The organism is Herbaspirillum hiltneri N3, from assembly GCF_001267925.1.
Lineage (GTDB): Bacteria > Pseudomonadota > Gammaproteobacteria > Burkholderiales > Burkholderiaceae_D > Herbaspirillum > Herbaspirillum hiltneri.
The window spans coordinates 1,031,997-1,147,339 of record NZ_CP011409.1 but is presented as its reverse complement, the minus strand read 5'-3'; the positions used below and the strand labels follow the sequence as shown (position 1 = coordinate 1,147,339).

Below are 115,343 nucleotides of genomic sequence, written 5' to 3'. Positions count from 1 at the left end.
CGCCTCGGGCTGCGCAGAGATATTCACCGCAATCACGAAATCGGCCCCCATCTCGCGTGCAAAATGCACCGGCACCGGCGCCACCAGGCCGCCATCCACATAATAGTGATCACCGATCCTGACCGACTGGAACACGCCCGGCACCGCCGACGAGGCACGCACCGCGACGCCCGCATTGCCGCGCCGGAACAGGATGGCCTGGCCGGTTTTGAGATCGGTCGCCACGGCCCCGAACGGGATCTTGAATTTTTCGATCGGCAGGTTGTTCACCGAACGGTTCACGTAAGCCTGCACGCCCTCGCCCTTGAGTACGCCGCTGACCTTGGCGAAGAACGGCACCGACCAGTCGGAAATGGTCGCTTCATCCATGTCCAGCGCCAGCTTCTGCAGGGCGAAACCATTGTTGCCGGCGGCGTAAAGCGCACCGACCAGGCTGCCTGCACTGGTGCCGACCACGATATCAGGCACGATGCCTTGCGACTCCAGCGCTTTGATCACACCCACGTGCGCAAACCCGCGCGCAGCACCGCCGCCCAGGGCCAGGGCGATACGCGGTTTTTGCGGCAGCTTGGTCGGGGTCGCCACCGGTACGACCGGAGACGTCTCGACCGGCACGACCGGCTTGGATGGCATCAGAGCATTGCACGCCGCCAGAAGGGAAAAGGAGGATAAGGCGATGAGGCGATGTAAAACAGACATGTTTTGGAGAGCAGAAAATCTCAGCCCGAACGGGCGCAGCCATTTTAGCGCAATCGCTCGCCCATCCGGCGCTTGATTTGGAAACAATCATTTCCTATAATCAGGCTATGACTTCATCAGAAACCACCCGCAGCCGCGGCCGCCCGCGCGAGTTCGACATCGATGCCGCCTTGGACAAGGCCATCGCCATCTTCACCGAGAGGGGTTACTACGGCACTTCGATCAGCGACCTGAGCGCGGCGCTGGAGTTGACCGCCGGCAGCATCTACAAAGCCTTCGACGACAAAAGAGCGGTCTTCATCGCTGCCCTTGAACGCTATATCACGCTGCGCACCGAACGCCTGCAGCAAGCCATGAAAGCGGCCAGGAACGGCCGCGAACGCGTGCGCACCTTGCTGGCGCTCTATGCAGCGTCCAGCCATGACGACGAAGGCCGCCGCGGCTGCCTCATCGTCAGCAGCGCCGTGGAACTCGCCATTTCCGATCCGGAGATTGCCGAACGCGTCGCCCGCTCTTTGGACGTCCATGAAAAACGGCTGGTCCAGTTCATTCGCCAGGGACAGGAAGACGGCAGCATTGCCGCCCACGTCGAAGCAGCGACGACGGCCCGGCTGCTGCTGTGCGTATTGCAGGGCATGCGCGTCATCGGGAAAACGGGCCGCGGGAAAAAAGAAATGAACAGTCTGATCGACAAGGCCATGAAAGTGCTTGATTAAAAATTTTTTACCAATTTAGGAAACATTCATTTCCTATTTAATCCGTATTCGTCTCCCTCATCAACATTACCCAACACAAAGGAACCCGCCATGCCGACATTTTCTCCCGCCACATTCTGGAACGACTTCCGCCACGGCAGCGCGCGCGTCAACGGCGTGCATCTGCATTACGTCGAAGGCGGCAGCGGCGCGCCGATCCTGCTTATTCCCGGCTGGCCGCAAAGCTGGTATGCGTGGCGCCTGGTCATGCCCTTGCTGGCCGCGAGCGGGCGTCGCGTCATCGCCATCGATCCGCGCGGCATGGGAGACTCGGACAAACCCGCGTCCGGTTATGACCTGAAAGCGATTGCCACCGACCTGCACGAATTCGCCAACGCGCTCGGCCTGCTCAAAGATGGTCCGCTGGATGTCGCCGGGCACGACATCGGTACCTGGATCGGCCACGCCTATGCCGCCGACTGGCCTGAAGACATCCGGCGACTGGCGCTGTTCGACGCCGCGCTGCCGGGCATCACGCCACCGCCTCCTGCCGGTATTCCTTCCGCCGAAATCAATCTCAGAACCTGGCATTTCCCCTTCAACCGTCTCGACGATTTGCCAGAGATCTTGCTGCAAGGCCACGAGCGCGCCTTCCTCAGCTATCTGTTCCACACCAAGGCAATCAATCGCTGGGCCATCGCGCCGGCCGATCTGGACGAATATGAGCGCGTGTTCTCTGCTCCGGGCGCCGTGCGCGCCGCGTTGTCCTACTATCGCATCGCCTTCAGCCCGGAGGGACTCGCGCAAAGCCGCGACCGCGGCGAAAAGAAGCTCCCCATGCCCATCCTCGCCATGGGCGCGGAACACGGCGTCAAGGATGCCCTGCTCGATACCTTGCGCAGCATTGGAAGCGACGTGCAGGGCGGCGTACTGCAGGGCTGCGGTCACTACATGCCGGAAGAAATGCCGGATGCGATCGCCGACGCGCTACTGCGCTTTTTCAAGACCTGAGTCTGCCGCGAACTCCAGCCCGGGCCGCCCCCCCCTCCCCGCATTGCATGCGTATTCGCGCCTAATATATAATGAGAATAATTCTTATTTCATTAACGCGAATCAACGCAATACAGGGCAAGAGGAAACAGATGGCGGCAACCGATTCGTCACTGCTGCAGGTGCAGACGCTGTACAGCCATCACGGCTGGCTGCTGGGCTGGCTGCGGCGCCGCACCGGCAATCCGGAACTGGCGGCCGACCTGGCCCAGGACACTTTCCTCCGGATCATGGTGTCGCGCCGCGACTTTTACCTGGACGAAGCGCGCGCCTTGCTGGCGACCATCGCCCGCGGCCTGGTGATCGATCATTTCCGCCGCTGCGCGCTGGAAGCCGCCTTCCTCGAGATGCTGGCGCAATTGCCGCCCGAACACGTGCCTTCTCCCGAGGCGCGGCTGGCCGTGCTGGAAACCCTCAACCAGGTCGATGCCATGCTGGCCGCGCTGCCGGCCAAGGTGCGCAGCGCCTTCCTGCTGTCGCAGCTGGATGGCCTGGGCTATGCCGAGATCGCCGTCCGTCTGGACGTGTCCCTGAGTTCGGTGCAGCAATACATGAAGCGTGCCTTCACCGCTTGTTATCGCGTGCAGTATGGCGACTGACGCGGTTGCTGCGGTTGCCACCCCTTCCGACCCTGCCGCTCCGGGCGGCGATATCGTGATGATCGCCATCGACTGGATGGTGAAGTTGCAATCCGGCGCCGCCACCGAACAGGAACACGAAGCCTGTCGCCGCTGGCGCGCCGAAGAAGCGCGCCACGAACTGGCCTGGCAACGGCTGCAATCCCTCAGCGAACGCGTTTCCACCCTGCCCGGCGCACTGGCCCACGGCAGCATCGGCGACGCCAATAACCGCCATCGGCACAACCGCCGCTTCGCCGTCAAATCCTTGTGTGTCGCCATCGGCGCCGGCCTGCTGGCCGCCGGCGGCAATGAAATCGTGCCGTGGCGAACGCTGCTGGCCGACTATGCAACCAAAACCGGCGAGCGCCGGCGCGTAGTACTGGCCGACGGAACGGCAGTCGAACTCAATACCGCCACCGCCATCGACGCCGCCTATGACGGACAGTCCCGCCTGCTGCGCCTGCATCGCGGCGAAGTGCTGATCACTACGGCCAAGGAAAACGGTCGCGCCTATCGTCCCTTCGTCGTGCACACAAGGCTGGGCCAGGCGCGCGCCCTGGGCACCCGTTTCCAGGTGCGCGATAGCGAGGCCGGCATGCAAATCGCGGTATTCGAAGGCGCGGTGGAATTCAAACCCGCCGGCACATCCGTCATCGGCGCCATCCGCATCGACGCCGGACGCCAGGGCCTGTTCGACCGGAGAGGACTGATCGGCAGCTTGTCGCCGGCCAATGAGGAGGCCGTGGCCTGGACCGACGGCTTCATCGTGGCCGACCGCATGCCGCTGGGCGAACTGGTCGCGGAACTGGACCGCAGCATGCCCGGCGAACTGCGCTGCGATCCGGCCGTCGCCGGCCTGACGATCTCGGGCGTATTCCCGCTCGACCAGCCTGCGCACATCCTGGCCGCGATTGCGCGGACCCTGCCGGTGCAGATCGACACCTTCACGCCTTACTGGATCACGCTGCGTCCACGCACCGGCGCTTAACAAGAAAAATCAAAACAAAAAAATCAATGTCGTTCTGCAGGTTTTCGTGGCTCGTTCGGTTTACCTGATAGCACCTTTGCCAATCACTGTAATCACGCCATGAAAAACCTGAGCCGTTTCCCCTCCCGCCCGACCGTGGCCCGGCTGGCCGTACTGGCCGTCTTTGCCATGCCGATGGTCAACCTGCAAGCGCAAGCCGTCGATGGCCAGCGCCTGGCCTATGACCTCCCGGCCGGTCCGCTGGACCGCGTCCTGAACAACTTCGCACGGCGCGCCGGCGTCCTGCTGTCGTTCGATCCTGCCGTCACCCGTGAACGCCAGACTGCCGGCCTTTCCGGCCGCTATACCGTGACTGAAGGCTTCACCATTCTGCTGGCCGGCTCCGGCCTGCAAGCGGTGAAGAACGCCGACGGCGGCTACGCCCTGGTCACGGCAACCGCCGGCAGCAACAACAATGCCGTGCTGCCCACCGTGACCATCACCGAAAGCGCCGATCCCACCGCGCCCTACGCCGGCGGCCTGGTTGCCCGCGGCGGCAGCCTGGGAGTGCTCGGTACGGCCAACGTGATGGACACGCCGTTCAGCACCACCAACTACACTTCACAGGGTATCGACGACGTGCAGGCGCGCGCGATCGGCGACGTGATCGCCAATGACGCCTCCGTGCGCAACACCAACGGCAATGGCGGCTTCGGCGACAGCTATCAGATCCGCGGCTTCACCATGTCCGCCAACGACGTGGCGTTCAACGGCCTGTACGGCATGGTGCCGCTGACCCGCATGCCGATCGCCATGGTCGAACGCATCGAAGTGCTGAAAGGTCCCGGCACCCTGATGTACGGCATGGGCCCGTCCGGCGGCGTCGGCGGCGCGGTCAACCTGGTCTCCAAGCGCGCTCACGAAGATCCGATTTCCAGCGTGACGGCGACCTACCTGTCCAATTCCCAGTTCGGCCTGAAGGGTGACATCGGTCGCCGTTTCGGCGAGAACCAGGAATGGGGCATCCGCGTCAACGCGTTATATGCCGACGGCAACACCGGCTTGTCCGGCAGCAACCAGCAGCAAAGCATGGGCTCGGTCGGCCTGGATTACAACGGCGGCCGCGTGCGCTGGAGCCTGGACGCCTACACCCAGCACGAGGACACCCGCAACTTCCGCCCTCAGTTCAGCATCAACTCTGCGCTGACCGCGATGCCGTCAGCACCGTCAGGCGAGACCAACCTGTATCAGGGCAATACGATGCAGAGTGACGACAAGGCCGTCGCCACTCGCCTGGAATACGACATCGACGACAGCCTGACCGCCTATGGCGCGGTCGGTTACCACGTCGCGCAGTCGTCGCAGAACTTCCCGCGCGCCACGATCACTTCCGTGCAGGGCGCCACCAGCGTGACCAACGGCTACTACGACCAGAAGGTGACATCCACCTCGGCCGACGTCGGCCTGCGTGCGCGCTTCAATACCCCCGGCATCAGACACACCATGATGCTGGGTGCAAACATGCTCGACCAGCAGACCGACTTTTTCTATCGCATGGCCGCCACCGGCGTGGTGTCCAACCTGTACAGCCCGGTTTCGCTGGGCGCGCTGAACTTCGCTCGCACCGAACCGACTCCGCAAAGCCAGACCCGCCTGACCAGCTTCGCCTTGACCGACACCTTGTCGATGCTGGATGATCGCCTGCGCCTGATCGCCGGCCTGCGTCGCCAGCAGGTCTACAACCACAGCCTGGTCACGGCCTCGCAGACGTCCAACAAGACTGCCGTTTCGCCGGTGCTGGGAGTGGTCGTCAAGCCGCTGGAAAATCTCTCGCTGTACGCAAACTACACCGCAGCCCTGAGCTCCGGAGGTTTTGCCGCCGCCACTGCGGTCAACGCGGGCGAGGCGTTTCCACCGTACAAATCCAAACAGTACGAGACCGGTGTGAAAGTCGATTGGGGCCGCGTCACCACGACCGCCGCCGTGTTCCAGATCGAACAGGCCAACAGCACCACCACCACCATCAATGGCTTGTCCTATACAAGCCAGGACGGCCGTGCACGGATTCGCGGCCTCGAGCTGGCAGCCTATGGCGAATTGCAACGCGGCCTGCGCTTCAATGCCAGCGGCACCTTCTTCGCCACCGAGCAGTCGCACACGGCCAACGGTGCCGCCGACGGCAAGGAAATCGGCGCGGTGCCGAAGCACAATTTCAACCTGGGCCTGGACTGGGATACGCCATGGCTGACCGGCCTGGCGCTGAACACCCGCATCACCAACACCGGTGCCATGCTCTACAGCAACAGCAGTTCGCTGAAAGTGCCGGGCTGGACGCGTACGGATATCGGTGCACGCTACATCTCCAAGGCCGCCGGTCAGGTCATCACTTATCGCGCCAACATCGAGAACCTGTTCGACAAGAACTACTGGGTGATGCAGAACGGTTATGTCGGCACCTCGTCCGGGCGTACCTTTGTGCTGTCGGCGCAAGTGGACTTCTGACCCGGAAGCTGTTGCCGGTCCGTCAGTGCATGAGCCCGCCTTTGTGGCGGGCTTTTTTTCTTGCTGCGGCAGGATTGCGATACTGCCTAACTGAGCGTTTTATTGAGCTTTGCCAGATCCGCCATCATGCGCTGATATTCGGCGCTGGTGACCGAACAGCCGTGGGCGATCGCTTCGCTGACGCGCAGGCCGGCTTCGCGCATGGCTTCGCCGGCGGGCGTCAGGCTCAGCAGGACGTTGCGTTCATCGCGCGTATCGCGGGCACGGGTGATGAGGCCTTCCGCTTCAAGCCGCTTGACCAGCGGCGTGATCGAACCGGAATCCTGCTGCAGGCGTTCCGCCAGGTCCTTCACGCCGAGCCCCTGCTGCTGCCACAGCACCACCATCACCAGGTATTGCGGATACGTGATGTTCAGCGGCGCCAGCAAGGGCTTGTAGAGTTGCGTCATCTTCAGCGAAGTGCTGTAGAGCGAAAAGCACAAATGCTGGTCGAGCGTGGGTGGAGAAAATTTGGCCATGGCGAAAAAGCTGCAGGAATCAGAATCCCTTAGCCTAACGGCTCGCGGCCGCCAAGGCAAATCGCCTTTGCAGCCGCGGCCATCACGATTACTGCGCGTGCTTCGCTTCGATTAACGTTGAGCAGCGGCAAAAATCACTTCCGCGACTTTCTCGGGCTGCGACACCATCGGCACGTGGCTGGTCGCCAGTGTCGTTGTGGTGGCGTTGATCTTCTTCGCGAATGCCTGCTCCAGTTCCGGTGCGATCATGCGGTCTTGCGACGACACGATGTAGTAGTTCGGCTTGTTGCGCCAGGCCGCGACGGTGGTCTTGTCGCCGAATGCCTTGGCGGCGATCGGGCCTTGGGTCGCGGCGATCAGTGCGGCCGTTGCAGGCGAAACGTCTTGTGCGAAGTTCTTGGCGACCGAGTCGGCCGGCAGCCACAGGTAGCCGCCCGCATCCTGTTGCAACGTCGCGATACCGGCGGGCACCGCGTAGTCCTTGCCGAGCGTGCTGGTGGCTTCACCTTCCGACGGTGCGAAGGCGGCGACGTAGACCAGCGCCTTGATCTTGTCGCTGGTGCCGGCCTGGGTGATCACGGTACCGCCCCAGGAATGGCCGACCAGCACGACTTTGCCGGTCTGGGCATCGACCACGCGCTGGGTGGCGGCGACGTCATCGGCCAGCGAGCTGAGCGGATTTTGCACGGCGACGACTTTCAAGCCCTTGGCTTGCAGCAGCGGGATCACTTTTTCCCAGCTGGAACCGTCGGCGAAGGCGCCGTGCACCAGTACGACGGTGGTGGCATCGGCGGCCAATGGTGCGGCCTGTGCACTCAATGCAGCTGCGGACAGGAGCGTGGAAGCGAGAACGGCGTTGGCGATGGTGGTCAGATTCATGATGATTCCTTTCAGGTTGAATTCAAAAAATTAGTTAGCGCGCTAATTAATTAGCAATTAAAAACGCGCTTCAAGGGGCGCGGCGGGGACGACGGAATGAACTATAGCGAACAATTAATTAGCGCGCAACATAATTTTAAATAATTCTGAAACCGTCGCGATTTGCCCTCCCCCGATTGCGTTCCGGCTGGAATGCTGCGTAAGCCGCATTCACCTGCCCCACGCGCTCTTTCCAGAATTCAACACAGGAAGGAAATTGACTAGTGCATATGCACATGATACTGTGCCGGCATGGACACCACTCCTTCCATCGCGAACTGCAACTTATTCGCCACCAAACAAGCTGCGCGATTTGTCACGCAGTTGTATGAGCGTCATCTGGCGGCAGTCAACGTCACCAGTTCCCAGATGACTATCCTTGCGGTGATTCATGAATGTCCCAACATCACGATGACGAAATTGTCGGAGATCGTCGTGATGGATCGCACCAGTCTGGTCCGCGCAATCAAGCCCCTGAGCCGCGATGGATATGTTCTGCAGAAGCCGGAACCGGGATCCAGGAAGACCAGCTTGTCGCTGTCCAGGACAGGCACCAGGAAATACCTGGATGCAGTCCCCTGCTGGCGTGCCGCCCAGGAGGAATACGAGGAACTGGTGGGCAAGAGCCGCGCCCAATTGCTGCGCCAGGAATTGATGGCGATTACCCAGCGTCAAGTTTAAGTTTCAGGTTTCAGATTTCATGGCGAGGCACTGTCCTCGCTATTTTTCAACATCATAAAGTGCATATACACATTAAATTGATTCATTTCATCAGCGAGGGGTTTCATGGGAATCAGCAATAAATATCTGGGCATGGCGCTGTCAGGCGCGTTGATCGCGACGCTGGCCGCCTGCAGCAAACCGGCGCCGTCTACGGCGACAACGCCTAAAGTTGCCTCCTTTGTCGTTCAGAACGCCGAACATGATTCCGCCAGCTATACCGGTGTCGTGCATGCGCGCACGGAGAGCAATCTGGGGTTCCGGGTCCCCGGCAAGATCGTGGAACGCCTGGTCGATCCGGGTGAACTGGTGAAACGCGGCCAGCCGCTGCTCAAGCTCGACAGCACCGACTACACCCTGGCGCAGAATGCCGCGCGCGCCGCGGTGATCGCCGCGCAGGCACGCGACGTGCAGGCTCAGGCGGATGAACTGCGCCTGCGCAAGCTGCTCGACTCCGGCGCCGTTTCCAGACAGGCGTATGAACAAAGCAAGGCGCTGGCGGATTCCGCCAGGGCGCAGCTCGACGCCGAACGTGCACGCGCCGGCCAGGTGGAAAATCAATCCGACTACTCCGTCCTGCGCGCAGACGCCGATGGTGTCGTCATGGATGTGCTGTCCGATGCCGGCCAGGTGGTCAGCGCCGGACAAACGATCGTGCGGCTGGCGCAGAAGGGGCCGCGTGAGGCAGTCGTCAGCATCCCCGAGAACGGTCTCGGCCAGGCGCGCCGCCAGGCGAGCGCGACGCTGTATACGGACGACACGGAAAAATTCCCGGCCCGGCTGAGAGAACTCTCGGCCGTGGCCGATCCCCTCACCCGCACCTATCAGGCGCGCTACGTCCTGTCCGGCAAAGGAGAACAAGCGCCGCTGGGCTCGACGGTGACCGTCAGGCTCACCGGCGATGCCTCTTCCTCCGGGTATACCGAGGTCCCCATCGGCGCGCTCATCGACAAGGGCCACGGCGCCAGCGTCTGGCTGATCGAGAAACAGACCCAGGCCGTCAAGCTGGTACCCGTGACGGTTGCCCGTCTCGGTGAAGAATTCGCCGTCATCGGCGCAGGCTTGAAATCGGGCGACGTAGTCGTCGCCTACGGCACTCATCTGCTCAAAGCCGGCGACAAGGTGTCGCTCCTGCCGGTAGCACGTACGGGCGAGGCATCATGAGCGGCTTCAATCTTTCCGCTTTTGGCGTAAGGGAACGTGCAGTCACGCTATTCCTGATCATCGCCATTGCCGCCGCCGGCGCGTTCGCCTTCATCAAACTCGGGCGCGCAGAAGACCCCAGCTTCACCGTCAAAATCATGACCGTGACTGCGATCTGGCCTGGCGCCACCGCCAGGGAAATGCAGCAACAGGTCGGTGACCGCCTGGAAAAACGCCTGCAGGAACTGGAATACTACGACCGCGTCGAGACCTCGGCACGGCCGGGCCTCATCACGATGAAGTTGTTCCTCAAGGATTCGACGCTGCCTGCGCTGGTGCCGGAACAGTTCTACCAGGCCCGGAAAAAACTGGGCGACGAGGCCATCAACATGCCGCGCGGTGCGATCGGTCCGGTCATCAACGACGAATACTCGGATGTCTATTTCACCCTGTTTTCACTCAACGCACCGGGCCTGCCGCATCGTCAGCTGGTGACGGAAGCCGAGACCTTGCGCCAGCAATTGCTGCACGTGGACGGCGTCCAGAAGGTCAACATCCTCGGCGAGCAACAGCAAAAAATCTACGTCGACATCTCGAATGAACGCCTCGCCACGCTGGGCGTCAAGGCGCAGGCCATCTTCGACGCGCTGAACCGCCAGAACGACATGACGCCGTCCGGATTTGTCGAAACCGCCGGTCCGCGCGTGTACCTGCGCCTGGATGGCGCCATCAGCAGCATTGATGCAGTCAAGGCGATCCCCGTTGCGGCCGGTGGACGCAGCTTCAAGCTCGGCGACATCGCCGACGTCAAACGCGGCTACGAAGATCCCAAGTCTTTCCTGGTGCGCATCCAGGATGAACCGTCGCTGATGCTGGCCGTGGTCATGAAGAAGGGATTCAACGGCCTGACGCTGGGCAAATCCCTGACCAGAGAACGTGACCTGATTCAGTCCTCGCTTCCTCTCGGCATGTCTCTCACCAAGGTGTCGGATCAGGCGCTGGCCATTGAAGCGGCGATTGATGAATTCATGATCAAGTTCGTCATGGCGCTTGCCGTGGTCATCGTCGTGAGCCTGGTGACGCTCGGGTTCCGCGTCGGCGTGGTCGTGGCGGCGGCGGTTCCGCTGACGCTGTCGGCGGTGTTCGTCATCATGCTGGCGACGGGCCGCGACTTCGACCGCATCACGCTGGGCGCACTCATCCTTTCATTGGGGCTGCTGGTCGATGACGCCATCATCGCGATCGAAATGATGGTCGTGAAGATGGAAGAAGGCATGGATCGGATTTCTGCCGCGACTTACGCCTGGGGCGCCACCGCCGCGCCCATGGCGTCCGGCACGCTGGTGACCATCATCGGCTTCCTGCCGGTGGGCTTCGCCCGGTCCACGGCCGGCGAATATGCCGGCAACATCTTCTGGGTCGTGGCATTTTCGCTGATCACCTCGTGGTTCGTTGCGGTCCTCTTCATTCCCTATCTGGGCGTCAAGATGCTGCCGGATATTCCGGTGCATGCCGGCGGACAGGACGCCATCTACGCCACCAGGAATTATCAGCGCTTCCGCGCACTGGTGCGCTGGTGCGTCGATCGCAAGTGGATTACCGCCGCCGTCACCATCGGCATGTTTGCCGCCGCCATTTTCGGCATGGGCCTGGTGCAAAAGCAATTCTTCCCCAATTCGGAACGGCCGGAGCTGACCATCGAAGTCAACCTGCCGCCCGGCAGCGCGTTCAGCGCCACCGAGGCCACCGTCAAGAAGATAGAAGAAGCGCTGCGCAAGGAACCGGAAGCGAAAATCGTCTCAAGCTACATCGGCCAGGGCGCCCCGCGCTTCTTCCTCTCGGTCAATCCCGAATTGCCCAATCCGGCTTTCGCCCAGTTGATTGTGTTGACCGACAACGCCAGGGACCGCGACGCCCTCAAGGTCAGATTCCGCAAGATGATCGACGACGGCAAGTTTGCCAATGCCCGCGTGCGGGTGAGCCAGTTCGTGTTCGGTCCGCCGGTTCCGTTCCCTGTCCTGTTCCGTGTCGTCGGTCCCGATCTCAACACCGTACGCGACATCGCCTTCAAGGTCAGGGACGTGGTGCAGAGCAATGCCGACACTCGCGACGTCCATCTCGACTGGGGCGACAGGACGCAGACCTTGCGCCTGGAACTGGATCAGGAACGCTTGCGCCAGGTCGGCCTCAATCCGCGCGACGCCGCCTTGCAGCTGCAAGCGATACTGAACGGCGCCCCGACCACGCAGGTGCGGGACGGCCTGCGCATCGTCGAAGTGATGGTGCGCGGCGTGAAGCGTGACCGCGCCAGCCTGACGGAAATCGGCAACCTGACGCTGACGACGCAGGACGGCGTTGCGATTCCGCTCTCGCAAGTCAGCAAGCTGTCGTCGAACGTCGAAGACGCCGTATTGAAACGCTATAACCGCGAGCTCTACATCGCCGTTCAGGGCGACGTGCGCGACGGCGTGCAACCACCCGACGTCACCCACGCCATCCTGCCCAAGCTGGACGCCATCAAGGCTGCGCTGCCTGCCGGCTACCACATCGATACCGGCGGTTCGGTGGAAGAAAGCGCCAAGGCCGACGTTGCATTGGCCGCGATGTTCCCGCTGATGATCATCCTGATGCTGGCCGTCATCATGTTCCAGGTCCGCTCGTTTGCCACCATGTGGATGGTCTTCGCGACAGCGCCGCTGGGCCTGGTCGGCGCAGTGCCGACCTTGCTGATCTTCCATCAGCCGTTCGGCTTCAACGCCATCCTCGGCCTGATCGGCCTGGCCGGCATCCTGATCCGGAACACGCTGATCCTGGTCGATCAGATCCGCAGCGACCTGCTCTCGGGCATGACGCCATACCAGGCCGTGATCGAATCGACCGTACGCCGCGCACGCCCGGTCATCCTGACGGCGGTCGCTGCCATGCTGGCCTTCATTCCGCTGACGCATTCATCGTTCTGGGGTCCCCTGGCGTATGTCCTGATCGGTGGTGTCGGCGTCGGCACGGTCCTCACGCTGCTGTTCCTGCCGGCCCTGTATGCCATCTGGTTCAAGGTGAAACGTCCGACCGCACCCGGTCGCCCGACCGGCGCGGGTCATTCCGCTCACTCCCCTCACTCCTCCATCTGAGGCAAGCACGATGAAAACCAATTTCCGATCCTTGCGGACCATCGCCGGCATCTCCCTCATCGGCTCTTTGCTGGCGGCATGCTCGCTGGCGCCGTCATATGAACAGCCGCCTCTTCCGGTTGCAGCGCAGTGGGGGAAAACCTCCGGTGCGCAGGCACAGTCCGATACCGTACACGCGGCATCGATAGATTGGACCGAGTTCTTCCAGGATGCGCAACTGAAGTCGGTGATCGCCGCCGCACTCGACAACAACCGCGATCTGCGCATGGCGACGCTCAACATCGAACGCGCGCGGGCGATGTACAACATCCAGGCCGCCGATCGGCTGCCCAACCTTGCGCTGAACGGCAACGGCGCACGCCAGCGCCTGCCGGCGGACGTCAATCCGACCGGCAGAGCCGGCGTCAACAGCAGCTATTTCGCCGGTATTGGTCTGGCCGCGTTTGAAATCGATCTGTTCGGCCGCGTCCGGAACCTGAGCGAAGCGGCGCTGCAACGCTACTTCGCGACCGAGCAGGCGCAGCGCGCCGCGCAGATCAGCCTGATTGCCGAAGTGGCCAATACCTACGAAGCACTCGTAACCGACCGGCGTCTGCTGCAGCTTACCGAGAGCACGCTGGCCAGCCGGGCCGATTCCTACGACCGGCAAAAGCAACTTTATGCCGAAGGCGCCAGCTCCGAATACGACCTGCGGCAGGCGGAGTCGCTCTTCGAAGCCGCCAAGGCCGCACGCGCACAACAGGAACGGCGCAAGACGCTCGACGAAAATGCCCTGACCTTGCTGGTCGGCCATTCGCTCGCATCGGATACCGGCACCCCGACCGCAGCATCGGCTGAACTGGTTCTGCCGGATCTGCCTGCCGGGCTGCCTTCAGACCTGCTCACCGCACGGCCGGACATCCTCCAGCAGGAAGCCGTGCTGCGCTCCCAAAACGCCAGCATCGGCGCGGCGCGCGCGGCATTCTTCCCACGTATTTCCCTGACGGGAAACTTCGGCTCCGCGAGCAGCCAGCTGTCCGGATTGTTCGACTCGGGATCGCGCTCCTGGTCGTTCATTCCGCAGATATCCATCCCCATCTTCGAAGGCGGCCGGAATATCGCCAATCTGAACGTGGCGGAGACCGACAAGAAAATTGCCGTCGCCCAGTATGAAAAGACGGTGCAGGTCGCCTTCCGTGAAGTCGCCGATGCGCTGGCGGGACGCGCCACGCTGGCCGACGAAGCCGGCGCCGTGAAAGCGCAAGTGGCGGCGGAGTCGGCGCGCTACGGTTTTGCAAAGAGCCGCTATGAAGCCGGCTATTCCAGTTACCTGGAATACCTGGACGCGCAGCGTTCTCTGTTCGCGATTCAACAGCAATCCATTCAGGTGCAACTTGCAGAACTGCAAAATCGCATTACGCTTTACAAGGTGCTCGGCGGTGGCTGGAAGGCGGCGAAGCAATAGCAACCGCAACCGGCCTTATTGAATATGCGAATGGATGCCGGCCACTGATTCGCACACACAATGCAGATTTGTGAGACTTCGGTCGCTGGTTGTTAATGCAAATGCCGATGGTGTGCATCAGGAAAATGCGCGTGAGTGTGCTCGATGCGGGCATGTTGATGCCGATGGCGATGTTTTGTACCTGGTGCAACGGGATAAGCATGCTCATGCGCGTGATGTGCATCATGAGTATGCTCATGGTCATGCTCGAGTTCTTCGTGCGTATGTGAATGCTCGTGGCGTTCAGTTAAGTGCAGCCAAATGCCAACGGCCATTAGGAATCCCGCACCAATCAACTGCAAGGTCAGAGGTTCCCCTGTCGAAAGGGCCAGAACGGCTCCGAAAAAGGGGGCGATAGAAAAATAGGCTCCGGTTCGCGACGTTCCGAGATGGCGAAGTGCCACGACGAACAACGCCAGGCTGACGCCATAGGCAAGAAAGCCAAGAGTCATCGTTCCAAGGACAATCGAACCGCTTGGCAAGGTTGCGCCAAGTGCAGTCGCCAGCGCCAGATTTGTAAAGCCTGACGCCAGACCTTTGACAGATGCAATCCACGACGCGTCATTCAACGAAATCTTTCGCGTCAGATTATTATCGATGCCCCATGCCAGGCATGCGCCCAACACGGCCAAAGATGGCCACAAGCTGGCTTTTTCCGTATCCGTTGGCCAACTCAAGACGAGCGCACCGAGCACGATTGCCAGCATTCCCCCGGCGATACGCCGATCAAAATTCTCCCGGAACGCAAACCAGGCGAGCAGCGCAGTGAATACACCTTCTGCGTTCAATAGTAACGAGGCACTTGACGCAGGCATGTTCGTAAGACCCATCATCAGCAACACCGGCGCGACGATACCCCCTGCAATGACGGCACCAGCAAACCACGCTACTTCTCGTTTCGGCAACTTGGCAGGTTTGGCGCGTGTAATCTTTCGGTAGATTGCCAGCCCCACTCCAGATCCGAGATAAAGAAGTCCTGCAATGACCCAGGGGGAATTCCCCTTCAGCAGGTATTTTGCGAAAGGGGTAGCAGCTCCGAATAAAAGTGCAGCCAGCAACGCTGCTTTTACTCCGGGGAGAGCGAGGCTATCTTTGAGGTTCATTGGAATTTGAGGTTGGCGTTGAATATTCTTGTAGAAAACTCTACATACTAGAACGCATCTCATGCCTATTGATGAAATGAGTTCTAGGGTATCCTACATAGTGAACTATCTTCTACTGATTCCCAGTCTCTCCACTCAGAACGCCATTGCTCGCACGCGGATACGGTGCGGGTTAAAGACGTCCGAAGCCGCTCTACTGCGTGACGGGGTCGATCTCATGCCGGGGGCAGTCAATGAATAAAATCGAAGTCGCAGCGGAAGTGACCGATGAGGCGCCGCCATCCGTGAGCTTTCGGGAGGCCTTCCTTTTCTGGCTGAAGCTGGGCTTCATTAGCTTCGGGGGCCCTGCAGGACAGATTTCGATCATGCATCAGGAGCTCGTGGAAAACCGTCGCTGGATATCGGAGCGACGATTTCTACATGCGCTGAATTACTGCATGTTGTTGCCGGGCCCCGAAGCTCAGCAGCTGGCGACATACATCGGCTGGCTGATGCATAGAACGTGGGGAGGCATCATTGCCGGGGTCTTGTTCGTCTTTCCGTCCTTGCTGATCCTGATTACCTTGTCCTGGCTATACATCGCCTTCGGCCATCTGCCGATTGTGGAAGGTCTGTTCTATGGCATCAAGCCTGCGGTCACCGCCATCGTTCTGCAAGCAGCGCATCGCATCGGCTCCCGTGCGCTCAAAAACAACGTGCTCTGGGCGATTGCCGCAGTCTCGTTCGTCGCCATTTTTGCACTCAACGTGCCGTTCCCGCTCATTGTGGCGATGGCCGCACTGGTCGGCTACATAGGCGGGAAAATGTCGCCATCCAGATTCGCTGTTGGCGGAGGGCATGCGGGCTCGCAAAAATCATTTGGTAGGGCATTGATTGACGATGAGACGCCAACCCCGCTGCATGCGCAGTTCAGCTGGATCGGATTGCTCAAAATCGTACTGGCAGGCGCGCTTTTATGGATCATCCCGATGGGCGGGCTGACCGCCATGTATGGCTGGGAACATATCTACACGCAAATGGGATGGTTCTTTACCAAGGCGGCACTCATGACTTTCGGCGGAGCCTATGCCGTTTTGCCCTACGTCTATCAAGGCGCCGTTGGCCATTTCGCATGGTTGACGCCGACGCAGATGATCGACGGTCTGGCGTTGGGTGAGACGACACCGGGGCCCCTCATCATGGTGGTGGCGTTCGTCGGCTTTGTGGGCGGCTATGTCAAAGCTGCATTGGGGCCGGACCATCTGTTTTTGGCCGGGGCGATTGCCGCCACGCTAGTGACCTGGTTCACTTTTCTACCGTCGTTTCTATTCATCCTCGCAGGCGGGCCGCTCGTTGAAGCAACGCATCAAGACATCAAGTTCACGGCGCCGCTTACGGCAATCACTGCTGCCGTGGTCGGCGTTATCTTGAATCTGGCGACGTTTTTCGGCTTCCATGTGCTGTGGCCGAAAGGATGGGATCAGGGCTTTGACTGGATATCTGCTCTGATTGCACTGGCAGCAGTGGTTGCGCTGTTCCGCTTCAAACGCAACGTTATTCACGTGATCGTCGTGTGCGCCGTACTCGGACTTCTCGCCAGAGTCGCGATTTCTTGAAAGCCTCACTCGCCCTATCGCGGTCGGTGAGTTCAGACAACGCCCTGGCTGCGCCGCCATGACATGCGCGGCAACGCCGGAATCAGCAAACCCAGGCAAATCAGCGCCACGCCCATGAGCAAATCCGCCGACAGCGCTTCGCCGAAGATCAGCGACGACAGCGTGATGCCGACCACCGGCACGCCCAGCATGCACACCGAGACGGTCACAGGCGACAGGCGCTGGGTCATTTGCAGCACGATCAGGAACGTCAGCGCCGTCGCCAGCGGGCCGGTGTAGGCGATCACGTACCAGGAATGCGGCTCCGCGAGAAAAACCGGCGCCCCCTCCACAGCCAGCGCCAGCACCGTCAGCGGCAACGCCGCCACCAGCGTCTGCCAGGGCAACAGGTCGAAGTCGAGACGCACGCCTTTGGTCGATTTGATCTGCAAAATATTGATGGCCCATGACAATGAAGCCGCCGCCAGCATCAGGTAACCGATCATGCCGTGCAGGTCGGCATGCAACACCGCCGGCAACACCACAATGGCCATGCCGAGATAGCTGAACATCGTCGCCAGCCGTTGCTGCCCGCTGAGGCGCTGCTTGAGCACCAGGGCCGCGCCAGGCACCACCCAGACCGACGTGGCGTAAGCGATCAGCGATGCGCGGCCCGGCATCACGAAATGCAAGGCGCCGGTCACCAGCGCAGTGAACAAACCCATCTGCAGGATGCCGACGCCCAGCACCACCGGCCATTCTTCACGGCGCGGCAAGCGCAACTTTCCGATGGCGGCGGCGATCGCGAAGCTGAGCATGGCGGCGGAAACAAAGCGGCTCGCGGCGAACCACAGCGGCGGGATGTACTGGCTGCCGAACTTCATCACCGGCCAGTTGCCGCCCCAGATGCAGATCGCCAGCACGACGCAGACGAGAAAAGGTCCGCTGATGGCCTTGGTTTTTTTGAGGGGGACGGACGGACTGCTGAGTGACATGAATATTCCGGATGAAAGAGGCAAGGATGGACACGAATTGCCCGCAGAAATGCGCCAGGCATGTCGTGCTGCACCGCATCCAATTTGACCGTCATGGTAACGATTCATGCACAGATAGTGCTGCCGTATCACATGGAGTTTCAGGCATTTAAAAGCATAAATATCTTTGCATTTACGTATTTTTGATCAGATATGCTTTTTCGAAAACAAAATGCGGGATTAATGAAAATCCGGACCATCTCCGTCGCGCCTCCCGCGACGCCGCATCCGCAACGCCCCCGTCGGGAAACAAAGGGGCCGCTTCCTGCCCTCCGCTGGAAATCAGGTCGGGGCAACTGACCCGAACCTGATTCACTCATCGGATCGGAATGGTGAACGAGCCATTCGGATATTGCCCGCATATGAACTCCACGAAAGCCCGCACTTTGGGACTCTGCAAGCGCCGCGAGGTGTGCAGGACCCAAAGCTCGACTTCGTCGCCGGCGATTCCCCACGACACCAGTTCGCCTTTTTCCAGCAAGCCTCCGATGATGGACTGCGGCAGCATCGCTGCCCCGGCACCGTCAACAATGGCGTCCCGCACCATCAGGAGCGATGACAGATACAGCACGGGGCGCGGCTCGATGGTGAACTGGCCGTTGCGAACTGACCAGATGTCGCCGTCGCGATAGCTCGGCGTGACCACCGCCGGAACGGAAAACGGCTTGCCGCGATTTCCCTTTGGCATCTGAACGGAGGGGGCGGCCGCAAGGACCAGCCTGTCCTTGGCGAAGCATCTGCCAACCAATGCGCTGTCTTTGTCCGGATTGATCCGTATGGCGACATCGAAATGCTCATCGACCAGATTGACGAGACGATCCTCGGCCACGGCTTCGATCTGCACTTCGGGATAGCTCGCCAGGAACCGGGCGGCGATCCGCCCCAGGGCCAATTGAGAAAACAGCAGCGGCGCCGCGATACGCAGACGTCCTCGCGGCGCTACAAGGCCGTCCCGCGCTGCGGCGACCGCCTCGGCGACCTCGTGCATCGGCCCCTCCGTCCTGGCTCGCAGCAGCTGGCCCGCTTCGGTCAGCTCCAAGCTGCGAGCGCCGCGCTCAATGAGCCGTATCCCCAATGCTTCTTCGAGGTCGGCGACACGACGCGACAGGGTCGCTTTGGACCGCCCGCTGGCGCGACTGGCTTTTCCAAAGCCGCCATGGGAGGCCACAAGTTGAAAATCCTCAAGCGCGTTGAAATCCATGATGTCTCACTTTTGAAACGAAGTGTCTACATTTTACAGTCTTTGTTTTACATGTGGGACCACCTATTATTGGTTCGTACCCAACCCACATCTCAAAGGAGTTTAGTCATGAACAATGTCCGTGCATTGATTCTTACCAAATACGGCGGCCCATCCGCCATCAGGATTTCGTCCATCGAGGCGCCGACAGCAGGAAATGGAAAGGGCCAGGTACTGGTCCGCGTTCAGGCCGCAGGTGTCAACGGACTGGACTGGAAGGTCCGTGAAGGTTATGTCCGGGATGCTTTCCCGCTGCAGTTGCCGACCGTGCTGGGCATCGAACTGGCCGGCGTCGTCGAAGCGGTGGGTGCGGGCGTCACCCGCTTGCGTAAGGGTGATCGCGTCATGGGGCCACTCGGCGGATTGGGCGCCTATGCCGATCTGGTAACGGTGGACGAAGCCAATCTCAGCCTGATGCCTGAATCGATGAGCTTCGTGGATGCGGCGGCCTTGCCCGTGGCGTCCGTGGCGGCATGGCAAAGCCTGAATTTCGCCGGTCCGGTACGCGCCGGCCAGCGCATTCTTGTCCACGGCGCTGCCGGCGGTCTCGGGGGATTCGCCGTGCAGTACGCGCATCAGGCCGGCGCCGTGGTGTTTGCCACCGCCCTGGAGGCTGATGCCGACTACGTTCGCGACCTCGGTGCTGACCACGTCATCGCCTATGACAAAGAGCAGTTCGAAGCCACGGCCAACGACATCGACCTTGTACTCGACTACGTCGGCGGCGAGGTGCTGAACCGCTCGTGGTCCGTTCTTGCCGACGATGGCGCCATCGTCAGCACCGCATCGCCGGCCATTGCGACGAGCACCCCAAGCGGGCGTCGCGGCCTGTGGTTCATGAATACGCCGGACGCCGCCCGGCTGCACATGATCGCAGAGGACGTGGCGCACGGACGCCTGCGATCAAAGGTCAACGCCGCCGTGCGCTTCGACCAACTGCCTGAAGCAATCGAACGCAACCGGACCCAGCCGCAAGTCGGCAAGACCGTCGCGGATTTCTCGCTTTAATTTTCCCTCTTCGAATTTACCAACCTATACCAAGGAGTAATCATCATGACCATTATCGTTACCGGTGCCACCGGCACTATCGGCCGCCAGGTCGTCGAACAACTCGTGAAACGCGGCGCCGATGTTCGCGCCCTCGTCCGCGACCCTTCGAAGGCAAACTTCCCGAGCGGCGTCGACGTCGTCCAAGGCGATCTGCTGGATGTCGACTCGCTGCGCAGCGCCTTCGCGGGCGCCTCGACGCTATTCCTGCTTAACGCGGTAGTACCCGACGAGTACACCCAGGCGCTGATCGCGCTGAACGTCGCCCGAGAAGCCGGTATCGAGCGGATCGTTTACCTGTCGGTGATTCACAGCGACCTCTACGTGAACGTACCGCACTTCGCAGGCAAGTTCGGCGTTGAACGCATGATCGAGCAAATGGGACTCAACGCCACCATCTTGCGCCCGGCCTATTTCATGGACAACGACCTCACGATCAAAGACGTGGTCACCGGCTACGGCATTTATCCGATGCCGATCGGCAGCAAGGGCCTGGCAATGGTCGATACGCGCGACATCGCCGAGATCGCGGCCATCGAACTTATCCGCCGGGAACGAGCCGCCGCCCCACTTCCTCTGGAGCGGATCAATCTCGTCGGACCCGACACGCTGACGGGCGCAGACGTCGCTGCGATCTGGACGGAAGCGCTGGGTCGTCCGATCGCTTATCCGGGCGACGACACCGCCGGGTTCGAGAAAAACCTTCGGCAATTCATGCCGAGCTGGATGGCCTTTGACATGCGCCTGATGAGCGAGCGCTTTCTCACCGAGGGCATGATTCCTGAAGCCGGAGACGTGGAGCGCCTCACCGGGCTCCTGGGCCGCCCCCTTCATTCCTACCGCGACTTCGCCTCCGCAATTGCGACTTCGGCCTGATGGGACGAACATCGGGACAGGAACATCATCATGGAAAAGCCTTATCCGAACGTGATCCCCGGCGCTTTTAAGTCCTTGATTTTTAAAGGGTACTCATCTGAACCCAATTAAAATCGCCACCTGTCCCGTTATAAATTTTCACCTGAACTGCGGCAAAGTTGTTTGATGGTCTTACCAATTAATTGGTATTATCTCGATTTCCAAGCAAGACCATGCGCCGCAGTCGCCACGACGGCGCTTTATTCTTTAGATCAACCACCAAAGGAAGAGCAATGAAATTACTCCGTTACGGCCCTGTCGGCCAAGAAAAACCAGGCATCCTGGATCAGGCCGGCAAGATCCGCGACCTGTCGGCGCATATCAAGGACGTCAACGGCGCTGCGCTGGACGACGCCACCCTGGCGAAAATCCGCGCGCTGGACCTGCAAAGCCTGCCGGTGGTCGACGGCAACCCACGCATCGGTGCATGCGTCGGCAACATCGGCAAGTTCATCTGTATCGGCCTGAACTACGCCGACCACGCTGCCGAATCCGGCCTGCCCATTCCCGCCGAACCGGTCGTGTTCAACAAGTGGACTTCGGCCGTGGTCGGTCCCAACGACGACGTCAAGATCCCGCGCGGCTCCAAGAAGACTGACTGGGAAGTCGAACTGGGCGTGGTCATCGGCAAGGCTGCTTCGTATATCGAAGAAAAGGATGCGCTGTCGCACATCGCCGGTTATTGCGTCGTCAACGACGTCTCCGAGCGTGAATACCAAACCGAACGCGGCGGCACCTGGGACAAGGGCAAGGGTTGCGACACCTTCGGTCCGATCGGCCCATGGCTGGTGACGCGCGATGAAATCGCCAACCCGAACAACCTGCAACTGTGGCTGGAAGTCGACGGCAAGCGCTACCAGAACGGCAATACCAACACGATGATTTTCAACGTTCCGTTCATCATTTCCTACCTGAGCAAGTTCATGAGCCTGCAGCCTGGCGACGTGATCTCGACAGGTACGCCTCCAGGCGTCGGCATGGGCGTCAAGCCTAATCCGGTCTACCTGAGCGCCGGTCAAACCATGCGCCTGAGCATCGAAGGCCTGGGCGAACAGCAACAACAGACCGTGAACGCATAAGCCTGATCCGCTTCCGGACGCGGGCTGTCGATATCCATCGGTGGCCCGCACCGGATCGCATCAGCAAGGATTGAAGACTGTCCGCAGAAGGCAGATTCCAAACAGGTCACCTCAAGAGCAAAGAGAACGGAGTTCACATGAATCATTACGATTTCCAGGGTCGCAGCGCGATCATCACCGGCGGCGCGCAAGGCATCGGTTTCGCCATCGCCGAACGCCTGCTGCAAGGCAAGGCCAAAGTCGTCCTGTGGGACCTGGACGAGAAGTTGCTGCAGGAAGCGCGCACCAAGCTCGAATCGCTCGGCAACGTTGAAACCGTGGTCGTCAACATCGCCGATCAGGCCGCCGTGCAACGCGCCATCGAAGCCACTGAAAAAGTCACGCAATCGATCGACGTGCTGGTGCACAGCGCCGGCATCGCCGGCCAGAATGGCCTCGTTGCCGATTACTCGCCGGAAGAATGGCGTCGCGTCATCGACATCGACCTCAACGGCGCGTTCTACGTCAACCAGGTCGTCGTGCAACGCATGATCGCGCAAAACTACGGCCGCATCGTCAACATCGCTTCCATCGCCGGCAAGGAAGGCAACCCGACCGCGTCCGCCTACAGCGCCGCCAAGGCCGGCCTGATCGCCCTGACCAAGAGCCTCGGCAAGGAAACCGCGACCAAGAACATCGCCGTCAACGCAATCACGCCGGCTGCGGCGCAAACCCGCATCCTGGAACAATGCACCCAGGCCCACATCGACTACATGCTGTCGAAGATCCCGCGCGGACGTTTCGTCAAGGTGGAAGAAATCGCCGCCATGGTGACCTGGCTCGTGTCGGAAGAAAACTCGTTCACCACCGCATCGGTCTTCGACCTGTCCGGCGGCCGCGCGACTTATTGATCCGGCGCTGATCCGGCGCAAATCCGGCCGGAATCAAACGGATAGCACCCGCCTCGCCGGCGGCAGCGCATTGAACATGCGCTGGGCTATCCGCCCATAATAAAAATCATTATCCAGCCTGTTTTCCCGGCATGCCGCAAGCATCCCGGGCCGGCATGCTGCGCCCTTTTTATCGATTCAGAGGAGAGATGTCATGACCGCAGTACCCTATCCCGCCACCGCGCAGGATATGCAGGAATCCAATCTATACCGCCGCATCACGCTGCGCTTCGTGCCGCTGCTCGTGATCTGCTTCGTGTTCGCGTATCTCGACCGCGTCAACATCAGTTTCGCCAAGCTGCAGATGCAGCAGGATCTCGGTTTCTCCGACGCGGTGTACGGCCTTGGCGCGAGCATTTTCTTCGTCGGCTACTTCCTGTTCGAAATCCCGAGCAACATGATCCTGCACAAGGTCGGTCCGAAGCGCTGGATCGCCCGCATCATGGTCACCTGGGGCATCGCCTCGGCAGCGATGATGTTCGTCACCAATGAAACCGGGTTCTATATCCTGCGCTTCCTGATCGGCAGCCTTGAAGCCGGCTTCGTGCCGGGCGCGCTGTACTTCTTCACCAACTGGTTCCCGTCGCAGCGCCGCGGCCGCATCAATTCGCTGTTCATGGCGGCCATCGCCGTGTGCGGCATGATCGGCGGCCCGATCTCGGGCGGCATCATGAAGTTCACCCACGGCGTGAGCTCGCTGCATGGATGGCAGTGGCTGTTCCTGCTGGAAGGCATTCCGTCGATCGTGCTCGGCGTGATCTGCTGGATCGTCATCGACAACAAGATCGAAGACGCGCGCTGGCTGAAAGACGATGAAAAGAAACTGCTGCTGGCCCGCCTTGCGGCCGAGCCGAAGAGCGAAGCCGTGCATTCCTTCCGCGACGCGCTCAGGCAGCCGTCGACCATCACCATGTCGCTGATCTACCTGGTGCTGGCTTCCGGCATCTACGGCCTGGTGTTCTGGATGCCGCAACTGATCAAGACCGCCGGCACCGACGACACCTTCATCATCGGCCTGATCACCGTGATTCCTTACCTGTGCGCCGCCATCGGCATGATCCTGATCGGCCGCAGCTCGGACCGCACCGGCGAACGCCGCTGGCATCTGGCTGGCTGCGCGCTGGCCGGCGCTGTGGGCTATGCCGTGAGCGCCTACTTCGGCAGCAACACGCTGGTGCTGGTGGTCGGCCTGTCGTTCGCCGCGACCGGCATCATCGCCGGTATCGGCCTGTTCTGGATCCTGCCTCCGCGCGTGCTGACCGGCGCTGCAGCGGCCGGCGGCATCGCGCTGATCAACTCGGTAGGCCAGCTCGGCGGCATCATCACGCCGTACATGGTCGGCAAGATCCGCGACATCACCGGCAGCGCTTCGCTGGGCCTGTACGTGGTGGCGCTGGAATGCCTGGTCGGCGCGGCCTTGCTGCTGTGGGCGCTGCCCAAGCGAATCTACTTCCGCGAACCTGCCGGCAAGTAATCGCGCCGTCATCGGCATTGTTCGCCGCATGAAAAAAGCCGCCCTAGGGCGGCTTTTTTTTCTTCGTCGAATCGAATACTCAGCGCAGTCGTGCGGGACCGGCAGTAATGTCGATTTCACGTCGCACGCGCGTTGCATGCCCGGTCGTCAATTCATGGCCCAGCTTGAACACGCTGACGATGCGCGCCAGATTCGCAGCCTGCTGCTGCAGCGATTGCGCGGCGGCGGCGGCTTCTTCGACCAGCGCGGCATTCTGTTGCGTGACGCCGTCCATTTGCGTCACGGCGTGCTTGACCTGATCGATGCCTTCGCTCTGCTCGCGGCTGGCGGCGGAGATTTCGCTGACCACGTCGGTCACGCGCCTGACGCTGGCTACCACTTCATCCATGGTCACGCCGGCCTTCTCCACCAGCTTGGTACCGGCGCCGACCTTCTCGACCGAGTCGCCGATCAATTGCTTGATCTCTTTGGCTGCGGCGGCGCTGCGTTGCGCCAGGCTGCGCACTTCCGACGCCACCACGGCAAATCCCCGGCCCTGTTCGCCGGCGCGCGCGGCTTCGACCGCGGCATTCAATGCCAGGATATTGGTCTGGAACGCAATGCCGTCGATCACGCTGATGATGTCGACGATCTTCTTCGACGACGCATCGATGGAACGCATGGTCGAAATCACTGCGCCGACCACATCGCCCCCTTCGGCCGCCACGCCCGATGCCGAGGTCGCCAGCGCGTTGGCCTGTACGGCGTTGTCGGAATTCTGCTTGACCGTCGCCGACAGTTGCTCCATCGCTGCGGCGGTCTGTTCGAGCGAGCTGGCCTGTTCTTCGGTGCGCGAGGACAGGTCCAGATTGCCGCTGGCGATCTGGCTCGACGCGGTGGCGATGGCGTCGGTGCCGCCGCGTACGTCGCTGACGATGTTGAGCAGGCTGCCGTTCATGTCTTTCAGTGCGGACAACAGCATGCCGACTTCATCCTTGCTGCGCACTTCAATGCGTGCAGTCAGGTCGCCATCGGCAATCGAGCGCGCCACACCGACCGCCACCGTGAGCGGACGCGTGATGTTGACGGTGAGGTACCAGGCGCTGCTGACGCCGAACAACAGGATCAGCACACCCAGCACGATCAGCAGCGTGCGCCCTGTCTGCGCCATGTGTTCGATATCGGCGGCGGTGTCGTCGATGCTCTTGCGCTGCATCGTCAGCAGGTTCTGCAGCGCGTCCTTGAGGTCATTGGCGCGCGGCATGAAGGCGCTCTCCAGTAAGCGGTTGGCTTCCTCCAGATCGCCTGCGGCCTTGGCCTTGCGCATCTGGTCGCGCGCCACGACGTACAACGAACGCTGCGTCTCGATCTTCTTGAACAAGGACAGTTCCTGCTCGCCTTCCAGGATCGGTTGCAGCTTCTTGAGCAACTCGGTCGAGATCTTCGACGAGGCCGCGTCTTCCTTGGCGAAGAACGGCGCCAGCGCCGGATCGGTGCTCTTGGCGATCGCCGTCACGCGCGTGATGGAGGTTTGCACGATCGGAAACCAGTCGCTGATGAGGCGTTCTTTTTCCAGCGGACGCTGCATCATGGCCTTGGTGGCGTCGGTCACGCCCTGCAGGCGCCAGATGCCGATGCAGATGATGGTGATGGCCAGCAGCAGGATGATGGAAAAGCCCAGCGCGAGGCGCCTGCCGATCTTGAGGTTGGCAAGAATGTTCATAGAGGTCTCTGTTCTTATACGATGTTGGAATGACAACGAATGCAGCAGGAACGCACGGAGATTTCCCACGGCGGCGCGCAAGTATAGCGTCGGGGATGCGGTGTCATTCGCGAGATCAGCGACGGAAATTGGCGTCAAGAAATACAAAAGCCGCCTCACGGCGGCTTCCTGTTTTTGCCTTGCTTGACTGCAACAGGCTGTAAACGCAGTTAACAAGCTAAAAACAAGCCTCGGCCCAGCGTTTTCAGCACGCTGCACGCCTGAGCATGCCGGCGCGGGCCTTGTCGTAACACCAGTTGAACACCAGCGTGTAAGGAAGAAAAAACAACACCAGACCGATATCGAGCACGAAAGCTTCGATCAGCCCGATATCGAGCCACCACGCCGCCATCGGCACCACGGCCAGGATCAGCCCAGCCTCGAACATGACGGCGTGGGCGATGCGCACCGCAAAGCGGCGCTCGGCGGCAGAGGCCTTCCAGCGGCGTTCGAGGCGGTCGAACAGGGTATTGAAGATCACGTTCCAGGTCATCGCCACCAGTGAAATCATCAGCGTCAGCGCACCGGCGTGCGCGAACGACACACCCAGCAGCCACGACATCACCGGTGCGCACAGCAGCAGCGCCACCACTTCGAACAGCACCGCATGCAGGACGCGCTCATACAGGGATTTCTCTAGCTTCATGGATTCTCTCCTTGGGAAGGCCTCGATTATCGATGGCTCCGCTGATAGAATGAAGTTATTAACCATCGGAAAATCCGATAAATAAGCGATACATAGATGCATTCCCTCGACGCCCTGCTGATGTTCATCGAAGCTGCCAATCTCGGCTCTTTTTCGGCCGCCGCACGCAAACTCGGCAAGCAGCAGTCCAGCGTCAGCGAAGCCATCGCCAATCTGGAAATCGACCTCGGCGTGACGCTGTTCGACCGCAGCACGCGCAAGCCGACGCTGACCGAACACGGTCACGCCCTGCTTACGCATGCGCGCCAGCTGCTCGACGCCAACGACAAGCTGAGCCGCGCGGCGCAGCAACTGGCCGGCGGCCGGGAGGCGCAACTGAGTTTTGCGCTGTCCGACACCTATCAGTCCGATGTGTTTGAAAAGAGCCTGGCGCAACTCGAACGGCGCTTTCCCGACCTGAGCCTGGAATGCCTGATTGCCGAAGATGAAGACGCCGTCGACCTGGTGCAATCGGGCCGCGTTCAATTGGCGCTGGTGGCCGCGCAGCCGTCTTATCCGCCGGACATCGGCTTCGAGACGATCGCCGATCAATCCGAGATCGGCCTGTATGTCAGCACCGCGCATCCGTTGGCGCAGGCTGCGCAGATCAGCGGCGACATGCTGCGCCAGGCGCGCGAACTGCGCGTGAACACCTACACCCATCGCGACCGGACGCGGCAACAACAGCCCGGTTTGCACTGGTCGGCGTCGAGTTATCTGATCTTGCTGGAGATGACGGAACTAGGTTTCGGCTGGGCCGAATTGCCGCGCTGGGTGGTCAAGCGTTTCGGTGCGGCGGACCTGAAGGAATTAAAGGTGCACGGCTGGCCGCGCAGCATCCGCGTGCATGTGATCTGGTCGCGCGAACGCGGACTGGGACAGGCCGGCGCCTGGCTGTGCAATACCTTCCTGCAAGCGCCGGCCTGAGAATTTCAGCGCTTAGAACTGTTCCCAATCGTCGTCGGATACTGCGGCCGGCAGGCGCTTCGGTGTTGCTGCAGGCGCGGAGACGGCGGTCTTCGCCGAGATCGGCATGGGCTTGCGCGGCAGGCTTTTCACACTTGCGGCGCCGGTCGCGACGATGGCCGGTTTCGGCTTCGCCGGCGCCAAGGCAGCGCTGTTGCCGACGGCGTGCCCGCTGTCCAGCGTGAAGATGCCGACCACCTGCGTCAGCGTCGCCGCCTGATCCTGCAAGGATTGCGCAGCGGCAGCAGCCTGCTCCACCAGCGCAGCGTTCTGCTGCGTGCTTTCGTCCATTTGCGCAATCGCACGATTAACCTCTTCGATGCCGGTGCTCTGCTCCTGGCTGGCCGAGCTGATTTCGCCGACGATGTCGGTCACGCGCCTGACGCTGGCGACCACTTCCGCCATCGTCGCGCCGGCCTGCTCCACCAGCCTGCTGCCCGAGTCGACCTTGTCGACCGAGTCGCTGATCAGTTCCTTGATTTCCTTTGCGGCCGAGGCCGAACGCTGCGCCAGGCTGCGTACTTCCGACGCCACCACGGCAAAGCCGCGCCCCTGTTCCCCGGCGCGCGCCGCTTCCACCGCTGCATTCAAGGCCAGGATATTGGTCTGGAAGGCGATGCCGTCGATCACGCTGATGATGTCGACGATCTTCTTCGATGAAGCATTGATTGCGCCCATGGTATCGACCACTTGCCCGACCACGCTGCCGCCCTGCACCGCGACTTCGGACGCGGACACGGCGAGCTGGTTGGCCTGGCGCGCGTTGTCGGCGTTCTGCTTGACGGTGGAGGTGAGTTCTTCCATCGCCGAGGCAGTCTCTTCCAGCGAACCGGCCTGCTGTTCGGTGCGCGTGGACAGGTCCATGTTGCCGCTGGCGATTTCAGCCGAGGCGGTGGCGATGGTATCGGTGCCGGATCGCACCTGGCCAACGATGCGCTGCAGGTTGTCGTTCATGGTCTTGAGCGCCAGCAGCAGCTTGCCGGTTTCATCCTTGCGGCTGGTGTCGATGTGCGAGCTCAGGTCGCCCGCAGCGACGGTCTCGGCAATGCCGAGCGCCTGCTTCAACGGACGGATGATACTGAGCGCCAGACGCCATGCGAATACCCACCCGGCGATGAACAACAAGGCGCCGCAAGCGATGAGCAGATTGCGGCTTCGCGTGTAATGGTCGTGGATGCCCGCGGCAATGTCGTCGATGCTGGAGCGCTGCAGATCGAGCAACTGTTGCAGGGAGTCTAGATAGCCCTTGGCCGCGGCGGGAAAGTCTTTCGCCAGGACGCGTGCGGCTTCTTCCACGTTGCCGTCGGCCTTGGCCTTGGAGATGGCGTCACGCGCCGCGATATAGCTCTTGCGCACGGTCGCCAGTTGCGCGAACAGGGCTTTTTCCTTGTCACTGCTGAGCAGGCCTTCCAGCGTCTTTTGCTGTTCATTGGACAGTTTGGTGGCAGTGGCGGCGTCTTCGGCGAAGAACGCGCTCAGGCTGGGATCAGCACTCTTGGCGATCGCGGTGGTGCGGCGCACGCTGGTGTGGATGGTGCGATACCAGTCCGAAACCAGGCGCTCTTTGGCCAGAGGTTTTTCCATCATGGCTTGCGTGGTCTCGGCCACCGTGTGAAGGCGCCAGATGCTCAGCGCAATGACCGCGATGGCAGAGAACAGGATGATCGCAAAGCCCAGGTTGAGACGTTTGCTGATGTTCATATTGGCAAAGAAATTCATTTTTATCCTTCTTGTCTATGTCAATTCCGGCACCCTTCGCGGATCCCTTTTGCACACTCCGCACCAGCCGGAATGGCCCGTATTGTCGGCAATAGGCGGTAGCAGAGATATAAGTACTTCTACCTAGAAAATCGCCCTGCGGCCTTGATCCCATCGCCACATGTCCGCAGCATGAATCGCTGCGCACGCGTCATCGCGCCGCGATGTTGTCGGAGTGGCAAAAACCGGCGAGGGATGTGGACGACAGGTTGGCAACTGAAATGACAACTGCCGCCGGCGATGACTGTGGAGACAGGTCGACAGCGGCAGCGAGGCGGCGAAAAGATGGACGGCGAAAGCGGGTCAGGTCAGCCGCGCGCCCGGGTCGCCTTGATCAGGTTGTCGCGCAGCGTCGCCACGGCGTTCTGGACTTTGACGAATTCTTCCTCGCCCAGTCCGCAGGCGTCGACCAGATTGATGTCGAGCGCTTTTTCACGCAGCCGGCGGCCGGCCTCGGTCAGGCCCACGCGCACCTGGCGTTCGTCGCCGGCATCGCGCCGGCGGCTGAGGTAGCCCATCGCCTCCAGCTTCTTGAGAATCGGCGTGAGCGTGTTCGACTCGAGGAACAATTTTTCCCCGAGACCGCTGACGGTCTGGTTGTCCTCCTCCCACAACGCAATGACTGCGATGTATTGCGTATAAGTCAGGCCGAGCTCGTCGAGGATGGGCTTGTACGCCTTGCCGAACGCGAGGTTGGCGGAATAGATCGCGAAGCACAGGAAATCGGACAGCTTCGGCGCGGAGGATTGAAGGGAAGACGGCTTGGCGGTGCGGGAAATACGGGACATGGCGGCAAACTCCTCGTGGGGCAGCGCGATCGGCGCCGGGATTCCATGAATTATACATCGTATGCGATTTAATCGAATGCGTTGACATTTTTCAAAACTCAGGTAATATGCATCGCATTCGATTACATCGGATACGATCTAAATTAACCCACATCATTTCACCACCTGAGGAACCAGATCATGACCACCATCGAAAAAGTCTTGTACACCGGCAAAACCACCACCACTTCCGGCGGCCGCGACGGCTCCGCGCGCAGCGCGGACGGACGTCTCGACATCGAGCTGTCGTCGCCCGGCAGCGCCGGCAAGGGCACCAATCCGGAGCAGCTGTTCGCCGCCGGCTGGTCGGCCTGCTTCATCGGCGCCATGGGCCTGGCCGCCGCCAAGCTGCAGATCAAGCTCCCGGCCGACCTGCACGTGGACGCGGAAGTCGACCTCGGCACTACCGCCGGCGCCTACTTCCTGCAAGCGCGGCTGAACGTCAGCCTGCCCGGCATCGACCGCGAGGTCGCCCAGGCGCTGGTCGACGCCGCCCACGAAACCTGCCCGTACTCGAAAGCCACGCGCGGCAACATCAATGTGGATATCAAGCTGATCTGATCGGGCGTCCGCTCCGCAGCAAATGAAAAGGCCTGCCGCATGTGACGTGCGGCAGGCCTTTTTTACGAACCGGAAATGGAAAGATCAGCGCGGCGCCGTCAACATGAGGCGCGCTTCCAGTCCGCCGCCGGTGCGATTATGCAGCGACAACTTCGCATCCATCGCCAGCGTCAGTTGACGCGCAATCGCCAGCCCCAGACCGGTGCCGCCGGTATTGCGGTTGCGTGACGCCTCCAGCCGCACGAACGGCTCGAACACCGCTTCCAGCGAATCGGCAGGAATCCCGGGACCGCGATCGAGCACGGCGATGGTCACGGCGCCATCGGCTTGCGCGCTGACCTCAAGCTCGGCCGCCCCGCCGAACTTGAGTGCGTTATCGACCAGGTTGCCGAGGATGCGCTTCAAGGCCTGCGGACGCGTCACCAGCGCCGTGCCGATGGCGCCGTGCAAGGACACCTCCTTGCCGGCATCGACGTAGTCGCATACCAGGCTGTCGAGCAAGGCGTCCGGATCGATGCGGCACGGCGCTTCAGCCGCGCCGTGCAACGTGCGCGCGTAGGTTACGCCCTCCTTGACCAGGGTTTCCATTTCTTGCAGATCCTGCTGCAGCTTGGCGTGCTGCGGGCTCTCGTCCATCACGTCCACGCGCAGGCGCATGCGTGTGATCGGCGTCTGCAAGTCATGCGAAATCGCCGCCAGGATCTGCATGCGCTCGGTCATGTAGGTGGCGATACGGTCCTGCATGGCGTTAAAGGCTTTGGACGCGCGGGCAACTTCCGAGGGGCCGTCCTCGGGCAAGCGCGCCGCCTTGAGATCGGGGCCGAGCGTGTCGGCCGCGACCGCCAGCGCATGCAGCGGCCGCGTCGCCAGGCGCACCGCCAGCCAGCAGCACGCGGCCAGCACGATCAGCTGCAGGGCCAGCACCAGCGGCAGCCAAGGCGACAGCGGCACGCCCGACATCGGCCGCATGTCGATGGTCAGCGGCGTGCCGTCGGAGAGCTTGAGATGCACCTGCATGCGCTCCTTGTCGCCGGGTACGGCGTTGACGGTCAGCGCGTATTCGGTGCCGATGCCGTCGGCGATCGACTTCGCCACCATCCTGGACAGGCGCGCATCGGGCGGCGTGCCGGTGATGCCGGGACCCAGGATAAATTCATAGCTGCGGCGTGCCAGGCGCGGCAGCCATTGCGGACGCTCGGCGGGTGGCAAATGGTCGAGCAGCGCCACGGAACTGGCCGCTTCGCGTTCGATGTAGCCCATCATGACGTTGGTGGTGGCCTGGTCGCGCTCGGTCAGCGTCAGCCAGAACGACAGCGTCTGCGCCAACACCAGGCCGACGCACAGGATCAGCGCCAGCCGGGCGAACAGCGTGCGCGGCCACTGCAGTACGGAAAATGTCATTGCTCGCCTTCGATCAGGGTGACGGTGGCGGAGAACACATAGCCCTCGTTGCGCAGCGTCTTGATGTAGCGCGGCTCGCGCGCACCGTCCAGCAGACGCTGGCGCAGGCGGCTCACCAGCAGGTCGATGGAACGGTCGAACGGATCCGACGCGCGCCCCTGGGTGAGGTTGAGCAACTGGTCGCGCGTGAGTACGCGTTGCGGATGATCGAGGAACACGCGCAGCAGCCGGTATTCGGCGCCGCTCAGCGCCACCATGGTGCCGTCCTGGTCGAGCAGGTGACGCGCGGTGGTGTCCAGCCGCCAGTCGCCGAAACCGAGCATCTGCACCGCTTCCGTGACCTGCATGTTGGGCGGCAGCATGCGGGCGCGGCGCAGCACCGAACGGATGCGCGCCATCAGCTCGCGCACCGCGAACGGCTTGGTGAGATAGTCGTCGGCGCCCATTTCAAGGCCGACGATACGGTCGGTTTCTTCACTGCGCGCGGTCAGCATCAGCACCGGCACGGCCTTGAATTTGCCGACCCGCAATTCGCGGCACAGCACCAGGCCGTCTTCGCCGGGCAGCATCAGGTCGAGCACGATCAGGTCCGGCGCGCCCTGCTCCAGCACCGCACGCATCTGGCGTCCGTTGGCGGCCAGCGACACGCGCATGCCGTTCTTTTCCAGGTAGGCGGCCAGCAGTTCGCGGATGCCGCGGTCGTCGTCGACGATCAGGATGTGGTCTTGGTTTTCCATGCGGCGATCATACCCCAGCTCGTTTGCGGCGGCGCGCCGGCGCCGTGCTGGCAACGTTGAGCAGCGAGCAATACACCGGCTTCGCCAGCTCGGCCGCAAAACCTCCCATCGCAAAGACGAATACCGCCAGAAAGCGCCGCAGATACCTCATGCGTCCTCCAGCACCGACAAACTGGCGCCGTCGGCCACGGAGGCTTCCAGTGCATACGGGTCGACGCCTTCGAGGCAGCCTACGTTGGCGCGCCAGAGATTGGACGCCTTGCGGGTCTGATGGAACGGATAGATGCCGCAGTGCTTGCAGAAATAGTGTTTCGCCGTGCGCGTATTGAACTGGTAGAGCGTCAGCGACTCTTCGCCGCTGACTATATTGACGTCGGCGACGTCGATCATCGGCGTCATCAGCGCGCCCTTGCGGCGGCACAGGCTGCAGTTGCAGCGTCCGGCCGGCGTCAGCGCCGTACGTACTTCAAAACGGACGGCGCCGCAGTGGCAGGAGCCTTTGTAGAGTTTTTCGGTCATGTTGTTCTCCTTCAGGTGGTTGGCAATGACTGCTTTATAAAACAACTCTCCGGATGATTTGTGTCCCAATGTATCTGGCTGGTACACATACACAAAACATTGCACCCGTGCGGTGTTGCAGACACAAGCCAGATACGTGCAGGCGTTCCAATACGGTCATCGCAACCAACATTGGAATGCCACCATGCACAACTTCATCGAAACGCCCTTTGCCCTGCTGGCCGGTCTGCTGACCATCGCCTCGCCGTGCGTACTGCCGGTGCTGCCCATCTTGCTGGGCAGTTCGGTCACGGAACCGGGCAAGACGCCCAACCGCACCCGGCCGCTGTTCATTATCGCCGGCTTCATTCTGAGTTTCTCGGCCTTCGCCATGTTGCTCGGCGCGGTGTCCAGCACCGTTCACGTGGCGCAGGAAGCCTTGCGCAATACCGCCATCGCGCTGCTGGCGCTGTCGGGTCTGCTGCGCCTGTGGCCGCGTCCTTACGAATGGCTGGTGGCGCATTTGCAGGCGCCGCTGCAACGCATGCACGGCACTGCCCCGAAACCGCCGAAAGAACATGCCGGCAACACCGGCGGCTTCGTCCTCGGCATGTCGCTGGGCGCAGTCTGGACGCCCTGCGCCGGTCCGGTGCTGGCCTCGATCCTGGTGCTGGTGGTCAAGGCGCAAGACCTTGGCTGGTCGGCGCTGCTCTTGCTGATGTATGCCATCGGCGCCGCCATTCCCATGCTGGCGATTCTCTATGGCGGACAGTACATCACCCGCCACGTTCGTGCCGTGTCGCGCCACACCCAACGCCTGCAACAGCTGTTCGGCGTGCTGGTGATGCTGACCGCGCTGGCGATCTACCTGCAATACGACGTGCTCATCACCGCCACCCTGTCTTCCCTGTTCTCTTCGTCCAATTGAAAGGATTCCATCATGCTCTCCCGACTCAAGACCATCGCCGCACTGACCGTGCTCGCCACCGCAACCTCCACTGCCGCATCGGCCGGCGCACTCAGCAAGAGCGTCGCCGCGCCGGAATTCACCGGCGTCGACAAATGGCTCAACAGCGAACCGCTGACCATGCAGCAACTGCGCGGCAAGGTCGTGCTGGTCGACTTCTGGACCTACACCTGCATCAACTGCATCAACACCCTGCCCTACGTCAAATCCTGGTATCAGAAATACAAGGACCAGGGCCTGGTGGTGGTCGGCGTGCACACGCCGGAATATCCATTCGAGCGCAGCACCGACAACGTCAAGACCGCCATCAAGCGTTTCGGCATCACCTACCCGGTCGCTCAGGACAACCGCTACGCCACCTGGAGCGCCTACAACAATCAGTACTGGCCCGCCTTCTACCTGATCGACAAGAAGGGGCAAGTGGTCTACACGCACTTCGGTGAAGGCCAGTACGCGCAGACCGAAGCCGCCATCAAGAACCTGCTGGCGCAGCCGCAGTAACCCGATTCAACCTTAGAACGTGTTTGCGATCTTACTGCGCGACCCTGATTTGCCGCTAAACGGTACTCAACATCCTCATGTACTTATGTACATTCCGGTGTTTCCGTGCCGTTTAGCGACAACTGAGGGCCGCTCGCTACAGATCGTAAACACGTTCTAAGGGGACGCCGAAAGACCGGGATGACTGCACCTGGCAGTGCTGCCCCGACGGATCAGTTGCGGGAATATTCCTTGCCGGCAAAATCGACGGTCACCAGCTTTCCATCCATCTTTCCCATCCCGGGGGAGTTGGCGGACATGCCCGGGACCGCCAGTCCTTTGACTGACCGGGATTTGTCCGCAATGAGCCTTGAAACGACCGGCGCCGGAACATGGCCTTCCAGCACTTGCCCGGTAGCGTCGATCACGGCGGTATGACAGGACTGGAGCGACTCAGGCACGCCGAATCGCTGTTTGACCGCCTGCATGTCTTTGCGGTCAATCTGCTTCAGCTTGTAGCCCGCCTGGGTCATATGCGCGGCCCAGGCAGTGCAGCAGCCGCAATCCGGGTCTTTGTAGACGGTGATGGTCTCGCCGGCGGCATGTGCCGCAAGGGCGGTCAGCGCGAGAAGATTCGCGACGAAGAACTTTTTCATCAGCTTCCTTTCAGGAGTTCAGGCTCATGCCGGCATTGCGTCATTCTGTCATCGGTCCCAGGGTTCCGAGCCAGGCAACGAGTGCAAGTATCAGGAAAGCGCAGCCGGTCTCGAGGAACAGGCTTCTTCGCAATGCCGCGATCGCTTCGCCGTGCTCTCCGGAGACATGCGCCCGTTCGAGCAAAGGCGCCAGCCGGTAGCGGTTCGCTGCAGCCAGGGCCAGCATCAGGGTGAACAGGCCCAGCTTGGCGATCAGCAGTTGCCCATAGGCTGAGGACAATAAGCCGGTGACGGTGGGACCGACGATCAGCCAGTAGTTCAGGACACCAGTGATCACCAGCGATCCGACGATGACGGTGCCCGTCAGGGCGAAGCCATTGAGCGTGCGGCTCAGCAGCGACAGGCGGGCGGGGTCGTCGCCGGAAGGCCGCGCCAGCATCAGGATGAATGCGGCCAGTGCACCTACCCAGCCGCCGGCTGCCAGCAGGTGGATGATGTCCGCCATCAAGTGGACTTGTCCCCGGGCGCCTTCGTCCATCGCGCCGTGGCCGGCCCAGGAAAGCGTCGCCAAGGCTGCTCCGCCGGCAGCGCTCATCAGGCCTGCGCCGGCGCTCGGCCACCGGTTCGACAGCAACGCTGCCGATACGCAAATCAGCAGCATGGCCATGCGCAAGCACCACGCCATGCCGAAGGACGTGTCCGTCAGCATCATCCCGAACACGTGGCGTTCAATCGCGCTGACATCGGCGGCGCCGGTCATCGCCTTGGCCATCAGGAACATGCTGGCGACCGACAGCGCCATGCCGATAACGGCTGCACCTGCGGTCAACGCAGAGAACCTCTTGCCCAAGGCGGATGAACGTTCAGGCCGGCGCAACGCATGCAGCTGAAACAGCGGCAGGCCGAAGACAAGCATCAGGTCCAGATACAGCGCAAAGCGCACCAGCACGGTCATCCAGTCCATTACCCGCTCATTTCACCGTGAAAGAGATCTTGCCGGTAATCGGGTGGGTATCCGAAGACACCGCACGCCATTCGATGCTGTACACGCCGGGCATCAACGGCTGTCCGGGAGTGATGACCATGGTCTTCGGATCATCCGAGCCCGACACCTTGGCGGCCATTTTCATGGGCGAAGCGTGGTTCATCCCGGGCATGCTGGTCATCATCAGGCTCGCGCCGGAAAACTGCTTCGAAAGATTTTCCGAGAAATGAAGTTCGATCTTTTCCGGGGCGCTCACCGTCGCATTGTCCTCGGGCGTGGAACCGAGGAGCTTCGGATGGGCAAAGGCTGCTGTGGCGAAGGCCATGGCGGCAACGGTGGCTGCTGTTTTGGCGATGAAGGACGGGTAAGACATGGCAAAGCTCCTGTGGATGATCAGAGTAATGGTGGGTTAGAACAGAATGCGCAAGCCGGCCACGAGCCGGGTTTCGCCCGCATTGCCGACGGCGCCGCGCACGTAGCTGGCGGTGCGGCCGAAGCGCTGGTTGCGCTCGATCCCGACGTAGGGGGCGAGCTGGCGAGAGAATTCGTAACGCAGGCGCATGCCGTAGGCGGCGCTGGACAAGCCGCGTCCGATGCCCAGATCGGGATCTTCCTTTCCGTACAGGTTGGCCTCGACGCGGGGCTGCAGCACCCAGCGCTGGGTCAGCAGCACCTCATACTCGGCCGCCAGCCGCAATGCGGTACGGCCTTGCTCGCCGACGTAACCCGTTGCCTCGACTTCAAACCAGTAAGGCGCCAGACCCTGGACGCCGAAAGCGAGCCAGTTGCGGCCAGGCCGGTTGCTGCCGACGTCCACACGCAGACCCAGCTGGCTGTCCCAGTACGGCGTGATCGCGTGACTCCAGAGCAATTCGGTACGCGAATCGCCCACGCGGCCCCGCTCGATATCGCCTTCGGCCTTGAGGTAGAACTTGTCGTAGGCGTCGCCTATCCAGCCTTGGGTGTCGTACGCGATGGAATTGCCGTCGCGGGTATGGACGCGTTCCAGGCGATCGACCAGGAAGGACCCGAAGGAATGCATGTCGGACATCATCAAGGCGCTGATGTCTTTCCGCGCATAAGGCCCCGTATCGAGGGTGTAGCCATTGGAGTAGCCATGCGGATCGCGCGCGTCTGCCGGTGCTGCGGAACCGGAATCCATCTTCATGCTGCCGTGGTCCATCGCGCCGTGGTTCATGGGCGCCGGCGAGCCGGAGGCATGGTCGTCCATGGCGTCCACGGCGTCCATTGCCGTGATCGCGGCCGGACTTGCCGATGCGCCATGGCCATCGTGGCTGTCATGGCTGGTGTGCGATTGGGCCAACGCCGCATTCATGCCCACTGAGGCAAGCGCCAGCAATAGAATCCGGCTTGGGTGACGGGTAAAAATCATTCTCGATATGCCTTTCAGTTCAGATCTCGGTTAGCTGACGACGACTTCGCGGAACATGCCCATGTCCATGTGATACGCGAAGTGGCAGTGCCAGGCCCAGCGTCCCAAAGCGTCCGCCGTCACAAGGAAGCTGATGCGCTGCGCCGGCTGCACCGGAATCGTGTGGCGCCGTGCGAGGAAATCCCCGTCGGGCGTCTCCAGTTCGCTCCAAAGCCCGTGCAGGTGCATGGGGTGGGTCATCATCGTGTCGTTGTGCAAGATGACGCGCAGGCGTTCGCCGTAGCGGAAATGGACCGGAGTCGACTTGCCGAACTCAAGGCCATCGAGCGACCAGGCATAGCGCTCCATATTGCCGGTCAGGTGAAGCTCGACTTCTCGTTCGGGGCCGCGCTCGTCGAGCGGACCGCCAATGGTGTGCATGTCCGCCAGGGTAAGGACCCGGCGGCCGTTGTTGCGCAATCCGACGCCGGGATCATCCAGATTGGTACGGGCGCTGTCGACCCGGGCATCGGTGCCGGGGCCGTATTCAGTGCTTGCGTGGCGAGCCTTCTTGCTGGGGACTTTCAAGGGATTGGGCGGCACCGGCTGATGCCCGCTGTGGTCCATCTTCGGTGTCGATTGCATCTGCTGCATCGGTTGCATGGCGGCCTTGCCGTCCATGGAATCCATGCTGTCCATGGTCTCCATGCCGGACATCGACGACATATTGCCCATCGCCCCGTGGTTCATGTGGCCCATGTGGCCCATGGCGCCGTGATCCATGCCACCCATTGAGGACATGTCACCCATCATGTCGCCCATGCCGAGCCATTCCGGCTTGTCCACTGCCGGTACCGCGGCTGCCAGGCCGGCGCGCGTCGCCAGCGTCCCCCGGGCGTAGCCGGTGCGCTCCATGGTTTGGGCAAACACGGTATAGGCGTCGTCCTTGGGCTCGACGATCACGTCACAGGTTTCACCCGGGCCAAAGCGGAACTCATCCACGCTGACCGGCTCGATATCCACGCCGTCGACCTGGATGACCTTCAGTTTCAGTCCTGGAATCCGGACGTCATAGAAGGTGTTGCCGGATCCGTTGATACAGCGCAGGCGGACTTTTTCGCCGGGCTTGAACAGTGCGGTCCAGTTGCCTGCCGGGGTCACGCCGTTGGCGAGATAGGTCAGGGCGGCCGCCGACAGATCTCCCAGGTCCGTGGGATTCATGCGCATTTCGTTCCACATCGAACGCTTGTCCATGGCCGCCTTGATGCCGTCCTTGCGCGCGTCGCGGACAAAATCGCCGGCCGTCAGCCGGTTCAGGTTGTAGAAATCTCCTTGCTTCTTGAGTTTGGCGAGCACCGACATCGGGTCCTCGTCCATCCAGTCCGACAACAGAAGCACGTGCTCCCGATCGGCTTGATTCTTGCCCTGACCCCGGCTTCTTCCGGCGCCGTTGGGATCGATGATGATGGCGCCGTACATCCCGGTCTGCTCTTGCATGCCCGAATGGGAGTGGTACCAATAGGTCCCACTTTGCTGCACCTTGAATTTGTAGGTGAAGGTCTCTCCCGGCGCAATGCCGGCAAAGCTGATGCCCGGCACGCCATCCATCTGGAACGGCAAGATGATGCCGTGCCAGTGGATGGAGGTATGTTCCCGAAGCTTGTTTGTGACGTTGATGGTGACCATGTCGCCTTCTTTCCAGCGCAACGTCGGCCCCGGCAGCGAGCCGTTGATCGTCGTGGCCACGCTCTGCCGGCCGGTGAAATTGACCGGCGATTCCGCAATCACCAGGTCAAACACGTTTCCCGTCAGGACCGGCGCCGCCGAGGGACTGGCCGGCGTTTCTGCGGCCTGGGCGACCGCCTGCAGGGCCTGCGACGACAATCCCAAAAGCACGCCTCCGGCGGCCAGGCCCTTTACAAAGCGGCGGCGGGAGTTCAGAAGGGATGATGAGTTCGACATAGAGTAAATCTCTCCGAAATGGGGCGAAGTGAGGCGAAGTAAGAATATGGCGCTGATGATAAGGATTACCGGCGATCAGTTGGATTACCCGCGCATTACATTCCTGTAATGATCTCGTCATCGTGGCGAACTGCACGTACCATGTCTCCAACTTCTTAAGCGCGATTAATATGAAACTTCTTGTGGTTGAAGATGAGCCGAAAACAGGCGAGTACCTCCAGCGGGGGCTCACCGAAGCAGGATTCATCGTCGATTTGGCAAAAAACGGGCTGGACGGCTACCACCTGGCCATGACCGAGCCGTACGACCTTGTCATTCTGGACGTGATGCTTCCCGATGTGGACGGCTGGCGGATCGTCCAGTCGCTGCGCGAGGCCCAAAAGGCCGTGCCGGTGCTCTTCCTGACGGCCCGGGACAGTGTCGCCGACAGGGTCAAGGGGCTGGAGATGGGCGCAGACGACTACCTCGTCAAGCCGTTCGCATTTTCCGAACTGCTGGCAAGGGTACGCACCTTGCTGCGCAGGGGCAGCGGCGTGGTATTGCAAGACCGCCTGACGGTTGCCGACCTGGTGCTGGATCTGCCCCGGCGCACCGCCAGCAGAGGCGGGCGCAAACTGGTGCTCACGAGCAAGGAATTTGCCTTGCTGGAATTCCTGGCGCGGCGCCGCGGAGAAGTGCTGCCGCGCTCCCTGATCGCCTCCCAGATCTGGGACATCAACTTCAACAGCGATTCAAACGTCATTGATGTCGCCATCCGGCGCTTGCGCGCCAAGGTCGATGACGGCTTCGATCACAAGCTGATCCTGACCGTGCGCGGCGTTGGTTACGTCCTGGATGACGCCGGGCCAGAGGAGGGTGCCGCGTGATCCGCCAGCGTTCTCTGACGGTTCGTCTCACCGCCTTGTTTGCCCTGGCGTCCACGGCCGTGCTGGTAGGGCTCGGCCTGCTTATCATCTCCACGGTGGCCAAGCACTTCACCGACCAGGATGAGCAACTGCTGGAGAAGGAGCTCGAGCTCATCCGCATGGTCGTCAACGAACGTGGCGCCGCGGCGATCACCGGCACGTTCGGCGAGGCGCTGCACAATCATCCCGGCTTCTTCGTTCACATCAGTTCGTCGAACGGGCAGCCGCTGTATTCGACGCTGGCCGGTGCGACGGAACCAATTCTAGCGGCTGCCGCCAGTAGCCGTTCATTCACCGTTGCCACAGGCGGTCATCAGAAATTTCAGGCCATCAAGGCACGCTTGAAGGACGAGGCAAGCGGCGACAATCTGGACGTCATCGTGGCGGTCGACACGGACATCCATGACCATTTCATGCGCAATTTCCAGACCACGCTGATTCTCTACGTGGCCGGATCCGCGCTGATCGTCGTTTTGCTGAGCTGGTGGGCGGCACGGCGCGGCCTGGCGCCGTTGCGGGCCATGTCCGACAAAGTGCAAGTGGTCTCCGCGCATAACTTTGGCGAACGCATGCCGGTCGAAACCTTGCCGATTGAAATCGCCGACCTCGCGGCCAAGCTGAACGCCATGCTGGAACGCCTCCAGCGCGATTTCAATCGCATCACGAATTTCTCGAGCGATATCGCCCACGAACTGCGCACGCCCATCACCAACTTGCTGACACAAACGGATGTCGTGCTGACACAGCAACGCACCAATGAGGCCTATCGGGACACGCTGTCGTCAAATGCAGAGGAGTTGCAGCGGCTGGCCCGGACCATTTCCGACATGCTGTTCCTGGCCCAGACGGAGAACGGCATCAGCTTGCCAAGCCATGAGCCGCTAAGCCTGCAGGATGAAGTTGCGGCGCTTTTCGACTTCTACGATGCGCTGGCGGAAGAAAAGGGCGTTCGCCTGCTGCTCACCGGAGAGGCATCGATCAAGGGAGATCGCCTCATGGTGCGCCGGGCGCTGAGCAACCTGATCTCCAACGCCATGCGTTATACGCCGGCAGCGTGCGCCATCTTGGTGTCGATCGAGAAATCAGAGTCCGACATTCTGGTGCACGTCGAGAACGACGGTCCTGAGATCCCGGCGGAATATCTGCCGCACCTGTTCGACCGGTTCTACCGTGCCGACAAGTCGCGAACCAAGCTGGACACTGATTCGGCCGGCCTGGGGTTGTCCATCACGAAAGCCATCATGCGTGCGCACCAAGGGGAGGTCGCCGTGCAGTCCGGGCGAGGGAAGACGCGCTTTACGTTGCGGTTTTCGGGGATGTTGGGTTGAGTAAGCCTGACTTTCGGGGCCACAATCTATTGGATTGGGCGTGCTGAAAAGAAAATCGCTGACAAACTGGAACCCGCTTACGATAGATTAATGGATGAAAAATCCTCAGATACTTTGTCGGAAAATGATATTTAAGCACCGTGCAGGCTGAATCTTTCCGGCACATTCGCGCACCTCAATGAGACCCGGCAGCTGCATGCCAGATATGTTCGGATGTAAAAGAGTACTTGATCGCTGGAATTAATGAATGTGTATCTGTATCTGTATCCAGCGCCGAGAACCCTAAATTACAGTCTTATCGACCGTAAGATTTTTTCTCTGACTAACAACTTCTACATAAAGGTAACAAATGGCGAATCGCGTCTACCTTTGCTGTACGGACTTTCAGGATTTCCCCACAGAATCTCAGTTCGATGATTTTTTCAAGGTCTCGGGAACGGAGTACGAAGCAAATTGGGCCATTCCGTTATTCTGGTTATGCCTTTTTTCCAGCGCCGATATTCGGATTCTTCCCGCCAATCACAATCGCTCCGATGTTGATAGTGGGCACGAGGAAGATGAACTCGATGACGACGAATTCGATGATGAGTCGCGTGCCTATGCTTATCTCTTTTGCTCGCGATCGGACGGTATTGAACGCTTGAAGCGCCGGGCCGGAATGCTGAAGAAAACATTGGGTGACGAACGTTACGCCTTGTATTGCGAATGGACAGCCCGCATGGAGACCGAGACGTTTCATAATATTCTCGTCAGAACGGAAGAACTTGATGTAATGGGAGCGGAAGGTGAACTTGAGGGCCAGCTGCGCGAGGCTCTGGAGTATCTTGAAAGCTCCCACGAACAAGAAGGTTTCCGCATGATCGGCGCGATCAGCAATATCGCCGGACTCCAGGAAGACATGAACCTGGCAAGATGCGAAGGTTTTGCTCTGGTTGGATCTGCCAACGGCCCCCAGCGTTGGCCTCCATCGCTGACTACGAAGCCAAGCATTTCTTCGTCCCAGAGCTCGTTGCCACCTCAGAAAAAATCGAAATGGTTGTTTTGGAAATGACTCTTTCAGATATCCGCAACCGTCCGGAGTTGCAAGCTTGCTTGGCGCGAGAGCAATATCTATTACGACGGTCGCCGTAGAGCGGGTAGTGCTAAGGCATCTAGGCCATCAACCACGGCATGCGTCGCTTTCCGGCAAGCCAGAGGTTCACGGAGTGTTCGGAGCGACGCAGGCGCTTGGCGTATCGGCGAGGATTGCTAGAAATGTTGCCGAATTGAACATTGTTGAGTATTTACGGGGATGATAAGATTCGCATAATTTACATTATGTCAAATTGCGTCGCAAGTTACGGAGCCTTATCCGGCTTGCATTTGGCATGAATCTCCCCAGCAATCACGCCGTTTAATCCCCCTCATCCAAGATGCTATACTTTCACCAAGGAGAATCCGTGGCCACTACCTTTTTTGACACTCACGATTACGTGAAGCGCCTGGAGGAATCTGGAATTCCCACCGCTCAAGCCGAAGCCCACGCCAAAGCACTTGCAGAAGCCATGAACAACGAACTAGTGAAAAAAGCTGACCTGAACGAATTCCGCGCGGAAGTCGGAACCAAGTTCACCGAGGTCAAAGGACAATTCGAGCTACTTAAATGGATGCTCGGCTTTATGCTGGCCGGAACCGTCGCCATCCTGTTTAAAATTTTTCATTAATCACCAAACGCCAAAGAAAAGCCCCGCATGTCGGGGCTTTTTTTGTATCGATCCGATGGAATACTAACTCCATCCCCATTTTAAACGGTCGTATAACGCAGCTAGCTTTCGGAAATAGCTGGCGTAGTTTGAAACGTTGTAGTCAAACTTTGCCTCATTCTGGATGAGAAAATCTCGTAGATTGTCGAGATCAATTTTATCTGGAGATAAGAACGGTATCAGCAGTGCCGCTTGCTCCGCAGTCGATGAATCTATAATCTCCACCATCGATTGATGCCTAATTTTATAAAACGTTGTCGCATATTGCTTCAGGCGGAAATTTTTAAGATCAGTGCCAACCCATTTATCTAGCTCCAGACCTTTTTGCTCATACAACGCCTGCGTTGTGACACCAATTTGGTGAAGATATTTAAATACGGGTACATACTGGGTGTTTCGCCCCGTCTGCTTAATAATACTACCCAAAACTAATGCCGGATCGAAGTCGCGATTGTCGTGCAAAAGGTCTTCAATTAGATCCGAGACTTCCAATGCATCGTAGCCGACCTGTGCGATGTTATTGGCTCCAGTAAGTTGAGTAACGCCAACACCCACTAAAAACTCAACGTCCTCCTTGTTGTCCATCTCGTCAAGATTTACAACTGCTAATTTCTTTTCCGGCTCAAGAGATCGGACTAATTCATACAATTGTTCCTTACAATAACGAAGAACACGCGCAGGTATCTTCCTTTTCGTCGAGGCTAAAGCTCTATATACCTCAGAGTAATCATTAGTCGAAATTAGTACTAACGGGATTTGAACTCCATCAATAGTCAAATAGGTATCTGAAATTCCGGCAGTCCCTCCCTCTTCCAGGCGCTGCACGAAAATCAAATTTCTTCTAAGTTTTTCTAGATTTTCTTTTCCGACGCACAAAGAGATTGAACGCAAAAGTCCAGATACATTATTGTCGGAAATCGAATAACCTACAAAAACCACCGGGTGTTCAACAAAAACGGCAATGAGCTTTGCTGCTAAATAGGGGTTTTTATCATTGAATTTTGCATAGTCGTCAGAGGTCAAAATCAACGTATCCGGCCGAGTAGAGCAGCCATGTATTTTGTAGATTTCCCCAATTTCCTGAGGATTTGAAAACAACAATTCGTCTTGACCAATATACGGTTTGTAATCAGGAAATAACTTCTCCAAAAACGTATCCCAATTAGTAGTAATGATCCCGTCCACATTCAAACTTGAAAGCAACTCAATCTCTTGCTGGAGAGAGCCTCGATGCACCTCGACGTCCATAAGGGAATTAAGATAGCTGCAAATCTCAATTCGCAACGCAGAAGTAGAATCTTTTATCTTAGCGCTATAGCGCTCAACGCTTACAGCAAACTCTGGAGCTGTCCACCAATATTCGTTGAAATCCTGAGAGAGCGCACGAGCAGCACGCGGATAGTCACCGTCACCAGCTGCTAAATAATATTCAAACGGCTTCCCCGTGACGCAAAATCTTGAGAGAAGACCTTTCCAATCTTCCAAACCAAGATATCTACGAGAGAATCCCGAGCCTACAAACAAAAAAGGACCTGCCGCCCTCGTTTTCAATATCTCCGCAAGCTCATTCTCAATGGTCATTATCTTCCTTGATGTTTTCTTCTTGGCAGTAAGTGTTGGTAGAAACGCAGCTAAAGGGCTTATCGGCTTAGTTCTTAAAGTAATTTAATACAGTCGATATCCATATTACATCAAGCACCTTGCTATTCTAGGATTGAGTGCCCCTCTTTTTCCATAAAACGAATCACCTCCGTTTAACTATCTCTGGCTAACTAAAGTACTTACAATGAGGAGTGCCACAACGGCACTTAAGTCGATAGCATGAGAGCATGTTTAGAATTTCCACCCTCTCCGCTCCGGCCAGCAGCAATCGTCTTTTATGAAAAGCTATTTTCCGATAGAGCCTCCTTCGTTTAGCATCACCATATTGCCCAGGCCGCGTATTTCGTAAGAACCAATATGCCTGTCTAATTTCCTGAAAAATCCTCCCCATCTCATCGGCACCGATGGTCTCGCGCTCAAATAATTCAAGCTGCATCATATCCCCGTAACCCCATTGTTTTACGGTCACTGTAATGCGGCGACATGAGCGAGATTCTCAACATTTCTCAACAAGCGAACTATAAAATTTTAGAAGCGCTGAACCAATAAAACCCGTTCAGTCGATCATGAAATTGCCTCAGATCGTCATACCCCTTCATCACAAATTCCTGTGCTACCAGAACGATGATGTCCCGTATAGGCGTATCCATCGGAAACCATAGTTTTGTTTGCTTCGGCTTCGGAATGCCGCGTGACGACCAATAGCTTTTCTTGTTGAATCGCGCCTCTTCGATGTTCTTGGAGACGTATTTGCTGATGTAGCTGGCGATCTTGTGCGCCCAATTGCGCCCTCTTGGCTTGGTCAGATCCACATTGCCGTTATCCCGACCCACAACACGCCGCCACATCGAGCGGATCAGGTTATAGCTACGTACCCTCGTCCCATGTTCGTTATTGAGCCACGCCGGGAAATGCTGGCAGGCGATATGGATGTGCAAAGCGCCCCTCTCCTGCCGTTCTACGGTCGCGACGTAATGGAACTCGCCCAAGGTCCGCAAACGCGCCCTGAACGCCTTAAAATCGGCCTGTAGCCGCTCGAAATCATCCATGTTCTCGCGATACGTCAGCGTGAGCATGCAATCAGCCTGTAGCATCTTGGCCAGCCTCCTGACACTGGTCTTAGCGCGTCTTGCGGCGACCGCCCTTGCCTTCCCTTGCCGTTGCGAAGATGCTCGCCGAGCCGGCTGCCGTCGTCCAGAATGAAATCCGGTGCGCTGCGACCGGCCAGGGGATGGCTGTCGGCCAGTTCATAACGCAGCGACAGACCCCAGACGCGCTCGGCAAAATAGGTGGCGCCGTCGCGCGTATCGATCAGATCGCGGATGACGGAGGCCAGCGCGCGCGAACTGGCCTCCGGTCTTATCAGTCCGACCTGAGCGCGTGACCAGTCGAGTATCTGCGCGCCCACCGGATGGCGTTCCGCGTGGTAGCTGTCGAGCAGGCCCTCCGGCGCCTCGCCGCGGATCGTTGCCGCGAGCTTCCAGCCAAGGTTCATCGCGTCACCCAGGCCGAGATTGAGCCCCTGGCCGCCCAACGGCGAGTGGACGTGCGCCGCGTCACCGGCGAGCAGCACGCGTCCCTGACGGTAAGCGACAGCTTGAAACGCGCGGTCGGTCCAGGTCGCGGCAAGCCGGAGTGAGGTCACGCTGACGTCAATACCGGAGACGCGACGCAAGACCGACTCCACGTGTTCCCGCGTGACCGCCTCGGTGCGATGGAACGCGCCGCCGTCGAAGTCGACCATGGCGACGGTGCCGGGCGGCTGAAAGGTGTACATGCCGGCGGCAGTATGGTGACGACCCGGCGCAAGCAACTGCGGATCAGCCATCTCGATTTCAACGGAATAACCGGTGAACTCCGGTTCGGTGCCGGTGAAGGCAAAGCCGCCGATCCTGCGCACCGTGCTACGGCCGCCGTCGCATCCAAGCAGCCAGCGTGCCCGGTAAGTTTGGCCGCCGGCCTGAATGTCCACGTGCTCATCCGATTGTTGGAAACCATCCACGCCGAGACCGCGCATGATCTCCACGCCCATTGCATGAGCACGTGCGGCGAGCACCGATTCGATGTGCTGCATGTCGGTGGCGATGCCGGCGTCGGCCGGACCGGGCAGGTGGTACGGCCACTTCGTGCGGTCGATCCGATCGAGATGGAACTGCATGCCGGCGAAGTGGCCGCCGGCACGCCTTTGTTGCTGCATCCAATGCGGTGTGGAGGCGGCAGCATTCACCGCAAGCGGCGGCGCCTTGATGGCGTCCAGCAAGCCGCGCCGATGGAACGCCTCGACCGTCGGAATGGACAGGCCGCGTATGCCGAAGGGCAATTGCTTCAACGGCGAGTGCGGATTTGCAGCCTGTTCCAGCACCAGCACGGAAAGACCGGCAAGGCGCAACTCGCAGGACAGGAACAAGCCGACCGGACCGGCGCCGGCGATGACTGCATCGTAGGTGGATGGCGCTGATGAAGCGGACGGTGTGGATGGTGCGTGCATGAATGACTCCCTGGTGATGGTTCGACCGGAGCGGTTCGTTGTCTTGAGAACCGCACAGACGAACAAAAGACGCCTGATGGCGCCGATGTTCGTCGTGGGACTCATGCACGGGCATGGACAGAGCTTCCTTGCGGAAGGACTTGGGCTGGACCACACCAAGTCTGCCTTTTTCGACGGGCGTAATATAGCCGCCGGACGGGCGGAGTGCAAGATATCTGCAGGACCCTTTATAATAATGAGAATTATTCTCAAAACATCTCAGAGGGCGGAGTCTCATGTCCTATTCAGATCCATTCACGCAACCGCACATGCACACGCTCTATGCCGATCATCACGGCTGGCTGCAGACGTGGCTGCGCAGGAAACTGGGATGCGCCTTTACGGCAGAGGATCTCACTCACGATACCTTCCTGCGCTTGCTGGTGCGGCCGCGTGAACTCGATACGAAACGCGATCCGCGCGCTTATCTGACGACCATCGCGCAAGGCCTGGTGGTGGATCACTGGCGCCGCCGCGAAATCGAGCGCGCCTGGCTCGACGCCATCATGGAGCTGGCGGAACCTCTGGTCCCTTCGGCGGAACATCAGGCCGTCATCCTCGAAACGCTGGTGGAAGTGGACCGCATCCTCGCCCGCCTGCCGAGCAAGCCGAGAGAGGCCTTCCTGCTGTCGCACCTGCACGGGCTGACCTATGCGGAGATTGCCGCGCAACTGGGCGTGTCCGAACGCATGGTCAAGAAATACATGGCGCAGGCGATGTTGCATTGCCTGACGGCGGGCAATGCATTCCGTTCGGCGGTGGCATGAGCGCGTATCTGTCCGGCCTCAAACCGAATCTGGAAAACCAGCCCGAAATTCCTTTCGCCGCGCTGGAGCAGGCGGCGGAGTGGTTCGCCGTGCTCCAATCCGGCCGCGTCGGCAAAGACGAACGCCGGCGCTGGCAGGACTGGCTGGCCGCCGATGCACGTCATCGCGACGCCTGGGCCCAGGTGGAGGCGATCAGCAAGGGCATCTCCATCGCCGCCCATGCGCCGCTGGCGGCCGACTCCGCCTTGCGCGCCGCAGGTCGCCTGGATTCGCGCAGGAAAATGCTCAAGACCCTGGCGCTGACCGTGCTTACCGCAGGCATGGGATGGCAGCTGGCGCGCCGCGACGAGTGGTCGCAGGTGCTTGCCGGCCTGCACGCCGATCACCGTACCGCCGTCGGAGAGAGCCGCAAGGTGGTGCTCACCGACGGCACCCAGGTCTGGCTCAACACCGACACTGCACTCGATGAAGGTTTTGACGCCGGCCGCCGCCTGTTGTCTCTGTACTGCGGCGAAATCATGGTGGACACGCATCCGGACAACCAGGTCCCGGTCCGGCCCTTTCTGGTGCGTAGCCGCGAAGGCACCATGCGCGCTCTGGGGACCCGCTTCAGCGTCCGGCAGTTCGACGGCCGGACGCTGCTCAGCGTCAGCCAGGGGCGGGTAGAAATCACGCCGCTCGCTCCGGGCGCGGCGCCGACGGTGATCGAGGCCGGCCAGGAAGCGCTGTTCACGCGCAGTGAAGTCACGGCCGCCGGCGCGCTGCAGCCCTCGCGCGCCTCCTGGATTCACGGCATGCTGATCGCCCAGGATCGGCCGCTGGGCGAATTCCTTGGCGAGTTGGCGCGCTATCGCAAGGGCTATCTCGGCTGCGATCCGGACGTCGCCGGTTTGCGCGTGGTCGGCGGTTTTCCGCTGCACGATACCGACCAGGCGCTGGCGATGCTGCAAGCTGCGTTACCGGTCCAGGTGCGCTGGATCTTGCCGTGGTGGGTCGCGGTCAAGGCGCGGCCACAACATAGTTAGAGACGGTTTCACAAGAGACTTGCGAAACGGTTCCAAATTATTTCAGCAATCCGGTTCCCTTTTTCAGGCGTCGTCCGGAAAGCAGAGTGAAGACACCTTTTTTCTCTGCCCATTTCCGAAAGTACGTATGAAACTTCAAGTGCCTCGCCTCCATACCGCTTCCTGCACGCTGACTCCTGCTGCTTTCGCCGCGCGCGCCTTGCTGACGGGCATGCTGGCCGCCTTCGCGATTGCTCCCTCCCTCGCGCTGGCAGCCGATGCAGCGCCGGCGCCGCAGCGTTCGCCGCGCAGCTACAACATCCCGGCCGGTCCGCTGAATGCCGTGATCGCGCGCTTCTCTTCCGAATCCGGCGTCTACGTCGCCGCCGATGGTGCGCTGACCGCCGGCAAGTCCAGCGCCGGCCTGCAAGGTTCGCTGGCGCCGGAGGATGCGCTGAATCGCTTGCTGGGCGGCAGCGGACTGGAAGCCGTTCCGCAAGGAAGCGGCCGCTACATTTTGAAGGAAGGTGCAGCAACGGCTTCGACGTCCTACCAGTCCGAGGCGGCATCGACGCTACCTGTCGTGAAAGTCCAGGCCGAGCGCGAAACCGCCCTCGGACCAGTGTACGGTTACGTAGCGCGACGCAGCGCCACCGCCACCAAGACCGATACGCGGCTGATCGAGAATCCGCAATCGGTGTCCGTCATCACCGCCGACGAACTGGCGGACCGCAAGGTCGAAACCCTGGACGAGGCCCTGCGCTATACCGCTGGCGTGACGCCCAACATGAAGCCCTGGGCCGTGGACGAATTCTCGATGTTGCGCGGCTTCGATCTTGGCACAGCGGGGATCTTTCGCGATGGCCTGCTGACGTCCGGCCGTTCCTACGCCGCGCCGATCGAACCGTATGGATTGGAACGCCTGGAAGTATTGCGCGGCCCGGCATCCGTCATGTACGGGCAGTCGCCGCCGGGAGGCATGATCAATGCCGTGTCCAAACGTCCGTCCGCCACCGCAGTGCGTGAAATCGGCGTGGAATATGGCACTTACGACCGCAAGCAGCTCAAGGCCGATGTCGGCGGCGCGCTGGACACCGGCGGCGAATGGACCTGGCGGGTCACCATGCTGGCGCGTGAATCCGGCACACGATTAGCCTTCGATCGCGACGATCGCGTCTACGTGGCGCCGGCGTTGACCTGGCAACCGAACGCCGCGACCCGGCTGACGCTGCTGGCGCAATATCAGAAGGACGATCAATCCTACGCCTGGCCCAACCAGCTGCAGAACCCTGGCGCGCTCGGCCAGCCCGATCCGCGCGTCAACCTGGGCGGCAAGGACAACCGCTGGAAGCGCGAGAATCACACCTTCGGCTACGAGTTCGAGCACCGTTTCAACGACACCTGGACGCTACAGCAAAACCTGCGTTATACCGAACTGGAACGCGACGAAACCAATGTGTTTCCACGTGTGCTGCTGGCCGACGGCCGCACGGTGACGCGGCTGTTCTATCCGCGCAGCTCGGCATGGCGCGGCCTGCAAGTGGATACGCGGATGCAGGCAGACTTCCGCACCGGCGAGCTCGGTCACCTCGTGCTGCTCGGCCTGGATTATGCCGACAGCCGCACCACCGACCGTTTCCCCAACAGCATCACGGCCATGCCCGGTTTCGACCTGTACAACCCGGTCTACGGCAACAATGCAACCATCGTGCGCTCGGCCACGCCGCGCATCGAGCAGTATCCGTTGCGCCAGACCGGGCTGTACCTGCAGGATCAAGTGAAGTGGGGCAAGCTGGTGATCACCGGCGGCCTGCGCCATGACAGCGCCAACAATGCGAACACGCGCGTGCTGCCGGCCGCAGGCACCAGCACCGAGACTTATAGCCAGTCGGCCAGCAAGACCACCGGCCGCATCGGCACTGTCTACCTGTTCGAATCCGGCTGGGCGCCGTACGTCAGTCTTTCAACCTCGTTCACGCCCGAAATCGGTCGCGACGTCACCGGCCAGTTGCTCAAGCCTTCCACCGGGCGTCAGGTGGAAGCAGGCCTGCGCTATCAACCCGACAATGCCAGATTCAGCTACACGGCGTCCATATTCAACCTGGTCCGCAACAATGTGAGCACCACTGCACCACAGGATCCGGACGGTGTCGTGCAGACGGGCGAGGTCAAGTCGCAGGGACTGGAACTGGAAGCGCGGGCGGAAATCGCACGTAATCTCAGCATCGTTGCGCAGTACACTTATCTCGATACCGAGATCACTCAAAGCAACAACGGCGACCGCGGACTGGCGCAGCCGGGAGCGGCCAGGCACAGCGCGTCGGTGTGGACCAAATACAGCTTCAACCTGAATGACGCAACGCGCGCCTACTCGGGACTCGGCCTGCGCTATCTGGGCAAGGCGCGCTCCTATCAGGACAGCGCCAACCGCAACGTCACCAATCCGGCCTTCGGATTGCTGGACGCCGCGCTGGGCCTTGAGCAGGGACCATGGCGGCTTTCCCTCAACGTCAACAACCTGCTCAACAGGCAACTGCTGCTCGATTGCGACGGCACCTTCTGCTATCGCAACGCGGAGCGCACGATCAATGTAAGTTCGAGCTACCGCTTCTGACCGCGCACGCTTTGCCCTCGTGACGCAGATGCGTTCCCTGCAGCGCCGCCCCGCCGGGTTGCGACAGGCCATGACCGGCCTGCATCTGTGGGCCGGCGTTCTGACCGGCTGGTTGCTGTATGCGATCTTCATCACGGGAGGCGTCAGCTACTTCCGGGATGAGCTCACTCAGTGGCTGCGGCCGGAAATCCCCGCACGCCCGGCAACGCTCGATGCCGCTCAGGTCGGGCAGCGGGCGCTGGACGCCTTGTCCATCATGGCCGCCGATAGCACGCTGTGGCAGATCAACCTGCCCGGCAAGCGCGGCAACGCCATCGAGGTGGCGTGGCAGACAGCGGAGTCGGAGCACCGCGCCTGGCTTGACCCGCTCAGCGGCAAACCGGTTGTTGCGCGCGCGACCGAAGCGGGCGAATTCTTTTACTACGTCCACTTTTCCCTGCACTACCTGCCGCGCATCCTGGCGCGCTGGCTGGTCGGCTTGTGTGCGATGTTTTCGCTGGTCGTGCTGGTGAGCGGTGTGATCGTGCACCGGCGCATCTTCAGCGATTTCTTCACTTTCCGTCCCGGCAAGGGGGCGCGTTCCTGGCTCGATGCGCACAACAGCTTCTCGGTGCTGGGCTTGCCGTTCCACGTCATGATTGTCTACACCGGGCTGGTCACGCTCATGTTCACCTATATGCCGTGGGGCGCACTCGCCGCCTTGGGGCCGGAGCAAGCCAGGCCCGCATTGGCACGGGTCATGCAGGCGCAGGTCGATGTACCCGCGCGCACCGGCGTGGCCGCGCCCCTTGCGGCCCTGCCGCCATTGATGGAACAGGCCACCGCCCGCTGGGGTAAGGATAGCGCTACGCGCATCATCGTCGGCAATCCCGGCGACGCCGTCGCGCGCATCGCCATCGTGCGCGGCGACAGCGGCCGGCTATCGGTCGCCCCTGCCTCACTTCTCTTCCATGGCGTCAGCGGAAGCTTGCTGGAGACTCGCGATAGTCCCGGTCCCGTGTTGAAGACCTGGGGTGCTCTCTATGCTCTGCATCTGGGACGCTTCGCCGATCACGCGCTGCGCTGGCTGTATTTCTTGTCCAGCCTGACGGGCGCGGCAATGGTGGCGACAGGCATGATTTTATGGACCGTAAAGCGGCGCAACAAATTGCCGGCGGGCCAGACCGGCTTCGGCCTCCGCCTGGTCGAACGCGGCAACACGGCCTGCATTGCCGGCCTCCTGGCGGCGCTGCCGGCCTTCTTTCTCGCCAATCGCCTGTTGCCGCTGGACATGGCGCAACGCAGCGAATGGGAAATCCATTGTTTCTTCCTTTGCTGGGGCGCGGCGTTGCTGCATGCCTGCTGGCGCCGGAGCGCGCAGGCATGGCGCGAACAGTTGCTGGCGGCGGCACTGCTGTGGGCGACGGTGCCGTTGGCGAGCGGATGGAATAGCGGGCGCGATCTGTTGCAAAGCCTGCAGAGCAGCGACTGGCTGTTCGTCACCTTCGATGCCATGTTCCTGACAGTGGCGGCGATTCTCCTGATGGTTTCCTTTGGCGTCCGGCGGACAGTGCAATCGCGACCACGCCGAATCTGAACCGCCCTCGCGCAATCTGTAGCGCTTCCCACCTTCTCGCTTCTCCAGCCGCGTGCAAAAAAAGCCCGCCATGCCGTTCATTTTTGGCTCCCGGCAGCCGATAAGCAACAACGGGAGCACCTCGCCGAGGTCGAGAACGTCGGTGGCGCCGATACGACCTTTACCTTCAACGGCGCGGATGGCGAACTGACTTACGCCACCTATTCCTGGGTGCGCGACGGCGCCGGCCTGTCCTGGGTCACCGTGGTTGCCGTGCCGCGCAGCGACTTCCTCGACACGCTCGACCAGAACGCGCGCTGGACCGTGGTGATCGCGGTGCTGGCGGTGCTGATCGCGCTGGCGCTCGGCCTGAGCATAGTGCAGTGGGTAGTGCGCGACGTGCGCCGTCTGTCGCGCGCGGCGGCGCGCATCGGCAAGGGCCAGATGAACGTCGCGCTAAAAATCGAGCGGCGTGACGAGATCGGCCAGCTGGCGCAGAATTTCATGGAAATGCAGAATGAGCTCAGCACCGACAAGCTGACCGGCCTCACCAGTCGCGCGGCGGTGCTGCGCTACCTCGATGCCGCCGTCCACCAGCGCGGCCGCCGCGCCGCCGAACTGTTCGACAAATTCACGGTGATGTTCATCGACCTGAATCGCTTCAAGGCGATCAACGACAAGCTCGGCCATGAATACGGCGACCTCACGCTGATCGAAGTCGGCCAGCGTCTGCGCACCATCATGCGCGACGACGACGTGGTGGCACGCTTCGGCGGCGATGAGTTCGTGCTGGTGTTCTGGGGCATCGCCGATGCCGCCTTCGCCGACAAGGTGCGCGAAAAGATCGAAGGCGCGCTGGCGCCGCCGCTGCTGTGCCTGCAGGATGTCGAGGGCGCCGAAGGCATGACCGTGGGCGCCTCCGTCGGCGTGTGCTTCTATCCGCAGGACGCCCGGGATGCCGAGACCCTGATCAGGCTCGCCGACCACGGCATGTATGAGGACAAGGCGGCCGGCCGCAAAGATGACGAAGAACCCGGCGCTGATGTCTTGCGAGCAGACGCGCCTGAGTAGTGGCAAACTGCACGCAGTAAACGACATTCACCGACGCGACCTTTCAACACGCCATGACGCTCACCAGCAATCTGCTACGCCGCCTCGACCTCACCACGCTTCGCCTGTTCGTTTCGGTGCAGGAAGAAGGCACGCTCACGCGTGCCGCCGCACGTGAAGCGATTGCCGTCTCCGCCGCCAGCAAGCGCCTGGTCGAACTGGAACAAGCCATCGGCGTCGCCCTGTTCGTGCGCCACGCGCGCGGCATGGAACTGACGCCGGCCGGCGAGACGCTGTTCACGCACGCGCGCCGCGTGCTGCTCAGCGTCGAGACCATCGGCCTGGAATTGTCCGAGCATGCGCAAGGCGTGCGCGGCTATGTGCGCATGGTCGCCAACCTGTCGGCCATCGTCGAGTTCCTGCCGGAAGACCTGATGGCGTTCTCGCAGCTGCACGAGCAGGTCAGGCTCGACCTGGAAGAACGTCCCAGCGGCAGCGTCGTCAAGGGTGTGCAGGACGGCTGGGCCGACCTCGGCATCTGTTCCGGCGACACCGAAACCCACGATTTGCAAGCCAGTCTGTATCGTCGCGACCAATTGGTGCTGGTGATGCGCGACAACCACGCGCTGGCCGGCAGCAAGGTTGTCGCCTTCGCCGACACGCTCGACTTCGACCACGTTGGCCTGCATGCCGACAGCTCCATCAATGCGCGCACCCACCTGGCGGCGCGCAGCAGCGGCAAGTCGCTCAAGATGCGCATCCACGTCCCCGGCTTCGACGCCGTATGCCGCATGGCGCAGGCCGGCATGGGACTGGGCGTGATTCCTTCCGGCGTATATGAAGCGATCGGCCGCTCGCTCGGCCTGACGGCGATTGCGCTGAGCGACGGCTGGGCCAGCCGCGAACTGAAGATCGTGGTGCGCGACGTCAAGGGTTTGTCCCCGGTGTCGCGCGCACTGTACGACTACCTGGCCGCGGCCGAAGCCAGGGCAGAAAGCAAGCCCGCGCGAAAGAAGAAATAGCCGGCGTTCGCGTTTGGCGAACGCTGCTTGCCGATTTGCGGCTGGACGTTCAAGGCAGTCATTCCTATCTTGTAAAAAAGGAAGAAGGAGACTGCAATGAGTGGACCACTCAAAGGAATACGTGTCATCGAAATCGGCACCCTGATCGCCGCGCCGTTCGCCGCGCGCGTGATGGCCGAGTTCGGCGCCGACGTGATCAAGATCGAAGCCCCTGTCAACGGGGATCCCATCCGCAAGTGGCGCAAGCTGCACGAAGGCACTTCGCTGTGGTGGTACCTGCAATCGCGCAACAAGAAATCCCTGTCGGTCAACCTGAAGTCGGCGCAAGGCATCGCGCTGATCAAGCAGCTCGCGGCCGAAGCCGACGTGCTGATCGAAAACATGAAGCCGGGCGCGCTGGAAAGCCTCGGCCTGGGCTGGGATGTACTGCAGGAAATCAATCCCAAGCTGACCCTGGTGCGCATCTCCGGCTACGGCCAGACCGGCCCGTACAAAGACCGTCCCGGTTTCGGCGCCATCGGCGAAGCCATGGGCGGTATCCGCTACACCACCGGCGAACCCGGCGGCGTACCGGCGCGCGCCGGCATCAGCCTGGGCGATTCGCTGGCCTCGCTGCATGCCGTCATCGGCGCCCTGATGTCGCTGCTGCGCGTGAAGACCGGACAAGGTCTCGGCCAGGTGGTCGACGTTTCACTGGTCGAAAGCGTCTTCAACCTGATGGAAAGCCTGGTGCCCGAATACGACTTGCTCGGCCACGTGCGCGAACGCAGCGGCGGCGCCTTGCCGGGCATCGCGCCGTCCAACACTTATCCGACCCGTGACGCCGGCTATGTCGTCATCGCCGGCAACAGCAATCCGATCTTCAAGCGCCTGATGCACGCCATCGGCCGCGCCGACCTGGCCGACGACCCGGCCTTCGAACACAACGACGGCCGCGTGCAGCAAGTCGCCTTGCTCGACGCCGCCATCGCCGGCTGGACGTCGCTGCACGGCATGGAACACGTGCTGGCCGTATTGGAGCAGGCCGGCGTACCCTCGGGTCGCATCTATTCCATCGCCGACATCGTCGCCGATCCGCACTACCAGGCGCGCGACATGATCCTATCGGCGCAACTGCCGGGCGGCGTCAAGGTCAAGATGCCGGGCATCGTCCCCAAATTGTCCGACACGCCCGGCGAGATCCGCTGGCAAGGCCCGGCGCTTGGCGCGCACACCGTCGAAGTGCTGTCCGGCCTCGGGCTGGATGAAGCGGAAATCCGCCGCCTGCAGCAGGAAGGAGTGGTGCAATGACCGCCGGCATGAACAATGACGCCAACCGCCTGATCGTGCAGGAAGTGGCGCCCCGCGACGGTCTGCAGATCGAGCCGGTCTGGGTGCCGACCGAGGACAAGATCGCGCTCGTCGATGGTTTGTCGCAAGCCGGTTTCACGCGCATCGAAGCGGGTTCGTTCGTGTCGCCGAAAGCGATTCCCGCCCTGCGCGACGGCGATGAAGTGTTCCGCCGCATCGTCCGCAAGGACGGCGTCACCTACGTCGCACTGATCCCCAACCTCAAGGGCGCCGAGCGCGCACTGCTGGCCGGCGCCGACGAACTCAACATGGTCATGTCGGCCAGCCAGACCCACAACCGCGCCAACATGCGCATGAGTTGCGAAGCATCGCTGGCCGGTTTCAGCGACATCGTCGCGCTGGGGCGCAGGCCTGGCGTTGATGTCTCGCTCAACGCCACCATCGCCACCGCCTTCGGCTGTCCGTTCGAAGGCCGCGTCGACGAAGACCGCGTGCTGGCCATCGTCGACGCTTATCTTCGCCTCGGCGTCGACGGCATCACGCTGGCCGATACCACCGGCATGGCCAATCCGCGCCAGGTCGCGCGCCTCGTGCGGCGTGTGCTGGCGGTGTTGCCGGCGGCGGCGCTGACGCTGCATTTCCACAATACCCGCGGGCTAGGACTAGTCAACGTCGTGGCTGCGTATGAAGTCGGCGCGCGCCGTTTCGACGCGGCGCTCGGCGGACTCGGCGGCTGCCCGTTCGCGCCGGGCGCTTCGGGAAATATCTGCACCGAAGATCTGGTCAACCTGTGCGATGAAACCGGCATCGAGACCGGCATCGACCTGCCGCAGCTGCTCGCCCTGTCGCGCAAGCTGCCGGCGCTGCTGGGCCATGAGGTGCCGGGCCAGCTCGCCAAGGCGGGACGCAACTGCGACCTGCATCCGATACCGGCCGCGCTGCACGCGGCCGCCTGAAGAAAACCACAAGAGCACATCGCCATCAACCACCGGCGGGGCGTTTACATGCCTCTTCACATACCTCGCCAACAGGAGACAACATGCATACCAACACCACGGCGGGCACGGCCCCGCAAGAACTCGTCACGCCTCACGGCGACACGCTGGCCGCCATCGTGCGCAAGGCCGCCTGGCGCATCATGCCGCTGATCATGATCTGCTATCTGTTCGCGTTCTTCGACCGCATCAATATCAGTTTCGCCAAATTCCAGTTGCAGGGCGACCTCGGCCTCAGCGATACCGCCTACGGCCTCGGCGCCAGCCTGTTCGTGGTCGGCTATGTGTTGTTCGAAGTGCCGAGCAACATGTTCCTCTACAAGGTCGGCGCGCGGCGCTGGATTGCGCGCATCATGATTTCCTGGGGACTGGCGACGGCGGCGATGGTGTTCGTCTCCAGCGAATGGCAGTTCTATGCGCTGCGCTTCCTGATCGGCGCGATGGAAGCAGGCTTCGCGCCGGGCGTGCTGTATTACCTGACGCTGTGGTTCCCGTCATCGTATCGCGGCCGCATCACCTCGATGCTGTTCTTGGCGTCAGCGTTCGCCGGCCTGATCGGCGCGCCGGTGTCAGGCATGATCCTCGGCCACATGGAAGGCGCCTTCGGCATTCGCGGCTGGCACTGGCTGTTCATGCTGGGTGGCCTGCCGTGCATCGGCCTCGGCCTGGTGGTGCTGTGGCAGTTGAAAGACAAGATCGAAGACGCCGGCTGGCTCACGCAGCGCGAGCAGCAGATACTCGCCGCCAACGTCGCGCGTCCGGGTTCGCACGAGCGCGGCCACTCTCTGCTCAGCGCCATCAGGACACCGGGCTTCCTGATCCAAGTCGGTTCCTACGGCCTCAATTTCTGGGCGCCGCATCTGATCCGCACCGCCGGCACCCAGAATCCGACCATCATCGGCCTGCTCACGGCCGTGCCTTATATCTGCGGCGCTGCGGCGATGATCATCGTCGGCCGCTTGTCCGACGCACGCGGCGAACGCCGTCGCTTCGTGATCGGCTTGCTGGTGCTGGCGACCATCGGCTTCTTCGCCGCCGGCGTGTTTGAAAAGCAGACGGTGTTGCTGATCGTCGCGCTGGGCGTCATGGGTGCCGGTGTGGTGGCAGCCATTCCCGCTTTCTGGGCGCTGCCGCCAAAGTTGGTCACCGGCGCCGGCGCAGCGGCAGGCATCGCGCTGATCAATACGCTCGGCCAGCTCGGCGGCATCGTCAGCCCGGTCATGGTCGGCCGCATCAAGGACCTGACCGGCAGCACCACGCCGGCGCTGTATGCGATCGGCGGCATGACCTTGCTGTGCGCCTTGTTGCTGACCTTTGCCATGCCGGCGAGTTTGCGCGAGAAGGAATGAGCGTTTGGCTGCCGATGCAAAGTCCCTCTCGGTGGAGCGGGACTTCTTGTGCGGCGATTGTTTTCTGAAGTGACGCGGATTCACCCGCACCGGCGCGCCGGGCTGCGGGAATCCTGAAAAGCAAAAAGCCCCGCATGTCATCGTGAGGGGCTTTTTTTGGTCCTGCGGAAAATGATTTATTTCTTGTAGCTGTACACGCCGATGCGCGCATTCGGATCGATCTGGCGGATGTAAAGCTGATAAGTATCGCCGCTGCTGGTTTTCAGCTTTGCCATCTTGCTTTGCTTGCAACAAGACGGACATGCCACTTTCTTTTCCTGTATCGGGCGCGCGTCCGGAGACAGCTGCAACATGAGCTGTCCGCAATGCGGACATGCCAGGCTGATGTCTTGCGCAAATATGCTTGGGTGGGCAGCAGCCTTATCGGCCGGGTTGTTCGATTTCATCGTCGATTATTCTTATAAGGGTTGCCGGTTATAACCAAAGCCGGGGATGAGACTCCCCGAATCCAGGTGGAGCAAGTCGGTGAATGTATCACACTTTTCTCGGCGCGCCCGCGATTCGCCATCGGCAATTTTTTGCACAAATCGTCAGCGATTTTTTTTGTCGTGAACGGATGTGCAGACCGTCTTTGCGGAACAGCAAGTATAAAAATAAGGCATGGAATCTGGGACGGCCGTTTGCGACTTTGCCTCAGCAAAAAGCCACGAAGGAAGGGAGAAAACGGAGATGAAAAAGCAGTGAGGAAAGGAAGAAAAGACGCAGTCGCAAAAGATGGTCCGCCGGCGGCATTACGCCGGGAGCGGACCATCTGTCATCGGCATGTGCTGCAACCGATTAGCGTGTGGTGTTGATGTAATTGTTGCGGGCGATGTCGCCGCCTTGGCTCAGTTCAGCCACGACTTCGGCGCGGGTCTTGGCCGATGCGACAGGGGTAGGGTTGAAGGTTTCCTGATAGTTCTTGCGACCGAGATCACCGCCGGCTTGCTTGATTTCAGCGACAACTTCAGCGCGGGTCTTGGTGGACACGAAAGGCTGGTCGACCGGATATTGGGATTCTGCAAAAGCGGAACCGGCGGCGGCGATCAGGGCGGTAGCGGCGATAATTTTAGCGATGGTCATTTTATTCTCTCTGAGTAAGTTAAATGCGTGGTTGAAACAACAGCGATGCCGGCAGCAGCCTGGAAAAATTCCTGTGCACTGCCGGGCGCACTACCGAGATAGGCTCGGAGTTTTGTTTTGCAACCACTCATTTTTGCGTTATCCGAAAATAGAATGACTGATATAAAAATATCGTCTGACTGAAGGCCTTTGTTCCTGAGGTCCGGACAATCGCCTGCATTGTTCGGAAGAATCCGCCGGTTTTTTGCGTCGCTTTCAGAGACCGACGATGAAATGGGACGCCTGCATGCCCGATTGTTCCAGAAAGGTGAATACAGAATCAGCGCCGATGGTTTCAATGCGGTCGCTGAAACGCTTTTCATTGGGATGATCGTCGAAGGCGATATTGGTCTTGAACATCCTCACACCCAAGCGCGTCGTCGGACCAGGTGTCAGCACCGCGGGTTCATAGCAGTTTTTCGACGTAGTCGATAAACGCCCGCGCCTTGGCGCTGGCCATGCGTCCGCCCGGATACACCGCCCACAAGTCGACCGGCGGCAATTCCCACTCGGTCAGCACACGTTGCAGTGCGCCGCTCGCCAGTTCCGGTTCGAACATCCATTCCGACGAAATCACCAGTCCCATGTCGGCCAGGACCGCCGCGCGTACGCCTTCGGCGGCGTTGACCCGGATGCGGCCGTTGACGGCGACGGAGACTTCGGTGCTGCCGCGCCGGAATTCCCAGCTGCCGCCGCCGACACGGCCGTGGATGACGGCGCTATGGCAACTCAGATCGGCCGGCGTGGCGGGAACGCCGTGTCGGGCGAAGTAGGCCGGGGTGCCGACCACTGAACGCGGACTCTGCGAGATCTTGCGCGCCGTCATGCCGGAGTCGGTGAGCGAACCTATGCGCAGGGCCACGTCAATGCCTTCTTCGAGCATGTCGATGTGGCGATCGTCGAGCACGATGTCGAGGCTCAGTTGCGGATGCATGTCGAGGAAGGGCTGCAGATAAGGCAGGATGCGCAGGCGGGCAAACGTCACCGCTGCACAGATGCGCAGCGGCCCCGACAAGCCGGTGCCGGCGTTGCGCGCGCTGCGTTCTGCCGCGTCGGTTTCTTCGATGGCGCGCAGGGCGCGTTCGTAAAAACGCTGGCCTGCCTCGGTCGGCGTCAGGCCTCGGGTGGAACGCAGCAGCAGGCGCACGCCGAGGCGTTCCTCCAGTTGCGCGATCGTCTTCGACACGGCCGGCTGGCCCACTTCGAGCCGGCGTGCTGCGCCCGAGAACGAGCCCGCCTCGACCACGTTGACGAAGGTTTCCATCGCATTCAGCCTGTCCATTTTTATTCCTTCCGGGAATTCATTGTGACGCGCCGATCGGTTCTCATGCGCATTTTTGGCATAGTTTATTCCAATATGGAATGAGTCATATGCCCTGTGCCTGCGTTCCCGGGCCGGCCCGAATGGCAGAAGATGCCTCCGTCGATTGCACTTCCGCGATCATCATTCAGGAGAAATCACATGTCTTTGCAAGCCAAACTCGATGCGTTCAAAGCCGACTTCGTCGCCGGCAAGCCCCCTTACAACGCACCCGCCGCAATTCATCCGGTCATGGCCCGCGCCACCGCCGAACTGATCGCCTCCGGTCAGGCCGGCCGCGCATTGAAGGCCGGCGACAAGGCGCCGTCGTTCACGCTCAACGATCCCGACGGCAAGCCGGTGTCGTCAGCCGATCTGCTGGCGCAAGGTCCGCTGATTCTCAGTTTCTATCGCGGAGTCTGGTGCCCGTACTGCAATATGGAGTTGCAAGCCTTGCAGGAAGCATTGCCCGCGTTTCAGGCTGCCGGTGCGCAACTGGTCGCGGTCTCTCCGCAGACGGCGCCCAACAGCCGCAAGTCGATGCGCAACAACAATCTGCAATTCCCGATCCTGGGCGATACCCGCAACGACGTCGCCGCCGCCTTCGGCCTGCGCTTCGCGTTGCCGGACTATCTGGTCGATCTGTACACGATGCTCAAGAACGATTTGCCGACCTTCAACGGCGACCCGAGCTGGACCTTGCCGATGCCGGCGCGCTACGTGATCGCCCAGGACGGCACCATCCTGTACGCCGAGGTCAACCCCGACTACACCCATCGTCCGGAGCCGGAAGACATGCTGCATGTCTTGCAGGCCGCCTGAGCGATGCACTGATCCGAAACGCGGTTGTGCCGCATCTTGCCGATGCCGGCGCACCGCACAGATGAAGAAAGGACGCATCATGAATATCATCCCTCTGGACGCCGGTTTCGGCGCCCGCATCAACAACGTCGACCTGGCTCGCCTGAGTGAGAATCCGGAAGCGCAACAATCGCTGCGGGAAGCCTTGCTGAAATACGGCCTGCTGGTCATTCCCGGTCCGGTGCTGTCGCCGCAGGCGCAGATCGCCGCCTCCGAAGTGTTCGGCGCATTGGAGGAGTTCCCGCCGGCACCGGGACAGATTCCCGGCTATCCGCAAATCTTTCGCGTCGCCAGCCGGGCCACCGAAGGTTATACCGGCGTCGGCCGCTACTGGCATTCGGACGGCTCCTTCCGGGCCGTGCCGACGCCGATGTCGCTATGGCATATGGAAGCGCGCCCCGAGGTCGGCGGCGATACCTTGTTCACCGATTTGCAGGAGGCATATCGCAGCCTGCCGGAGAAAACGAAAGCGCAGATAAAGGGATTGCAGACCACGCATCGCAACCACGTCGTGCATCCGCTCGTGATGCGGCATCCGCACACCGGCGCCGAAGGTTTGTACCTCAACGTCGGTCTCACCAACAGCATCATCGGCATGGACCGTGACGCTGCGGAGGAGCTGATCGCCACGCTCGACCGTTATCTGTCGCGCGAGGGGGCGGTGTATCGGCATCAATGGAAGGAAGGCGACTTTGTGGTGGCGGACAACTTCCGTGTCGCGCATCGCGCAACGCCCTTGTCGCCGTTGCAGCGGCGCGTGCTCAATCGCACCACGGTACGCGGCGACGGCGCGTTCTGGGAAACGATGAAGGCAGGCCGGCCCGCCGCGGTGGCTGCCTGACGGCGACTACTGCAACAGGTTGCTGCCGCTCCGCAGTGTTGACGCCTGCTGCACGCCGCTCGCCATCACCGCCGCCGCCGACCTGGTCTCCACGCCAAGTTTGACGAAGATGTGTTCGAGGTGCTTGTTCACCGTGCGCGGACTCATGCCGAGGATGTCGGCGATGTCGCGGTTGGTCTTGCCTTTGCCGAGCCACATCAGCACGTCGCTTTCGCGCGGAGTCAGGTGGACGCTTCCCGGCAATAGCGTTTCACCGCCCTGTGATGCAGACTGGAGCAGGGTGGCGGTGGTGGCCGCCGCGATCTCCGCGCCGATGTTCTTCTCCTCCAGCAGCAGCGTGATTTCATGTCCCTGGCCGGGCGCCGACAGCGCGACGCGCAGTTCGCTGTCGCCCTGTGTCGTCACCAGCGGGCGGATGTCGCCATTGCCCTGGCGCTGGCGCACCAGGCTCTCGTTGAGCCAGGATTGCAGCATCGTCGGCAGCCTGTGACCGGCATTGACTGCAGCGGCGCCGGGCGGGAAATATTTCTCCAGCCATAACGATGCCTTGCTGGTCTGCCACAGCGGCAGGCCGTTGGCGCTCAGGACGATGACCGCATGCGCGGCGTGTTCGAGCATGCCGCGCGCCTGCGACATCATGCGCGCGGTCTTGATGTGGGCGCCGATGCGCGCGACCACTTCCTGTGGCTTGATCGGCTTGGTCACGTAGTCGATGCCGCCGACCTCGAAGCCGCGCACCACGTGTTCGGTTTCGGTCAGGCCCGTCATGAACACCACCGGCACATGGTTGACGCTCTTGATCAGCTTGATGCGCTTGCAGGTCTCGAAGCCGTCGATGCCCGGCATCATGGCGTCCAGCAGGATCAGGTCCGGCGTGATGTAATCCAGCCGCTCCAGCGCGCTGATGCCATCGGTGGCGACCAGCACGATGTGGCCGCTCTCGTCGAGCGAATCGGACAGCATGGCGAGGTTGTCGGGCTTGTCGTCGACGATCAGGACGACATGCCGATCAAACGTTGTTGACATCATGACGAATCATCTCCTTGATGCGGGTGACATATTCATTCAGGCGGAACTGCTTGACCAGTTTCCTGAGTTCCGTGGTGAAGGGCAGGTAAGCCGAATTCTGCTGTTCCATCTCGTCGAGCTTCCTGAGGATGCCCTTGGCGTAACCGATGGCGCCGAGTTCCAGCAAGGTCTGCAGTTTTTCCTGCGAGGGCACCAGCATCATCGGCTGTGCGGCGGCGGTCGATTCTGCAGGAATGGAGGCAGGCATGGCGGCCGACACCCAGTCGATGTGCAGCTGCTGGCGGATCTTCGACAGCAGTTCGCTGTACGACACCGGCTTGACCACGAAGTCGTTGTACAGCGGCGGCTCGACGCCGTCGTGGTTGCGCTCATGTCCGCTCTCGAAGGCATTGGCCGAGACGATGATGACCGGCAGCTGCGTCAGCCCGCGGGCGCGGATGGCGCGCGCCACCGACCAGCCGTCCATCACCGGCATGGCGATGTCGAGCAGCACCAGGTCGGGCATCGGCGTACCGTGCGCCAGTGCTTCCAGGCAGGCGATGCCGCCATCGGCCTCGATCACCTCGAAGCCCAGCGGCAACAGCATCTCCTTGAGCAGCAGGCGTTGCGAGGCCTGGTCGTCGACTACCAGCACGCGCTTGCACGGGCCGATGTAACCCGACATCTGGTCTTCCAGTTTCAGGCGCGGACGCGGCACGTGGACTTCCGGCAGATAGATCTTCAGATGGAAACTGCTGCCGCTGCCGACCTCACTCCTGACCGCCAGTTCGCCTCCCATGATGTGCGTGAGCATGCTGCTGATGGCCAGGCCGAGACCGGTGCCGATGTCTTCGCGCAGGTTGGCGGCATTGCTGCGCTCGAACGGCAGGAAGATGCGGTCGAGGTCGTCCTCGGCGATGCCGATGCCGGTGTCGATGATGTCGAAGTAGGCGATCTCGCGCAGGTAGCGCACGCGCACCGTGACGCCGCCCCGGTCGGTGAACTTGACGGCGTTGCCGAGCAGGTTGATCAGGATCTGGCGCAGGCGTTTCTGGTCGGCGTGCACGATGTGCGGGATACGGCCGGTCTTCTCGAAACGGAAGCTCAGGCCTTTTTGTTCCGCCTGCGGCGCGAACATGCCGGCGATCTGTTCGAGAAACTCCGACAGCGCCAGTTCGTCCGAGGCCAGGCGCATCTTGCCGGCTTCGATCTTGGCGATGTCGAGCAAGCCGTCGATCAGGCTCAGCAGATGTTCGCCGCTGCGCCGGATCACGGCGATCGCATCCTTGCGCGCCGGCGGGATGGTGGCGTCGACATGCAGGATCTGCGCATAGCCGAGGATGCTGTTCAAGGGTGTGCGCAGCTCATGGCTCATGCCGGTGACGAAGCGGCTCTTGGCCAGGTTGGCCGACTCGGCGGCCTCTTTGGCGCGCTGCAGTTCGGCGTCGGTCTGCTTGTGCGCCTCGATTTCCTGCAGCAGCAGATTGGTCTGGCGTTCGGACTCTTCGTGCGCGACGCTGCGGCTTTCGTTGGTCAGGATCAGCCACCAGGAGCCGACGCCGATCAGCACCAGCAGCGTGCAGAACAGCTTGATGAAAATGCTCTGGATGGAATCGGGGCCGCTGGTGGTCAGGCCGGAGATGCCCGCCATCTGCTGGAAGTACAACATCCACAACACCACCGCCAGGCCGCCCGACAACAAGCCGAACACGATCAGATAGTGGCCGATGCGGGTGTTGAGCTTGAGCGTGAAGCGCGACGGCAGCAGTTTCTGTAAGGTGTTGAAGACCTGGTTGGGCAACCGTGCCGCCGGTGTCTTGCAGCGGTCGTTGCAGCGCGCGTCGAGCGAACAGCACAGCGAGCAGATCGCACCCTGATAGGCCGGGCAGTGCGCCATGTCGGGCGTCTCGAACGCGTTGCCGCAGATCACGCAGTCGAGTTGGGCATGCACGTGCACGTCGCCGAGATTGCTGTGCTCGGCCAGCGTATCCTGGCGCGCGATGTAATAGCGGCTTTTGGTGGCGAGCGCAATCAATGGCGCCGCCAGCATCGCCGTGCCGAGCGCGATGAACGGCGACATCGCCGCCGCCAGTTTGCCAAGCACGCCGGACATGGCGATCGCCGACAGGATGGAGGCAACCGCCATCGAACCGACGCCGACCGGATTAATGTCGTACAGATGTGCGCGCTTGAACTCGATGTGCGCCGGGCTCAGCTTGAGCGGCTTGTTGATCACCAGGTCCGACACCACCGCTCCTATCCACGAGATCGCCACCAGGCTGTACAGCGCCAGCACATGCTCGAGCGCATTGAAGACCCCCAGCTCCATCAGCAGCACCGCAATCAGCACGTTGAACACCAGCCACACCACCCGGCCGGGATGGCTGTGCGTCAGCCGCGCAAAGAAGTTGGACCAGGCCAGTGAACCGGCATAGGCGTTGGTGACGTTGATCTTGACCTGCGACACGATCACGAACAGCGCCACCGCGCCGAGCACCAGCGCCGGGTTGGAGAACACGTATTGATAGCCGATCAGGTACATCTGGGTCGGCTCCACCGCCTTGCCCATCGGCACCTCATGCTGGATCGCGAGGAAGGCCAGCAAGGCGCCGCCCAGCATCTTGGCGCCGCCCAGCAGGATCCATCCCGGCCCCGCCAGCAGCAGCGCGGTCCACCAGCGGCCGCGATTGGCCTGGGTTTTTTCCGGCAGGAAGCGCAGGAAGTCGACCTGCTCGCCGATCTGCGCGATCAGCGAAAACGCCACCGTCGCCGCCGCCCCGAACAGCAGGATGTTGAACGAGCTGCCGTCTTCGGCGCGGCCGGCGAAGGTGATCAGGTTGCCGAGCGCTTCCGGCTCCTTGTACAGCACGCAGATGTAGGGCAGCGTCAGCAGCACGATCCACACCGGCTGGGTCCACATCTGCAGCCGGTTGATCAGCGTGATGCCGTACGCCACCATCGGAATCACGATCAGCGAACACAGGACGTAGCCGTAGACCAGCGGCAGGCCGAAATAGATTTCGATGGCCTGCGCCATGATGGCGGCTTCCAGCGCGAAAAAGATGAAGGTGAAAGTGGCGTAGATCAGCGAGGTCACGGTCGAGCCGATGTAGCCGAAGCCGGCGCCGCGCGTGAGCAAGTCCATGTCGACGCCGTACCTGGCGGCGTAATAGCTGATCGGCAGGCCGGTCAGGAAGAACAGCACCACCACGCAGGCGATCGCCCAGAAGGTGTTGGTAAATCCATAACTCAGCGTGATCGCACCGCTGATCGCCTCCAGCGCCAGGAACGAGGTCGCGCCCAGCGCCGTGTTGGCCAGGCGGAATTCCGACCAGCGCCGGAACGAGCGCGGCGTATAGCGTAGCGCGTAGTCTTCCAGCGTCTCGTTGGCGACCCAGGTGTTGTAGTCGCGCCGGACTTTGACGATGCGTTGAATGGCGGGATTGGTCAATTTTTGCTCGCGTTATCGATGAATACCGGAACGCAGACCACGCGTTCTGTTTGCAAAGGCGGCGACCCTGACGGCAACCTCCTCGTACAGAAGCAATTTTCAAACCAATCGACCGGCGGCGGCATACGTCATTTGACGTATGCCGCCGCCGGTCGATACGCTTGCGTCGCCCGGGTTTTCCTCCCGATTCACCAAAACGCGGCAGCGCGGCCACCTTGCTGCCTTGTGAAAACGCACCAATACCATGCCGGGCATGAGCGAAACCTGTGCGCCCGGGCGGACGTTTCAGCGCCCGGGTTTTACGTCAAACAACGTATTGTTGCGCCGCATCGCAAAACCTATTCTCCATCCCAGAACGAGCAGGAAGCACAGCGGGAGGGAGAGAACACTCGCATGTCGGTCCCGGCTTTCGCCTCGTTTTGACTCAACCGATTCAGCCCGATCGACACGACCACGTCCGATTGCTTCCAATAACGCTCGAAAGGAGTACCGCATGTCGCACCGTTCCTCTTCCAAACCGCCTTCATCGCAACGACGCAAGATCATGATGGGCATTGTTGCCGGTGCCGCCGGTGCTGCCATGGCGCTCCCCGGCCTGGCCATGGCGCAGCAGTTCCCGACCGCCAAGGTCAACACCACCAAGCTGGCCATCACCGACACCGAAGTCACGGTCGGCCAGCTGCACTCGGCCACCGGCACCATGGCGATCAGCGAAACCGGTTCGATCCAGGCCGAACGCCTGGCCATCGACCAGATCAACTCCATGGGCGGCATCCTCGGCCGCAAGATCAAGATCATCCAGGAAGACGGCGCCAGCGACTGGCCGACCTTTGCCGAAAAAGCCAAGAAGCTGCTGGAGAACGACCACGTCGCCGCGGTGTTCGGCTGCTGGACGTCGGCCTCGCGCAAGGCCGTGCTGCCGGTCTTCGAAAAGGACAACGGCCTGCTCTACTACCCGACTTTCTACGAAGGCCTGGAGCAATCCAAGAACGTGTTCTACACCGGCCAGGAAGCCACGCAACAGGTGCTGGCCGGCCTCAACTGGGTGGCGAAAGAGAAGAAGGCCAAGACCTTCTTCCTGATCGGTTCCGACTACATCTGGCCGCGCACTTCCAACAAGATCGCCCGCAAGCACATCGAGAACGTGCTCAAGGGCTCGGTGGTCGGCGAAGAGTACTACCCGCTCGGCAACACCCAGTTCGGTTCGCTGATCAACAAGATCAAGCTGAAGAAACCGGATGTGATCTTTGCCGACGTGGTCGGCGGCAGTAACGTGGCGTTCTACAAGCAACTGAAGGCAGCCGGCGTCACCGCCAAGACGCAGAACCTGCTGACCATCTCCGTGACCGAAGATGAAATGCTCGGCATCGGCGGCGAAAACGTCGAAGGCTTCTACGCCTCGATGAAGTACTTCCAAAGCCTGGACAACCCGAACAACAAGAAATTCGTCTCCGAGTTCAAGGCCAAGTTCGGCGCCAATTCGGTGATCGGCGACGTCACGCAGGCGGCTTACCTCGGCCCGTGGCTGTGGAAGGCCGCCGTCGAAAAAGCCGGCAGCTTCGATGTCGACAAGGTCGTCGCGGCCTCGCCGGGCCTCGAGCTGAAAACTGCGCCGGAAGGCTACGTCAAGGTCCACGCCAACCATCACCTGTGGAGCAAGACCCGCATCGGCGAAGCGCAGAAGGACGGCCAGTTCAAGGTCATCTACGAGTCCGACCTGATCGAACCGAATCCTTTCCCCAAGGGTTATCAATAAATCGCGGCATTCGATTTGTTGGCAGCAATTTGTTGGCAGCAAAGCGGCGGCGCCTGTAGTGACATGCGGGCGCTGCCGCCCACGAATTTCCTTCTATCTCTCCTTCCGGAGTCAATATGGTCTCGTTATCCGAATTCGGCGCCATCTTCGCCATGCAGGGCTTCAACGGCCTGTCGGTGTTCTGCGTGCTGCTGCTGATGGCCCTGGGCCTGGCGATTATCTTCGGCCAGATGGGCGTGATCAACATGGCGCATGGCGAGTTCCTGACCATCGGCGCCTACATCACCTATCTGCTGTCACACCTGACCACGACCTACGCGCCCAGCCTGCAGCCGTTCTATTTCTTCGGCGCGGTGGTGCTGTCGTTCATCGTCGCCTACGGCTTTGGCTACCTGACCGAGCTGCTGCTGATCAGCCGGCTCTACAAACGTCCGCTCGACACACTGCTGGCGACCTGGGGCCTGAGCCTGGCGATGCAGCAGACATTCCGTTCCATCTTCGGCGCCAAGGAAGTCAGCGCCACCTTGCCGGACTGGCTGCTCGGTTCCTTCAAGCCGACCGACGCCATCGATATCCCGATCAACGGCCTGTTCATGATGGGCCTGACGGTGCTGTTGACCGGCACCATCTTCATCCTGCTGTTCCGTTCGCGCTGGGGCCTGCAAGTGCGCGCCACGATGCAGAACCGCGTCATGAGCGGCGCCGTCGGCATCAATACCCGCAAGGTCGATCGCACCACCTTCGCGCTCGGCTGCGGCGTGGCCGGGGTGGCCGGCGCAGCGTTCACCACGATCGGTTCGACCGGCCCCACCAGCGGCTCGCTGTACATCGTCGACACCTTCCTGGTGGTGGTGTTCGGCGGTGCGCAAAGCCTGATCGGCACGATTGCCTCGGCCTTCTCGATTGCGCAGACGCAGTCCACCGCCGAGTTCTTCCTGACTGGTTCGATGGCCAAGGTGCTGACGTTGTCGGCGGTGATCCTGATCCTGATGCTGCGTCCGCAGGGATTGTTCTCGTCCCGGGTGCGCAAGCATTAAGAACACACCTGAACGAAACCGTTTTCAGACTTCCCATTCGCGAGGTTCAAGCATGAATGCAGCATACGAAAAATTATTGGGCGGCAGATCCGGGTTGACCGGACTGCTGATACTGGGAGCGTTGCTGCTGGTGATCTTTCCGTTGAGCCTGGACATCTTCCGTCTCAACCTGGTCGGCAAATATCTGTCCTACGCATTCGTCGCGGTCGGGCTGGTGCTGTGCTGGGGCTACGGCGGCATCCTGAGTCTCGGCCAGGGCGTGTTCTTCGGCGTCGGCGGCTATTGCATGGCGATGTTCCTGAAGCTCGAGGCCTCCGACCCGATCAGCACCAAGATCCAGTCCACGCCAGGCATCCCCGACTTCATGGACTGGAATCAGATCACCTCGCTGCCGGCGATGTGGCAACCCTTCCATAGCTTCAGCTTCACCGTGCTGGCGGTGCTTGCGGTGCCGACGCTGTTGGCGCTGGTGATCGGCATGGCGATGTTCAAGCGGCGCGTCGGCGACGTCTACTTCTCCATCGTGACGCAGGCGATCGCGGCGATCCTGTCGATCCTGATCATCGGCCAGCAAGGCCTGACCGGCGGCGTCAACGGCATCACCGACCTGAAGACGCTGATGGGCTGGGACATCCGCACCGACAGTGCCAAGGTGATCCTGTACTTCGTCAATGCCGGCCTGCTGTTCGCGTGCATCGTGTTCGGCCGCTACATCCTGACTTCCAAGCTCGGCCGCCTGCTGATGGCGATGCGCGACAAGGAAGAGCGGGTGCGATTTTCCGGCTATGACGTCGCCAGCTTCAAGGTATTCGTGTTCTGCGTGGCGGCGACGTTCTCGGCCATCGGCGGCGCCATGTTCACCTTGCAGGTCGGCTTCATGTCGCCGTCCTTCGTCGGCATCGTACCGTCGATCGAGATGGTGATCTACGCCGCAGTCGGCGGACGCATGTCGTTGCTCGGCGCGGTGTACGGTACGCTGCTGGTCAACTTCGGCAAGACCTATTTCTCCGAGACCTTCCCCGAGCTGTGGCTGTTCCTGATGGGCGGCCTGTTCATCGCGGTGGTGATGTACTTCCCCAACGGCCTGGCCGGCGTGTACGAGAAACAGGGCAAGCGACTGATGGAGAAGCTGTCCCGTAAAAAAACAGTACCTCCCGAACCGGTGAAGCCGAAAGTGGCGACCAAAACCGATTCGGCTGAAGTCCATATCGACGGCGCCAACCTGGAGGCCAGCAAATGAACAACGCACCCATCGGATTCGAATCGACCGACCATCCCGTGCTGGCCATCGAGGACCTGACGGTGTCCTTCGACGGTTTCAAGGCGGTCGACAAGCTCAATCTGTATGTCCAGCGCAATGAAGTACGCGTGGTGATCGGCCCCAACGGCGCCGGCAAGACCACGGTGCTGGACCTGATCTGCGGCAAGACGCAAGCAACCTCGGGCAGCATCCGCTTCAACAACCACGAACTCACGAAGATGAGCGAGCACGCCATCGTGCGCGTCGGCGTCGGCCGCAAGTTCCAGACGCCGTCGATCTACGAAAACCTCAGCGTTTTCGAAAACCTGGAAATGTCCTTCCCGCGCGGCCGCAAGGTGTTCGGCGCATTGACCTTCAAGCGCACCGCGGACGTGGTGGCGCGGGTCGAATCGGTGGCGGCGGAGATCTTCCTCGACCAGCATTTGTATACCCAGGCCGACTTGCTCTCGCATGGCCAGAAGCAGTGGCTGGAGATCGGCATGCTGCTGATGCAGGAGCCGGAGCTGCTGATGCTGGACGAGCCGGTCGCCGGCATGAGCGTGTCCGAGCGCGAAAAGACCGCGCAGCTGCTGGGCCGCATCAGCCAGGGCCGCTCGGTGGTGGTGATCGAGCACGACATGGATTTCGTCAAGAGCATCGCGCACAAGGTGACCGTGCTGCATCAGGGAAAGATACTCGCGGAGGGCAGCATGGACAAGGTGCAGTCCGATCCAAAAGTCATCGACGTCTATTTGGGCCACTAATTCATTCCCGGAGCCAGCCATGTTCAACGTATCCAACCTCGCCTCCGGCTACGGCCAGAGCGCCGTCATCCACGACATCAACCTGTCGGTGGCGAAAGAAGAAATCGTCGCCGTCATGGGCCGCAACGGCATGGGCAAGACCACGCTGTTCAAGACGCTGATGGGCATCCTGCCGTTGCGCGACGGCAGCATCAAGATCGACGGCGTCGAACTGGGTGCGATGGAAAGCCATCAGCGCGTGTCGCGCGGCGTGGCCTACGTGCCGCAGGGGCGCATGATTTTCCCCGGCATGACGGTGCTGGAGAACATCCAGACCGGCCTCGCCGCCGATGCGCGCGGCAAGGTGCCGGACGAGTTGTACGCCTTGTTCCCGGTGCTGTACGAAATGCGCAGCCGCAAGGGCGGCAACCTGTCCGGCGGACAACAGCAGCAACTGGCGATTGCGCGCGCGCTGGCGACCAATCCACGCGTACTGCTGCTGGACGAGCCGACCGAAGGCATCCAGCCGTCCATCATCAAGGACATCGCGCGCAGCCTGAAGGAAATCCGCAAGATCCGCGAACTCACCATCATCGTGTCGGAACAGGTGCTGAGTTTCACGCTGGAAATCGCCGACCGTTTCCTGGTCATCGACAAGGGGCGCTTCGTCTATGAAGACACGCGCGCCAATGTCGATGCGCCGACCATCAGCAAATATCTATCTGTTTAACGACAGTTTTGAAGGAGGAGCATTGTCATGAGGCATGGAGACATATCAAGCAGTAAAGACGCGGTGGGCGTGGCGGTCGTCAACTACAAGATGCCGCGCCTGCACAATCGCGCAGAGGTGATGGACAACGTCAACAAGATCGCGGCCATGCTGATCGGCATGAAGCAGGGTTTGCCCGGTCTCGACCTGGTCGTTTTCCCGGAGTATTCGACGCACGGCATCATGTACGACGAGAAGGAAATGTATGACACTGCAGCTACCGTTCCCGGCGAAGAGACGCGCGTGTTCTCCGAAGCCTGCCGCATCGCCGATGTCTGGGGCGTGTTTTCGCTGACCGGCGAGCGCCATGAAGAGCATCCGCACAAGGCGCCGTACAACACGCTGATCCTGATCAACAACCAGGGCGAGATCGTGCAGAAGTACCGCAAGATCATGCCGTGGACGCCGATCGAAGGCTGGTATCCGGGCGACACCACTTACGTCTGCGACGGTCCCAAGGGACTCAAGATCAGCCTGATCATCTGCGACGACGGCAACTACCCGGAGATCTGGCGCGACTGCGCCATGAAGGGCGCCGAGCTGATCGTGCGCTGCCAGGGCTACATGTATCCGGCCAAGGACCAGCAGGTGCTGGTGGCCAAGGCGATGGCGTGGATGAACAACGTCTACGTCGCCGTCGCCAACGCGGCCGGCTTCGACGGCGTCTATTCCTACTTCGGCCATTCCGCGATCGTCGGCTTCGACGGCCGCACCCTGGGCGAATGCGAGACCGAGGAAATGGGCATCCAGTATGCCGAACTGTCGGTCAGCGCCATTCGCGACGCCCGCAAGAACTGGCAGTCGCAAAACCATCTGTTCAAGCTGCTGCATCGCGGCTACACCGGCAAGATCAATTCCGGCGAGTCGGCTGCGGGCGTGGCGGATTGTCCGTTCGACTTCTACAAGACCTGGGTCAACGATCCGCAGGCGGCGCGCGCCAAGGTCGAAGCCATCACGCGCAAGACCGCCGGCACGCCGGAGTGTCCGATTCCCGGCATTCCCAACGAATAGATCGTCCATTCATCCGCATTCAACACGAGAAGGAGAGTCGCATGCAACATTTCAAGATCAAGCCCGGCGTACCGCTGGCAGAGCAGCCTGAACTCGGACACAACCGCTGGCATCCCGATTTGCCGTTCCTGTCGTCGGTCAAGCCGGGCGAGTCCATCCTGATCGAGTCGCTGGATTTCCTCGACGCGCAGATCAAGGACACCGACGATATCTCCGACGTCAAGAACGTCGACCTCACGCGCGCGCATCCGCTGACCGGTCCGTTCCACGTTGAAGGCGCCGAGCCGGGCGACCTGCTGGTGATCGATCTGCTCGACATCAAGCCGGTGACGCCGGTTGGTTTCTCGGGCGTGTTTTCCAAGGAAAACGGCGGCGGTTTCCTGGCCGATTATTTTCCCGATGCCGACAAGGCGATCTGGGACTTGAAGGGCCTGTACGCAACCTCGCGCCACATTCCCGGCGTGCGCATCGCCGGGCTCACGCATCCGGGCCTGATGGGTTGCCTGCCGTCGCACGACCTGCTGGCGGAGTGGAATCGCCGTGAAGCGCCGCTGGCCGCCAAGGGGCTGGCAAAGCCGCCTGATCCGAGCACCGCGGTGTTGCGCGGCCTGACCGGCGCCAAGTTCGACGAGATGGCCAAGATTGCGGCGCGCACGGTGCCGCCGCGCGAGCATGGCGGCAATACCGACATCAAGGACCTGTCGGCCGGCACGCGGATTTTCTTCCCGGTGTACGTCAAGGGTGCGGGCTTCTCGATGGGTGATTTGCACTTTTCGCAAGGCGACGGCGAAATCGGTTTCTGCGGCGCGATTGAAATGGACGGCGTCAGCCACGTCGGCTTCGATCTGATCAAGGGCGGCATGGCCAAGTACAACATCACTTCGCCGATCTTCATGCCGAGCATCGTCAAGCCGCACTACGAGCAATGGCTGACCTTCGAAGGCATCAGCGTCGAGAACGGCGTCAACTATTACCTCGACGCCACCGTCGCCTATCGCCAGGCCTGCCTGAAAGCGATCGACTACCTGACTCACTTCGGCTACACCGGCAGCCAGGCCTACATGCTGCTGACCGCCGCACCGGTGGAAGGACGCATCGGCGGCATCGTGGACATTCCGAACTGCGCGTGCACGGTGTCCTTGCCGACGTCGATCTTCGATCAGGACATCACGCCCAAGGGGATGCTGAACGACCAGTCGTACTGGGGACGAAAGCGGTAATCGTTTTACGTCTGTTGCGGACGGAGGCTCTGCGCCGTCCGCAATCCGCTTATCTGAATAGTCGAACTACCGCCACTCCGGAGCAGAACATGCCCTTATACGATATCCGCTGCAGCCACTGCGAAGGCATCTTCGAAAAATTCCTCAACATGCAGGCCCTGCATGGCCAGGTTGCGTGTCCCTATTGCAAAACGGATACCGTTGCCGCGCCGCTGTTGACGGGCGGTCGCGTCGGCCTGCAGGTGACCGAGCGCTGGCGTCCGCGTAACGGCGCCGAGCAGCTTGCGGGGCAGGGCGCCGCAGGACCGGGCGCGCATGCGGGCGCGGCGCGCAGCAGCGTGCTGCACAATTGCAAGGGACACAGCTGCAGCATCTGCCTGACGTAAGCCCGGCCAGCTGTTCTCAATGCGATGAGACGAACTGCGCACCATCCTCCTGCGGCGGCAGCGCAAAGCTCTTGCGCATGCGTTCGACCTCTTCCACGGGCGTGCGGCCGAACAGGCGCTTGAATTCCCGGCTGAACTGTGACGCGCTTTCGTAGCCGACCTGTGTGCAGGCGGCGCCCGCCGTCATGCCGTTGCGCAGCATCAACAGACGCGCCTGGTGCAGCCGCGTCGATTTCAGGTATTGCATCGGCGAAGTGTCCGTCACCGTCTTGAAATGCGCGTGGAAGGTCGGCACGCTCATGCCGGCCTCCTTCGCCAGCTGGTCGATGGCAAGCGCTTCGTCATAGCTGCGATGGATCATGCTGATGGCGCGCGAGATCTTGCCGAACTGGCCTTGCATGGTCAGCGCCGCGCGCATCGATCCACCTTGCTGACCGCTCAGCACGCGGAAATAGATTTCGCGCCGCAGCGCCGGTCCGAGTATTTCGGCTTCCAGCGGATTGTTCATCGCTTCCAGAAAGCGCAGCACCGAGATGCTCAGCGCCGTCTCCATCGGCGTCGACACCATCCCGCGCGGTTTGGCGGCGCTGGGGCCGACGCATTCGTCGATCTGCATCATCAGCTCGGCGGCGATCTTGAAATCCAGGCGCAGGTAAATCGCCAGCATCGGTTCCTTCTCGCTGGCGTCGGTCTCCATCGAAAACGGCACCGGCACCGATACCGCCAGGTAGTGCTGCGCATCGTACAAATACACTTCATTGCCGAGATAGCCGCGCTTGCGCCCCTGCGCCACGATCACGATGCCCGGCTCGTACAGCACCGGCATGCGTTTCAACGGACGGTTCGAGCGCAGGAAGCGCACGTCGGGCAGCGGCGACAGGTTGTAGCCTTCCTGCGGCGTCTTCGTGGCCAGCAAGGCGACCATGCGGCGGCGGACTTCGGCGGACGTGTTGGACAGCGGCGTGGAACGCATCTCATTGAATCCGGCAATCGGTAATGCGGCCACTTTGCCATTTTTTGCACCGATTCGCCAGCGGCTCAGAGAATCAGGCAAGCATGCGAGAAGAACCGGCAGCCGGGAAGTGCGTGGAAATCGATAATGAGCCGGTCGGTTTTCGTTCTTTTTTCACGCACAGCAAAGGAATTGCCATGTCTGCATCCAAGACTTTTTTCATCACCGGCGTCAGCAGCGGCTTCGGCCTCGCGCTCGCCGAAGCCGCCATCGCTGCGGGCCACCGCGTGGTCGGCACGGTGCGCAGCGAAGAAGCCCGCCAGGCCTTCGAAGCACAATTTTCCGGCCGGCCGGGACAGGCGTTTGCGCGCCTGCTCGACGTCGCCGATTTTGCTGCGGCGGAACGGATCGCTGCCGAAGTGGAGAGCAGCATCGGGCCGGTCGACGTGCTGGTCAACAATGCCGGCTACGGGCACGAAGGCATCCTTGAGGAGTCCGGCATGGATGCGTTGCAACGCCAGTTCGACGTCAATGTGTTCGGCGCGGTGGCGGTGACAAAATCCTTCGTGCCGTTCATGCGCCAACGCCGGCGCGGCCACATCATCAACATCACCTCGATGGGCGGCTTCATCACGATGCCGGGCATTGCCTACTACTGCGGCAGCAAGTTTGCGCTGGAAGGCATTTCCGAAACCTTGGGAAAGGAGCTGCGGGCCTTCAACGTCTTCGTCACCGCCGTTGCGCCGGGATCGTTTCGCACCGACTGGGCGGGGCGTTCGATGGTGCGCTCTCCGCGCAGCATCGCGGATTACGATGCATTGTTCGATCCGATCCGCACTACGCGCGCCGAGCGCAGCGGCAAGCAGACCGGCGATCCCCGCAAGGCCGCGCAGGCGATGCTGAGGCTGGTCGACAGCCCGGCGCCGCCGGCGCATTTGCTGTTGGGCAGCGATGCGTTGGCGCTGGTGAGGAAGAAGCTGGCGGACATGACGCAGGAGTTGGCGCAGTGGGAAGCGCTGACATGTTCGACCGATGCCGATGCAGAGTCCGAGCCGACCTGACAAATTGCTGATTCTTCTTACAGATTAATACAACTTTACGGTCTTCATTTTCCCGGTTTTCCACGTTAAGAGGACAGCAGTCTCATGGCGTCCGATGCTTGTCGGACCAGCAATGCGAGGCTGGCATCCATGTCCGGATTTCCTAACGAGGAGCAATAAAATGAATAACCGAATGATCAGGATCGCAGGTCTGTTGTCGGTCGCGGCAGTTGTCGTCGCCGTCAGCGGTTGCGTGGTGACGCCGCCGTCGGTGCGCCCGGCTTATGTCGAGCCGGCTTACGCCCCGCCACCGGGCGTGGTGTACGTGCAACCGGCCTATGCATCGCCCGGACCGGGCTATGTGTGGGAGTACCACGCGCACTACGGCTGGGGCTGGCGCCATCCGCAATATGGCTGGCATCGCGGCTGGCGCTGAGTTGATTCGGCGGCGTCCGCAGCAAAATAAATCGCCCCGCATTCCGGTCGACTGCATGACCGGAATGCGGGGCGATTTTGCGTTGCCGGGAGCGAAAGCTTAGAACGCGTAGCGGCCTTGTACGTAGATGGTGCGCGGTGCGCCGACGATGCGGCCTTGGTTGCCGTCGGTGGTGCGTGAATAGTAACGGCGATCAGTCAGATTGTTGACGCCTGCCACTACGTCAAAGCCCCTGGTGTTGGGTACCTTCCAATCCACTTGTGCATTCCAGACGCGATAGCCGGGAATCGGACCATTCTTGCCATCAGTGGTTTCGATCTGGCTATTGCTTTCATCAGAGAATTGACGGCTCTGATGCGTGGTCGACAGATTGAAACCCCACGGACCGGCCTGATAGCGCCCGCCGATAGTATCGGTGGTGCGTGAATAGAACGGCACGTCCTTGCCCGAGTTCAGGCCGGATTTGAGTACTGCGCGTGTATAGGTGTAGTTGGCGTAGACACTCAAGCCGCGGAACAGACCGTCTTTGTCGAATGCATAGTCGATGGCAGTTTCGAGACCATCATGCTGGGTCTTGCCGAGATTCTGATAAGTGTCCGGCGAGGCGATCAACGTGATTTGATTGTCGAAGCGAATGTTGAAATATGTTGCTTCAGCGGACAGGTTGCCACCCTTCCACCGTGCGCCGAGTTCTGCCGTCTTGGCCAGCTCCGGTTGCAAGTTGTTTGGTGCGGATGCCGCGCTCAACTGCGTATTCTGGACCACGCCGAAGGAGGTATTGTAGTTGGTGAACAGCGTGAGCTCTGGCGTGAGAAGGTAGGCGATGTTGAGCGACGGCAGCGGCTTGTTGTTGGTGACTTCGAACTTGGTTGTTGACGCTACGTTCTGACGAGTCGTCTGGATGTGTTCAAAGCGTACACCAGGGGTGATGCGCCATGCGCCGACGGAGATCTTGTCATCGATATAACCGGCGTGTGCATCGGTGCGATTCTTGTTCTTGGTTGCCGCGCCATAGGCGCCGGTTGCGATCGTTTCGGCAAAGTTGTCGTCGTGACCGCGTTCGCCGATGTAGCGATAGCCTACGGTGATGTCATTGGTGACGCTGCCGGAAGTGAGGCGCTGAGTGAAGCGCGGTTCGATGCCAATGGTTTCATAGAAGCGCGGCTGATGCGTCAATTGCGTCGTGGAGGCGCCGATCAGCGCGCTTTCGCGATAGCTCTCGTTGTAATAGGTGCGAATTTCAAATTCCTGTGTATCGGAAATGGTGTTCAGATAGCCCAGGTCGATGCCGCGGCGATTGCCTTTCCAGTAGTCGCGCGTACGCGTGTTCTGGAATGGGTCGGCGTTGTATTGTGCCGGGGTCAGACCGCCGGGTGTGTGCGACATGACGTCGTAGTAGGAAATCTTGCCGTAGATTTCGGAGCTGGAGCTGATTTCGTAGCGGAATTTCAGCGCAAAGTCGTTGATGCGTTCGTTGCTGTTGGCGCGCCAGCCGGAGCCGTCGGTGCCGGAATACAGCATTGCGAGGCCGAGGCCGTTGTCGAGTGTGGAGCCGGCGAATGCGGTGTATTGGGTGCTGGAACCGCCCTCGCCGTAGCTGTTGTAGCGCACGCTGGCGTCGCCGCTCACGCCAGGTGTCGTCGGGATAGCGCGGGTGCGGAAGTTGATGATGCCGCCCACGTTTTGCGGACCGTAGCGTACGGCGCCGCCGCCGCGTACGACGTCGATCGCTTCGATATTGTTCAGGCTGACCGGCGCGAACGAGATTTGTGGTTGGCCGTAAGGGGCGGAAGCCATCGGTACCCCGTCCAGCAGGATGGTCGAGCGCGGTGAGTAACGACCGGTCAGGCCGCGCACGCCGATGTTGAGCGACATGGCGCCGCCGGCGGTGCCGGAGTTGTCGGTGACCTGCACACCGGGAATGCGGCGCATGACGTCGCCGATGGTAACGGCGCCTGTGCTTTGAATCTCCTCCTTCTTCACCACGGTGCGCGCGCCCGGATAGGTCTTCACGCTGTTTTGCAGGCCGGTGCCAAGCCAGTCGCCGCTGACCTGAATGGTCTCGAGCGTATTCGGCGTTTCAGCCGGTGTGGCTGCCTGTTGGGCATAAGCGGCGCCGGACAGTGTCATCAGCGCAGCGGCGATGGCGGCGGCACAGCGGGTTTGCGCTGCAATGGCGCGAGGAAGCGGAAGCAATGTCATGGTGATTTCTGAAAGATGAAAAAGCGCGTCGTGCGGTGTTGGCGATTCCCCGGCCAACGCTGCCGGATACGGTGCAAGGAAAATGTCAGCATTTGTAATGGATGAGAATCATAACCATTTAGATTTTCGGAATCAAACCAAACATGCATCCCGACAAAATATTCAAAGCCAATACCGGCCTGCCCCCGCTCGAATCGTTGCAAATTGTCAACAAAGACGCCCTGCGCCACGATGTCAATTGCGGTTAGCTGAAATGGGAGGTTGCTCCGGGAAATGATGGCGCCCGGCAAATATCCGGGTGATCGTGTACGCTTTCGCGTTCTGATCGCATCTCATCCATACGGAGCAGCAAATGAGCACAAGCAAAGTAGCCCTCGTCATCGGCGGCGGTAGCGGCATGGGCGCCGGCGTGGCGCAAAAACTGGCGGCCGACGGCTTCGGCGTCGGCATTCTTTCCTCTTCCGGAAAAGGCGAGTCGCTCGGCAACAGCCTGGGCGGCGTCGGCGTCACCGGCTCCAACCGCTCCGTCGCGGACCTGCAGAAAGCAGTCGATGCCTGCCTCGCGCGCTGGGGTCGCATCGACGTGCTGGTCAACAGCGCCGGCCACGGTCCCAAGGGCAAGGTGCTCGAACTCAGCGATGAAGAATGGCTGCTCGGCATGGAGATCTACCTGATGAACGTGGTGCGCAGTGCGCGCCTGGTGACGCCGCTGATGCAACAGCAGGGCGGTGGCGCCATCATCAATATCTCGAGCTTCTCGGCGGTCGAACCGTCGCAGTCGTTCCCGACCTCGAGCGTGTTTCGCGCGGGCCTGTCGGCCTACACCAAGCTGTTCGCCGACAAATACGCACCGGAAAACATCCGCATGAACAATATCCTGCCGGGCTTCATCGACAGCCTGCCGGAAAAGCCCGGCATCAAGGAAATGATCCCGATGGCGCGTTACGGCAAAGTGAGCGAAGTCGCGGCGCTGGCCTCGCACCTGGCGTCCGACGCCGCGGCCTACATCACCGGCCAGAATATCCGCATCGACGGCGGCATTACGCGTTCACTCTAGGCCTGTTCAGGATTTGCAGCGAGAGGCCGCCGCCCGGCGCGCCGGGCTCGCTGGCACTTTTCCTGTCCGCTCTCAAGCCGTTCCCTCCTGAGTACCTCCCCCTGTAGCGACATTGCCCCGAAAGGGCGGCGTCGCCACGTCTGATCGTCCCCCTCTCGTTCACTTTTTCTGCGTTTTGCTGCCGCATCCGCGTGCACCGTCGCTGATCGCGCGCGGCGCAATCGTAGTGCACTGCACCGTAAAAGCGGAAGAAATGCACCTTCCGCAAGCGAAATAAGCCATTTTGCATCGCATATAGACAGGCATATAAATTTCTGTACCATGAAATAGCGGTATAAAACATTACTTATTGCATAGGAATAGTTATGGAAAAATTCATCAAGGTCTCACATGACGGCAACGTCGCCGTCATCACCCTCAACCGCCCTGAAAAGCTCAACGCCTGGAATACCGAAATGCGCGCCGAGATCATCGCCGCCCTCAAACGCAGCGATCAGGATGCGGCGATCGGCGCCATCATCATGACCGGCGCCGGCGATCGTGCATTTTGTGCGGGGCAGGACCTGGAAGAGGCGCACGGTTTCGACGAGCAGCGCGCCGACGAATGGATGACCGAGTGGGAAAACTATTACCGCACGCTGCGCTCGCTCAAGAAGCCGCTGGTCATGGCGCTCAACGGCACCGCCGCCGGCTCGGCGTTCCAGGTGACGCTGCTGGGCGACATCCGCGTCGGCCACGCCGGTTCGCGCATGGGCCAGCCGGAAATCAATTCCGGCATTCCCAGCGTCACCGGACCATGGATCATGACCCAGATGCTGGGCCTGTCGCGCACCATCGAACTGACCCTGACCGGCCGCATGATGGAAGCCGAGGAGGCGCATCGCCTCGGCCTGATCCACCACCTGGTGCCGGCCGCCGAAGTCATGAGCAAGTCGCTCGCCATCGCGCGTGAACTGGCCGCCAAGCCGCCGGTCGCGATGCGTCTCGACAAGCAGCGCTTCTACGAAATCACCGAGCCGAGTTTTGTCGACGCCATCGCCGCCGGCCGCCGCATCCAGGGCGAAGCCTATGCCACCGGCGAACCGGCCCGCATGATGGAAGAGTTCTTCAAGAAGCGCGGGCGCACGATCGGCGGCTGAACCGGATTCCTATCCCGATCCCGCATCACGTTGCAACACACGCAAGTCCAAAGCGCCAAGGCAGTCGCAGGTCGGCAATTCCTCTAACAAGCACTTATGGGAGTACGTATGACTCAGCAATTCAACAACCATCGCCGCACCGTCCTGAAAATGGCCGGCGGTATTGCGGCTGCCGGCATTGCGCCGTCGATCCTGGCGCAAACCAGGCAACTGGTGGTCGCCGACCCGGGCGGTCCTTACACGGCCGCCTATCGAAAGGCCTTCTACGATCCGTTTGAAAAAGCCACCGGCGTGAAGATCGTCAACGTCGCCCGCGAAGCACAGCCGGTCGCGCAACTGACCGCCATGGTGCAGACCAAAAACTTCGTGTGGGACGTCACCACGCTGACGTTGGCGCAGGACATTCCGATTCTCGAAGAAGCCGGCATGCTGGAGCCGCTCGGTATCGTGCCGACCGACTTCAAGAACATGCTGCCTGGTTCGATCACATCAAGCTTCGTCGGCGTCGACGTGTACGCGACCATCCTGGCCTACCGCACCGACAAGTTCGCCAAGAATCCTCCAAAGACCTGGGCCGACTTCTGGAACGTCGAGAAATTCCCGGGCCGCCGCTCGCTGCGCCGCAATGCCATCGACACCCTGGAGCAAGCGCTGATGGCCGACGGCGTTGCACCCGACAAACTGTACCCGCTCGATCTGGATCGCGCCTTCAAGAGCCTCGATCGCATCAAGAAACACGTCGCAGTCTGGTGGACCAGCGGCGCCCAGGCGATGCAGCTGATTCAATCCGGCGAAGTCGACATGATCTCGACCTGGAATGCACGCGCGCAGACCGCCATCGAAGGCGGCGCACCGGTGGCGATCAACTGGAACCAGGGTTTGTATTCGATCGAAGGCTGGGGCGTGCCGAAGGGCAATCCGCGCGCCGCCGTAGCGAAGGAGTTCGTCAAATTCTGTGCCGACGCCAAGCGCCAGAGCGGCTTCACCGACACGCTGGCGTACGGCCCGACCGCGCTGGAAGCCTACAAGGACATCCCCGCTGCACGCGCCGCCATCCTGCCGACCGCACCCGCCAACATCGCCCTGATGCGTCCGCCCAGCGGCCCGTGGTGGCACAAGAACCGCAACGCGGTATCGGACCGTTTCAACGCCTGGTTACTTTCCTGATAGCGATACAAGCGATGACTGCCAGATTGCAAACACGTGCCATCAGCAAGCACTACGACAGCGTTACGGCGCTGTCGCCGACCGACCTCGACGTCAGGGACGGCGAATTCCTCACCCTGCTGGGACCGTCCGGCTCCGGCAAGACCACGCTGCTGCAGATTCTTGCAGGACTGGTCGAGCCGAGCGGCGGTTCGTTGTTCATCAACGGCAAGGACGCCACCCACACCGCAGCCGGCGAACGCGGCATCGGCATGGTGTTCCAGAGCTACGCGCTGTTCCCGCATCTGTCGGTGTGGGAAAACATCGCCTACCCGTTGCGCATGCGCAGGATGGACAAGGCGGCGATGGCCGCCGCAGTGCGCGACGCGCTGGAAATGGTGCAGATGGGCAGCTACGCCAACCGCTTGCCGCGCGAGCTGTCGGGCGGCCAGCAGCAGCGCATCGCGCTGGCGCGCTGCTTTGTCTACAAGCCGTCGGTGATCCTGCTGGATGAGCCCTTGGGGGCGCTCGACAAGAAACTGCGCGAGCACATGCAATCCGAAATCCGCAGCCTGCACAAGGATCTCGGCGCGACCTTCATCTACGTCACCCACGATCAGGAAGAAGCACTGAACCTGTCCGACCGCATCTGCCTCATGAACCAGTCGAAGATCGAACAGATCGGCACGCCGCAGGATCTGTACGACCGTCCGGCCACGGCATTCTCGGCGCAGTTCATCGGCTACTCCAACCTGTTGTCGGGACGGGTGCAGGACAGCGGGGCCGGTGCGCGTCTGGGCAACGGCCGTTTCGACGTGCCGCTGCCGGCGCGGCGTCCGGACGGCGCGGGAACGAACGCCGACATCTCGCTGGTGGTGCGCCCGGAAGAAGCCTGCCTGACCGGCGTCGGCGCCGGCGACGCCTACGTCAACGGCATCGTCAGCGAAGTCGTGTTCGCCGGCTCGGATATCCGGGTGCTGGTCGATATCGGCGAAAGCCGGCCTTTCCTGCTGCGCTGCGGCCGCCGCGAAGCGCCTGCAGTGGGCGACGGCGTCGGCATCCGCTGGCATGCGGAGCACGCCGCCGTCGTGACCTGCTAAGCCGTCGCTTCACCGATACGAGGAATCTCCATGTCCAGTTCACTCTCCCCAGGCGCGGCGAAAAGAGCGCCCCGCAAGCGGTTGCCGGCGTGGCTGCCGGCCCTGCCGTGTTTCGTATTCCTGATCTGCTTCTTCTGCGTGCCGGTGGTCGAGATCCTGCAGACCGGCATCGTCAATGCCGACGGTCACGCCACGCTCGATCAGTTTCGCCGCATGACCAGCGATCTGGTGTTTGCCAAGGTGCTCGGCAACACCTTCCTGATCTCGGGCCTGACGGCGCTGCTGTCGGTGCTGCTGGGCTTTCCGGTGGCCTACTTCCTGAGCCAGTTGAGCGACCGCTTCCGCGAACGCTGGATGATCTGGATCATGGTGCCGTTCTGGACCAGCTACCTGGTCAAGACCTTCGCCTGGATCCTGGTGCTGTCGAAGACCGGCATCCTGCTGACGCTGGCCGCCAGCCTCGGCCTGGTCGACGATCCGAATGCGCTGGCGCCGTCGATGACCGGCGTGATGATCGGCATGGTGCATGCCATGCTGCCGCTGGCCGTGATCAACATGTTGCCGATCATGCGCGGCGTCAACGCGCAGTTGCTGCAGGCGGCGGAGACGCTGGGCGCCAACCGTTCCGTGGCGTTCTTCTCGGTGTTCCTGCCGATGGCCGCTCCCGGCATCGCGGCGGCAGGCTTGCTGGTGTTCATCACCAGCCTGGGCTTCTTCATCCTGCCGGCGCTGCTCGGCACGCCCAAGGAAACCATGGTCGCGCAGATGGTGATCTCGGCGATCAACGATCTGTTCAATCTGCCGTACGCGGCGGCGTTGTCGACGGTTTTACTGATCTTCGCGGTGGCGGTGTTCATCCTCTACGATAAGCTGGTGGGTTTGTCTTCGCTCAGCGGCGACACCCGCGCCGCACCAAGGAAGAACAGTTCGGCCGTCGCCACCGCGCTGCTGATCGGCATCGGCCGCCTGTGCGGCAGCGGCTACGGCGCAGCCGGGCCGGTGGTGCGAAAGGTGAAGGGACTGAAGCTGTACAGCGTGGTCGCGGTGGCCTTGCTGTCGCTGCCCATCATCGTGGTGTTCCCGATCGCCTTCACCAATTCGCCGTTCCTGTCGTTCCCGCCGCAGGGCTTCAGCCTGCGCTGGTTTGAATCCTTCATCTTCTCGCCAGTGTGGCAAGCCTCGTTCCTGCGCTCGTTCGGTGTTGCGATTGTCACCGCGCTGGCATCGACCGCGTTGGGCATCGGCGCCGCGCTGGCGTTGACGCGCCTGCCGCCGCGCTGGACCAAGCCGGTGTTCGCCTTCCTGCTGGCGCCGCTGATCGTGCCGCGCATCGTGGTGGCGGTCGGCCTGTTTTATCTGTTCTCGCGCATGGGCCTGGTCGGCACCGACCTCGGTCTCACCATCGGCCACACCGTGCTGGCCATCCCGTATGTCGTGGTCACCATGGCGGCGGCGCAGACGCTGTGCCGGCTCAATCCGCAGATGAGCTTCGCCTACGTGTCCGGCGCCAGCACCGACAGCAGCGAGCGCGGCAGCGCGATGTGGGCGCGCGTCAAGGGCAAGACCGAAAACGCGCTGCTGGCGCTGCCGTTCAAGGCGGCCTGGATGTTCCGGCCCGGCGCCATCCAGCCGATGCACGGCGAAGTGTCGAAGACGCCGGCCTATCGCTGGTTCTACGCGCTGACCGGGCCGCTGCTGTCGCTGCTGCGCCGACTGTTCCCACGCCACATCACCACCACCGAACAACTCGGCCGCGCCATGATCAACGTCGCCAGGCGCGGCCATGCTTCGGGAATCATCCGCAATGCCGACATTGCCGGACTGGCATGACCGGATGACAAGAGCTTGACCGGCAGCTAACGGATTGCGGCGTCCGGCGGGCGTTTCGGCGCCAAAATCAGTTTTTGTCCTACAGAAATCGGCGCGGCCCCGGGCATAGAATGGATCGTCTTCGTTTCCACACTGGTGAGCCGTGATGAACAAGAAGGTCGACTACCCCGTCTCCGACATCCGTCATTATCTTGAACCCGGCCCCGTCGTGCTGGTGACCTCGCGCTGGCAGGACGAGACCGATGTCATGACGCTGGGCTGGCATACCGTGATGGAATTCACGCCCTCGCTGGTCGGTTGCATCATCGCCTCCGGCAACCACAGCTTCGAACTGATCCGCAGCAGCCGCGAATGCGTGATCAACATCCCCACCGCCGACATGATCGATACCGTCACCGACATCGGTAACTGTTCCGGCGCCGATGTCGACAAATTCTCGCGCTTCGGCCTGCATACCAGTGTTGCCGAAAAGGTCCGTGCACCGCTGCTCGACGACTGCTTCGTCAGTCTCGAATGCAAGATCTACGACGATTGCCTGATCGACACCTATAACTACTTCATCTTCGAAGTCGTCAAGGCGCATGCCGCACCTTCGCCCAAATATCCGCAGACCGTGCACTACACCGGCGACGGCCAGTTCCGGGAAGCCGGACGCCACGTGAGCCGGCGGGAACGCTTCCTGCCGCAGAATCTCTAGCCGGAAAACTGCGCCCAAAAAGAAAGGCCGCACTACCGTGCGGCCTTCTTTACTGCCGCGACTACCTTTGCAGCCGGCCTATGCATCCACCTCATGTTCCAGTCGACGCGGTTCGCTCGCCGACAGACGCGCCGCCGAAGGCGTGATGTCGATGGCGCGTTTGGCCGATTGCGCGGCGGCGTTCGTCACCAGGCGCGCGGCGTCCAGCTTGAACACGCTGACCACCTGCTCCAGCGTTTCGGCCTGATCCTGCAACGCCTGCGCGGCAGCGGCGGCCTCTTCCACCAGCGCGGCGTTCTGTTGCGTGACGTCATCCATTTGCGACACGGCCTGGTTGACCTGGCTGATGCCGCTGCTTTGTTCTTCGCTGGCGCTGGCGATCTCGCCGACGATATCGGTCACCTTCTGCACGCTGTGGACGATGTCGCTCATGGTGGTGCCGGCCTGCTGCACCAGCTTGCTGCCGGAGCCGACCTTGTCGACCGAGTCGTCGATCAGGGTCTTGATTTCCTTGGCGGCGGCGGCTGAGCGCTGCGCCAGGCTGCGCACTTCCGATGCCACCACGGCAAAGCCGCGGCCCTGTTCGCCGGCGCGCGCGGCTTCCACTGCGGCGTTGAGCGCCAGGATATTGGTCTGGAAAGCGATGCCGTCGATCACGCTGATGATGTCGACGATCTTGCGCGAGGATTCATTGATTGAGTTCATCGTGTCGACCACCTGGCGCACCACATCGCCGCCTTGCGACGCGATGTGCGACGCCGACAGCGCGAGCTGGTTGGCCTGCTTGGCGTTCTCGGTGTTTTGCTTGACCACCGACGTCAGCTGTTCCAGGCTCGATGCGGTTTCTTCCAGCGACGCGGCTTGCTGTTCGGTGCGCGACGACAGGTCGGTGTTGCCGACAGCGATCTGCTTGGCGGCGACACTGACCGAATCGGTCGAGGTGCGCACCGTGCCGATCACGTCGACGATACGCGCGCGCAGCTTGTTGAAGGCAGTGGCGGTGTGGCCGATCTCGTCCATGCGATCGACCTGCATCGGCTGAGACAGATCGAGCGACGCGCTGATTTCTTCAAACGTATTGCGGATATTGCGCAGGCTGCCGCTGATGTTGCGGTACAGGGTCAGCGCCAGCGTGCCGGTCAGCAGAAACGCCACGACGATGACCGCGATCATGCTCTTGAATGCGAACTCGTACGCGGCGATACTCTCGGCGCGCACGTCGTCGACCAGCTTGCCGTTGTAGGCGATATGCTCGTCGATGCCTTTCTTGACGCCGGCGGCGGACAACGCCAACGGGGTGCCGGCCATCAGCGTGGCGCGCACGCCGTCCATGTCGCCCGCATGCGCAGCGGCGAAGAACGGAATCAGCGCCTTGCGATAAGCCTCCATATTGACCTTGTCCGCTTCCAGCATCTTGCGATCGGTGTCGTCGAAAATCTGTTCCTTCTCGTACTTGGCGACGACGTCGTCGAAGGCCTTGTTGGCATCGGCCACGGCCTTGTCCAGCGCCGTCTTGTCGCTCAGGTTGGAGAACACCGACAGCCGATAGCCGGCCAGGCGCGTATCGGCGAGGAAACCCTTGGCGGCATTGAGGCCGCTGATGCTCGGGATGATGCGGTTCTGCACGGTATCGAAGCGCTGCTGCGCGCGCTGCAGTTGCCAGAGGCCGTCGACACCGACAAACAGGAGCGCCAGCAAGGCCACCGAGAGTGTGAGAATAAGGCGTTTGGTGATCGTCATGGTCGTTTCATTTCTCAAAAAGTGAATGGAATCCGCGGCTTCGTGGGCTGCGGTGCTGGCGTTGTCTCCTCCTGCAGAGATGATGCTGGCGATTCCGTTGTTGCTCGATGTTGCAAATTAGGGGCGGCGCCTATGCCGCCAGCGGAGCGCCTTCGAGGGCATCCCGCAGCGACTCGCCATGCTCGCGACAGAACTCTTTTCCGGCGCGGTAGCCGACATCGAACAGCAGCTGCATGTTCGACGCCGACCAGTCCAGCACCTCCGGCCAATGCTCCTCGGGGATGCCGCTCATGAGGTCGACCTTGAGCAGGCGGCGCAGCGGTTCGCCGGTGTCCGGATGCGTGTTGTGCTCGAGTTCGAACAGGCGCATCTCGGTCTTCGAGATCTTCACCAGCGGCGTGATGATCGAGCGCACCCAGGCGTCGTACAGATTGCGCGGTTTGCGGATCAGGCGGTCCTCGCCGAGGATGTCGAGCACCACGAGGGTGTCGATGTCGCCGTGCTTTCCCGGGTTGTCTCCGCTGGTCATCAAGGGATTGAAATTGAGCGTATCGAGCGCGGCGCCTTCGATGTAGTCGTCGCCGCCGATTTCGGTCGGCGGATACAGGAAGGGGAACGACAGCGCGGCGCGCACATGAATCGGCGCGATCTCATTCTTGTCCCATACCTGCATCTCGCTCTTGCTCATGTTGTAGGCGTTGATGTAGAACTCCGGCTTCATGCGCGCGATGGCGTCGAAGTCGATCGCCTGTTCGAGGAAGGGATGGTGCGCGCACAGACCCAGACTCTTGGACGACAGGTCCGATGGCGACATGGCCGACAGCATCAGGTGCATCCAGTCATTCCATGCGCCCGAAGCTTCGGCGAAGCGCTGCGTGAAGACATCGAGGAAAGGATTACCGGCCGCGCCGGACATGTTGGGCAGGCCGGCCAGCTGTGGCATCTGGGGCATCTGCGCCGGCACCTGGTCGCGAAAGCTGCGCGCGCCGTGGCCTGGCTTGTTGAATATCTTGTAGTTGACCGGGAACATCTTGTAGATGCTGTCGGCCACGCCGACTTCGGCCCAGCGCACCAGCGCCTCGCGCGCCGTGCAACCCAGCGGCGCCTGGTACAGCAGCCCCATGAGCACGCCCGCGCCGGAGGCAGAGATCACGTCGAACTCGATGCCCTCGTCGAGGAACGCGGTCAGCGCACCTGCGATCAATGTCGAGTTCGGCGCACCGCCGCCGATCACCAATGCTTTTTTCCCCGCCCTGTACTGATTGGTCATGTGAGCCTCTCAGATTTCCCGTTGTGTTTTTGGAGCAGCGCCCCTTTTGTGGAAAGGGAATGATGCACTGCAAAATATTCTGCTGAAGGAAATATAGCCTTAAAGAAACAGGCAGGAATGTACCGACGAGATTTAATTAACGCATATCTGGTATTCAACGAATGGATATCCGTGGTGGCGCAAGGCTTCACAGGATGTTGGCATGTTGATATGTACGTAATAACAGAAAAACTCTGTCACGTTGTCATGCGTTCGTCACAGTTCAAATGAAACGGCCGCGTCTTCTTGCGAAGGACGCGGCCGGAAATGCAGTGCAGCAGAAAACGAATTGCTGCGCGCTTATTTACCCCAGCGTAGCACCAGCGGATCGAGGCGGCGCGCGATCTTGATGAGGCCTTCGCGCGTGGCCGGATGCATGGCCGCCAGCGGATGGCGCACGGAATCGGATTTGATGATGCCGCCTTCTTTCATCAGCGCCTTGCACGACGCCAGGCCGCCCTGGCGGTTTTCGTAATTGATCAGCGGCAGCCATTGCTGGTAGTGCTGCGCGGCCAGCTCGGTGTCGCCTGCAACGTAGGCGTCGAGGATGCGGCGGATGCCGTCCGGATAGCCGCCGCCGGTCATGGCGCCGGTGGCGCCGGCGTCGAGGTCGGCCATCAGCGTGATGGCTTCTTCGCCGTCCCACGGACCGACGATGGCATCGCCGCCGAGGGCGATGATTTCACGCAGCTTGTTGGCGGCTTGCGGCACTTCGATCTTGAAGTAGGAGACATTGGCGATCTCCTGCGCCATCTTGACCAGCAGCGTCGACGACAGCGTGGTGCCGCTGACCGGCGCGTCCTGGATCATGATGGGAATGTCGATCGCGTCCGACACCGTCTGGAAGAACTCCTGGATGCCGCGCTCGCCGACGCGGATGGTGGCGCCGTGGTACGGCGGCATGATCATGACCATGGCCGCGCCCGCATCCTGCGCATTGCGGCTGCGCTGCGCGCAGATGCGCGAGCTGAAATGGGTGGTGGTGACGATTACCGGGATGCGGCCCGCGACGTGATCGAGCACGGTGCTGATGAGTGCATTGCGCTCGTCGTCGGTGAGTGCAAACTGCTCGGAAAAATTGGCCAGAATACAGATGCCGTCGGAGCCGGCGTCGATCATGAAATCGATGCAGCGGCGCTGGCCTTCCAGGTCGATGTCGCCGTGGTCGTCGAAAATGGTCGGTGCGACCGGGAAGACGCCGCGATAGACAGGTGTCGGCGCTGTTTTTTTCTTGCTCATTGTTTGTCTCTTTTCAATTTGATGCGGGCTACGCCTGCTTATGCTCAGATGTGCTTGGGTGTGCTTGTCTCTTGCGGCCTCGGAACGGCCCCGGCTGCGGTCAGCGGCCTTTCAGCAATTGATTGACCTGCTGAAATTCCATCGGCGGGTAGTAATAGAAGCCCTGGAAGAACTGGCAACCGATCGCCTTGAGAAATTTTTCCTGCACCAGCGTTTCGACGCCTTCGGCGACGGTAGTGCAGGAAAGGATCTTCGCCAGCGACACCACCGCACGGATGATCAGTTCACTCTTCTCGCTGATACCGATCTGCGCCACAAAAGACTGGTCTATCTTAATACTTTTCGTCGGAAAGCGACTGAGCTTCTGCAAAGAGGAGTAACCGGTGCCGAAATCGTCGATAGTGATGCCATATCCTTGGGCATTGAGCGCCTCCAGATGGCTGATGGCAAGGTTCTCGTTACCGACCAGTCCGGTCTCGGTAATTTCGAACTCCAGGTGGTCGGGACTGATGCGGTATTTCTGGCACGCGGCATTGACCAGATCCAGCAGATCGGCGCGTACGATATCGATGGCGGAGAGGTTGATGGCGACCGGCAAACAGCGGCGGCCCGAGTCCAGCGTCTGGCGGATGTACGTGCACACCTCGTCCACCACGAAGGCGGTGATGAAATGAATCGCGCCGCTGGCTTCGGCGACCGGGATGAATTCGGCCGGCGAGACATCGCCCAGCGTCGGCGAGCGCCAGCGGATCAGCGCCTCGAGTCCGACGATATCGCCGTCCCGCGTGACCTTGGGTTGATAGACCAGGCGCAATTCGTTTTCACGCAAGGCCATCACGATGGACTGCTCGATACTGAGGCGGCGGCGTATCGAGGCCGCCGCTTCGTCGTCAAACACGGTGATGTCCTGGGTGCCGGAACGGCGCGCCGAATCCAGCGCCAGCTTGCCGCGCTGGATCAGTTCGTCGCCGCTGGTTTCACCCGGCCGCGAGAAGGCCATCGCCATCGACACCTGCACCGGCTGGCGTTCGCCGCCGACCAGCAATTCCTCCGGCAGGCTGCGGCGAATATGTTCGATCTGCGGAATGGCGTCGCGGCTGGCGTGGCTGGTCTCGACCGTGAAGCTGAACACCACGCTGCGCAGGCGCGCGATCAGGCTGCCCTTTGGCAACAGGCGCTGCAGCGCATCGGCGAAGGCCACGATCAGCGCGTCGCCGGCGGCGCTGCCGAGCGCGTCGTTGACGTACTTGATGCTGTCGAGGCGAATCACCACCAGCGCCAGCTGGCGGCGTGGCGACATGGCGCGCATCAGCTCTTCCAATTGCCGCTGCAGCAGGTCGCGGTTGGGCAGCTGCGTGAGCTGGTCGTGGTTGCTGAGGAAGGTCTCGCGCTCCTTGCTGCGGTCGAGCGCTTCTTCGATGCGACGCTGTTGCGAGATGTCGCGCAACAGCACGATGTAGTGGTGTTCTGAGGTCGTCGAGATATTTTCTATCGCGATCAGGCGACCGTCTTTGGCAGCGAATTCCTGGCCGCTCTTGAGCGCCAGGACATCGGCGGCTTTTTCCGCATCGCTGCGGCACTTGTGTTCGAGCAGCTCGAACAGATTGGCGTCCCTGCCGCTTTGTGCGGATTTTTCGGGATTGCGGCCGATCAGGTTGTCGGCCAGCGTATTGGCCTTGAGTATGCGCCCCTGCACATCGCACAGGACGATCGCGCCGCCGGCGTTTTCAAAGATTTCCTGGTATTGCGCGTGGCTGCTCTCGAGCTCGCTGCTGGCCGCGCGATGGCGGCGGATCGACGCGTCCAGCGCATGCAACAGGCGAAACACACCTAATGGCACGCAGATGTTGAAGAACAGGAACAGCAGCGACTGGATATAGGCGTGCGCATTGGCCAGCGGCGCATCGATGCCGGGATAGACCGGCAGCGGCTCGTTGCGCAGCAACAGCATGAACGGGAAGAAATTGATCGTCATCAGCACCAGCGCCAGGCGCGCGCCGAAGAAGATGCGGCCGATCAGCGGCGCGGTGTAGACGAACATGATGCCGTACTTGGCGATTTCGGCGTCGTTGACGAAATAGACGATGCAAAATGCCGCCGCATAAATGGTTGCGATCAGGATCGCGCTGCCGATCACGGGACGCCGCACCGACGCCACCACGCCGAGCAGCAAGGCAACGAAGAAGCCGACCACCACCGCGATGATGTAGTACGCGCCGACCTTGACAGCATCGATGGCGCTGAGCAGGCCGATGCCGAATTCCAGCAGCAGGCCGGAGACCAGGATGATGCGCAGCGCGCTCTCTTTCCAGACCGTATTTTCTGCCGCGCTCAGGGCATTTTCTTTAAGCAGTAGCCACTGGAACATTGTATTTTTTCTTTGTGTAGATGTGGACATGTCGAGCACGAGGAAGCACGGACGCGTTGCCCCCGTTACCGCCGCAGGGACGAGTTCCTGGCCTGCTTACCGTGGCGAATGGCGGAGGGGTGACGTGCCATTGCGATCGCCGGCAAGCGCCGCACAGGGATACTGTGCGCGGTAGCCGGCATCTTCGGTTTGCTCGGTTGAAACTCGGTTAGTTACTAACAGAAGCTGGTTTAATTTCGCATAGTCTCACAAATAATTTCCATTCGGCAATGAGATTTCGTACTAGGCGATACGCTTGTCTCACTATCGACTCGCATCACTGGCGGAGAAGAAGGCGGGATATTTAAGAGAAAATTGGCGTAAATATAGGGTTAATGGCGATATCCAATCTAGCCGTTTTTGCGCGGAATCGATTATATGCTCGCATTTTTCGCGCCAAGATGACGCGTGGTTTTTTGTGCGCCAAAATGAAAAACCCGCGTCGGATGCCGCGGGTTTTTTGCCTTGTTCGCCGGGAAGATGTCTTCCTCCCGCGCTGAGCCTTCAGCTCCGGAGTTTGAACACGCTGACCACCTGCGCCAGTTTGCCGGCCTGCTCCTGCAGCGACTGGGCGGCAGCAGCGGCCTGCTCCACCAGCGCGGCGTTCTGCTGCGTCACTTCATCCATCTGCGTGATGGCGCGATTGACTTCTTCGATGCCGGTGCTCTGCTCGATGCTGGCCGCGCTGATTTCACCCACGATATCGGTGACCCGGCGTACGCTGGCGACCACTTCCGACATGGTGACGCCGGCTTGCTCGACCAACTTGCTGCCCGAGCCGACCTTTTCCACCGAGTCGTCGATCAGCACCTTGATCTCCTTGGCCGCTGCGGCGGAACGTTGCGCCAGGCTGCGCACTTCACTCGCCACCACGGCGAAACCCCGGCCCTGTTCGCCGGCGCGCGCGGCTTCCACTGCGGCGTTCAGCGCCAGGATATTGGTCTGGAAAGCGATGCCGTCGATCACGCTGATGATGTCGACGATCTTGCGCGAGGATTCATTGATCGAGCCCATGGTGTCGACCACCTGGCCCACCACCGTCCCGCCTTGTTGCGCCACTTCGGATGCGGAGACCGCGAGTTGATTCGCCTGGCGCGCGTTGTCGGCGTTCTGCTTCACGGTCGAGGTGAGCTCTTCCATGGCCGATGCGGTTTCTTCCAGCGAACCGGCCTGTTGCTCGGTGCGGCTGGACAAGTCGAGATTGCCGCTGGCGATTTCGGTCGACGCGGTGGCGATGGTGTCGGTGCCGGTGCGCACTTCGCCGACGATGCGCAGCAGGCTGTCGTTCATCGCCTTCAGCGAGTGCATGAGCTGGCCGGTTTCATCCTTGCTCTCGGCGTGGATGTCGGCGCTGAGGTCGCCGCCGGACACGCGCTGGGCGATGTCGACCGCCTTGTTGAGCGGCACCGAGACGATGCGTGCGACCCACACCGCGAGGGCAAAGGCGATCACCACGATGGCGATCAGCAGACCGAGGATCCAGTTGCGCGCTTCGTTGAAGGTATGGTCAGCGTCGCCATTGGAACGCTCGGTGCCATTCTCATTGATCTTGACCAGGCCGACAAGTTGCTCGACGGCCTGGCGGAACAGCTTGTTCGATTCACCTTTGAACTGCAGGCGCGCTTCGTCTTTCTGATTGGCGCGCGACAGTTCCATGATCTTCTTGTTCTCGCTGAGATACTTCTGCATGGTTTGCAAAAATTGCGGATAGAGCACTTTCTCTTCCGGCTCGGAAATCATGGCCTCGTACGACGCCATGTCCTTGCGGATGATTTCCATGCGCGTCTTCATCGCTTTTTCGGCGTCGTCGTAATCCTTGTCCTCGGTCGCCAGGATGTGCTGCAACTCGGAAATACGGAAGCGCGCCATCGACGCCTGCAATTGCAGGCCGATCTTCACGCTCGGCATCCAGTTGGTGGCGATTTCGCTCGACGCCCGGTTGACCTTGACCAGTTCGACGATCGAGAAGGCGCCCAGTCCCGCGGTCAGAATGATGACGGCCAGAAATGACAGGACCAGTTTTTTTGCGATCTTGAGGTTGTAAAACCAGCGCATGTGATTGCCTCGGATGGAGATTATAAGAATGGGTCATCAATATGGCGCCGTCAATGACGGCATCATTCCATGATGGTACGCACGCACACGCCCGCTTCATCGCTGAAGAAGGCGGTTGTTTACCATTCACTTTTTTGGGAAGCCGGGCTGCAAGCGCCGTGGTTGCTGGCTTGCAAGGTGGCCCGTGATTACCGGCGGGGAATTCTCACACGGCAATATGATCGGATGATGACGCCGTGACAAGGCGTCGTCGAACGTACTCCTTCAGACGCCGTAAATGCGGAAGAAGGCGTCCAGCGAGCGCTCGACCGACTCCTTGATCTTGTCCGGCGGCGTCGAGGTGATCACGCCGAGGATGCGGCCTTCCGCCCACTCCGCTTCGACCAGCACGCGAAACTGGATCGCTGTCAGCCACGGGTCAGCTTCGCGCAGTTCGCCGCTCTCCATGTGCCGTTTCATGAATTCGGAAATCACCAGCCAGCCGCGCTTGGGGCCGTTCTCGTAATACATGCAGCCGAGTTCGGAACGCTCGGCGTTGTAATACAGCAGGCGGCGCACCGCAATCACTTCCGGCGACAGCACCAGGTGCAGGTATTTATTGGCGAACAGGCGCAGCGTGTCGCGCATGTCGGCGCTGCCGTCGTCCTGAATGAGGATGGCGAACAGCGATTCGAACTGCATGCCGGCCTGCTGCTTCATGACCTGCAAAAAGATCTCTTCCTTGGAAGAAAAATAGTTGTACAGCGTCGCCTTCGAACCGCCCAGGCGCGCCGAAATTTCCGCCATGGAGGCGCGATCGAATCCGATCTCGTTAAATATTTCCGCAGCGACATCGATGATCGATTGCCGCCGCTCTTCACTTTTCTTGCGCATGTAATTTCTTTGCCATTACGGCGAAACCCTTTAGTTGCCTGCCTTCACCTGATTTTCCCCGGGGCTGTTGCTTTTTTGTGCGCTTGCAGCATTTGCACCATTTACCGGGCCCCATTTTCCCCTAGTTTTGCTTGACGGTCTTCAAAAGTCAATACTATACTGAACTGTACAGTTTATTTATGAGTGGATTCCGATCATGCAAGTTCCATCTATTTCAGGGGATCAGGGCGCATCCCCATCCCCCTCCTCCTCCCGCTTTCCCCGTCCCCGCCTCGCCACGCTGTCGGCGCTGGCCGTCGCGGCGCTGACGCTGGCCGGCTGTGCACAGTTTTCCGACCTCGGCCCGCGCGCTGAACCCAAGGCCATCGACGCCTATCAATCTTCGCAATCGCTGGACGCTGCCGCCAATGCAGGCGCGGTGGCCTGGCCCGACGACAACTGGTGGACCGCCTACGGCGACAAGCAACTCAACGCCTTGATGGGTGAAGCGCTGCGCGGCGCGCCGTCGATGGCAGTGGCGCGCGCCCGCTTGCTGAAAGCCGAAGGCGTGGCCCAGCAACAAGGCGCGGCATTGTTGCCGCAAGTCACCGGCAACGCCTCGCTCGATCACATGAAGCAGAGCTACAACAACGGCGTGCCCGCCGATTTCGTACCGCGCGGCTATAACAACGAAGCGCGCGTCACGCTCGACTTCAGCTACGAAATCGACTTCTGGGGCAAGAACCGCGCGGCGCTGGCCGCCGCCACTTCCGAACTCGAAGCCGCACGCGCCGATGCCGCCCAGGCGCGCATCACGCTGGCCACTTCGATCGCCGCCGGCTATGCCGAACTGGAGCGCTTGTTCAGTCAGCGCGACACTTCCCAGGCGGCATTGCAGGTGCGCCAGGAAACCGAAAACCTGTTCACCCAGCGCCGCCTCAACGGCCTCGAAACGGAAGGCAGCGTCAAGCAAGTAATCGCGCGCCGCGCGACGGCCGAAGCCGATCTGCTGGCGGTGGACGAATCGATTGCCCTGCAGCGCAACAAGCTGGCCGCACTGGCCGGCGCCGGTCCGGACCGCGGCCTGCAACTGGCTCGTCCGGTGATCGACATGTCCAAGCCGTTCAACCTGCCGCAGGAATTGCCGGCCAACCTGCTCGGCCGCCGTCCCGACATCGTTGCCGCGCGCCTGCGCGCCGAAGCCGCCGCCAGGCAGATCAAGGTGGCGCGCGCGCAGTTCTATCCGAACGTCAACCTGAGCGCCTACTTCGGCTTTCAATCGCTAGGCACCAATCTGCTGACCCAATCGGGTTCCAGCATCGGCAGCTTCGGACCGGCGATTTCGCTGCCGATCTTCGAAGGCGGACGCCTGCGCGGCCAATTCCGCTCGGCCAGCGCCAGCTATGACGAGGCCGTCGCCAACTACGACAGCGCCGTCACGCAAGCCCTGCAGGATGTCGCCGATGTCGCCGTCAGCGAGCGCGCCTTGAGCGGCCGCCTGAATCGCACCGAGGCAGCCGCAGACGCCGCCCGGGACGCTTACCGCATCGTGCGCAACCGCTATGAAGGCGGCCTCACCAATTACCTTGACGTGCTCAATGCGCAAGACACGCTGCTGACCAACTTGCGCGAGCTGTCGACCTTGCGCTCGCGCCTGTTCGCGCTCGATGTGTCGATGGTTCGCGCGCTCGGCGGCGGTTACCAGCACCCCAGCTGAATCTGCGCCACGCCGCACCTCGACCGACTCCATACAGACAGATATACCTACGAAGGAAAACGCCATGTCGCACAGTGATTCCCAAGCCATTCAAACTATCGCCACCACCAATGACGGCGCCGACGTTGCCGGCAACGCGCCCGGCAAGCGCAAGAAGCTGTTCACCATCTTCGCCGGCGTGGTCGCCGTGGCCGCCATCGGTTACGGCACCTATTGGTACTTCATCGGTTCGCGTTACGTGAGCACCGACAACGCCTATACCGCAGTGGAGATCTCGCAGGTCACGCCGGCCGTCAACGGCATCGTCTCCGAAGTCAAGGTGGTCGACACGCAATACGTTCACCAGGGCGACGTGCTGGTCGTGATCGACAGTCGCGATGCCACGCTGGCGCTGGCGCAAGCCGAGGCCGATCTGGGCCGCGCCGAGCGCCGCGTGCAGAGCTATTTCGCCAACGACACCGGTTTTGTCGCGCAGGTGCAGGCGCGCGAAGCCGAACAGAAGCGCTCCGCCGCGCAACTGCTGTCGGCGCAGGCCGACCTGCAACGCGCCGAGCTCGACCTGCGTCGCCGCGAAGCGCTGGAAAAATCCGGCTCGGTCTCGGGTGAAGAACTGACCAACGCGCGCACCACCTTGCTCACCATGCAGGCCAACCTGAAAGCCGCCGAAGCCGGCAAGATCCAGGCCGACGCCAACCGCAACGCCACCGTCGGCGCGCAAAAAGCCAGCACCGTGCTGACCGCCAACACCACCGTCGACACCAATCCGGAAGTCACGCTGGCGCGCGCCAAGCGCGACCAGGCCAAGCTGGACCTGGAGCGCACCGTCTTGCGCGCACCGGTGGAAGGCGTGATCGCCCGTCGCCAGGTGCAGGTCGGCCAGCGCGTACAGGCCGGCACCGCCTTGCTGTCGGTGGTGCCGACACGCTCCATGCACGTCGACGCCAACTTCAAGGAAGGTCAGCTGTCGCAAGTCCACCTGGGCCAGCCGGTGACGATGAAGGCCGACATCTACGGCAGCGCGATTGAATATCACGGCACCGTGGTCGGCGTGGCCGGCGGCACCGGTTCCGCATTCGCTGTCATTCCAGCGCAGAACGCCACCGGCAACTGGATCAAGGTGGTGCAACGCCTGCCGGTGCGCATCTCGATCGACCGCAAGGAACTGGCCGAGATGCCGCTGAGCGTGGGCCTGTCGATGGATGTCTCGATCGATACGCGCGGCAAGAGCGGCCAGGGAAGCAACAGCGCCGAAAACACGGCGATGAATTCATCCGCAGCGAAATCCCCGACTCTGTAATCAGGCGGCAACCATGTCATCCCAATTTTCCGATGCATCGCTGAAGCCGCTGGAGGGCGCACAGCTGATCGGCGCAGGCCTGTTGCTGGCCGCAGCCAACTTCATCGCGGTGCTCGACACGACCATCGCCAACGTGTCCGTGTCGACCATCTCGGGCGCGCTCGGCGCATCGTCGAGCCAGGGCACCTACGTCATCACCTCGTATGCGGTGGCCGAGGCGATTACCGTGCCGCTGACCGGCTGGCTGGCCAATCGCTTTGGCACGGTGCGCGTGTTCATCACGTCGATGATTCTGTTCGGCGTGTTCTCGGCGCTGTGCGGACTGGCCAATTCGCTGGGCATGCTGATCGCCTTCCGCGTGTTGCAAGGACTTGCCGGCGGGCCGCTGATGCCGCTGTCGCAAACCCTGCTGCTGCGCATTTTCCCCAAGGAGAAAGCGCCCGCCGCAGTCGGCCTGTGGGCCATGACCACGCTGATCGCACCGATCGCCGGCCCGATCCTGGGCGGCGTGCTGTGCGACCAGTACAGCTGGCCCTACATCTTCTTCATCAACGTGCCGGTGGCGCTGATCTGCGGCTACATGGGCTGGAAGATGCTCAAGCGCTACGAGTCGCCGCTGCTGAAACTGCCGATCGACAAGATTGGCCTGATCCTCATGATCGTCTGGGTCGCCGCGTTGCAACTGATGCTCGACGAAGGCAAGGAAAAAGACTGGTTCGCCTCCACCGAGATCGTGGTGCTGGCGCTGATCGCGGCGGCCGGCTTCATCGCCTTCATGATCTGGGAGCTGACCGAACGCAATCCTATCGTCGACCTGCGCGTGTTCCGCCATCGCGGCTACACCGCCAGCGTCACCACGATCTGCCTGGCGTTCGGCGCGTTCTTCGGCGCCACCGTGCTGACGCCATTATGGCTGCAGGGCTACATGGGCTACACCGCGACGCACTCGGGCGAGACCACCGCGCTGACGGGTATCCTCGCAGTACTGACGGCGCCGTTCGTGGCCAAACTGTCGACCAAGGTCGATCCGCGCAAGCTGGTATTCATCGGTGTCATGTGGCTCGGCGCGGTAACGCTGTTCCGCAGCTTCAATACCACCGACATGAGCAACTTCCAGATCGGCTGGCCGCTGCTGATGCTGGGTATCGGGCTACCGCTGTTCTTCGTGCCGCTGACCGGCCTGGCGCTGAGCAGCGTGGAGGAATCCGAGACCGCGTCGGCGGCCGGCCTGATGAGTTTTTGCCGCACCATGTCGGGCGCCATCGCCACCTCGCTGGTCAACACCAGCTGGGAGAACAAGTCGATCTACTACCACGCGGAACTGGCCGGCATGGTCGATCAGTTCGGCGACGTCAGCAACACCCTGACGCAGGCGGGCATGTCGCTCGACCAGGCGCGCGCCAACATTGAGCAGATGTTGCAGTCGCAGAGCATCATGCTGTCGACCAATCACATCTTCATGATGGCGGCGATTTCGTTCGGCCTGGCGGCCGCAGCGGTGTGGTTTGCACCGAAGCCGACGCGGGTGGCGGATACATCGGCGGCGCATTGATCCGGTGCCGAGAAAAAAGGATCTGACTGTGGGCAAGCAACGACATGGAGAGAATCGACTGCGTTTTTCAACAAGCGTAATCGCGATGTAGGCAGGCTTTCGTATCTATTCAATTCAATTTTTAAGAGGGGAGGATGTAAAAAATAATCTACGAGGATTTGAGGTCATATCTAAAAGATAGGCTCGAGGAGGAGCCTTTTCCATCGGACGGCTCAATGCTATGCATAGATAGCGTTTTTGTTTGTATTCCAAGCGCGACCAGTCAGCTAATAGATCCAACTTCAAGACAATAGCGTTGTAGTTTGCCTCAGCTTCAGCCGGAGGTATATAGCCGATGGACTCCAGTAGTCGATGATGGTTGAACCAGGCCACCCATTCAAGCGTAGCCAGTTCAACGGATTCCCTGGTTTTCCAGGGGCCGCGACGATGAATCAATTCAGCCTTGTACAAACCATTGATGGTTTCAGCCAACGCGTTGTCATAGCTGTCGCCACGGCTGCCAACCGACGGGGCAATGCCACCTCCCGCGTAGTCGCCAGAATTTATTTTTCGACAAAGAGTCGGAGCAATTTTTTTGAGGCTACCAACGTTGGCAGTAGGTCGAAATTTTTATTTAAAAATAGAATTAACTTGCACAAGCCGAACAAAAAACTTTTCATTCAAAAAATCGTAATCTCCGTAATATCTATCGGTAGACCCGGTATTAAAGTCGGCGTACCAAGCACTTGACTCGTCAACTTGTTCACTCGACCAATAAAGTTTCTTTCTCTTGCTATTCATTGGAAACACCGTTGTATCAATTTTTATGAGAAGACCAGAAGAGAAAAAGAGAGAGTCCAGTTCGCTCTTTGTTGGTACTCTCCAATTAGCATTAGAGAGTTTTTGCGCTGCTTTGAATGTGTACCCTTTTGGACTTCCTTTGCATTTGCCTGATGGCAACCATTTTTGGCCGACACTGCAACGTGCCCATGTCAGTTTTGTTTGCGTATCAAATACAAACGCTCCGTATAATTTATAACGTCCAGTAATCGCTACCGATTCAGCCTTTGCAAAAGAAAAGGTGATTATTAGAAATAGAAAACTAAAAATTTTCGGCACAGGTCGGTTCCACATCGTATCCAAAATAATAATAGAGATGTTCTTCGACTATATTATTTTTTATCCCCAATAAATGCATACCCTCACTACTGGTGCATGTCTTCAACGTAAAATTTACCCGGTCACCTATCTTTGATACTTCGTTATTTTTCTCGGAAAAGGCACGTACTTTTCCGAGCACCGCGATTCCTAAAAATAGAGAGGACTTATCGATTCTATTTTTTGGAGTAACCAAATATTTATATATTTTTCCTTCGGATTTATAGTCAGATACGGGGTTCTGTTTAGTAATAACAAGCTTGCGAATATGAGCTTCCATACAGCATTTTTCTTTTCCGTCATTATCTCGATATTGAAACTGCAGAAGATCATTTCTTTGCATTTTTTTCAAAGTGTAGAGATAAATTTTTTTGTCGCTTTCTATGCTAATGAAACCACTATCTTCTGATGCGATGGTATAGGCAGAGCATAAGGCCAGAGACAAAAATATCGCAATTTTATTAACTCCCATTATCAGACCAGTGCGGTTTATCTGACGCCAATTTATAAACTCCATAAGAAGCTCCTACTTCATGTAAATCTTTATTCATATTATTTCTGGGAGTGCTTTTTATTTCGACCGTATCTCCACTATTATCAATAATATTTAGATCGCCAGTCCAGGAAAGTGAAATATCCATTGCCGCTCTCGCAGTATGTCGCGACACTAACGCGGGTGGAAAAACAATCTGGTATCCATTGGCCATTGCTTTTGCGGCACTTTTAGATTCTTCATCGGTAGAGTGAACCCACTCTATGCCCACTCCCTCCATTTTTGGAACATCAGCAGCTTTTATCGTTCCTCTAGCGACGGCTGATGAGTAGTGCATTAAATAGGCTCGTTCTTTAGGTCGATAAGTAGCAATCATGCCAACGCTTGCTCCCGCAGCCCTCAAAGCAGAAATAAAAGCATTCGCTTTTTCTCTAAACGGCGAAACCAAATCCGTCGTACTACTACTCCCAGGAAAACGACTTACCCACTGTGCACCACTCAGTTCTCTTTCAGGAATTCTAACAATGACAGGCGTCGTGTCCGAGGCAGGGGTCAATCTGTGTCGTGCTGCTGTTGCCATAATAAGGAACCTCTATTCTGGTGATAAGGGCTGCATCATTGCTGACCAGTTTTGTAAAGCCGTTGGCATCGGTCGTACCGATGATTTCTTGACCGTTTTCCAGCTTGATTTTGTAGGGGATATTTCCAAGCGGTTTATCCGTTTTATCCCCGCGAATCTGGAAGTGCAGGTCGAATTTTTCTTCGGTATTTTCTGTCGATAATGTGTTTTGTGCCCGGAATCCTTGGGCAGTTACTTCTTCTGCCGTCATCATCTGCCAATCATTATCCTGATAAGCGATCATTTTTGGCGCGGGCCTGCAGTCACAGACACAGATGTCGTCATTGAGGGCTGGATGTTGTCCCATCCAGTTGTCATTCAGGCGCGGGCCCTGTCCAACGACCGTGCCGATCTTCTTGCACGCCGGGCAGTAGACCTTATCGTCAAGCATGATGTACTTGCGACCATGCCAGGTCGAGTGGCCTTGCGACGCTATCGGTTTCCCACCGGATGAGGTCTTGTCACCTTCGAAAATGTAGAAGCGCTTCATGTCAGCGAGGCTTCCAAAGCGGGTGGTACGTATCCCTCTTCGAGGAAGCCGGGGATGGGTGGCATGCCTGCTCGAATAACTATGCCGTAGCCTTTCTGGCTACTGGTTTCGATTACGTCGCCATTGCTGACATGACTCCCCTCGACGGCAAGGCACTTTCCGTCATAGATCGACGCAGCACCCGCGCCTGAGGTGATGGCGGCAATTTCCCCATTCGGGTAGTGCACCTCATCGCCGACTAACGCCACCGAAATACCATGAATTGTTCGGCCTGAGGTGGCGGTATGCACTACGCCGCCATTCTTGGTTTTTGAACCTAAAGTGATGAAATCATGCTTCCTAATGATGGGTAACGCTTTTATTCGCTGATTTTCTTCAATCCACCAAATCGTGTCTGGATCAGTTACTTCGATTCCGTCGTACAGCATACGTGCCTCTCCGTCTTTGGTTGTCGAATTAGCATGTTAGTCGTGTAAAAGTTTCCGGCAAGCTCTCATGCCGATCGGTTAAAACAAAAAAGCGCCGCTACGAAACTATTCGGAGCGGCGCCTCTTATTTTTACGACTCTTATCACTTCAAGAAACGATTGCGTTTAACTGATCGGCATTGGGCCGAGGCCCCCGTTTTATCCGCCGGCTATTTCCGTGCGACCTGCGCATCCGGCCAATCGCCGCCCAAGGCCTTGATCAGGAACACCGAGGTCAGCATGCGCTGGCCCAGCAACTGCGCGGCCTGGCGTTCGCTGTTGAGCAGCGACTGCTGCGCCGAGATCACGTCGAGGTAAGTCGATACACCGCCTTCATAGCGGCTGTTGGCGAGATCGAGTACGCGGCGCGCGCTGACGATGGCCGCCTGCGCCTGCGCGTAAGCGCGGTCCAGTGCGGCGACGCCGGTGATGCCGTCTTCCACTTCCTGCATCGCGGTCAGCACGACGCGCCGGTAAGACGCCACCGATGCTTCATAGCCGCCCTTGGCGAAATCGACGTTGGCGCTGATGCGGCCGCCGTCAAAAATGGTCTGCGCCAGCGACACGCCGAGCGACCACACCACGCTGGGCGCATTGAACAAGGTATCGATATTGCGGCTGTCGACGCCATACGACGGCGCCAGCATGATACTGGGATAGAACGCCGCCTTGGCCACGCCGATCTGGGCATTGGCAGCGGCCATGGCGCGTTCCGCCGAGGCGATGTCGGGACGGCGTTCCAGCAGATCCGACGGTACCCCCAACGGCACTGCGGGCGGCGTCATCGGCACCAGTTCCGGCGCCAGCGAAAACAGCGGCGCCGGCGTGCCGACCAGCGTGGCGATGGCGTGTTCGTATTGCGCGCGCGATTTGCGCAGCACGTCGACCTGGGTCAGCGTGGTGTCGAGCAGCGCCTGCTGCTGAGCGACGTCGAGGCCGGAAGTGGCGCCGAGGTCATGACGCGAAGTCGCCAGTTCCAATGCCTTGCGTTGCAGCGCAATCGAGCGCGACAGCACATCGAGTTCGACGTCCAGCTCGCGCAGGTTGAAATAATTGCCGGCCAGGTCGGCGCTCAGCAGCAGCCGTGTGTTCTCGAAATCGGCGGCCGACTGTTGCGACGAAGCGCGCGCGCCTTCGACGTTGCGCTGTACGCGACCGGCCAGATCGACTTCGTAGCTGGCGTTCAGGCCCAGCGCAAAATCGTTTTGCACCGTGGCGAAGTTGGGAGAGTTGTAATTGGTCAGCGGACGATTGCCTGCGATGCGCAGGCGCGACGCGCGCGTGCTGACGCCGACCTGCGGATACATGCCGGCCGATGCGGCGTTGGCGGTAGCGCGCGCCTGCGTCAGGCGTGCAGCGGCGATGGCGAGCGTCTGGTTACCGTCGATCGCTTGCTGCTGCAAGGCGTTCAGTCTGGCGTCGCCGAAGCGCTCCCACCACGGCCCCTTGGCTTGATCATCGCTGGGTGTGCCTTGCCGCCACGGAGTATCGAGCTGCCAGGTCACCGGCATCTCGACGTCGGGCTTGCGATAGTCGGGACCGGCGGCGCAACCGGCCAGTGCAATGACGACTGCCGCAACAGAAACCGCCATGACTAATGGTCGCTGCATCACGACTTGGCCTTTTCTGGCGCAGGTTTGCCGTCCTTGTTCTTCGGTGCAGCGGTGTCGGCCGCGACCGCGACTTCATCGCCTTCTGCCACCGAGTCCGACGGATTGAGGATCAGGCGCTCATCGCCGGTGATGCCGTCGAGCACTTCCACGGTCTGGCCGAAGTTGCGGCCGATCTGCACGCGCTTGAGACGGATCTTGTTGCCGGCGTCGACTGCCGCCACCATCGTGCCTTCACGACGGAACAGCAAGACATCGGTGGATACCACCAGCGCACCGCTCGGCTTGAGCGGCAGGGCAACCTGCACAAAGGCGCCCGGCATCAGCGCGCCGTCGGGATTGGGCAGCGACACCTCGACCTGCATAGTACGTGTGGCGGTGTCGATCGAAGCGGCGGTGCGTGCCACCTTGCCGTCGAATTTCTGGCCGCGCAATTCGGTTTGCGTGACGACCACTTTCTGGCCCTGCTTGACCAGGTTGGAATACGACTGCGGGACGTTGATGTACACGCGCAGCGGATCGGTCTGCGACAGCAGGAACAGCGCGCGCGCCGTGCCGCCGCCGGCGCCCGGATCGACCAGGTCGCCGACGTCGACATTGCGGCGCGTGATCACGCCGGCGAACGGTGCGACGATACGCTTGAAGCCTTCCACCTGGCGCAGGCGTTCGACGTTGGCGTCGGCGGCGGCAAGGTTGGAACGCGCCTGCGAATAGCCGCTCCGGCGCTCATCGAGTTCCTGCTGCGAGACAGCGTCCTTCTTGCGCAGCGCCTCCCAGCGATCGACGGTGCTCTTGGCCAGCTCGAGACTGGACGCGGCCTGCTGGCGCGCGGCCACGGCCTGCGACAGCTGCTGGTCGATTTCCGGCGTGTCGAGCTCGGCCAGCAGCTCGCCCTTTTCGACGCGGGCGCCGATGTCCTTGTACCAGCGTTTCAGGTAGCCGCCGGCGCGTGCCGAGATCGGCGACTGCACATAACCTTGCAAGGTGCCGGGCAACGACAGCGTCTGGCTGGCGTCGCTGCTCTTGGCGATGGCGGTCTTGACGTATTGCCTGGCGCGCTCGGCGGTGCCGGCTTCCAGTTCTCGTGCGTTGAACACGCGGCTGATTACCGTGCGCGCAGCGCCGGCGGCCAGCAGCACCAGCACGATGATGACGATGAGACGGGTGCGGCGCACGATTTGCCGGCGCTTCAGCAGCTCTCCAGCCTCGCCCGGATCGAGGGGGTGGATGCCGAGTTGGGAATGACGTTCTTGCGACATTGCTTCAAATCTCCTGTTACGGCTGCTGAGGCTGAGGCGGCTGGTCGGCCGGTCCGTGCCCGTGTTGCCGGCGCGCTTCTTGGCGGCGCGCCAGCCGTTGGTGAACGCCCGCGAAAACGACGGGGACGAAAAATAAGGTCGAGACGGTGGCGAAGATCAGGCCGCCGATCACGGCGCGTCCGAGCGGCGCATTCTGTTCCGCGCCCTCGCCCAGGCCGAGCGCCATCGGGATCATGCCGATGATCATCGCCAGCGCCGTCATCAGCACCGGCCGGATGCGCGTGGCGCCGGATTCGAGCGCGGCGGCCAGCGGCGTGGCGCCCTCTTCGCGGCGCTGGCGTGCAAACGAGACGATCAGGATACTGTTGGCGGTCGCCACCCCCATGGTCATGATGGCCCCGGTCAGCGCCGGCACCGACAAGGTGGTGCCGGTGATGAACAGCATCCAGGCGATGCCCGCCAGCGCGGCAGGCAGCGCAGCAATGATGATCGCCGCGTCTATCCACGACTGGAAGTTCACCACCACCAGCAGGTAGACCAGCACGATCGCCATCGCCAGGCCGACGCCCAGGCCGATGAACGAGGACTGCATGGTCTGCACCTGGCCGCGTATGACGATCTGGCTGCCGCGCGGCAGCTTGGGACGCATTTCCGCGACCAGCTTCTCGACCTTGCCGGCGACGCTGGCCAGGTCGGTGCCTTGCACGCTGACATAGATGTCGATGGCCGGCAGGATGTTGTAGCGCGAAGAAATCGCTTGCTGGCGGGCCGGCTTCACTTCCACCAGATTGCCCAGCAGTTGCGTATTGACGGGCGCGCCCGTCACAGCGGCGCCGGCGCCGGCGCCGCCGCCCGCACCGACCGGGATGTTGAGCAGCGCGTCGAGCGAATCGACACGGTACTGCGGCGACTGCACGGCGATGTTATAGACCACGCCGTTCTGCGGATTGAGCCAGAAGGCCGGCGTCGTCTGCGAGCTGCCGGACAATGCGATGAGTACGTTCTGGCCGACGTTGGCGGCGGACAGGCCGAACTGCTGCAGGCGTGTGCGATCCATCTGCATGTCCAGCGCCGGGCCGTCGAGGCGCTGATGCACGTGGGCGTCGACCGCACCGGGGATCTGGCGGATCTGCTTGGTCAGCTGGGCGGCCAGCTCGGCGTTCTGCTGCAGGTTGGGACCGGTGAATTGCACGTCGATCGCGGCGGGCAAACCGAAGTTCAAAATCTGCGTGACGATGTCGGCCGGCTGGAAAAAGAACTCGATGCCGGGGAAGCGTTTGGGCAATTCCGCGCGCAGCATGCTGACCAGTTTCTCCGTCGGCCGATGCCCTTCGTGCAGCGACATCAGGATTTCGCCGTCGAGCGTGCCGATGGTGCCGGCATTGCTGTAAGAGAGATTGATGCCGCTGTTCGGCACGCCGATGTTGTCGAGGATGGTTTCCAGTTCATCGGCCGGGATCATTTCGCGGATGGCCGCCTCCACCTGATCGGCGGCGCGCGCGGTTTCCTCGATGCGGGTGCCGGTCGGCATGCGCATGTGCAGGCGAATCTGGCCGCCGTCGACGTTGGGGAAGAAGTCGCGGCCGAGGAAGGGATACAGCAGGCAGGACAATACGCAGAAACCGAGGAAAGCCAGCGCGAAGCGGCGCCGGTGCGACAGCAGCGACGACAGCACCAGCGTATAGGCGCGGCGCACGTGTTCGAAACGGCTGTCGAAGCCGCGGTACAGTCGTTGCAGCAGGCTCGGTTTGCCGCCGCCGGTGTCACCTTGCGCCCCGTGGACGCCGCCCATCAGCAGCATCACCAGCGTCGGCACCAGCGTGCGCGAAAGGATATACGACGCCGCCATCGCGAACACCACCGCTTCGGCCAGCGGCACGAACAGGAAACGCGCCACGCCCGACAGGAAGAACATCGGCACGAACACGATGCAAATACATACTGTCGAGACAAAGGCCGGCACGCCGATTTCGCCGGCGCCGACAATGATGGCGTCGTGCAGCGGCTTGCCCATGTGTATGTGCCGCTCGATGTTTTCAATCGTCACGATGGCCTGGTCGACCAGGATGCCGACCGAGAGCGCAAGCCCCCCCAGCGTCATCAGGTTGAGCGTCTCCCCGAGCATATAGAGGATCAGGATCGAGGCCAGGATGGACAACGGAATCGTCAGCGCGATGATCAGCGTGCTGCGCCAGTTGCCGAGGAACAGCAACACCATCGCCGCAGTCAGGCCGGCGGCGATGAGCGCTTCGGCGACGACGCCCTTGACCGCCGCCTTGACGAACAGCGACTGGTCGAACAGCGGCGTGATCTTGACGTCGGACGGCATGGTCTGCTGCGCTTGCGGCAACAGCGCGCGCAGGTTGTTGACGATGTCCAGCGTGGAGGCGCCGCCGTTCTTGAGTACCGACAGCAGCACCCCGCGCACGCCGTCCTGGCGCACCACGTTGGTCTGCGGCGAAAAGCCGTCACGCACGTAGGCGACATCCTTCAGGTAGGTGGTGGCGCCGTTGCTGGTGCGCACCGGCAAGTCATTGAGGCCGGCCACGGCTTCCGGCGAGCCGTTCATCTTGACCGTGTATTCGGTGGCGCCGAACTTGGCGGTGCCGGACGGCAGGATCAGGTTTTGCGTATTGACGGCGTTGACCACATCGACCGGCGACAGGCCGCGCGCCTGCAATGCCTGGGTGTCGAGGTCGACCGAGATCAGGCGGGTCTTGCCGCCGTAAGGGAACGGCACGGCCACGCCGGGAATGGTGATCAGTTGCGGCCGCAGCGTGTTGATGGCGGCATCGAACAGCGATTGCTCCGGCAGCGTCGGGCTCGACAGCGCCAGTTGCATGACCGGGATGCTGGATGCGGAATACTTGATCACCAGCGGCGGCGTGATGCCGGGCGGCAGCTGGCGCAGTTGCGACTGTACCGAGGCGACCGTCTGCGCAATGGCGTTCTGGATGTTGGCGGTCGGCTGGAAGAACACCTTGATCACGGCGACGCCGGCCAGCGATTGCGATTCGATGTGCTCGATGTCGCTGACTACGGTGGTCAGCCCGCGCTCATTCTGCGCGGCGATGCGCTGGCCCATTTCCTGCGCGGACAAGCCGTTGTAGTTCCAGATGATGCTGATGACCGGGATATTGATTTCCGGGAAGATGTCGGTCGCCATTTTCATGAGGACGAGCGGCGTGGACAGCACGATCAGCATCGCCATCACAATAAAGGTGTAGGGGCGACGCAGCGCCAACTCGACCATTGACATGTACTTTGGTTCCCTGAAGTAAGACTTTAATTATACTCAGAATAACTTCGCGTCCGGCTGCTGCCCGGGGCTTGTCTGGCGCTTTCTGCCTATATGCCACGCTTTTGTCATTTTGCCGTCATTTTGCTGTCATGTTGCCGCAAGGCATTGACTATCCACCTGCCATCGCCCTGCATCTGGCCGGCAAAAGCCTTACCATTTGCCCTCCGCCCCACGAGAACCTCCATGGAAGCCCTGCGCAGCCGCATCGAAGCCAGCGTCATCAGTATCAGCCGCCCGCCCGGCAGCCCCGACTTCCGCCTGCCCAAGGGCGACCCCGGGTTGTTCGGGCCGGATTCGGCCTGCTGGCAGGTGCACAGCGACTTCACTTCCATGCTGATCGGCGGCGTCAGCGCTCTGCTATTGCAGATGCTGCACCCGCTGCCGCTGGCGGGCGTGTGGGATCATTCCACATTTCAGCAGGACATGCTCGGCCGCTTGCGCGGCACTGCGCAGTTCATCGCGGGGACGACCTTCGGCAACAGCGCCGACGCCGAACGCCTGATCGAACGCGTTCGACGCATCCACGCCAGTGTACGCGGCGTCGCCGCCGACGGCCGCAGCTATGCCGCCGACGATCCGGCGCTGCTGACCTGGGTGCATGCGGCGGAAGTATGGTGCTTCCTGCGCGCCTACGTGCGCTATCGCAATCCGGACTTCAGCCTGGCGATGCAGGATCGTTACCTCGATGAAATCGCACTGGTCGCCGAGAAGCTCGGCGCCGTCGGCGTGCCGCGCAATCTGAAGGACCTGGAGAGTTATATCGACGGCATGCGCCCGCAATTGCGCTGCGAAGAGCGTACGCTCAAGACGGTGGAGCTGGTGTTGAATGCGCCGGCGCCGAATGCGCTTGCGCTGCCGTTTACGCGCCTGATGACGCGCGCCGGCGTGGACTTGCTGCCCAGCTGGGCCAAGCAGCAGCTGGGGTTGACGCCGCTGCGGCCGCTACAGCAGGTGCTGCTGCAACGCGCGGTCGGCGTGGCGGCCAGGCCGGTGCGCTGGGCAGTGCGCCAGAGCTCCGCACAGCTGGCGCGCGAACGCATGGCGGCTGATTAGGACAGGTGGCGCCGGCCGCCGACTCCTCTTTCATATCGACGCCAATGAAATCCATGCCTGCTCCCTGCCAGCCTCGTCCCATGCCGGGATCCACAACCGGGCATAGGCCTCGAGATCGGGCCTGACTGCCTCGCCCGCGTTTTTCTCCTGCACGACGGCCTCCATGGCCGCCGCAACACGTTGCGCGACGCGCGGCCCCATGACGGGATCCCTGAGCAAGGTTTCAAGTTGCTGCAGCAGGACGATGGCGGGACTGGCTACCGGGCTCATGACGGCTCTCCCATGCGCATGGATCCATGCGCGGCGATACCTGTTGAAGCGGACAAGGTCCGGCGGCGACCGAAGTGTTGACGGCGCCGGCGGACCTCATGCATTGCTGCGCAAAAGCAGGCGCAGCGCTTAGAACGTGTTTACGATCGGTAGCGGGCGGCCCTCGGTTGTCGCTAAACGGCGGCAAATCAGGGTCGCGCAGTAAGATCGCAAATACGTTCTTAGCCGTTGCGGAAGATGAAGCTGTAGGCATTCAATGCCGGCACGCCGCCCAGATGGGCGTACAGCACCTTGGAGCCGGCCGGGAATTCGCCCAGGCGTACTTTCTCGATCATGCCGTGCATCGATTTCCCTTCATACACCGGATCGGTCAGGATGCCTTCGGTGCGCGCGCACAGGCGGATCGCCTCGAGCGTACCGTCGTTCGGCAAACCGTATTCCGGGCCGCCGAAACGCGTGTCGAGCACCACGTCTTTCTCGGTGATGTCGTAGTTCAGTTCCACCAGCCCGGCGGTGTTCTTTGCAATGCGCAGGATCTGATCGAAGGTCTGCTGCGGCTTGGCCGATGCGTCGATGCCGATCACGCGGTCGGCGCGGCCGTCGGCGGCAAAGCCCACCACCATGCCGGCTTGCGTGCTGCCGGTGACGGCGCAGGTCACGATGTAGTCGAACTTGAAGCCGAGCTCTTCTTCCTGCTGGCGCACTTCTTCAGCAAACGCGACGAAGCCGAGGCCGCCCTTCGGATGTTCCGAGCAACCGGCCGGAATCGGATACGGTTTGCCGCCGCTCTGGCGCACGCTTTCCATCGCGTCTTCCCAGCTCTTGCGAATGCCGATGTCGAAACCGGCGGCGTCGAGACGCACGTCGGCGCCCATGATGCGCGACATTTCAATATTGCCGACGCGGTCGTAGACGGCGTCCGAATAATTCACCCAGTTCTCTTGCACCAGTACGCATTTCAACCCCAGATGCGCCGCCACCGCAGCCACCTGGCGCGTCTGGTTCGACTGGATGCCGCCGATCGACACCAAGGTGTCGTAGCCGCCTTCCAGCGCTTCCGGAATCAGGTATTCCAGCTTGCGCGTCTTGTTGCCGCCGAAGGCAAGACCGCTGTTGCAATCCTCACGTTTGGCATACAGCTCGACCTTGCCGCCCAGGTGGGCGCTCAGGCGTTTGAGCGGCTGGATCGGCGTCGGGCCGAAGGTCAGTGGATAGCGGGCGAATTTCTTCAGATTCATGTGTGCAGCTCCTAAAGTGGGGACGGGGATCCAGGCATCGAAACTCGCGAACAAAGACGGCATGTGGGGCCTCTTGATACTGGAAATCGAGGTGACGCTGGCATTCATTTTAGGAATTAACACGCAAACCAGGGTTGCAAACTTTGGTTATTATTTGGCGAGTATCATTAAGCAATGCATTTTCTTATTATTTTTATTTTGAGAAATAAAATATGAAAGCAACAAAATTGCGTAGCAAGAGCGCTGCCGACGAATCCTTCAACGACTCGCTCGATCGTACCGACCGCGCCATCCTCAAACTGCTCCAGCGCGATGCATCGATTTCGAACGTGGCGCTGGCGGCCAGGGTCAACCTCAGCGCGCCGGCTTGCCTGCGGCGCGTCGAGCGGCTCAAGGAACTTGGCCTGATCAAGGGAATTGTGGCGCTGCTCAATCCGCGCGCGCTCGATGCGGGCACGCTGGTGATGATCGGCGTGGTGCTCGATCGCTCCACGCCGGAGTCGTTCACGGCGTTCGAAAAGGCCGTGCAAAGGGTGTCGGGTTGCCTCGAGTGCCACGTCGTCACCGGCGAGTTCGACTACTTCATGCTGGTGCGCACCAAGGACAACGACAGCTTCAACCGCCTGCATGCGGAACAGTTGCTCTACCTGCCGGGCGTGCGCCAGGTGCGCA

General features: G+C 61.0%; 100 protein-coding genes and 3 pseudogenes (2 of these 103 cut by a window edge). 55 read left to right on the top strand and 48 right to left on the bottom strand.

Annotated elements, in window-relative coordinates; all coding sequences use genetic code 11:
• Positions 1–633, bottom strand: a pseudogene (locus F506_RS05165) (patatin-like phospholipase family protein) (its annotated part extends 213 nt beyond the left edge of the window); the annotation flags it as partial.
• 173 nt (positions 634–806) lie between these two features.
• Here F506_RS05165 and F506_RS05160 point away from each other — a divergent pair.
• The 5 genes from F506_RS05160 (at position 807) to F506_RS05140 (ending at position 6,533) form a co-directional block, all read left to right on the top strand.
• A complete protein-coding gene (locus F506_RS05160; protein ID WP_053195639.1) occupies positions 807–1,415 on the top strand; it encodes a TetR/AcrR family transcriptional regulator in 609 nt (202 codons plus the stop codon).
• A gap of 90 nt (positions 1,416–1,505) precedes the next feature.
• Positions 1,506–2,405, top strand: a complete 900-nt coding sequence (locus tag F506_RS05155; RefSeq protein ID WP_053195638.1) for an alpha/beta fold hydrolase — start codon at positions 1,506–1,508, stop codon at positions 2,403–2,405.
• A 131-nt stretch (positions 2,406–2,536) separates the two neighbouring features.
• Positions 2,537–3,043, top strand: a complete 507-nt coding sequence (locus F506_RS05150; RefSeq protein WP_053195637.1) for a sigma-70 family RNA polymerase sigma factor — start codon at positions 2,537–2,539, stop codon at positions 3,041–3,043.
• Positions 3,033–4,052: a FecR domain-containing protein gene (locus tag F506_RS05145; RefSeq protein WP_053195636.1), complete on the top strand. Its 1,020-nt coding sequence runs from the start codon at positions 3,033–3,035 to the stop codon at positions 4,050–4,052. Before F506_RS05150 ends, F506_RS05145 begins: the two co-directional genes overlap by 11 nt.
• 99 nt (positions 4,053–4,151) lie before the next feature.
• A complete protein-coding gene (locus F506_RS05140; protein WP_053195635.1) occupies positions 4,152–6,533 on the top strand; it encodes a TonB-dependent receptor in 2,382 nt (793 codons plus the stop codon).
• 86 nt (positions 6,534–6,619) lie between these two features.
• Here the strand turns inward: F506_RS05140 and F506_RS05135 are convergent, their stop codons facing one another.
• Together F506_RS05135 and F506_RS05130 are read right to left on the bottom strand one after the other, a co-directional pair.
• Positions 6,620–7,051: a MarR family winged helix-turn-helix transcriptional regulator gene (locus F506_RS05135; RefSeq protein WP_053195634.1), complete on the bottom strand. Its 432-nt coding sequence runs from the start codon at positions 7,049–7,051 to the stop codon at positions 6,620–6,622.
• Positions 7,052–7,162: 111 nt separating this feature from the next.
• The gene (locus tag F506_RS05130) at positions 7,163–7,930 is read right to left on the bottom strand and encodes an alpha/beta fold hydrolase (RefSeq protein ID WP_053195633.1); all 768 of its coding nucleotides are present in this window, start codon (positions 7,928–7,930) and stop codon (positions 7,163–7,165) included.
• Between the two features lie 291 nt (positions 7,931–8,221).
• On the opposite strand from F506_RS05130, the gene F506_RS05125 reads away from it, so the two are divergent.
• The 4 genes from F506_RS05125 (at position 8,222) to F506_RS05110 (ending at position 14,404) form a co-directional block, all read left to right on the top strand.
• Complete coding sequence (locus F506_RS05125; RefSeq protein WP_053195632.1) at positions 8,222–8,650, top strand: MarR family winged helix-turn-helix transcriptional regulator; 429 nt, start codon at positions 8,222–8,224, stop codon at positions 8,648–8,650.
• Positions 8,651–8,755: 105 nt separating this feature from the next.
• Positions 8,756–9,853, top strand: a complete 1,098-nt coding sequence (locus F506_RS05120) for an efflux RND transporter periplasmic adaptor subunit (protein ID WP_053195631.1) — start codon at positions 8,756–8,758, stop codon at positions 9,851–9,853.
• The gene (locus tag F506_RS05115) at positions 9,850–12,960 is read left to right on the top strand and encodes an efflux RND transporter permease subunit (protein WP_053195630.1); all 3,111 of its coding nucleotides are present in this window, start codon (positions 9,850–9,852) and stop codon (positions 12,958–12,960) included. The genes F506_RS05120 and F506_RS05115 overlap by 4 nt, the downstream gene beginning before the upstream one ends.
• 10 nt (positions 12,961–12,970) lie before the next feature.
• Complete coding sequence (locus F506_RS05110; protein WP_053195629.1) at positions 12,971–14,404, top strand: efflux transporter outer membrane subunit; 1,434 nt, start codon at positions 12,971–12,973, stop codon at positions 14,402–14,404.
• Positions 14,405–14,496: 92 nt separating this feature from the next.
• On the opposite strand, the gene F506_RS22570 is transcribed toward F506_RS05110, so the two are convergent.
• Positions 14,497–15,546 carry a DMT family transporter gene (locus tag F506_RS22570; protein ID WP_083457608.1) on the bottom strand — a complete coding sequence of 350 codons (1,050 nt, stop codon included), beginning with the start codon at positions 15,544–15,546 and terminating at the stop codon, positions 14,497–14,499.
• 233 nt (positions 15,547–15,779) lie between these two features.
• Here F506_RS22570 and chrA point away from each other — a divergent pair, with 233 nt between their 5' ends.
• Positions 15,780–17,141 (top strand): chromate efflux transporter, encoded by a 1,362-nt coding sequence (gene chrA / locus F506_RS05105; protein WP_053195628.1) that lies wholly within the window; start codon positions 15,780–15,782, stop codon positions 17,139–17,141.
• Between the two features lie 32 nt (positions 17,142–17,173).
• On the opposite strand, the gene F506_RS05100 is transcribed toward chrA, so the two are convergent.
• Both F506_RS05100 and F506_RS05095 read right to left on the bottom strand, forming a co-directional pair.
• Positions 17,174–18,115, bottom strand: a complete 942-nt coding sequence (locus tag F506_RS05100) for a DMT family transporter (RefSeq protein WP_053195627.1) — start codon at positions 18,113–18,115, stop codon at positions 17,174–17,176.
• A gap of 355 nt (positions 18,116–18,470) precedes the next feature.
• Positions 18,471–19,355 carry a LysR family transcriptional regulator gene (locus tag F506_RS05095; protein ID WP_053195626.1) on the bottom strand — a complete coding sequence of 295 codons (885 nt, stop codon included), beginning with the start codon at positions 19,353–19,355 and terminating at the stop codon, positions 18,471–18,473.
• A gap of 108 nt (positions 19,356–19,463) precedes the next feature.
• On the opposite strand from F506_RS05095, the gene F506_RS05090 reads away from it, so the two are divergent.
• The 5 genes from F506_RS05090 (at position 19,464) to F506_RS05070 (ending at position 24,838) form a co-directional block, all read left to right on the top strand.
• Positions 19,464–20,402 (top strand): NADP-dependent oxidoreductase, encoded by a 939-nt coding sequence (locus tag F506_RS05090; protein WP_053195625.1) that lies wholly within the window; start codon positions 19,464–19,466, stop codon positions 20,400–20,402.
• Positions 20,403–20,447: 45 nt separating this feature from the next.
• Positions 20,448–21,317, top strand: coding sequence for an SDR family oxidoreductase (locus F506_RS05085; RefSeq protein ID WP_053195624.1), 870 nt, complete (start codon positions 20,448–20,450; stop codon positions 21,315–21,317).
• A 272-nt stretch (positions 21,318–21,589) separates the two neighbouring features.
• Entirely contained in the window at positions 21,590–22,435 is an 846-nt protein-coding gene (locus F506_RS05080; protein WP_053195623.1) for an ureidoglycolate lyase, read from the top strand.
• Positions 22,436–22,572: 137 nt separating this feature from the next.
• Positions 22,573–23,325: an SDR family oxidoreductase gene (locus F506_RS05075; RefSeq protein WP_053195622.1), complete on the top strand. Its 753-nt coding sequence runs from the start codon at positions 22,573–22,575 to the stop codon at positions 23,323–23,325.
• 193 nt (positions 23,326–23,518) lie between these two features.
• Positions 23,519–24,838, top strand: a complete 1,320-nt coding sequence (locus F506_RS05070) for an MFS transporter (RefSeq protein ID WP_053195621.1) — start codon at positions 23,519–23,521, stop codon at positions 24,836–24,838.
• 79 nt (positions 24,839–24,917) lie between these two features.
• Here F506_RS05070 and F506_RS05065 read toward each other — a convergent pair whose 3' ends face one another.
• Positions 24,918–26,540, bottom strand: coding sequence for a methyl-accepting chemotaxis protein (locus tag F506_RS05065; RefSeq protein WP_053195620.1), 1,623 nt, complete (start codon positions 26,538–26,540; stop codon positions 24,918–24,920).
• 244 nt (positions 26,541–26,784) lie between these two features.
• Complete coding sequence (locus tag F506_RS05060; protein WP_053195619.1) at positions 26,785–27,225, bottom strand: multidrug/biocide efflux PACE transporter; 441 nt, start codon at positions 27,223–27,225, stop codon at positions 26,785–26,787.
• 96 nt (positions 27,226–27,321) lie between these two features.
• Between F506_RS05060 and F506_RS05055 the strand changes: the two genes are divergently transcribed.
• Positions 27,322–28,191 carry a LysR family transcriptional regulator gene (locus F506_RS05055; RefSeq protein ID WP_053195618.1) on the top strand — a complete coding sequence of 290 codons (870 nt, stop codon included), beginning with the start codon at positions 27,322–27,324 and terminating at the stop codon, positions 28,189–28,191.
• A gap of 12 nt (positions 28,192–28,203) precedes the next feature.
• Here F506_RS05055 and F506_RS05050 read toward each other — a convergent pair whose 3' ends face one another.
• Together F506_RS05050 and F506_RS05045 are read right to left on the bottom strand one after the other, a co-directional pair.
• Positions 28,204–29,949: a methyl-accepting chemotaxis protein gene (locus F506_RS05050; protein ID WP_053195617.1), complete on the bottom strand. Its 1,746-nt coding sequence runs from the start codon at positions 29,947–29,949 to the stop codon at positions 28,204–28,206.
• A gap of 347 nt (positions 29,950–30,296) precedes the next feature.
• Complete coding sequence (locus tag F506_RS05045) at positions 30,297–30,776, bottom strand: MarR family winged helix-turn-helix transcriptional regulator (protein ID WP_053195616.1); 480 nt, start codon at positions 30,774–30,776, stop codon at positions 30,297–30,299.
• 180 nt (positions 30,777–30,956) lie between these two features.
• Here F506_RS05045 and F506_RS05040 point away from each other — a divergent pair, with 180 nt between their 5' ends.
• The gene (locus F506_RS05040) at positions 30,957–31,376 is read left to right on the top strand and encodes an organic hydroperoxide resistance protein (protein ID WP_053195615.1); all 420 of its coding nucleotides are present in this window, start codon (positions 30,957–30,959) and stop codon (positions 31,374–31,376) included.
• A gap of 84 nt (positions 31,377–31,460) precedes the next feature.
• On the opposite strand, the gene F506_RS05035 is transcribed toward F506_RS05040, so the two are convergent.
• Genes F506_RS05035 through F506_RS05025 form a run of 4 tightly spaced genes read right to left on the bottom strand, consistent with a single transcriptional unit; the run spans position 31,461 to position 34,033 of the window.
• Entirely contained in the window at positions 31,461–32,777 is a 1,317-nt protein-coding gene (locus F506_RS05035) for an ATP-binding protein (protein ID WP_053195614.1), read from the bottom strand.
• Positions 32,774–33,514, bottom strand: a complete 741-nt coding sequence (locus F506_RS05030) for a response regulator (RefSeq protein ID WP_053195613.1) — start codon at positions 33,512–33,514, stop codon at positions 32,774–32,776. Before F506_RS05030 ends, F506_RS05035 begins: the two co-directional genes overlap by 4 nt.
• Before the next feature lie 7 nt (positions 33,515–33,521).
• Positions 33,522–33,665, bottom strand: a complete 144-nt coding sequence (locus F506_RS23475; protein WP_167552699.1) for a hypothetical protein — start codon at positions 33,663–33,665, stop codon at positions 33,522–33,524.
• Positions 33,662–34,033, bottom strand: coding sequence for a GFA family protein (locus tag F506_RS05025; protein WP_053201275.1), 372 nt, complete (start codon positions 34,031–34,033; stop codon positions 33,662–33,664). Before F506_RS05025 ends, F506_RS23475 begins: the two co-directional genes overlap by 4 nt.
• Positions 34,034–34,217: 184 nt before the next feature.
• Between F506_RS05025 and F506_RS05020 the strand changes: the two genes are divergently transcribed.
• Together F506_RS05020 and F506_RS05015 are read left to right on the top strand one after the other, a co-directional pair.
• Positions 34,218–34,940: a cytochrome c biogenesis CcdA family protein gene (locus F506_RS05020; RefSeq protein WP_053201273.1), complete on the top strand. Its 723-nt coding sequence runs from the start codon at positions 34,218–34,220 to the stop codon at positions 34,938–34,940.
• 12 nt (positions 34,941–34,952) lie between these two features.
• Entirely contained in the window at positions 34,953–35,480 is a 528-nt protein-coding gene (locus F506_RS05015) for a thioredoxin family protein (RefSeq protein WP_053195612.1), read from the top strand.
• Between the two features lie 212 nt (positions 35,481–35,692).
• On the opposite strand, the gene F506_RS05010 is transcribed toward F506_RS05015, so the two are convergent.
• The 5 genes from F506_RS05010 to F506_RS04990 form a co-directional block, all read right to left on the bottom strand.
• On the bottom strand, positions 35,693–36,115 hold the full coding sequence (locus tag F506_RS05010) for a DUF411 domain-containing protein (protein ID WP_053195611.1): 423 nt from the start codon (positions 36,113–36,115) through the stop codon (positions 35,693–35,695).
• 40 nt (positions 36,116–36,155) lie between these two features.
• Positions 36,156–37,079, bottom strand: coding sequence for a copper homeostasis membrane protein CopD (copD, locus tag F506_RS05005; RefSeq protein WP_053195610.1), 924 nt, complete (start codon positions 37,077–37,079; stop codon positions 36,156–36,158).
• Positions 37,080–37,086: 7 nt separating this feature from the next.
• Positions 37,087–37,473, bottom strand: coding sequence for a copper homeostasis periplasmic binding protein CopC (copC, locus tag F506_RS05000; RefSeq protein ID WP_053195609.1), 387 nt, complete (start codon positions 37,471–37,473; stop codon positions 37,087–37,089).
• A 36-nt stretch (positions 37,474–37,509) separates the two neighbouring features.
• Positions 37,510–38,436, bottom strand: a complete 927-nt coding sequence (locus F506_RS04995; RefSeq protein WP_235471382.1) for a copper resistance protein B — start codon at positions 38,434–38,436, stop codon at positions 37,510–37,512.
• Positions 38,437–38,523: 87 nt separating this feature from the next.
• Positions 38,524–40,434 (bottom strand): copper resistance system multicopper oxidase, encoded by a 1,911-nt coding sequence (locus F506_RS04990; RefSeq protein ID WP_053195607.1) that lies wholly within the window; start codon positions 40,432–40,434, stop codon positions 38,524–38,526.
• A gap of 170 nt (positions 40,435–40,604) precedes the next feature.
• On the opposite strand from F506_RS04990, the gene F506_RS04985 reads away from it, so the two are divergent.
• The 4 genes from F506_RS04985 (at position 40,605) to F506_RS04970 (ending at position 44,370) form a co-directional block, all read left to right on the top strand.
• Positions 40,605–41,300: a heavy metal response regulator transcription factor gene (locus F506_RS04985; protein ID WP_053195606.1), complete on the top strand. Its 696-nt coding sequence runs from the start codon at positions 40,605–40,607 to the stop codon at positions 41,298–41,300.
• Positions 41,297–42,667 carry a heavy metal sensor histidine kinase gene (locus F506_RS04980; protein WP_083457605.1) on the top strand — a complete coding sequence of 457 codons (1,371 nt, stop codon included), beginning with the start codon at positions 41,297–41,299 and terminating at the stop codon, positions 42,665–42,667. Before F506_RS04985 ends, F506_RS04980 begins: the two co-directional genes overlap by 4 nt.
• Before the next feature lie 349 nt (positions 42,668–43,016).
• Entirely contained in the window at positions 43,017–43,718 is a 702-nt protein-coding gene (locus tag F506_RS23015; RefSeq protein WP_144424000.1) for a hypothetical protein, read from the top strand.
• Positions 43,719–44,106: 388 nt separating this feature from the next.
• Entirely contained in the window at positions 44,107–44,370 is a 264-nt protein-coding gene (locus F506_RS04970) for a CCDC90 family protein (RefSeq protein ID WP_034301937.1), read from the top strand.
• Positions 44,371–44,433: 63 nt separating this feature from the next.
• Here F506_RS04970 and F506_RS04965 read toward each other — a convergent pair whose 3' ends face one another.
• The 3 genes from F506_RS04965 to F506_RS04955 all read right to left on the bottom strand — a co-directional run bounded on the left by F506_RS04965 (position 44,434) and on the right by F506_RS04955 (position 48,499).
• The gene (locus tag F506_RS04965; protein ID WP_053195604.1) at positions 44,434–45,990 is read right to left on the bottom strand and encodes an SIR2 family protein; all 1,557 of its coding nucleotides are present in this window, start codon (positions 45,988–45,990) and stop codon (positions 44,434–44,436) included.
• A 539-nt stretch (positions 45,991–46,529) separates the two neighbouring features.
• On the bottom strand, positions 46,530–47,087 hold the full coding sequence (locus F506_RS04960; RefSeq protein WP_053195603.1) for a rolling circle replication-associated protein: 558 nt from the start codon (positions 47,085–47,087) through the stop codon (positions 46,530–46,532).
• Positions 47,075–48,499: an FAD-dependent monooxygenase gene (locus tag F506_RS04955; RefSeq protein WP_083457602.1), complete on the bottom strand. Its 1,425-nt coding sequence runs from the start codon at positions 48,497–48,499 to the stop codon at positions 47,075–47,077. Before F506_RS04955 ends, F506_RS04960 begins: the two co-directional genes overlap by 13 nt.
• A gap of 275 nt (positions 48,500–48,774) precedes the next feature.
• Here F506_RS04955 and F506_RS04950 point away from each other — a divergent pair, with 275 nt between their 5' ends.
• The 9 genes from F506_RS04950 (at position 48,775) to F506_RS04910 (ending at position 60,184) form a co-directional block, all read left to right on the top strand.
• Positions 48,775–49,305, top strand: coding sequence for a sigma-70 family RNA polymerase sigma factor (locus F506_RS04950; protein WP_053195602.1), 531 nt, complete (start codon positions 48,775–48,777; stop codon positions 49,303–49,305).
• Positions 49,302–50,330, top strand: coding sequence for a FecR domain-containing protein (locus F506_RS04945; RefSeq protein WP_053195601.1), 1,029 nt, complete (start codon positions 49,302–49,304; stop codon positions 50,328–50,330). The genes F506_RS04950 and F506_RS04945 overlap by 4 nt, the downstream gene beginning before the upstream one ends.
• A gap of 127 nt (positions 50,331–50,457) precedes the next feature.
• Positions 50,458–52,923: a TonB-dependent siderophore receptor gene (locus F506_RS04940; RefSeq protein WP_053195600.1), complete on the top strand. Its 2,466-nt coding sequence runs from the start codon at positions 50,458–50,460 to the stop codon at positions 52,921–52,923.
• Positions 52,924–52,993: 70 nt separating this feature from the next.
• Entirely contained in the window at positions 52,994–54,499 is a 1,506-nt protein-coding gene (locus tag F506_RS04935; RefSeq protein WP_158443115.1) for a PepSY-associated TM helix domain-containing protein, read from the top strand.
• A 210-nt stretch (positions 54,500–54,709) separates the two neighbouring features.
• Complete coding sequence (locus F506_RS04930; protein WP_053195598.1) at positions 54,710–55,549, top strand: GGDEF domain-containing protein; 840 nt, start codon at positions 54,710–54,712, stop codon at positions 55,547–55,549.
• Positions 55,550–55,602: 53 nt separating this feature from the next.
• On the top strand, positions 55,603–56,550 hold the full coding sequence (locus F506_RS04925) for a LysR family transcriptional regulator (RefSeq protein WP_053195597.1): 948 nt from the start codon (positions 55,603–55,605) through the stop codon (positions 56,548–56,550).
• A gap of 96 nt (positions 56,551–56,646) precedes the next feature.
• Positions 56,647–57,840, top strand: a complete 1,194-nt coding sequence (locus F506_RS04920) for a CaiB/BaiF CoA transferase family protein (protein ID WP_053195596.1) — start codon at positions 56,647–56,649, stop codon at positions 57,838–57,840.
• On the top strand, positions 57,837–58,796 hold the full coding sequence (locus F506_RS04915; RefSeq protein WP_144423999.1) for a hydroxymethylglutaryl-CoA lyase: 960 nt from the start codon (positions 57,837–57,839) through the stop codon (positions 58,794–58,796). The genes F506_RS04920 and F506_RS04915 overlap by 4 nt, the downstream gene beginning before the upstream one ends.
• 83 nt (positions 58,797–58,879) lie before the next feature.
• Positions 58,880–60,184 (top strand): MFS transporter, encoded by a 1,305-nt coding sequence (locus F506_RS04910; protein ID WP_053195595.1) that lies wholly within the window; start codon positions 58,880–58,882, stop codon positions 60,182–60,184.
• 176 nt (positions 60,185–60,360) lie between these two features.
• On the opposite strand, the gene F506_RS04905 is transcribed toward F506_RS04910, so the two are convergent.
• The 4 genes and pseudogenes from F506_RS04905 to F506_RS04895 form a co-directional block, all read right to left on the bottom strand.
• A complete protein-coding gene (locus F506_RS04905) occupies positions 60,361–60,630 on the bottom strand; it encodes a hypothetical protein (RefSeq protein WP_053195594.1) in 270 nt (89 codons plus the stop codon).
• A gap of 391 nt (positions 60,631–61,021) precedes the next feature.
• Positions 61,022–61,306: a DUF4148 domain-containing protein gene (locus tag F506_RS04900; protein WP_053195593.1), complete on the bottom strand. Its 285-nt coding sequence runs from the start codon at positions 61,304–61,306 to the stop codon at positions 61,022–61,024.
• A gap of 255 nt (positions 61,307–61,561) precedes the next feature.
• Positions 61,562–61,756 (bottom strand): annotated as a pseudogene (locus F506_RS22555) (DUF2145 domain-containing protein); the annotation flags it as partial.
• Entirely contained in the window at positions 61,752–62,627 is an 876-nt protein-coding gene (locus tag F506_RS04895) for a LysR family transcriptional regulator (protein ID WP_053195592.1), read from the bottom strand. The pseudogene F506_RS22555 and the gene F506_RS04895, both read right to left, overlap by 5 nt.
• Positions 62,628–62,807: 180 nt before the next feature.
• Here F506_RS04895 and F506_RS04890 point away from each other — a divergent pair, with 180 nt between their 5' ends.
• Both F506_RS04890 and F506_RS04885 read left to right on the top strand, forming a co-directional pair.
• Complete coding sequence (locus F506_RS04890) at positions 62,808–63,467, top strand: peroxiredoxin-like family protein (protein WP_053195591.1); 660 nt, start codon at positions 62,808–62,810, stop codon at positions 63,465–63,467.
• Positions 63,468–63,546: 79 nt separating this feature from the next.
• Positions 63,547–64,347, top strand: a complete 801-nt coding sequence (locus F506_RS04885) for a TauD/TfdA dioxygenase family protein (protein ID WP_158443114.1) — start codon at positions 63,547–63,549, stop codon at positions 64,345–64,347.
• Between the two features lie 6 nt (positions 64,348–64,353).
• Here F506_RS04885 and F506_RS04880 read toward each other — a convergent pair whose 3' ends face one another.
• Both F506_RS04880 and F506_RS04875 read right to left on the bottom strand, forming a co-directional pair.
• Positions 64,354–65,376 carry a response regulator transcription factor gene (locus F506_RS04880; RefSeq protein WP_053195589.1) on the bottom strand — a complete coding sequence of 341 codons (1,023 nt, stop codon included), beginning with the start codon at positions 65,374–65,376 and terminating at the stop codon, positions 64,354–64,356.
• Positions 65,357–68,806, bottom strand: a complete 3,450-nt coding sequence (locus F506_RS04875) for a hybrid sensor histidine kinase/response regulator (RefSeq protein ID WP_053195588.1) — start codon at positions 68,804–68,806, stop codon at positions 65,357–65,359. The genes F506_RS04880 and F506_RS04875 overlap by 20 nt, the downstream gene beginning before the upstream one ends.
• 493 nt (positions 68,807–69,299) lie before the next feature.
• Here F506_RS04875 and urtA point away from each other — a divergent pair, with 493 nt between their 5' ends.
• The 8 genes from urtA (at position 69,300) to F506_RS04835 (ending at position 76,968) form a co-directional block, all read left to right on the top strand.
• Positions 69,300–70,562, top strand: coding sequence for an urea ABC transporter substrate-binding protein (gene urtA / locus F506_RS04870; protein ID WP_053195587.1), 1,263 nt, complete (start codon positions 69,300–69,302; stop codon positions 70,560–70,562).
• A 116-nt stretch (positions 70,563–70,678) separates the two neighbouring features.
• Positions 70,679–71,599 (top strand): urea ABC transporter permease subunit UrtB, encoded by a 921-nt coding sequence (gene urtB / locus F506_RS04865; RefSeq protein WP_053195586.1) that lies wholly within the window; start codon positions 70,679–70,681, stop codon positions 71,597–71,599.
• 52 nt (positions 71,600–71,651) lie between these two features.
• The gene (gene urtC, locus F506_RS04860) at positions 71,652–72,839 is read left to right on the top strand and encodes an urea ABC transporter permease subunit UrtC (RefSeq protein ID WP_053195585.1); all 1,188 of its coding nucleotides are present in this window, start codon (positions 71,652–71,654) and stop codon (positions 72,837–72,839) included.
• Positions 72,836–73,603 carry an urea ABC transporter ATP-binding protein UrtD gene (gene urtD, locus F506_RS04855; protein ID WP_053195584.1) on the top strand — a complete coding sequence of 256 codons (768 nt, stop codon included), beginning with the start codon at positions 72,836–72,838 and terminating at the stop codon, positions 73,601–73,603. Before urtC ends, urtD begins: the two co-directional genes overlap by 4 nt.
• Before the next feature lie 19 nt (positions 73,604–73,622).
• Positions 73,623–74,312 (top strand): urea ABC transporter ATP-binding subunit UrtE, encoded by a 690-nt coding sequence (gene urtE, locus F506_RS04850; RefSeq protein WP_007884563.1) that lies wholly within the window; start codon positions 73,623–73,625, stop codon positions 74,310–74,312.
• Between the two features lie 27 nt (positions 74,313–74,339).
• Positions 74,340–75,362, top strand: a complete 1,023-nt coding sequence (locus F506_RS04845; protein WP_053195583.1) for an aliphatic amidase — start codon at positions 74,340–74,342, stop codon at positions 75,360–75,362.
• A gap of 41 nt (positions 75,363–75,403) precedes the next feature.
• Positions 75,404–76,582: a formamidase gene (gene fmdA / locus F506_RS04840; RefSeq protein WP_053195582.1), complete on the top strand. Its 1,179-nt coding sequence runs from the start codon at positions 75,404–75,406 to the stop codon at positions 76,580–76,582.
• A gap of 89 nt (positions 76,583–76,671) precedes the next feature.
• Positions 76,672–76,968 carry an FmdB family zinc ribbon protein gene (locus tag F506_RS04835; RefSeq protein ID WP_050476185.1) on the top strand — a complete coding sequence of 99 codons (297 nt, stop codon included), beginning with the start codon at positions 76,672–76,674 and terminating at the stop codon, positions 76,966–76,968.
• Between the two features lie 16 nt (positions 76,969–76,984).
• Here the strand turns inward: F506_RS04835 and F506_RS04830 are convergent, their stop codons facing one another.
• Positions 76,985–77,941: an AraC family transcriptional regulator gene (locus F506_RS04830; protein ID WP_235471381.1), complete on the bottom strand. Its 957-nt coding sequence runs from the start codon at positions 77,939–77,941 to the stop codon at positions 76,985–76,987.
• 176 nt (positions 77,942–78,117) lie between these two features.
• Between F506_RS04830 and F506_RS04825 the strand changes: the two genes are divergently transcribed.
• Complete coding sequence (locus F506_RS04825; protein WP_053201266.1) at positions 78,118–78,981, top strand: oxidoreductase; 864 nt, start codon at positions 78,118–78,120, stop codon at positions 78,979–78,981.
• 160 nt (positions 78,982–79,141) lie between these two features.
• Positions 79,142–79,396, top strand: coding sequence for a hypothetical protein (locus tag F506_RS04820; RefSeq protein WP_083457593.1), 255 nt, complete (start codon positions 79,142–79,144; stop codon positions 79,394–79,396).
• 99 nt (positions 79,397–79,495) lie between these two features.
• Here the strand turns inward: F506_RS04820 and F506_RS04815 are convergent, their stop codons facing one another.
• Both F506_RS04815 and F506_RS23005 read right to left on the bottom strand, forming a co-directional pair.
• On the bottom strand, positions 79,496–81,598 hold the full coding sequence (locus F506_RS04815) for a TonB-dependent receptor family protein (RefSeq protein WP_053195581.1): 2,103 nt from the start codon (positions 81,596–81,598) through the stop codon (positions 79,496–79,498).
• Positions 81,595–81,828 carry a hypothetical protein gene (locus F506_RS23005; protein ID WP_144423963.1) on the bottom strand — a complete coding sequence of 78 codons (234 nt, stop codon included), beginning with the start codon at positions 81,826–81,828 and terminating at the stop codon, positions 81,595–81,597. Before F506_RS23005 ends, F506_RS04815 begins: the two co-directional genes overlap by 4 nt.
• Positions 81,829–81,950: 122 nt before the next feature.
• Between F506_RS23005 and F506_RS04810 the strand changes: the two genes are divergently transcribed.
• From F506_RS04810 to F506_RS04780, 6 genes are all read left to right on the top strand, one after another.
• Entirely contained in the window at positions 81,951–82,655 is a 705-nt protein-coding gene (locus F506_RS04810; protein WP_053194709.1) for an SDR family oxidoreductase, read from the top strand.
• Positions 82,656–83,020: 365 nt separating this feature from the next.
• Entirely contained in the window at positions 83,021–83,794 is a 774-nt protein-coding gene (locus tag F506_RS04800) for an enoyl-CoA hydratase/isomerase family protein (protein ID WP_053194710.1), read from the top strand.
• Between the two features lie 108 nt (positions 83,795–83,902).
• On the top strand, positions 83,903–84,961 hold the full coding sequence (locus tag F506_RS04795; RefSeq protein ID WP_053194711.1) for an ABC transporter substrate-binding protein: 1,059 nt from the start codon (positions 83,903–83,905) through the stop codon (positions 84,959–84,961).
• Positions 84,962–84,975: 14 nt separating this feature from the next.
• Positions 84,976–86,040 carry an ABC transporter ATP-binding protein gene (locus tag F506_RS04790; RefSeq protein WP_053194712.1) on the top strand — a complete coding sequence of 355 codons (1,065 nt, stop codon included), beginning with the start codon at positions 84,976–84,978 and terminating at the stop codon, positions 86,038–86,040.
• Positions 86,041–86,070: 30 nt separating this feature from the next.
• A complete protein-coding gene (locus F506_RS04785; RefSeq protein WP_083457590.1) occupies positions 86,071–87,870 on the top strand; it encodes an ABC transporter permease subunit in 1,800 nt (599 codons plus the stop codon).
• A 145-nt stretch (positions 87,871–88,015) separates the two neighbouring features.
• Positions 88,016–88,567, top strand: coding sequence for a flavin reductase family protein (locus F506_RS04780; RefSeq protein WP_053195579.1), 552 nt, complete (start codon positions 88,016–88,018; stop codon positions 88,565–88,567).
• A 78-nt stretch (positions 88,568–88,645) separates the two neighbouring features.
• Here F506_RS04780 and F506_RS04775 read toward each other — a convergent pair whose 3' ends face one another.
• From F506_RS04775 to F506_RS04750, 6 genes are all read right to left on the bottom strand, one after another.
• Positions 88,646–90,307, bottom strand: coding sequence for a methyl-accepting chemotaxis protein (locus F506_RS04775; protein WP_053195578.1), 1,662 nt, complete (start codon positions 90,305–90,307; stop codon positions 88,646–88,648).
• Between the two features lie 130 nt (positions 90,308–90,437).
• Entirely contained in the window at positions 90,438–91,577 is a 1,140-nt protein-coding gene (locus F506_RS04770) for a patatin-like phospholipase family protein (RefSeq protein ID WP_053195577.1), read from the bottom strand.
• A gap of 339 nt (positions 91,578–91,916) precedes the next feature.
• Positions 91,917–92,855, bottom strand: coding sequence for a dihydrodipicolinate synthase family protein (locus F506_RS04765; protein ID WP_053195576.1), 939 nt, complete (start codon positions 92,853–92,855; stop codon positions 91,917–91,919).
• A 100-nt stretch (positions 92,856–92,955) separates the two neighbouring features.
• Positions 92,956–95,223 (bottom strand): putative bifunctional diguanylate cyclase/phosphodiesterase, encoded by a 2,268-nt coding sequence (locus F506_RS04760; RefSeq protein ID WP_053195575.1) that lies wholly within the window; start codon positions 95,221–95,223, stop codon positions 92,956–92,958.
• Positions 95,224–95,766: 543 nt separating this feature from the next.
• Positions 95,767–97,317: a methyl-accepting chemotaxis protein gene (locus F506_RS04755; protein ID WP_053195574.1), complete on the bottom strand. Its 1,551-nt coding sequence runs from the start codon at positions 97,315–97,317 to the stop codon at positions 95,767–95,769.
• A 264-nt stretch (positions 97,318–97,581) separates the two neighbouring features.
• Entirely contained in the window at positions 97,582–98,190 is a 609-nt protein-coding gene (locus tag F506_RS04750) for a TetR/AcrR family transcriptional regulator (RefSeq protein WP_053195573.1), read from the bottom strand.
• 196 nt (positions 98,191–98,386) lie between these two features.
• Here F506_RS04750 and F506_RS04745 point away from each other — a divergent pair, with 196 nt between their 5' ends.
• The 3 genes from F506_RS04745 to F506_RS04735 all read left to right on the top strand — a co-directional run bounded on the left by F506_RS04745 (position 98,387) and on the right by F506_RS04735 (position 102,735).
• Positions 98,387–99,886, top strand: a complete 1,500-nt coding sequence (locus F506_RS04745; protein ID WP_144423997.1) for an efflux transporter outer membrane subunit — start codon at positions 98,387–98,389, stop codon at positions 99,884–99,886.
• Between the two features lie 64 nt (positions 99,887–99,950).
• Positions 99,951–101,183 carry an HlyD family efflux transporter periplasmic adaptor subunit gene (locus tag F506_RS04740; RefSeq protein ID WP_053195572.1) on the top strand — a complete coding sequence of 411 codons (1,233 nt, stop codon included), beginning with the start codon at positions 99,951–99,953 and terminating at the stop codon, positions 101,181–101,183.
• Positions 101,184–101,196: 13 nt separating this feature from the next.
• The gene (locus F506_RS04735) at positions 101,197–102,735 is read left to right on the top strand and encodes a DHA2 family efflux MFS transporter permease subunit (protein WP_053195571.1); all 1,539 of its coding nucleotides are present in this window, start codon (positions 101,197–101,199) and stop codon (positions 102,733–102,735) included.
• 114 nt (positions 102,736–102,849) lie between these two features.
• Here F506_RS04735 and F506_RS23615 read toward each other — a convergent pair.
• From F506_RS23615 to F506_RS04710, 9 genes and pseudogenes are all read right to left on the bottom strand, one after another.
• Positions 102,850–103,263, bottom strand: a pseudogene (locus F506_RS23615) (integrase core domain-containing protein); the annotation flags it as partial.
• Positions 103,264–103,344: 81 nt separating this feature from the next.
• Positions 103,345–103,833 (bottom strand): Lcl C-terminal domain-containing protein, encoded by a 489-nt coding sequence (locus F506_RS22545; RefSeq protein ID WP_158443113.1) that lies wholly within the window; start codon positions 103,831–103,833, stop codon positions 103,345–103,347.
• Positions 103,817–104,389 (bottom strand): hypothetical protein, encoded by a 573-nt coding sequence (locus tag F506_RS23000; RefSeq protein ID WP_144423996.1) that lies wholly within the window; start codon positions 104,387–104,389, stop codon positions 103,817–103,819. Before F506_RS23000 ends, F506_RS22545 begins: the two co-directional genes overlap by 17 nt.
• Positions 104,334–104,945 carry a hypothetical protein gene (locus tag F506_RS22540; protein WP_235471380.1) on the bottom strand — a complete coding sequence of 204 codons (612 nt, stop codon included), beginning with the start codon at positions 104,943–104,945 and terminating at the stop codon, positions 104,334–104,336. Before F506_RS22540 ends, F506_RS23000 begins: the two co-directional genes overlap by 56 nt.
• Positions 104,884–105,474: a PAAR domain-containing protein gene (locus F506_RS04730; RefSeq protein WP_053195570.1), complete on the bottom strand. Its 591-nt coding sequence runs from the start codon at positions 105,472–105,474 to the stop codon at positions 104,884–104,886. The genes F506_RS22540 and F506_RS04730 overlap by 62 nt, the downstream gene beginning before the upstream one ends.
• Complete coding sequence (locus tag F506_RS04725) at positions 105,471–105,902, bottom strand: PAAR domain-containing protein (protein ID WP_053195569.1); 432 nt, start codon at positions 105,900–105,902, stop codon at positions 105,471–105,473. Before F506_RS04725 ends, F506_RS04730 begins: the two co-directional genes overlap by 4 nt.
• A 208-nt stretch (positions 105,903–106,110) precedes the next feature.
• On the bottom strand, positions 106,111–107,532 hold the full coding sequence (locus tag F506_RS04720) for an efflux transporter outer membrane subunit (protein ID WP_407638221.1): 1,422 nt from the start codon (positions 107,530–107,532) through the stop codon (positions 106,111–106,113).
• A gap of 17 nt (positions 107,533–107,549) precedes the next feature.
• Positions 107,550–108,809, bottom strand: a complete 1,260-nt coding sequence (locus tag F506_RS04715; RefSeq protein ID WP_053195567.1) for an efflux RND transporter periplasmic adaptor subunit — start codon at positions 108,807–108,809, stop codon at positions 107,550–107,552.
• A gap of 16 nt (positions 108,810–108,825) precedes the next feature.
• Positions 108,826–112,068 (bottom strand): efflux RND transporter permease subunit, encoded by a 3,243-nt coding sequence (locus F506_RS04710; RefSeq protein WP_053195566.1) that lies wholly within the window; start codon positions 112,066–112,068, stop codon positions 108,826–108,828.
• 225 nt (positions 112,069–112,293) lie between these two features.
• On the opposite strand from F506_RS04710, the gene F506_RS04705 reads away from it, so the two are divergent.
• A complete protein-coding gene (locus F506_RS04705) occupies positions 112,294–113,163 on the top strand; it encodes an oxygenase MpaB family protein (RefSeq protein WP_053195565.1) in 870 nt (289 codons plus the stop codon).
• 30 nt (positions 113,164–113,193) lie between these two features.
• Here F506_RS04705 and F506_RS04700 read toward each other — a convergent pair whose 3' ends face one another.
• Positions 113,194–113,433, bottom strand: a complete 240-nt coding sequence (locus tag F506_RS04700) for a hypothetical protein (protein ID WP_053195564.1) — start codon at positions 113,431–113,433, stop codon at positions 113,194–113,196.
• 221 nt (positions 113,434–113,654) lie between these two features.
• Positions 113,655–114,671 carry a 1-aminocyclopropane-1-carboxylate deaminase gene (locus tag F506_RS04695; RefSeq protein ID WP_053195563.1) on the bottom strand — a complete coding sequence of 339 codons (1,017 nt, stop codon included), beginning with the start codon at positions 114,669–114,671 and terminating at the stop codon, positions 113,655–113,657.
• Positions 114,672–114,883: 212 nt separating this feature from the next.
• On the opposite strand from F506_RS04695, the gene F506_RS04685 reads away from it, so the two are divergent.
• Positions 114,884–115,343, top strand: partial view of an Lrp/AsnC family transcriptional regulator gene (locus tag F506_RS04685; protein WP_053195561.1) — the 5' portion only. Its footprint extends 50 nt past the window's final position; 460 of the gene's 510 nt are visible here — the first part of the coding sequence; it begins with the start codon at positions 114,884–114,886; its stop codon lies off the right edge, out of view.

Bases quoted from the DNA above. Each gene is read 5' to 3' on its own strand.
- F506_RS04880 (WP_053195589.1), bottom strand. From the start codon at position 65,376: ATGATGTCAACAACGTTTGATCGGCATGTCGTCCTGATCGTCGACGAC.
- F506_RS04755 (WP_053195574.1), bottom strand. From the start codon at position 97,317: ATGCGCTGGTTTTACAACCTCAAGATCGCAAAAAAACTGGTCCTGTCA.
- F506_RS04785 (WP_083457590.1), top strand. From the start codon at position 86,071: ATGTCCAGTTCACTCTCCCCAGGCGCGGCGAAAAGAGCGCCCCGCAAG.
- F506_RS04815 (WP_053195581.1), bottom strand. From the start codon at position 81,598: ATGACATTGCTTCCGCTTCCTCGCGCCATTGCAGCGCAAACCCGCTGT.
- F506_RS05065 (WP_053195620.1), bottom strand. From the start codon at position 26,540: ATGAACATTCTTGCCAACCTCAAGATCGGCAGGCGCCTCGCGCTGGGC.
- F506_RS04925 (WP_053195597.1), top strand. From the start codon at position 55,603: ATGACGCTCACCAGCAATCTGCTACGCCGCCTCGACCTCACCACGCTT.
- F506_RS04770 (WP_053195577.1), bottom strand. From the start codon at position 91,577: ATGACCAATCAGTACAGGGCGGGGAAAAAAGCATTGGTGATCGGCGGC.
- F506_RS04890 (WP_053195591.1), top strand. From the start codon at position 62,808: ATGTCTTTGCAAGCCAAACTCGATGCGTTCAAAGCCGACTTCGTCGCC.
- F506_RS05160 (WP_053195639.1), top strand. From the start codon at position 807: ATGACTTCATCAGAAACCACCCGCAGCCGCGGCCGCCCGCGCGAGTTC.
- F506_RS05075 (WP_053195622.1), top strand. From the start codon at position 22,573: ATGAATCATTACGATTTCCAGGGTCGCAGCGCGATCATCACCGGCGGC.
- F506_RS05035 (WP_053195614.1), bottom strand. From the start codon at position 32,777: ATGACATTTTCCGTACTGCAGTGGCCGCGCACGCTGTTCGCCCGGCTG.
- F506_RS05015 (WP_053195612.1), top strand. From the start codon at position 34,953: ATGCTCTCCCGACTCAAGACCATCGCCGCACTGACCGTGCTCGCCACC.
- F506_RS04830 (WP_235471381.1), bottom strand. From the start codon at position 77,941: ATGCGTTCCACGCCGCTGTCCAACACGTCCGCCGAAGTCCGCCGCCGC.
- F506_RS04825 (WP_053201266.1), top strand. From the start codon at position 78,118: ATGTCTGCATCCAAGACTTTTTTCATCACCGGCGTCAGCAGCGGCTTC.
- F506_RS04985 (WP_053195606.1), top strand. From the start codon at position 40,605: ATGAAACTTCTTGTGGTTGAAGATGAGCCGAAAACAGGCGAGTACCTC.
- F506_RS04965 (WP_053195604.1), bottom strand. From the start codon at position 45,990: ATGACCATTGAGAATGAGCTTGCGGAGATATTGAAAACGAGGGCGGCA.
- F506_RS04820 (WP_083457593.1), top strand. From the start codon at position 79,142: ATGAATAACCGAATGATCAGGATCGCAGGTCTGTTGTCGGTCGCGGCA.
- copD (WP_053195610.1), bottom strand. From the start codon at position 37,079: ATGGACTGGATGACCGTGCTGGTGCGCTTTGCGCTGTATCTGGACCTG.
- F506_RS05100 (WP_053195627.1), bottom strand. From the start codon at position 18,115: ATGTCACTCAGCAGTCCGTCCGTCCCCCTCAAAAAAACCAAGGCCATC.
- F506_RS05010 (WP_053195611.1), bottom strand. From the start codon at position 36,115: ATGAAAAAGTTCTTCGTCGCGAATCTTCTCGCGCTGACCGCCCTTGCG.
- F506_RS05085 (WP_053195624.1), top strand. From the start codon at position 20,448: ATGACCATTATCGTTACCGGTGCCACCGGCACTATCGGCCGCCAGGTC.
- F506_RS05155 (WP_053195638.1), top strand. From the start codon at position 1,506: ATGCCGACATTTTCTCCCGCCACATTCTGGAACGACTTCCGCCACGGC.
- F506_RS04715 (WP_053195567.1), bottom strand. From the start codon at position 108,809: ATGTCGCAAGAACGTCATTCCCAACTCGGCATCCACCCCCTCGATCCG.
- F506_RS05115 (WP_053195630.1), top strand. From the start codon at position 9,850: ATGAGCGGCTTCAATCTTTCCGCTTTTGGCGTAAGGGAACGTGCAGTC.
- F506_RS05070 (WP_053195621.1), top strand. From the start codon at position 23,519: ATGACCGCAGTACCCTATCCCGCCACCGCGCAGGATATGCAGGAATCC.
- F506_RS04780 (WP_053195579.1), top strand. From the start codon at position 88,016: ATGAACAAGAAGGTCGACTACCCCGTCTCCGACATCCGTCATTATCTT.
- F506_RS05095 (WP_053195626.1), bottom strand. From the start codon at position 19,355: ATGGATTTCAACGCGCTTGAGGATTTTCAACTTGTGGCCTCCCATGGC.
- F506_RS04740 (WP_053195572.1), top strand. From the start codon at position 99,951: ATGTCGCACAGTGATTCCCAAGCCATTCAAACTATCGCCACCACCAAT.
- urtA (WP_053195587.1), top strand. From the start codon at position 69,300: ATGTCGCACCGTTCCTCTTCCAAACCGCCTTCATCGCAACGACGCAAG.
- F506_RS04730 (WP_053195570.1), bottom strand. From the start codon at position 105,474: ATGAAGCGCTTCTACATTTTCGAAGGTGACAAGACCTCATCCGGTGGG.
- F506_RS04695 (WP_053195563.1), bottom strand. From the start codon at position 114,671: ATGAATCTGAAGAAATTCGCCCGCTATCCACTGACCTTCGGCCCGACG.
- F506_RS05130 (WP_053195633.1), bottom strand. From the start codon at position 7,930: ATGAATCTGACCACCATCGCCAACGCCGTTCTCGCTTCCACGCTCCTG.
- F506_RS04700 (WP_053195564.1), bottom strand. From the start codon at position 113,433: ATGAGCCCGGTAGCCAGTCCCGCCATCGTCCTGCTGCAGCAACTTGAA.
- F506_RS04945 (WP_053195601.1), top strand. From the start codon at position 49,302: ATGAGCGCGTATCTGTCCGGCCTCAAACCGAATCTGGAAAACCAGCCC.
- F506_RS04990 (WP_053195607.1), bottom strand. From the start codon at position 40,434: ATGTCGAACTCATCATCCCTTCTGAACTCCCGCCGCCGCTTTGTAAAG.
- F506_RS04725 (WP_053195569.1), bottom strand. From the start codon at position 105,902: ATGCTGTACGACGGAATCGAAGTAACTGATCCAGACACGATTTGGTGG.
- F506_RS05030 (WP_053195613.1), bottom strand. From the start codon at position 33,514: ATGGAAAACCAAGACCACATCCTGATCGTCGACGACGACCGCGGCATC.
- F506_RS04955 (WP_083457602.1), bottom strand. From the start codon at position 48,499: ATGCACGCACCATCCACACCGTCCGCTTCATCAGCGCCATCCACCTAC.
- F506_RS05125 (WP_053195632.1), top strand. From the start codon at position 8,222: ATGGACACCACTCCTTCCATCGCGAACTGCAACTTATTCGCCACCAAA.
- F506_RS04710 (WP_053195566.1), bottom strand. From the start codon at position 112,068: ATGTCAATGGTCGAGTTGGCGCTGCGTCGCCCCTACACCTTTATTGTG.
- F506_RS05040 (WP_053195615.1), top strand. From the start codon at position 30,957: ATGACCACCATCGAAAAAGTCTTGTACACCGGCAAAACCACCACCACT.
- F506_RS04810 (WP_053194709.1), top strand. From the start codon at position 81,951: ATGAGCACAAGCAAAGTAGCCCTCGTCATCGGCGGCGGTAGCGGCATG.
- F506_RS05060 (WP_053195619.1), bottom strand. From the start codon at position 27,225: ATGAAGCTAGAGAAATCCCTGTATGAGCGCGTCCTGCATGCGGTGCTG.
- F506_RS04935 (WP_158443115.1), top strand. From the start codon at position 52,994: ATGACCGGCCTGCATCTGTGGGCCGGCGTTCTGACCGGCTGGTTGCTG.
- F506_RS04765 (WP_053195576.1), bottom strand. From the start codon at position 92,855: ATGAGCAAGAAAAAAACAGCGCCGACACCTGTCTATCGCGGCGTCTTC.
- F506_RS22540 (WP_235471380.1), bottom strand. From the start codon at position 104,945: ATGGCAACAGCAGCACGACACAGATTGACCCCTGCCTCGGACACGACG.
- F506_RS04750 (WP_053195573.1), bottom strand. From the start codon at position 98,190: ATGCGCAAGAAAAGTGAAGAGCGGCGGCAATCGATCATCGATGTCGCT.
- F506_RS04920 (WP_053195596.1), top strand. From the start codon at position 56,647: ATGAGTGGACCACTCAAAGGAATACGTGTCATCGAAATCGGCACCCTG.
- F506_RS05055 (WP_053195618.1), top strand. From the start codon at position 27,322: ATGCATTCCCTCGACGCCCTGCTGATGTTCATCGAAGCTGCCAATCTC.
- F506_RS05110 (WP_053195629.1), top strand. From the start codon at position 12,971: ATGAAAACCAATTTCCGATCCTTGCGGACCATCGCCGGCATCTCCCTC.
- F506_RS04720 (WP_407638221.1), bottom strand. From the start codon at position 107,532: ATGGCGGTTTCTGTTGCGGCAGTCGTCATTGCACTGGCCGGTTGCGCC.
- F506_RS04910 (WP_053195595.1), top strand. From the start codon at position 58,880: ATGCATACCAACACCACGGCGGGCACGGCCCCGCAAGAACTCGTCACG.
- chrA (WP_053195628.1), top strand. From the start codon at position 15,780: ATGAATAAAATCGAAGTCGCAGCGGAAGTGACCGATGAGGCGCCGCCA.
- F506_RS04950 (WP_053195602.1), top strand. From the start codon at position 48,775: ATGTCCTATTCAGATCCATTCACGCAACCGCACATGCACACGCTCTAT.
- urtC (WP_053195585.1), top strand. From the start codon at position 71,652: ATGAATGCAGCATACGAAAAATTATTGGGCGGCAGATCCGGGTTGACC.
- F506_RS04900 (WP_053195593.1), bottom strand. From the start codon at position 61,306: ATGACCATCGCTAAAATTATCGCCGCTACCGCCCTGATCGCCGCCGCC.
- F506_RS04905 (WP_053195594.1), bottom strand. From the start codon at position 60,630: ATGAAATCGAACAACCCGGCCGATAAGGCTGCTGCCCACCCAAGCATA.
- F506_RS05080 (WP_053195623.1), top strand. From the start codon at position 21,590: ATGAAATTACTCCGTTACGGCCCTGTCGGCCAAGAAAAACCAGGCATC.
- F506_RS05025 (WP_053201275.1), bottom strand. From the start codon at position 34,033: ATGACCGAAAAACTCTACAAAGGCTCCTGCCACTGCGGCGCCGTCCGT.
- F506_RS22570 (WP_083457608.1), bottom strand. From the start codon at position 15,546: ATGAACCTCAAAGATAGCCTCGCTCTCCCCGGAGTAAAAGCAGCGTTG.
- urtD (WP_053195584.1), top strand. From the start codon at position 72,836: ATGAACAACGCACCCATCGGATTCGAATCGACCGACCATCCCGTGCTG.
- F506_RS04790 (WP_053194712.1), top strand. From the start codon at position 84,976: ATGACTGCCAGATTGCAAACACGTGCCATCAGCAAGCACTACGACAGC.
- F506_RS04760 (WP_053195575.1), bottom strand. From the start codon at position 95,223: ATGTTCCAGTGGCTACTGCTTAAAGAAAATGCCCTGAGCGCGGCAGAA.
- urtB (WP_053195586.1), top strand. From the start codon at position 70,679: ATGGTCTCGTTATCCGAATTCGGCGCCATCTTCGCCATGCAGGGCTTC.
- F506_RS04735 (WP_053195571.1), top strand. From the start codon at position 101,197: ATGTCATCCCAATTTTCCGATGCATCGCTGAAGCCGCTGGAGGGCGCA.
- F506_RS04940 (WP_053195600.1), top strand. From the start codon at position 50,458: ATGAAACTTCAAGTGCCTCGCCTCCATACCGCTTCCTGCACGCTGACT.
- F506_RS23475 (WP_167552699.1), bottom strand. From the start codon at position 33,665: ATGAGGTATCTGCGGCGCTTTCTGGCGGTATTCGTCTTTGCGATGGGA.
- fmdA (WP_053195582.1), top strand. From the start codon at position 75,404: ATGCAACATTTCAAGATCAAGCCCGGCGTACCGCTGGCAGAGCAGCCT.
- F506_RS05140 (WP_053195635.1), top strand. From the start codon at position 4,152: ATGAAAAACCTGAGCCGTTTCCCCTCCCGCCCGACCGTGGCCCGGCTG.
- F506_RS05045 (WP_053195616.1), bottom strand. From the start codon at position 30,776: ATGTCCCGTATTTCCCGCACCGCCAAGCCGTCTTCCCTTCAATCCTCC.
- F506_RS04895 (WP_053195592.1), bottom strand. From the start codon at position 62,627: ATGGACAGGCTGAATGCGATGGAAACCTTCGTCAACGTGGTCGAGGCG.
- F506_RS05050 (WP_053195617.1), bottom strand. From the start codon at position 29,949: ATGAATTTCTTTGCCAATATGAACATCAGCAAACGTCTCAACCTGGGC.
- F506_RS23015 (WP_144424000.1), top strand. From the start codon at position 43,017: ATGGCGAATCGCGTCTACCTTTGCTGTACGGACTTTCAGGATTTCCCC.
- F506_RS04795 (WP_053194711.1), top strand. From the start codon at position 83,903: ATGACTCAGCAATTCAACAACCATCGCCGCACCGTCCTGAAAATGGCC.
- F506_RS04800 (WP_053194710.1), top strand. From the start codon at position 83,021: ATGGAAAAATTCATCAAGGTCTCACATGACGGCAACGTCGCCGTCATC.
- F506_RS04845 (WP_053195583.1), top strand. From the start codon at position 74,340: ATGAGGCATGGAGACATATCAAGCAGTAAAGACGCGGTGGGCGTGGCG.
- F506_RS23000 (WP_144423996.1), bottom strand. From the start codon at position 104,389: ATGGAGTTTATAAATTGGCGTCAGATAAACCGCACTGGTCTGATAATG.
- F506_RS05090 (WP_053195625.1), top strand. From the start codon at position 19,464: ATGAACAATGTCCGTGCATTGATTCTTACCAAATACGGCGGCCCATCC.
- F506_RS04705 (WP_053195565.1), top strand. From the start codon at position 112,294: ATGGAAGCCCTGCGCAGCCGCATCGAAGCCAGCGTCATCAGTATCAGC.
- F506_RS04960 (WP_053195603.1), bottom strand. From the start codon at position 47,087: ATGCTCACGCTGACGTATCGCGAGAACATGGATGATTTCGAGCGGCTA.
- F506_RS04995 (WP_235471382.1), bottom strand. From the start codon at position 38,436: ATGAATGCGGCGTTGGCCCAATCGCACACCAGCCATGACAGCCACGAT.
- F506_RS05150 (WP_053195637.1), top strand. From the start codon at position 2,537: ATGGCGGCAACCGATTCGTCACTGCTGCAGGTGCAGACGCTGTACAGC.
- F506_RS04775 (WP_053195578.1), bottom strand. From the start codon at position 90,307: ATGACGATCACCAAACGCCTTATTCTCACACTCTCGGTGGCCTTGCTG.
- urtE (WP_007884563.1), top strand. From the start codon at position 73,623: ATGTTCAACGTATCCAACCTCGCCTCCGGCTACGGCCAGAGCGCCGTC.
- F506_RS05020 (WP_053201273.1), top strand. From the start codon at position 34,218: ATGCACAACTTCATCGAAACGCCCTTTGCCCTGCTGGCCGGTCTGCTG.
- F506_RS05120 (WP_053195631.1), top strand. From the start codon at position 8,756: ATGGGAATCAGCAATAAATATCTGGGCATGGCGCTGTCAGGCGCGTTG.
- F506_RS04915 (WP_144423999.1), top strand. From the start codon at position 57,837: ATGACCGCCGGCATGAACAATGACGCCAACCGCCTGATCGTGCAGGAA.
- F506_RS04745 (WP_144423997.1), top strand. From the start codon at position 98,387: ATGCAAGTTCCATCTATTTCAGGGGATCAGGGCGCATCCCCATCCCCC.
- copC (WP_053195609.1), bottom strand. From the start codon at position 37,473: ATGTCTTACCCGTCCTTCATCGCCAAAACAGCAGCCACCGTTGCCGCC.
- F506_RS05135 (WP_053195634.1), bottom strand. From the start codon at position 7,051: ATGGCCAAATTTTCTCCACCCACGCTCGACCAGCATTTGTGCTTTTCG.
- F506_RS05145 (WP_053195636.1), top strand. From the start codon at position 3,033: ATGGCGACTGACGCGGTTGCTGCGGTTGCCACCCCTTCCGACCCTGCC.
- F506_RS04885 (WP_158443114.1), top strand. From the start codon at position 63,547: ATGAATATCATCCCTCTGGACGCCGGTTTCGGCGCCCGCATCAACAAC.
- F506_RS04835 (WP_050476185.1), top strand. From the start codon at position 76,672: ATGCCCTTATACGATATCCGCTGCAGCCACTGCGAAGGCATCTTCGAA.